This is a genomic window from Bradyrhizobium sp. USDA 376, from assembly GCF_054063675.1.
Genome location: NZ_JBSSGN010000001.1, coordinates 8563322 through 8676385, shown reverse-complemented (window position 1 = coordinate 8676385; position 113064 = coordinate 8563322). Strand labels below are relative to the sequence as shown.

General features: G+C 65.8%; 99 protein-coding genes, 1 tRNA gene and 2 pseudogenes (2 of these 102 only partly in view). 52 read left to right on the top strand and 50 right to left on the bottom strand.

Translation table 11 applies throughout. The features are described 5' to 3' along the window. A protein-coding gene (locus ACVJ19_RS40840) for an ISNCY-like element ISBj12 family transposase (RefSeq protein ID WP_011084703.1) crosses the window boundary here: on the top strand, positions 1 to 969 show its 3' portion. The gene continues 543 nt to the left of window position 1, outside the view; 969 of the gene's 1512 nt are visible here — the last part of the coding sequence; its start codon lies beyond the left edge, outside the window; it ends in the stop codon at positions 967 to 969. A gap of 69 nt (positions 970 to 1038) precedes the next feature. Here the strand turns inward: ACVJ19_RS40840 and ACVJ19_RS40835 are convergent, their stop codons facing one another. From ACVJ19_RS40835 to ACVJ19_RS40815, 5 genes are all read right to left on the bottom strand, one after another. After that, complete coding sequence (locus ACVJ19_RS40835; RefSeq protein ID WP_453954705.1) at positions 1039 to 1701, bottom strand: HAD family hydrolase; 663 nt, start codon at positions 1699 to 1701, stop codon at positions 1039 to 1041. Beyond that, the gene (gene hemF / locus ACVJ19_RS40830) at positions 1692 to 2579 is read right to left on the bottom strand and encodes an oxygen-dependent coproporphyrinogen oxidase (RefSeq protein WP_453954704.1); all 888 of its coding nucleotides are present in this window, start codon (positions 2577 to 2579) and stop codon (positions 1692 to 1694) included. The genes ACVJ19_RS40835 and hemF overlap by 10 nt, the downstream gene beginning before the upstream one ends. Positions 2580 to 2708: 129 nt before the next feature. Next, positions 2709 to 3074, bottom strand: a complete 366-nt coding sequence (locus tag ACVJ19_RS40825) for a 6-pyruvoyl trahydropterin synthase family protein (RefSeq protein WP_453955309.1) — start codon at positions 3072 to 3074, stop codon at positions 2709 to 2711. 17 nt (positions 3075 to 3091) lie between these two features. Next, positions 3092 to 3724 (bottom strand): 7-carboxy-7-deazaguanine synthase, encoded by a 633-nt coding sequence (gene queE / locus ACVJ19_RS40820; RefSeq protein WP_453954703.1) that lies wholly within the window; start codon positions 3722 to 3724, stop codon positions 3092 to 3094. Positions 3725 to 3734: 10 nt separating this feature from the next. Continuing rightward, positions 3735 to 4217, bottom strand: coding sequence for a tRNA (cytidine(34)-2'-O)-methyltransferase (locus ACVJ19_RS40815; RefSeq protein WP_453954702.1), 483 nt, complete (start codon positions 4215 to 4217; stop codon positions 3735 to 3737). A 282-nt stretch (positions 4218 to 4499) separates the two neighbouring features. On the opposite strand from ACVJ19_RS40815, the gene petA reads away from it, so the two are divergent. The 6 genes from petA to ACVJ19_RS40785 all read left to right on the top strand — a co-directional run bounded on the left by petA (position 4500) and on the right by ACVJ19_RS40785 (position 11800). Then, a complete protein-coding gene (petA, locus tag ACVJ19_RS40810) occupies positions 4500 to 5030 on the top strand; it encodes a ubiquinol-cytochrome c reductase iron-sulfur subunit (RefSeq protein ID WP_453954701.1) in 531 nt (176 codons plus the stop codon). A gap of 63 nt (positions 5031 to 5093) precedes the next feature. Next, positions 5094 to 7166 (top strand): cytochrome b/c1, encoded by a 2073-nt coding sequence (gene fbcH / locus ACVJ19_RS40805; protein WP_453954700.1) that lies wholly within the window; start codon positions 5094 to 5096, stop codon positions 7164 to 7166. Between the two features lie 224 nt (positions 7167 to 7390). Next, a complete protein-coding gene (locus tag ACVJ19_RS40800) occupies positions 7391 to 8065 on the top strand; it encodes a dienelactone hydrolase family protein (protein WP_453954699.1) in 675 nt (224 codons plus the stop codon). 31 nt (positions 8066 to 8096) lie between these two features. Continuing rightward, positions 8097 to 8711 (top strand): hypothetical protein, encoded by a 615-nt coding sequence (locus tag ACVJ19_RS40795; protein WP_453954698.1) that lies wholly within the window; start codon positions 8097 to 8099, stop codon positions 8709 to 8711. A 273-nt stretch (positions 8712 to 8984) separates the two neighbouring features. Then, positions 8985 to 11150, top strand: coding sequence for an anthranilate synthase component I (locus tag ACVJ19_RS40790; protein WP_453954697.1), 2166 nt, complete (start codon positions 8985 to 8987; stop codon positions 11148 to 11150). Positions 11151 to 11260: 110 nt separating this feature from the next. Then, complete coding sequence (locus ACVJ19_RS40785) at positions 11261 to 11800, top strand: adenine phosphoribosyltransferase (protein ID WP_453954696.1); 540 nt, start codon at positions 11261 to 11263, stop codon at positions 11798 to 11800. Between the two features lie 40 nt (positions 11801 to 11840). Here the strand turns inward: ACVJ19_RS40785 and ACVJ19_RS40780 are convergent, their stop codons facing one another. The 8 genes from ACVJ19_RS40780 to ACVJ19_RS40745 form a co-directional block, all read right to left on the bottom strand. Continuing rightward, positions 11841 to 12509: a hypothetical protein gene (locus tag ACVJ19_RS40780; RefSeq protein ID WP_453954695.1), complete on the bottom strand. Its 669-nt coding sequence runs from the start codon at positions 12507 to 12509 to the stop codon at positions 11841 to 11843. A gap of 60 nt (positions 12510 to 12569) precedes the next feature. Next, entirely contained in the window at positions 12570 to 13322 is a 753-nt protein-coding gene (locus tag ACVJ19_RS40775; RefSeq protein WP_453954694.1) for a hypothetical protein, read from the bottom strand. A 209-nt stretch (positions 13323 to 13531) separates the two neighbouring features. Next, complete coding sequence (locus tag ACVJ19_RS40770) at positions 13532 to 14740, bottom strand: M48 family metallopeptidase (protein ID WP_453954693.1); 1209 nt, start codon at positions 14738 to 14740, stop codon at positions 13532 to 13534. Positions 14741 to 14882: 142 nt separating this feature from the next. Next, entirely contained in the window at positions 14883 to 15443 is a 561-nt protein-coding gene (locus ACVJ19_RS40765; RefSeq protein ID WP_212347695.1) for a LemA family protein, read from the bottom strand. 138 nt (positions 15444 to 15581) lie between these two features. After that, entirely contained in the window at positions 15582 to 16559 is a 978-nt protein-coding gene (locus ACVJ19_RS40760) for a small ribosomal subunit Rsm22 family protein (RefSeq protein WP_453954692.1), read from the bottom strand. 110 nt (positions 16560 to 16669) lie between these two features. Continuing rightward, positions 16670 to 20134 carry a chromosome segregation protein SMC gene (gene smc / locus ACVJ19_RS40755; RefSeq protein WP_453954691.1) on the bottom strand — a complete coding sequence of 1155 codons (3465 nt, stop codon included), beginning with the start codon at positions 20132 to 20134 and terminating at the stop codon, positions 16670 to 16672. A gap of 218 nt (positions 20135 to 20352) precedes the next feature. Continuing rightward, the gene (locus ACVJ19_RS40750; RefSeq protein ID WP_453954690.1) at positions 20353 to 21009 is read right to left on the bottom strand and encodes a DsbA family protein; all 657 of its coding nucleotides are present in this window, start codon (positions 21007 to 21009) and stop codon (positions 20353 to 20355) included. Positions 21010 to 21149: 140 nt separating this feature from the next. Further along, positions 21150 to 21647, bottom strand: coding sequence for a DUF721 domain-containing protein (locus ACVJ19_RS40745; RefSeq protein ID WP_453954689.1), 498 nt, complete (start codon positions 21645 to 21647; stop codon positions 21150 to 21152). Positions 21648 to 21756: 109 nt separating this feature from the next. On the opposite strand from ACVJ19_RS40745, the gene mutY reads away from it, so the two are divergent. Together mutY and ACVJ19_RS40735 are read left to right on the top strand one after the other, a co-directional pair. Then, positions 21757 to 22872: an A/G-specific adenine glycosylase gene (gene mutY / locus ACVJ19_RS40740; RefSeq protein WP_453954688.1), complete on the top strand. Its 1116-nt coding sequence runs from the start codon at positions 21757 to 21759 to the stop codon at positions 22870 to 22872. A 52-nt stretch (positions 22873 to 22924) separates the two neighbouring features. Then, positions 22925 to 23344, top strand: coding sequence for a PaaI family thioesterase (locus ACVJ19_RS40735; protein ID WP_453954687.1), 420 nt, complete (start codon positions 22925 to 22927; stop codon positions 23342 to 23344). Positions 23345 to 23603: 259 nt separating this feature from the next. On the opposite strand, the gene ACVJ19_RS40730 is transcribed toward ACVJ19_RS40735, so the two are convergent. Continuing rightward, complete coding sequence (locus tag ACVJ19_RS40730) at positions 23604 to 24881, bottom strand: flavin-dependent oxidoreductase (protein WP_453954686.1); 1278 nt, start codon at positions 24879 to 24881, stop codon at positions 23604 to 23606. 140 nt (positions 24882 to 25021) lie between these two features. Between ACVJ19_RS40730 and ACVJ19_RS40725 the strand changes: the two genes are divergently transcribed. After that, positions 25022 to 25642, top strand: coding sequence for a glutathione S-transferase family protein (locus ACVJ19_RS40725; RefSeq protein ID WP_453954685.1), 621 nt, complete (start codon positions 25022 to 25024; stop codon positions 25640 to 25642). A 150-nt stretch (positions 25643 to 25792) separates the two neighbouring features. On the opposite strand, the gene ACVJ19_RS40720 is transcribed toward ACVJ19_RS40725, so the two are convergent. After that, a complete protein-coding gene (locus ACVJ19_RS40720; RefSeq protein ID WP_453954684.1) occupies positions 25793 to 26707 on the bottom strand; it encodes a LysR family transcriptional regulator in 915 nt (304 codons plus the stop codon). Positions 26708 to 26798: 91 nt separating this feature from the next. Between ACVJ19_RS40720 and ACVJ19_RS40715 the strand changes: the two genes are divergently transcribed. The 4 genes from ACVJ19_RS40715 (at position 26799) to ACVJ19_RS40700 (ending at position 32166) form a co-directional block, all read left to right on the top strand. Next, the gene (locus ACVJ19_RS40715; RefSeq protein WP_453954683.1) at positions 26799 to 27242 is read left to right on the top strand and encodes a nuclear transport factor 2 family protein; all 444 of its coding nucleotides are present in this window, start codon (positions 26799 to 26801) and stop codon (positions 27240 to 27242) included. 53 nt (positions 27243 to 27295) lie between these two features. Continuing rightward, positions 27296 to 27463, top strand: coding sequence for a DUF1127 domain-containing protein (locus ACVJ19_RS40710; RefSeq protein ID WP_453955308.1), 168 nt, complete (start codon positions 27296 to 27298; stop codon positions 27461 to 27463). Positions 27464 to 27847: 384 nt separating this feature from the next. After that, complete coding sequence (locus tag ACVJ19_RS40705; protein WP_453954682.1) at positions 27848 to 29857, top strand: HAMP domain-containing methyl-accepting chemotaxis protein; 2010 nt, start codon at positions 27848 to 27850, stop codon at positions 29855 to 29857. A gap of 299 nt (positions 29858 to 30156) precedes the next feature. After that, positions 30157 to 32166: a HAMP domain-containing methyl-accepting chemotaxis protein gene (locus ACVJ19_RS40700; RefSeq protein WP_453954681.1), complete on the top strand. Its 2010-nt coding sequence runs from the start codon at positions 30157 to 30159 to the stop codon at positions 32164 to 32166. A 60-nt stretch (positions 32167 to 32226) separates the two neighbouring features. Here the strand turns inward: ACVJ19_RS40700 and ACVJ19_RS40695 are convergent, their stop codons facing one another. The 3 genes from ACVJ19_RS40695 to ACVJ19_RS40685 form a co-directional block, all read right to left on the bottom strand. Further along, the gene (locus ACVJ19_RS40695) at positions 32227 to 32913 is read right to left on the bottom strand and encodes a glutathione S-transferase family protein (RefSeq protein WP_453954680.1); all 687 of its coding nucleotides are present in this window, start codon (positions 32911 to 32913) and stop codon (positions 32227 to 32229) included. A gap of 132 nt (positions 32914 to 33045) precedes the next feature. Next, complete coding sequence (locus ACVJ19_RS40690) at positions 33046 to 33372, bottom strand: hypothetical protein (protein WP_453954679.1); 327 nt, start codon at positions 33370 to 33372, stop codon at positions 33046 to 33048. 193 nt (positions 33373 to 33565) lie between these two features. Continuing rightward, on the bottom strand, positions 33566 to 34699 hold the full coding sequence (locus tag ACVJ19_RS40685; RefSeq protein WP_456739509.1) for a DNA methyltransferase: 1134 nt from the start codon (positions 34697 to 34699) through the stop codon (positions 33566 to 33568). A 414-nt stretch (positions 34700 to 35113) separates the two neighbouring features. Between ACVJ19_RS40685 and ypfJ the strand changes: the two genes are divergently transcribed. Beyond that, positions 35114 to 36064, top strand: a complete 951-nt coding sequence (gene ypfJ, locus ACVJ19_RS40680; RefSeq protein ID WP_453954677.1) for a KPN_02809 family neutral zinc metallopeptidase — start codon at positions 35114 to 35116, stop codon at positions 36062 to 36064. 158 nt (positions 36065 to 36222) lie between these two features. Then, on the top strand, positions 36223 to 36786 hold the full coding sequence (gene moaB / locus ACVJ19_RS40675) for a molybdenum cofactor biosynthesis protein B (protein ID WP_453954676.1): 564 nt from the start codon (positions 36223 to 36225) through the stop codon (positions 36784 to 36786). Between the two features lie 110 nt (positions 36787 to 36896). Here moaB and ACVJ19_RS40670 read toward each other — a convergent pair whose 3' ends face one another. Both ACVJ19_RS40670 and ACVJ19_RS40665 read right to left on the bottom strand, forming a co-directional pair. Next, complete coding sequence (locus ACVJ19_RS40670) at positions 36897 to 37826, bottom strand: bifunctional helix-turn-helix transcriptional regulator/GNAT family N-acetyltransferase (RefSeq protein ID WP_453954675.1); 930 nt, start codon at positions 37824 to 37826, stop codon at positions 36897 to 36899. Positions 37827 to 37901: 75 nt separating this feature from the next. Then, entirely contained in the window at positions 37902 to 38477 is a 576-nt protein-coding gene (locus ACVJ19_RS40665) for a glycosyl transferase (RefSeq protein WP_453954674.1), read from the bottom strand. A 332-nt stretch (positions 38478 to 38809) separates the two neighbouring features. Between ACVJ19_RS40665 and ACVJ19_RS40660 the strand changes: the two genes are divergently transcribed. After that, positions 38810 to 39649 carry an RMD1 family protein gene (locus tag ACVJ19_RS40660; protein WP_453954673.1) on the top strand — a complete coding sequence of 280 codons (840 nt, stop codon included), beginning with the start codon at positions 38810 to 38812 and terminating at the stop codon, positions 39647 to 39649. A gap of 171 nt (positions 39650 to 39820) precedes the next feature. Here ACVJ19_RS40660 and ACVJ19_RS40655 read toward each other — a convergent pair whose 3' ends face one another. Next, the gene (locus ACVJ19_RS40655; protein WP_456739508.1) at positions 39821 to 41035 is read right to left on the bottom strand and encodes an acetate/propionate family kinase; all 1215 of its coding nucleotides are present in this window, start codon (positions 41033 to 41035) and stop codon (positions 39821 to 39823) included. Positions 41036 to 41039: 4 nt separating this feature from the next. Beyond that, positions 41040 to 43427, bottom strand: a complete 2388-nt coding sequence (locus ACVJ19_RS40650; RefSeq protein ID WP_453954672.1) for a phosphoketolase family protein — start codon at positions 43425 to 43427, stop codon at positions 41040 to 41042. Positions 43428 to 43637: 210 nt separating this feature from the next. Between ACVJ19_RS40650 and ACVJ19_RS40645 the strand changes: the two genes are divergently transcribed. From ACVJ19_RS40645 to ACVJ19_RS40630, 4 genes are all read left to right on the top strand, one after another. Next, positions 43638 to 44801, top strand: coding sequence for a PA0069 family radical SAM protein (locus ACVJ19_RS40645; RefSeq protein ID WP_453954671.1), 1164 nt, complete (start codon positions 43638 to 43640; stop codon positions 44799 to 44801). Between the two features lie 69 nt (positions 44802 to 44870). Continuing rightward, positions 44871 to 45326 carry a VOC family protein gene (locus ACVJ19_RS40640; protein WP_453954670.1) on the top strand — a complete coding sequence of 152 codons (456 nt, stop codon included), beginning with the start codon at positions 44871 to 44873 and terminating at the stop codon, positions 45324 to 45326. Positions 45327 to 45403: 77 nt separating this feature from the next. Continuing rightward, complete coding sequence (locus tag ACVJ19_RS40635) at positions 45404 to 46252, top strand: ribonuclease HII (RefSeq protein WP_453954669.1); 849 nt, start codon at positions 45404 to 45406, stop codon at positions 46250 to 46252. A gap of 155 nt (positions 46253 to 46407) precedes the next feature. After that, positions 46408 to 47916 (top strand): glycosyltransferase family 39 protein, encoded by a 1509-nt coding sequence (locus tag ACVJ19_RS40630; protein ID WP_453954668.1) that lies wholly within the window; start codon positions 46408 to 46410, stop codon positions 47914 to 47916. 152 nt (positions 47917 to 48068) lie between these two features. On the opposite strand, the gene ACVJ19_RS40625 is transcribed toward ACVJ19_RS40630, so the two are convergent. Next, positions 48069 to 48872, bottom strand: a complete 804-nt coding sequence (locus ACVJ19_RS40625) for a uracil-DNA glycosylase (RefSeq protein ID WP_453954667.1) — start codon at positions 48870 to 48872, stop codon at positions 48069 to 48071. A 135-nt stretch (positions 48873 to 49007) separates the two neighbouring features. On the opposite strand from ACVJ19_RS40625, the gene ACVJ19_RS40620 reads away from it, so the two are divergent. The 3 genes from ACVJ19_RS40620 (at position 49008) to ACVJ19_RS40610 (ending at position 53745) form a co-directional block, all read left to right on the top strand. After that, a complete protein-coding gene (locus ACVJ19_RS40620; protein WP_453954666.1) occupies positions 49008 to 50669 on the top strand; it encodes an electron transfer flavoprotein-ubiquinone oxidoreductase in 1662 nt (553 codons plus the stop codon). Between the two features lie 309 nt (positions 50670 to 50978). Next, positions 50979 to 52775: a tetratricopeptide repeat protein gene (locus tag ACVJ19_RS40615; protein ID WP_453954665.1), complete on the top strand. Its 1797-nt coding sequence runs from the start codon at positions 50979 to 50981 to the stop codon at positions 52773 to 52775. Between the two features lie 85 nt (positions 52776 to 52860). Next, positions 52861 to 53745, top strand: coding sequence for a 4-(cytidine 5'-diphospho)-2-C-methyl-D-erythritol kinase (locus ACVJ19_RS40610; RefSeq protein ID WP_453954664.1), 885 nt, complete (start codon positions 52861 to 52863; stop codon positions 53743 to 53745). Positions 53746 to 53855: 110 nt separating this feature from the next. On the opposite strand, the gene ACVJ19_RS40605 is transcribed toward ACVJ19_RS40610, so the two are convergent. The 5 genes from ACVJ19_RS40605 to ACVJ19_RS40585 all read right to left on the bottom strand — a co-directional run bounded on the left by ACVJ19_RS40605 (position 53856) and on the right by ACVJ19_RS40585 (position 58722). Then, positions 53856 to 54734, bottom strand: a complete 879-nt coding sequence (locus ACVJ19_RS40605; protein ID WP_453954663.1) for an alpha/beta fold hydrolase — start codon at positions 54732 to 54734, stop codon at positions 53856 to 53858. Beyond that, positions 54727 to 55359 carry a LysE family translocator gene (locus ACVJ19_RS40600; RefSeq protein ID WP_453954662.1) on the bottom strand — a complete coding sequence of 211 codons (633 nt, stop codon included), beginning with the start codon at positions 55357 to 55359 and terminating at the stop codon, positions 54727 to 54729. Before ACVJ19_RS40600 ends, ACVJ19_RS40605 begins: the two co-directional genes overlap by 8 nt. 45 nt (positions 55360 to 55404) lie before the next feature. Beyond that, complete coding sequence (gene fabF, locus ACVJ19_RS40595) at positions 55405 to 56667, bottom strand: beta-ketoacyl-ACP synthase II (protein WP_453954661.1); 1263 nt, start codon at positions 56665 to 56667, stop codon at positions 55405 to 55407. A gap of 1 nt (position 56668) precedes the next feature. Then, entirely contained in the window at positions 56669 to 57184 is a 516-nt protein-coding gene (locus tag ACVJ19_RS40590; RefSeq protein ID WP_453954660.1) for a winged helix-turn-helix transcriptional regulator, read from the bottom strand. 530 nt (positions 57185 to 57714) lie between these two features. Further along, positions 57715 to 58722, bottom strand: a complete 1008-nt coding sequence (locus ACVJ19_RS40585) for a polyprenyl synthetase family protein (RefSeq protein ID WP_448033878.1) — start codon at positions 58720 to 58722, stop codon at positions 57715 to 57717. 133 nt (positions 58723 to 58855) lie between these two features. On the opposite strand from ACVJ19_RS40585, the gene ACVJ19_RS40580 reads away from it, so the two are divergent. The 6 genes from ACVJ19_RS40580 to glyS all read left to right on the top strand — a co-directional run bounded on the left by ACVJ19_RS40580 (position 58856) and on the right by glyS (position 64542). Then, complete coding sequence (locus ACVJ19_RS40580) at positions 58856 to 59083, top strand: putative signal transducing protein (RefSeq protein ID WP_008131471.1); 228 nt, start codon at positions 58856 to 58858, stop codon at positions 59081 to 59083. Next, complete coding sequence (locus ACVJ19_RS40575) at positions 59076 to 59843, top strand: tRNA1(Val) (adenine(37)-N6)-methyltransferase (RefSeq protein WP_453954659.1); 768 nt, start codon at positions 59076 to 59078, stop codon at positions 59841 to 59843. Before ACVJ19_RS40580 ends, ACVJ19_RS40575 begins: the two co-directional genes overlap by 8 nt. 215 nt (positions 59844 to 60058) lie before the next feature. Next, positions 60059 to 60967 (top strand): S49 family peptidase, encoded by a 909-nt coding sequence (locus ACVJ19_RS40570; protein ID WP_453954658.1) that lies wholly within the window; start codon positions 60059 to 60061, stop codon positions 60965 to 60967. Positions 60968 to 61071: 104 nt separating this feature from the next. Next, entirely contained in the window at positions 61072 to 61263 is a 192-nt protein-coding gene (locus ACVJ19_RS40565; protein WP_157330111.1) for a hypothetical protein, read from the top strand. 232 nt (positions 61264 to 61495) lie between these two features. Beyond that, positions 61496 to 62443, top strand: coding sequence for a glycine--tRNA ligase subunit alpha (locus ACVJ19_RS40560; RefSeq protein WP_453954657.1), 948 nt, complete (start codon positions 61496 to 61498; stop codon positions 62441 to 62443). After that, positions 62443 to 64542, top strand: a complete 2100-nt coding sequence (gene glyS / locus ACVJ19_RS40555; protein ID WP_453954656.1) for a glycine--tRNA ligase subunit beta — start codon at positions 62443 to 62445, stop codon at positions 64540 to 64542. The genes ACVJ19_RS40560 and glyS overlap by 1 nt, the downstream gene beginning before the upstream one ends. A 262-nt stretch (positions 64543 to 64804) precedes the next feature. Here the strand turns inward: glyS and ACVJ19_RS40550 are convergent, their stop codons facing one another. Further along, positions 64805 to 65152, bottom strand: a complete 348-nt coding sequence (locus ACVJ19_RS40550) for a DUF1236 domain-containing protein (protein WP_453954655.1) — start codon at positions 65150 to 65152, stop codon at positions 64805 to 64807. Positions 65153 to 65376: 224 nt separating this feature from the next. Here ACVJ19_RS40550 and ACVJ19_RS40545 point away from each other — a divergent pair, with 224 nt between their 5' ends. The 3 genes from ACVJ19_RS40545 to ACVJ19_RS40535 all read left to right on the top strand — a co-directional run bounded on the left by ACVJ19_RS40545 (position 65377) and on the right by ACVJ19_RS40535 (position 70539). Further along, the gene (locus tag ACVJ19_RS40545; RefSeq protein WP_074077234.1) at positions 65377 to 65532 is read left to right on the top strand and encodes a DUF3096 domain-containing protein; all 156 of its coding nucleotides are present in this window, start codon (positions 65377 to 65379) and stop codon (positions 65530 to 65532) included. Positions 65533 to 65628: 96 nt separating this feature from the next. Next, positions 65629 to 68544, top strand: a complete 2916-nt coding sequence (gene ppdK, locus ACVJ19_RS40540; RefSeq protein WP_453954654.1) for a pyruvate, phosphate dikinase — start codon at positions 65629 to 65631, stop codon at positions 68542 to 68544. A 540-nt stretch (positions 68545 to 69084) separates the two neighbouring features. Continuing rightward, complete coding sequence (locus ACVJ19_RS40535) at positions 69085 to 70539, top strand: cell wall hydrolase (protein WP_453954653.1); 1455 nt, start codon at positions 69085 to 69087, stop codon at positions 70537 to 70539. Between the two features lie 323 nt (positions 70540 to 70862). Here ACVJ19_RS40535 and nadC read toward each other — a convergent pair whose 3' ends face one another. From nadC to nadA, 3 genes are all read right to left on the bottom strand, one after another. Continuing rightward, positions 70863 to 71741 (bottom strand): carboxylating nicotinate-nucleotide diphosphorylase, encoded by an 879-nt coding sequence (nadC, locus tag ACVJ19_RS40530; protein ID WP_453954652.1) that lies wholly within the window; start codon positions 71739 to 71741, stop codon positions 70863 to 70865. A gap of 11 nt (positions 71742 to 71752) precedes the next feature. Next, complete coding sequence (locus tag ACVJ19_RS40525) at positions 71753 to 73360, bottom strand: L-aspartate oxidase (protein ID WP_453954651.1); 1608 nt, start codon at positions 73358 to 73360, stop codon at positions 71753 to 71755. A gap of 184 nt (positions 73361 to 73544) precedes the next feature. Next, on the bottom strand, positions 73545 to 74648 hold the full coding sequence (gene nadA, locus ACVJ19_RS40520; RefSeq protein WP_453954650.1) for a quinolinate synthase NadA: 1104 nt from the start codon (positions 74646 to 74648) through the stop codon (positions 73545 to 73547). A gap of 323 nt (positions 74649 to 74971) precedes the next feature. On the opposite strand from nadA, the gene ACVJ19_RS40515 reads away from it, so the two are divergent. The 6 genes from ACVJ19_RS40515 (at position 74972) to ACVJ19_RS40490 (ending at position 82575) form a co-directional block, all read left to right on the top strand. Beyond that, positions 74972 to 76222, top strand: a complete 1251-nt coding sequence (locus ACVJ19_RS40515; RefSeq protein WP_453954649.1) for an MFS transporter — start codon at positions 74972 to 74974, stop codon at positions 76220 to 76222. A gap of 42 nt (positions 76223 to 76264) precedes the next feature. Continuing rightward, the gene (acuI, locus tag ACVJ19_RS40510; RefSeq protein WP_453954648.1) at positions 76265 to 77251 is read left to right on the top strand and encodes an acrylyl-CoA reductase (NADPH); all 987 of its coding nucleotides are present in this window, start codon (positions 76265 to 76267) and stop codon (positions 77249 to 77251) included. A gap of 113 nt (positions 77252 to 77364) precedes the next feature. Then, entirely contained in the window at positions 77365 to 77964 is a 600-nt protein-coding gene (locus tag ACVJ19_RS40505; protein WP_453954647.1) for a hypothetical protein, read from the top strand. 161 nt (positions 77965 to 78125) lie between these two features. Then, positions 78126 to 78377 (top strand): DUF6894 family protein, encoded by a 252-nt coding sequence (locus ACVJ19_RS40500; protein WP_453954646.1) that lies wholly within the window; start codon positions 78126 to 78128, stop codon positions 78375 to 78377. Between the two features lie 261 nt (positions 78378 to 78638). Further along, the gene (locus ACVJ19_RS40495; RefSeq protein WP_453954645.1) at positions 78639 to 80609 is read left to right on the top strand and encodes a methyl-accepting chemotaxis protein; all 1971 of its coding nucleotides are present in this window, start codon (positions 78639 to 78641) and stop codon (positions 80607 to 80609) included. A gap of 277 nt (positions 80610 to 80886) precedes the next feature. Beyond that, positions 80887 to 82575, top strand: coding sequence for a methyl-accepting chemotaxis protein (locus ACVJ19_RS40490; RefSeq protein WP_453954644.1), 1689 nt, complete (start codon positions 80887 to 80889; stop codon positions 82573 to 82575). Between the two features lie 4 nt (positions 82576 to 82579). Here ACVJ19_RS40490 and ACVJ19_RS40485 read toward each other — a convergent pair whose 3' ends face one another. From ACVJ19_RS40485 to ygfZ, 6 genes are all read right to left on the bottom strand, one after another. Next, a complete protein-coding gene (locus ACVJ19_RS40485) occupies positions 82580 to 85285 on the bottom strand; it encodes a DUF2339 domain-containing protein (protein WP_453954643.1) in 2706 nt (901 codons plus the stop codon). Positions 85286 to 85336: 51 nt separating this feature from the next. Continuing rightward, positions 85337 to 86305, bottom strand: a complete 969-nt coding sequence (locus ACVJ19_RS40480; RefSeq protein WP_212347856.1) for an NUDIX hydrolase — start codon at positions 86303 to 86305, stop codon at positions 85337 to 85339. Between the two features lie 280 nt (positions 86306 to 86585). Then, positions 86586 to 87092, bottom strand: coding sequence for a tyrosine phosphatase family protein (locus ACVJ19_RS40475; protein ID WP_453954642.1), 507 nt, complete (start codon positions 87090 to 87092; stop codon positions 86586 to 86588). A gap of 145 nt (positions 87093 to 87237) precedes the next feature. Beyond that, positions 87238 to 87852 (bottom strand): hydrolase, encoded by a 615-nt coding sequence (locus tag ACVJ19_RS40470; RefSeq protein WP_453954641.1) that lies wholly within the window; start codon positions 87850 to 87852, stop codon positions 87238 to 87240. Continuing rightward, positions 87849 to 88475, bottom strand: coding sequence for a DNA-3-methyladenine glycosylase I (locus ACVJ19_RS40465; protein ID WP_453954640.1), 627 nt, complete (start codon positions 88473 to 88475; stop codon positions 87849 to 87851). The genes ACVJ19_RS40470 and ACVJ19_RS40465 overlap by 4 nt, the downstream gene beginning before the upstream one ends. Next, on the bottom strand, positions 88472 to 89347 hold the full coding sequence (ygfZ, locus tag ACVJ19_RS40460) for a CAF17-like 4Fe-4S cluster assembly/insertion protein YgfZ (protein WP_453954639.1): 876 nt from the start codon (positions 89345 to 89347) through the stop codon (positions 88472 to 88474). Before ygfZ ends, ACVJ19_RS40465 begins: the two co-directional genes overlap by 4 nt. A 95-nt stretch (positions 89348 to 89442) precedes the next feature. Here ygfZ and ACVJ19_RS40455 point away from each other — a divergent pair, with 95 nt between their 5' ends. The 5 genes from ACVJ19_RS40455 (at position 89443) to ACVJ19_RS40435 (ending at position 93855) form a co-directional block, all read left to right on the top strand. Then, entirely contained in the window at positions 89443 to 90777 is a 1335-nt protein-coding gene (locus tag ACVJ19_RS40455) for a dihydroorotase (protein WP_453954638.1), read from the top strand. Between the two features lie 182 nt (positions 90778 to 90959). Further along, the gene (locus ACVJ19_RS40450; RefSeq protein ID WP_453954637.1) at positions 90960 to 91829 is read left to right on the top strand and encodes a sulfurtransferase; all 870 of its coding nucleotides are present in this window, start codon (positions 90960 to 90962) and stop codon (positions 91827 to 91829) included. Positions 91830 to 92218: 389 nt separating this feature from the next. Continuing rightward, positions 92219 to 92902, top strand: a complete 684-nt coding sequence (locus ACVJ19_RS40445; RefSeq protein ID WP_453954636.1) for an RNA polymerase sigma factor — start codon at positions 92219 to 92221, stop codon at positions 92900 to 92902. Between the two features lie 91 nt (positions 92903 to 92993). Continuing rightward, entirely contained in the window at positions 92994 to 93524 is a 531-nt protein-coding gene (locus ACVJ19_RS40440; RefSeq protein ID WP_453954635.1) for a DUF4142 domain-containing protein, read from the top strand. Positions 93525 to 93534: 10 nt separating this feature from the next. Then, positions 93535 to 93855 (top strand): cupredoxin domain-containing protein, encoded by a 321-nt coding sequence (locus tag ACVJ19_RS40435; RefSeq protein WP_453954634.1) that lies wholly within the window; start codon positions 93535 to 93537, stop codon positions 93853 to 93855. 112 nt (positions 93856 to 93967) lie between these two features. On the opposite strand, the gene ACVJ19_RS40430 is transcribed toward ACVJ19_RS40435, so the two are convergent. The 4 genes from ACVJ19_RS40430 to ACVJ19_RS40415 form a co-directional block, all read right to left on the bottom strand. Further along, positions 93968 to 94234, bottom strand: coding sequence for a hypothetical protein (locus ACVJ19_RS40430; protein WP_018648760.1), 267 nt, complete (start codon positions 94232 to 94234; stop codon positions 93968 to 93970). 295 nt (positions 94235 to 94529) lie between these two features. Then, complete coding sequence (locus ACVJ19_RS40425; RefSeq protein WP_453954633.1) at positions 94530 to 94907, bottom strand: TIGR02301 family protein; 378 nt, start codon at positions 94905 to 94907, stop codon at positions 94530 to 94532. A 197-nt stretch (positions 94908 to 95104) separates the two neighbouring features. Continuing rightward, positions 95105 to 95539: an NUDIX hydrolase gene (locus ACVJ19_RS40420; protein ID WP_453954632.1), complete on the bottom strand. Its 435-nt coding sequence runs from the start codon at positions 95537 to 95539 to the stop codon at positions 95105 to 95107. Between the two features lie 33 nt (positions 95540 to 95572). Next, positions 95573 to 96073 (bottom strand): hypothetical protein, encoded by a 501-nt coding sequence (locus ACVJ19_RS40415; protein ID WP_018648757.1) that lies wholly within the window; start codon positions 96071 to 96073, stop codon positions 95573 to 95575. A gap of 63 nt (positions 96074 to 96136) precedes the next feature. On the opposite strand from ACVJ19_RS40415, the gene ACVJ19_RS40410 reads away from it, so the two are divergent. Next, positions 96137 to 96898, top strand: a complete 762-nt coding sequence (locus ACVJ19_RS40410) for an SOS response-associated peptidase (protein WP_453954631.1) — start codon at positions 96137 to 96139, stop codon at positions 96896 to 96898. Between the two features lie 143 nt (positions 96899 to 97041). Here the strand turns inward: ACVJ19_RS40410 and ACVJ19_RS40405 are convergent, their stop codons facing one another. From ACVJ19_RS40405 to ACVJ19_RS40380, 6 genes and pseudogenes are all read right to left on the bottom strand, one after another. After that, entirely contained in the window at positions 97042 to 98235 is a 1194-nt protein-coding gene (locus tag ACVJ19_RS40405; RefSeq protein ID WP_453954630.1) for a CaiB/BaiF CoA transferase family protein, read from the bottom strand. A gap of 34 nt (positions 98236 to 98269) precedes the next feature. Next, on the bottom strand, positions 98270 to 99199 hold the full coding sequence (locus tag ACVJ19_RS40400) for a glycine reductase (protein WP_453954629.1): 930 nt from the start codon (positions 99197 to 99199) through the stop codon (positions 98270 to 98272). Positions 99200 to 99322: 123 nt separating this feature from the next. Further along, a complete protein-coding gene (locus tag ACVJ19_RS40395) occupies positions 99323 to 99910 on the bottom strand; it encodes an NUDIX domain-containing protein (RefSeq protein ID WP_453954628.1) in 588 nt (195 codons plus the stop codon). 209 nt (positions 99911 to 100119) lie between these two features. Continuing rightward, complete coding sequence (locus ACVJ19_RS40390; RefSeq protein ID WP_453955307.1) at positions 100120 to 100554, bottom strand: GNAT family acetyltransferase; 435 nt, start codon at positions 100552 to 100554, stop codon at positions 100120 to 100122. A 2-nt stretch (positions 100555 to 100556) separates the two neighbouring features. Further along, complete coding sequence (locus tag ACVJ19_RS40385; protein WP_453954627.1) at positions 100557 to 101984, bottom strand: FAD-binding oxidoreductase; 1428 nt, start codon at positions 101982 to 101984, stop codon at positions 100557 to 100559. Positions 101985 to 102063: 79 nt separating this feature from the next. Then, positions 102064 to 103054 (bottom strand): annotated as a pseudogene (locus tag ACVJ19_RS40380) (L-threonylcarbamoyladenylate synthase). A gap of 68 nt (positions 103055 to 103122) precedes the next feature. Between ACVJ19_RS40380 and ACVJ19_RS40375 the strand changes: the two are divergent. From ACVJ19_RS40375 to ACVJ19_RS40360, 4 genes and pseudogenes are all read left to right on the top strand, one after another. After that, positions 103123 to 103199, top strand: a tRNA-Pro gene (locus ACVJ19_RS40375). A 265-nt stretch (positions 103200 to 103464) separates the two neighbouring features. After that, positions 103465 to 105252, top strand: coding sequence for a sensor histidine kinase (locus ACVJ19_RS40370; RefSeq protein ID WP_453954625.1), 1788 nt, complete (start codon positions 103465 to 103467; stop codon positions 105250 to 105252). After that, complete coding sequence (locus ACVJ19_RS40365; RefSeq protein ID WP_453954624.1) at positions 105249 to 106607, top strand: sigma-54-dependent transcriptional regulator; 1359 nt, start codon at positions 105249 to 105251, stop codon at positions 106605 to 106607. The genes ACVJ19_RS40370 and ACVJ19_RS40365 overlap by 4 nt, the downstream gene beginning before the upstream one ends. 336 nt (positions 106608 to 106943) lie before the next feature. Then, positions 106944 to 108216: pseudogene (locus ACVJ19_RS40360) on the top strand (MFS transporter). Between the two features lie 34 nt (positions 108217 to 108250). Here ACVJ19_RS40360 and ACVJ19_RS40355 read toward each other — a convergent pair. Both ACVJ19_RS40355 and ACVJ19_RS40350 read right to left on the bottom strand, forming a co-directional pair. Then, complete coding sequence (locus ACVJ19_RS40355) at positions 108251 to 108577, bottom strand: hypothetical protein (protein ID WP_453954622.1); 327 nt, start codon at positions 108575 to 108577, stop codon at positions 108251 to 108253. A gap of 202 nt (positions 108578 to 108779) precedes the next feature. Next, positions 108780 to 109004, bottom strand: a complete 225-nt coding sequence (locus ACVJ19_RS40350; RefSeq protein ID WP_018648745.1) for a hypothetical protein — start codon at positions 109002 to 109004, stop codon at positions 108780 to 108782. 234 nt (positions 109005 to 109238) lie between these two features. Here ACVJ19_RS40350 and ACVJ19_RS40345 point away from each other — a divergent pair, with 234 nt between their 5' ends. From ACVJ19_RS40345 to ACVJ19_RS40335, 3 genes are all read left to right on the top strand, one after another. Further along, positions 109239 to 110192, top strand: a complete 954-nt coding sequence (locus tag ACVJ19_RS40345) for an N-carbamoyl-D-amino-acid hydrolase (protein WP_453954621.1) — start codon at positions 109239 to 109241, stop codon at positions 110190 to 110192. A gap of 1124 nt (positions 110193 to 111316) precedes the next feature. Beyond that, positions 111317 to 111937 carry a TetR/AcrR family transcriptional regulator gene (locus ACVJ19_RS40340; RefSeq protein ID WP_453954620.1) on the top strand — a complete coding sequence of 207 codons (621 nt, stop codon included), beginning with the start codon at positions 111317 to 111319 and terminating at the stop codon, positions 111935 to 111937. Between the two features lie 52 nt (positions 111938 to 111989). Then, a protein-coding gene (locus ACVJ19_RS40335) for an MFS transporter (RefSeq protein ID WP_453954619.1) crosses the window boundary here: on the top strand, positions 111990 to 113064 show its 5' portion. The gene runs 119 nt beyond the window's last position; 1075 of the gene's 1194 nt are visible here — the first part of the coding sequence; the start codon lies at positions 111990 to 111992; the stop codon falls past the right edge of the window.

Genomic DNA, 113064 nt, shown 5'->3' with positions numbered 1-113064 from the left:
GGCAGCTTCATCCAGACCCTCGTGCTCACCGACATTGCTACCGGCTGGACAGAGTGCGCACCTCTGATCGTGCGCGAACAGACGCTGGTGAGCACGGTGCTGACGGAATTGCGCAAGCAATTGCCTTTTGCGCTGCTCGGCTTCGACACGGACAATGACACCGTGTTCATGAATGAGACGTTGAAGGCCTACTGCGAGGCGGCCAACATTGTCTTCACGCGTTGCCGTCCCTACCGGAAGAATGACCAGGCGTTCGTCGAGCAAAAGAACGGCGCCGTCGTGCGCAGGATGGTCGGCTATCGTAGGTTCGAAGGCCTGGAGGCGGCCAAGCTACTGGCGGAACTCTATCGGTCAGCGCGGCTGTTCGTAAACTTCTTCCAACCTTCGTTCAAACTGTTAGCCAAGCAGCGCGACGGTGCTCGTGTACGTAAGACATACAGCGCGCCGGCAACACCCCACCAGCGCCTGTCAGCGGACGCCCGCACGCCTGATGCGGTCCGCCACCATCTCCAGGAAATCTATACCGCTCTCGATCCGGTCACGTTGTTGCGCGACATCCGCGACGTGCAGGAGCGCCTCGCGGCGCTCGCGGATATCCAACCATCCGCCCATCCTGCTGCGGCATCACAATCGATTGATCGCTTCCTGGCAAGCCTGCGAACGGCCTGGAAGGACGGCGCCACGCGCCCGACGGATCGGCCAATCGTGAAGGCTAAAAGGGGCCGGCGTCGTCCCGATCCGCTTATCCGGGCAACGTCAGATTTGAGAAAATGGTTTGAAGCCGAGCCTTGGCGGACCGGCAGCGAACTGCTCTCGCGCCTGCAGGTGGAATATCCTGGAGACTATCCGAACAAGCTTCTTCGAACCCTTCAACGTCGGTTGAAATCCTGGCGCAGCGAGCAAGCGAATGCGCTGCTGTTTGCTTCAGAAAAAATGCCGCCAGGGCATGAGGTCACAACACCCCAATGACGTGCGAGGTGCCAGCGGAGGAGGCCGGGCGCTCCGAAACCCCGGCCATCTCCGCACCCGGCCTCCTCCTCAACTCAGGCCAGGAGCAAAATAAATGAGGCAACTGATCGCGCCCGGGAGCATCGATATGTGAGGCAATACGATCATCCAGGTGTCTTTCGCGGTGACGCCGAGCGCCTCCATCGCGTGCAGATAGGCGCGCTCCTCGGGCTTGCCGAAGCCGTGCTCGCCCTCGATCTGGATGTGGTGGAAGCGGTGCGCCAGCTCGAATCGCTCGACCTTGGCGCGCTGCATGTCGGCGGCGCCGTTGGTCACCAGCGCCAGCTTGATGCCGAGCGCCTTCAGCCTGTCGATCGCTTCATGCGCGCCGGGGAAGACGAACATCTCCTCCTCGCGATAGGCGGTGAAGCGGTCGGCGAGGCGGATGGCGAGGTCGTCGGGCAGCGCGCGATGGCCGGCCGCCGCGAGCGCGGCAAAGCCGCCCTTGACCGTGAGGTGCCGCGCCTCGGCGAGCTTCATCCGCCATGCGGCTTCCGCGTTCGCCCAGAAGTTTCGCGCGAATGCCAGCACGGCGGTCGCGACCTGCGCCGGCGGCAGCGGCGCCAGCTCCTCGGCGAACTCGTTCGCGATCGTGTTCCAGGCGATCTCGGGCCGGCCATAGGCCGACAGGATGGTGTCGTCCATGTCGATCAGCATGGCGCGCGGCAGCGGCCTCGGATTGGTCATGGCCATTTCACCTCCGGCGGCAGCGACGACAGGATGGAGTCCACATTGCCGCCGGTCTTGAGCCCGAAGATGGTGCCGCGGTCGTAGAGCAGGTTGAACTCGACATAGCGCCCGCGCCGGATCAATTGCTCCTCGCGGTCCGCAGCCGTCCAGGCGCTCGCGAAATTGCGCCGGACGATGTCAGGGTAGATCTTCAGGAAGGCGCGGCCGACATCCTGGGTGAAGGCGAGGTCGGCGTCCCAGTCGCCGCTGTCGTGCCAGTCGTAGAAGATGCCGCCGATGCCGCGCGCCTCTTTCCGGTGCGGCAGGTAGAAATATTCGTCGCACCACGTCTTGTACTTGTCGTAGTCGGCAACGCCGTTCGGCTGCGCGCAGGCTTCCTTCATCGCAGCGTGGAAGGCGATGCTGTCGGCATCGTCCTGCTTGCGCCGGCGATCCAGCACCGGCGTGAGATCGGCGCCGCCGCCGAACCAGGCTTTGGTGGTGACGACGAAGCGCGTGTTCATGTGCACGGCGGGCACATGCGGATTGCGCATGTGCGCGATCAGCGAGATGCCGGACGCCCAGAATTTTGGATCCTCCGCGGCGCCGGGGATCTGAGCCCGAAACTCGGGCGCGAATTCGCCGTGGACGGTCGAGCAGTGCACGCCGACCTTCTCGAACAGCCGGCCATGCATGATCGACATCACCCCGCCACCGCCGGCCGCGCCGGTGTGGTCGGTGCGCTGCCAGGGCGTACGTTCGAAGCGGCCGGCCTCGCCGGGATAAAGGGCTTGTGGCGCATCATCCTCGAGGCGCTCGAAGCTCGCGCAGATGTCGTCGCGCAAGCGCTCGAACCAGGCGCGGGCGCGCGTCTTGCGGTCGTCGATTGTTGAGGCGTCCATACTCTATTCCCAAACGAACCTGCCGTAGGGTGGGCAAAGGCGCGCTTGCGCCGTGCCCACCAACTTTCACCGTCGTCTTGAATGGTGGGCACGCTGCGCTTTGCCCACCCTACGAGATCGAGATCGTAGCTAGTCTTGCGGACCGTAATAGGTGCAGCTCTCGTTGCAACTGTCGCGGTGGATGCTGACGCGGGTCAGCTTGCCGATATGCTGTAGCCGCTCCCAGACGAAGCGTGACAGGTTCTCCAGCGTCGGTTTGCCCAGCGCCTCGATCTTGTTGAGGAACTTGTGGTCGAGCGTGAGCCGGACATCCTCGATGGCGCGCTGGAGCAGGCCGAGATCGACCACCATGCCGGTCTCAGGGTCGGGCGTGCCGCGCACGGTCACCTCGGCGCGGAAGGAGTGGCCGTGGATCTCTTCGCTCGCTGCGCCAAAGGTCGTCCCCGACAGCGAATGCGCCGCCTCGAAGCGGAACGATTTCGTCAATTCCCACATCTGTTCGAAAACCAATCCTATCTGATGCCGAGCGATTTATGCGTCTGCACGCTGAGCCGCCATTGCGGATGATGCAGGCAGTAGTCGATCGCCCGTGCGGTGTTCTCGGCGACCTCCGGCCCGTCCATCGGCTGCAGCGAGAAGCGTTCGAAGGCGAGGCCTTCGAACGTCTCGGGCGCGGCGAGGGCCTGCGGATAGACCAGCTTCAACTCGTGGCCGCGGCGCAGCACGAGCTCGCTGCCGCCCTTCGGGCTGACGCAGATCCAGTCGAGCCCGTCGGGCGGCTCGATCGTGCCGTTGGTCTCGACGCCGATCTCGAAGCCGCGCGCATGGAGCGCCGCGATCAGGGCGTCGTCGACCTGGAGCAGCGGCTCGCCGCCGGTCAGCACCACGTAGCGGTTGGCGGCTGATGCCGTCCATTGTGCGGCGATGGTGTCGGCGAGTTCCGCGGCCGAGGCGTAACGGCCGCCCAGCGTGCCGTCGGTGCCGACGAAATCCGTGTCGCAGAACTTGCAGGTCGCATCCCCGCGGTCGGCCTCGCGGCCGCTCCAGAGGTTGCAGCCGGCAAACCGGCAGAACACGGAGGCGCGTCCGGCATGGGCGCCTTCGCCTTGCAGGGTCAGGAAGATTTCCTTGACCGCGTAACTCACTGCTCTCTCCTCAATCCTGTGGACCGCAATCCTGTGGACCGCTCGGGTTCCGGACCTGCCGCAGCGCCTCGCCTGCGGCCATCGCCGCGCTCATGGCGACATTGAGCGATCGCAGCCCTGCCGCGACCGGGATCACCAGCCGCGCATCGGCGGCCTCGACCACCGCGTCGGTGACGCCGGCGCTCTCGCGTCCGAATAGCAGGATGTCCGACGTCTGGTAACGAAAATCGCGGTAGTCGGTGGCGGCCTTGGTGGTGAACAGCAACAGGCGGTAGCCTTGGCCTGCGCGCCAGTCCTCGAACTTCGTCCAGGAGTCGTGCCTGACGATACTGACATGGTCGAGGTAATCCATTCCCGCCCGGCGGAAATGCCGGTCGGAGACCGGGAACCCCGCAGGTTCGATGATATGGGCGGTCATGCCCAGACATGCGCACAGCCGGAGAATCGTGCCGGTGTTCTGGGGAATGTCAGGCTGGAAAAGCGCGATCTGCATGGGGCGGCTGCGGGTTGGTTGCGGGCCGGAAATGTCTCAATAAAACATCGCCCGCCGGGGAATTCGTGCATTGCACGCTTCCCCGCCGTTAGCGGGCTTGCGCTCGCCCGGCAAGGGTGCCAATAGAACGATTCTGGACTCCTGTTTTCGCCCTGTTTTGGTGGGGACAAGCGAAGTTCTGCCGCCGCGGGGGGCCGCGGGCGCCGGCAGCACTGTTCCGGGGACCTTTGGGGGGCCCCTGGAACGGTTCCACCGGCAGCATAAGAAGAAAGGGTTGGAATCGTGACGACAGCGTCTTCGGCGGACCATCCGACACGCCGTGATTTCTTATTCGTTGCAACGGGGGCAGCTGCAGCAGTAGGGGGCGCGGCCGCGCTCTGGCCCTTCATCTCTCAAATGAATCCTGATGCCTCGACCATCGCCGCCGGTGCGCCGATCGAGGTCGATCTCAGCCCGATCGCCGAGGGCCAGGACATCAAGGTGTTCTGGCGCGGCAAGCCGATCTACATCAGCCACCGCACCAAGAAGCAGATCGACGAGGCGCGCGCCGTCAACGTGGCGAGCCTGCCCGATCCGCAGTCCGACGAGGCCCGGGTCAAGGCCGGCCACGAGCAGTGGCTGGTCGTGATCGGCATCTGCACCCATCTCGGCTGCATCCCGATCGCCCATGAAGGCAATTACGACGGGTTCTTCTGCCCCTGCCATGGTTCGCAGTACGATTCGTCCGGCCGCATCCGCCAGGGGCCCGCGCCCACGAACCTGCCGGTGCCGCCGTACCAGTTCGTTTCCGACACCAAAATCCAGATCGGCTGAGCTTCGGACCTGCGTCCGAAGCCTCGCGCCGTCTCGTCGTAGTTATTTCCTCAGGATCGCATCATGAGCGGACCATCCGACTACCAGCCGAGCAATCCGGCCCTGCAATGGATCGAGCGGCGCCTGCCGATCTTTGGTCTCATCCATTCCTCCTTCGTCGCCTATCCCACCCCGCGCAACCTGAACTACTGGTGGACCTTCGGCGCCATCCTCTCCTTCATGCTCGGGCTGCAGATCCTGACCGGCGTGATCCTGGCGATGCACTACACGCCGAACGCCGATCTCGCCTTCAAGTCGGTCGAGCTGATCGTCCGTGACGTGAACTACGGCTGGCTGCTGCGCAACATGCACGCGGTTGGCGCGTCGATGTTCTTCGTGGCCGTCTACGTCCATATGTTCCGTGGCCTTTACTACGGGTCGTACAAGGAGCCGCGCGAGGTGTTGTGGATCCTCGGCGTGATCATCTACCTCTTGATGATGGCGACCGGCTTCATGGGCTACGTGCTGCCGTGGGGCCAGATGAGCTTCTGGGGCGCCACCGTCATCACCAATTTGTTCTCCGCCATTCCCTATGTCGGCGAGAGCATCGTGACGCTGTTGTGGGGCGGCTATTCGGTCGGCAACCCGACACTGAACCGCTTCTTCTCGCTGCACTATCTCCTCCCGTTCGTGATCGCGGGCGTCGTCGTGCTCCACGTCTGGGCGCTGCACGTCGCCGGCCAGAACAATCCTGATGGCGTCGAGCCGAAGACGGAAAAGGACACGGTGCCGTTCACGCCGCATGCGACCATCAAGGACATGTTCGGCGTCGCCTGCTTCCTGCTGCTCTACGCCTGGTTCATCTTCTACATGCCGAACTATCTCGGTGATGCCGACAACTACATTCCGGCGAACCCGGGCGTGACGCCGCCGCATATCGTGCCGGAATGGTATTACCTGCCGTTCTACGCGATCCTGCGCTCGATCCCGAACAAGCTCGCGGGCGTCATCGCGATGTTCGGGGCGATCATCATCCTGTGCTTCCTGCCCTGGCTCGATGCCGCCAAGACCAGATCCTCGAAGTACCGCCCGCTGGCCAAGCAGTTCTTCTGGATCTTCGTCGTGGTCTGCATCCTGCTCGGCTATCTCGGCGCGCAGCCGCCGGAAGGCATCTACGTCGTTGCCGGTCGGGTCCTGACGGTGTGCTACTTCGCCTATTTCCTGATCGTGCTGCCGCTGCTCTCGCGCATCGAGAAGCCGCGGCCGGTGCCGAACTCGATCTCGGATGCGGTGCTCGCCAAGACCGGCAGCCGATCGACGCCGATGGTGTCGACCGCGATCGTGCTGGCGCTCGCCGGTTCGCTGTTCGCGGGCTCGATCGACAGCGCGAAGGCCTCCGAAGGCAGCGACACGCCGCCGGGCATCAAATGGTCGTTCTCTGGCCCTTTCGGTAAGTTCGACCGCGGTGCGCTCCAGCGCGGCCTGAAGGTCTACAAGGAGGTCTGCGCAAGCTGCCACGGCCTGTCCTACATCGCCTTCCGCAACCTCGCCGAGCCCGGCGGGCCCAGCTATTCCGTGGCGCAGGCGGCGGCCTTCGCTTCCGAGTACAAGGTCAAGGACGGTCCGAACGATGCCGGCGATATGTTCGAGCGTCCGGGCCGGCCGGCGGACTATTTCCCCTCGCCGTTCCCGAACGAGCAGGCCGCGCGTGCAGCGAACGGCGGCGCGGCGCCGCCCGACCTGTCGCTGATCACCAAGGCGCGCTCCTATAAGCGCGGCTTCCCCTGGTTCATCTTCGACTTCTTCACCCAGTACCAGGAGCAGGGCCCGGACTACGTCGCGGCGGTGCTTCAGGGCTTTGAGGACAAGGTGCCGGAGGGCGTCACCATCCCGGAGGGCTCGTACTTCAACAAGTACTTCCCGGGCCACGCCATCAAGATGCCGAAGCCGCTCAGCGACGGGCAGGTGACTTATGACGACGGCTCGCCGACCACGGTCGCGCAATATTCCAAGGACGTCACCACGTTCCTGATGTGGACCGCCGAACCCCACATGGAAGCGCGCAAGCGCCTCGGCTTCCAGGTGTTCGTGTTCCTGATCATCTTCGCCGGCCTGATGTATTTCACCAAGAAGAAGGTCTGGGCCAGCTCGCACTGAGCGGCGCGAGGCGAGACGAGATGAAAAAGCCCCCGCAAGGGGGCTTTTTTGTTGGCTCAACTCTCCGTCATTCCGGGGCGATGCGTCAGCATCGAACCCGGAATCTCGAGATTCCGGGTTCGCACTTCGTACGCCCCGGAATGACGGGAGTGTGGATTGCCTATCGCGCGCACAGCCGCCAAAATACCGCCAACCGCTCCCCCAGAAACTCACCGGAGGACACCATGGGAACCGCCATCACCTTCAAGCGCCCGGACGGCAAGGACGCATCGGGCTATCTCGCCAATGCCGCGCGCGGCAATGCGCCGGGGGTGGTCGTGATCCAGGAATGGTGGGGCCTGTCGGACCAGATCAAGGGCCTGTGCGACCGCTTTGCGCTGGCCGGCTTCGATGCGCTGGCGCCTGATCTCTACAAGGGCAAGGTGGTGCCGTATCACGACACGGATTCCGCCAACAAGGAAATGAACTCGCTCGACTTCATGGACGCCACCACGCAGACCGTGCGCGGTGGCGCGCAGTACCTGTCGCGCAACGGCGCCAAGGTCGGGCTAACAGGCTTCTGCCTCGGCGGCGCCGTGACCATCATCGGCGCGACCAAGATCCCGGAGCTCGCCGCCGGCGTCGTGTTCTACGGCATCCCGCCGGAGCAGGCCGCCAAGCCCGCCGACGTCAAGATCCCGCTGCAGGCCCATTTCGCCAACAAGGACGATTGGTGCACGCCGGAGCTGGTCAACGGTTTTGAGAAGGCCATGAAGGCTGCCGGCAAGTCGCTGGAGCTGTTCCGCTATGACGCCGAGCACGCCTTCGTCAACGAGCAGCGCCAGGCCGTGCACGACCGCGAAGCCGCCGAGCTCGCCTGGGGCCGGGCGACGGAGTTTTTCCGGAAGCATCTGGGGTAAGACCGGAGCGACCGATCGGGAGCAGCGGAGCATGTCGACGTGGTCCTTCACGCGCCTTCTTGGGCTGATCATTGGATCGATGGCCGGCGTTGCCAGCGTCATCGCGCTGACGACGGTTCAGGCGGCGGCGCAGCAGGCATTCGTCACGCTGAACGGCGACCTCAAGAAAGAGGCCTGGTGGGTCATTGCGGATTTCCACCCGTTCACGACCGAGGTTCGCGGCATCCCCGCGAACCAGATCCACAAGAGCTGGTGCAAGGCGACCGAATTCCGCAAGGACCTGATTCCGAAAGAGCTGTTGTTCGAAGGTGGTGTCGATGTGATGCAGTCAGCCGGCATGTCGTTTGCCGTCGAAGGCCGCTTCGACGGCACGGCGGCAAGGCAGGTCGCGGTGGTCGGCGTCTTTCAGGAATGCGCCGGCCCGAAGGGCCGGTTCATCCTGATCCTCGATCACCCCGCCGACGGAAACCCCAAGGTCCGGTTTGTCAACGCCGTGCACACGGACCGTCAGTTCGGTGCGCTTCGGAAGGGGAAGGGCGGCACGCTGGTCGCCTCGGCGTGCATGGAATGTGACGATACCTCTGTCCTGAAATGGGATCGGAAGAAACGCAAATTCGACTGGGTGCCTCAGGCCGACGAGCTTTAGTCACGCGCAGCAATCGCCGGCTGACGGGCGCTTCAGTCCGAACTAGCCCAGGTTCCAGCCCTTGACGCCGTCCCCCGGGCATGGTGAGTATCCCGCCCATGAGCACCGCCGTCCGCCCAGCCCGTCTTTGGTGGCGCACCTCCTGACGAGGTGGCCGGTGCGATTTCTATTCTCAAAATCGTCGAAGGTCGCCAGCACAGCGCGGCGGCCTGATCGTTTGTCCTGTGTGGCGTTCCCTCGGCAAGTCTCGTAAGAGGACCCCAAGAGGATCACATGAACAGGACAGTCTTTGCCCTCCCGGCCCGAAGTGAATACGCGACCCGCGCGGGTCTCGCGATCACGCGCGTGGCGGAGCAGTTTACCGGCGGCGCCAACAGGCTCGACGATCTTGTGAGCCTGCTCGACCGCCGCCGCGGCGTGGTGCTGTCCTCGGGCACGACCGTGCCCGGTCGCTACGAGAGCTTCGACCTCGGCTTCTCCGACCCGCCGCTCAAGCTCGAGACCACGGGCGTCAATTTCAAGCTGGAAGCGCTGAATGAGCGCGGGCAGGTGCTGATTGCCTTCCTCGCGGACGTCTTGCGCGAGCCCTGCGTTGTCATCTCCGAGAAGACGGCGACGCGCCTTGCCGGCCACATCATCCGCGGCGATGCGCCGGTCGAGGAAGACCAGCGCACGCGCCGCGCCAGCGTGATGTCACTGGTGCGCGAAATCGTCGCCGCCTTCTCCGCCAATGATGACGGGCTGCTCGGCCTGTTCGGGGCCTTCGCCTACGACCTCGTGTTCCAGATCGAGGACCTCGTGCAGAAGCGTCCGCGCGAGCAAGACCAGCGCGACATCGTGCTGTACGTGCCCGATCGCCTGCTGGCCTATGACCGCGCCACCGGCCGCGGCGTGGTGCTCACCTACGACTTCGCCTGGAAGGGCAAGTCCACGGAAGGCCTGCCGCGCGAGACCGCCGACAGCCCGTATCTGAAGACGCCGCGCCAGGGCTTCGCCGATCACGCGCCCGGCGAATATCAGGCCACCGTCGAGACCGCGCGCGCGGCCTTTGCCCGAGGCGATCTGTTCGAGGCGGTACCGGGCCAGCTCTTCGCCGAGCCCTGCGACCGCTCGCCGGCCGAAGTGTTCCAGCGCCTCTGCGTCATCAACCCGTCTCCTTACGGCGCGCTGATGAATCTCGGCGAGGGTGAATTTCTCGTCTCGGCTTCGCCGGAAATGTTCGTGCGCTCGGACGGCCGCCGCGTCGAGACCTGCCCGATCTCGGGCACGATCGCGCGCGGCACCGATGCGATCGGCGACGCCGAGCAGATCCGCCAGCTCCTGAACTCGGAGAAGGACGAGTTCGAGCTGAACATGTGCACCGACGTCGATCGCAACGACAAGGCGCGCGTCTGCGTGCCCGGCACGATCAAGGTCTTGGCGCGTCGCCAGATCGAGACCTACTCGAAGCTCTTCCACACCGTCGATCACGTCGAGGGCATGCTGCGCCCCGGCTTCGACGCGCTCGATGCCTTCCTCACCCATGCCTGGGCCGTCACCGTCACCGGCGCGCCAAAGCTCTGGGCGATGCAGTTCGTCGAGGATCACGAGCGCTCGCCGCGGCGCTGGTATGCCGGCGCCATTGGAGCTGTGAATTTCGACGGCAGCATCAACACCGGCCTCACCATCCGCACCATCCGCATGAAGGATGGCCTCGCCGAAGTGCGCGTCGGCGCCACCTGCCTGTTCGACTCCGATCCGGCCGCGGAAGACCGGGAGTGCCAGGTCAAGGCGGCCGCGCTGTTCCAGGCGCTGCGCGGCGATCCGCCAAAACCGCTGTCGACCTTCGCGCCCGATGCCACCGGCTCGGGCAAGCGGGTGCTGCTGATCGACCACGACGACAGCTTCGTGCACATGCTCGCTGATTATTTCCGCCAGGTCGGCGCCAGCGTCACCGTGGTCCGCTATGTGCATGCGCTCGACATGCTCAAGCAGAAGAGGTGGGATTTGCTGGTGCTGTCGCCCGGCCCGGGCAGGCCCGAAGATTTCGGGATCAGGAAGACGATCGATGCGGCGCTGGAGAAGAAGCTGCCGGTGTTCGGCGTCTGCCTCGGCGTGCAGGCGATCGGCGAATATTTCGGCGGCGAGCTGGGCCAGCTCACCCATCCCGCCCACGGCCGGCCCTCGCGCGTCCAGGTGCGCGGCGGGCGGCTGATGCGCAATCTGCCGAACGAGATCGTCATCGGCCGCTATCACTCGCTCTATGTCGAGCGCGACAGCATGCCCGAGGTGTTGAACGTCACCGCCAGCACCGAGGACGGCGTCGCCATGGCGCTGGAGCATAAGACCCTGCCGGTTGCAGGCGTGCAATTCCACCCGGAATCGCTGATGTCGCTCGGCAACGAGGTGGGCTTGCGTATTGTTGAAAACGCCTTCCGGCTGGATGCGGGGGCGAATTGAGTGCATGCTTCATGCTCGTCATTCCGGGATGGTGCGCAAGCACCAGACCCGGAATCTCGAGATTCCGGGTTCGGCTACGCACCGCCCCGGAATGACCAGTGAGAGATAGAATGACCTTTGACCACGACATCAAGGCGAGCGTCCGCACCATCCGCGACTATCCCAAGCCGGGGATCATGTTCCGCGACATCACGACCTTGCTCGCGGACGCGCGCGCCTTCCGCCGCGCCGTGGATGAGCTCGTCAATCCCTGGGCCGGCAACAAGATCGACAAGGTCGCTGGCATGGAGGCGCGCGGTTTCATCATCGGCGGCGCGGTGGCGCATCAGCTCTCGGCCGGCTTCGTGCCGATCCGCAAGAAAGGCAAGCTGCCGCACACGACGGTGCGGATCGCCTACTCGCTCGAATACGGCATCGACGAGATGGAGATGCATGTCGACGCGGTCGCGCCCGGCGAGCGCGTGATCCTGGTCGACGACCTCATCGCCACCGGCGGCACCGCGGAGGGTGCGGTGAAGCTGCTGCGCCAGATCGGCGCCAATGTCGTCGCGGCCTGCTTCATCGTCGACCTGCCCGAGCTCGGCGGCGCCGCCAAGCTGCGCGCCATGGACGTGCCCGTGCGCACGCTGATGTCGTTCGAGGGGCACTGAGCGGCGAGGGGGCGGAGGACTTCGCCCGCGAAATTTTTGCCTACGACCGCTGCAGGATCAGGCTGAGCTCCAGCTCCCGGAAGGCGAGGTAATTCCTCCGGGTCCACTGGTGCAGCTCGGTGGAGTGGTCCTTCTCCTGGCGCAGATAGCCGGTGAAGGAGAAGTTCAGCCGGTCGATATAGGTCTTCAGGAAGCCGGGCAGCGCGGGCAGGCGGAACAGCCGGCCGCCGGCCATCGCAGGCGGCAGCTCGCCGCGCACGACATATTCATTGTCCACCGTGATCAGGTTCATCCGCGGGATCTGTCCGCGCAGCATCTCGTGGGCGCGGGCCGAGACGCGGTCGGTGTCGGCGACGAACAGGATCTGGGGCGCGACATGGCGGCGCGCCGCCTCCTTGAGCAGGCCGATCTCCTCGGTCATCTTGAAGAACTCGTCGAAGGCGTGGAAGCCGAGGTCGATCACCTTGGAGAGCCCGTCATCGACGATGACGCGGTCCATCAGCTGCATCTTGCCGTAGGTGTCGATCACGTCGGCGGTCTCGGTGATCTTCGGCAGGTAATCCAGCAGCGACGGCTCCTTCAGGTTGACGTCGAAGGCCGCCACGTTGCCGTTCTTGAGCAGCAGGAATTCGCTCAAGAGTCGCGCCAGCAGGGTCTTGCCGACCTGCGGGCGGGGCGAGCAGATGATGTAGACGGGGGTCGCGGGCATCGACAGCTATATCAGGCCAACTCACCGCCCAATCCAGCCGTATCAGCCCCGCTTGCGCAACTATTTTTCGCTGTTGCGGGTCGCCGGCTTCGAACCGACGATGTCGGTCAGCCGGATGCGGTCGAACTCGCTCCAGACGTTGGCCAGCCAGTGCCGGACATAGCCGCGCAGCACGAACGAATAGTTCGCGGCCTCGTCGCTGATGCCCTTGTTGGCGACGAATTTCAGGAACGGAACGGATGAGACCTCGACCTGCTCATAGGCCATTTCGTTGAGCTTGGGGATCGTGAGCTCGGTCGCGTCCTTGATGCGGTGGAAGTAGGAATTGTAGGTCGACTGGTCCCACTGGAAGAACTGGGTGTCGTTGATGAAGTTCTTCACCAGGAAATATTTCGCGCCGGTCATGAAGCCCGCGGTCTCGGCGATCTCCTCCAGCGAGGCGATCGAGGGTCCGAGGATATGGAACACCGCAAAGGTGATCTGGCCGGCCTTGGCGGCATCGAGGAAGCCGATGTCGCGGAGCGACGCCAGCGCCGGCGAGAGCAGGCCGGCGCGGACGTCGATGACGGTGACCGAAGGGCTGACCGCGTTGAGCGTGTCGAAAATCTTCATCTGGTCCGACGTCGTCGTCATGTCGACGATCTCGGTGATGTCAGGGTGGAAGCGCTTCAGGGTTCCGCGCGGCGATTCCGTGTCGAAGGCGCGGGTCGGCACGTTGTTGGCTGAGAAATAATCGAGCAGGGTGCGCGATACCGTGGTCTTGCCGACCCCGCCCTTGTCCGCGCCCACCACAACCACTGCTGGCTTTGCCATTGCTGTCCCCTAACGCGCGCCCCCGATCGCGAGGTCGCAATCGGCCGGGCCCCAAATCGATGTCCCAAAAGACGTCCCAAGTCTGCTGTTGGGCGCGAACATGGCAGAAACAAGGGAGAATTCAATTCCTTGCGCCCCGGTTGCGGCAATTCCCGAGGATTTTCCCGATCGGTGTCAAACCCGCAACGAACCGCGGCCGATCGCGTGGCTCAGTGGCGGCCCCACGGTCCCATCGGATTGGTTGCTGGGCCGCCTGAGGGGCTTGGTGCGGGAACGGGCGGCGGGTCGGCCGGACCGGCTGCATCGCCCCATGGCCCCTGCGACAGCGGCGGCGGGCTATCCTGCGCCCCGGGTTGTTCCGTCTCGGACTGATCCGTCTCGTCAGTGGGGTCGGGCAGCGGACCGGGATCACGGCCGCCGGCGAACTTGACCAGGGCATCAACCCGGGACTGCACGGAGGGGTGGGTCGCGAACAGGTCGGCAAAGCCTTCGCGCGGATTGTCGACACAGAGCTCCATCACGGCCGAGGTCGCACCGGGCAGCTCGCCGCGATTCTCGATCTTGCGCAGCGCCGAGATCATGGCATCCGGATCTTTCGTCAGCTCGACCGAGCCTGCGTCGGCGAGATATTCGCGCGAGCGCGATAGCGCGAGCTTCACCACCTGCGACATCAGCCAGGCCACCACGATCAGCACGACCGCGATGATGATGACGATCACCGCGCCGCCGCCCGAGCTCTTGCTGTCGCTGCTCGAGGAGGACGAGCGCGACGACGAGGAGGAGCCCGAGGACCACGAGCCGCCGGAGTTCCAGCTCAAATTTGTGAACAGGCGGAAGAACAATTCGCCGAAGAAGCCGACCACGCCGGCGATGATGACGGCGACCACCATGAGCTGGACGTCGCCGTTCCTGATGTGGGTCAGCTCGTGGCCCAGCACCGCCTCGATCTCCTTGTCATTCAGCGCGTTGAGGAGGCCGGTGGTGACGGTGACCGAATATTGCCGCGGGTTGAGGCCGGTCGCGAACGCGTTCAGCGCCGGGCTCTCCATGATCTTCAGCTTCGGCATGGTGATGCCGCGCGAGATGCAGAGGTTTTCGAGCAGATTGTAGAGCCGCGGCTCCTCCTGCCGGGTGACGTCGTGGCCGCCGGTCACCGCATCGATCATCGACTGGTGGAAGAAATAGGCGATGACGACCCAGACCGCCGTCACGATTGTCGCGACTGGCGCAGCGACTTTCAGATCATGGAAAGCGTGGCTCAGGTAGAAGGCGACGGTCCGGTTGCTGTCGATGAGCACTTCGGCGATCAGCGCGCCGGCATAGACCAGCACGTAGACCAGCGCGAACAGGCCACCGAGCAGCAGCATCGAACGAAACTTGTTCGAGGCGATGTGCGTGTAGAGACCATACGCGGCCATGGCTGCTTCCGTTTAATCACCGTCATTCCGGGGCAGGCCGGAGGCCTGAACCCGGAATCCCGAGATTGGTGATCTGGATGAGATTCCGGGTTCGATGCTGCGCATCGCCCCGGAATGACAGCATCTGTTGCGCACGCTCAAATCAGAACTTCACCTGAGGAGCGGCCTCGACCTCGGTGCGGCTGGCGCCGAGATCGAAGAAGTCCTTCCTGGTGAAGCCGAACATGCCGGCGAACAGCGCTGCGGGCATCTGCTGGATGCCGGTGTTGTATTCCTGGACCGCGTTGTTGAAGAAGCGGCGGCTCGCCGCGATCTTGTTCTCGAGGTCCGACAGCTCGCTGGCAAGCTGCTGGAAATTGGCGTTGGCCTTGAGGTCCGGATAGGCCTCCGACAATGCGATCAGCCGGCCAAGCGCGCCGGAGAGCTGGGTCTCGGCGGCGGACACCTGCGCCGGCCCCTGCGCCGACATCGCCGAATTGCGCGCCTTGATCACGTCGTCGAGCGTGCCGCGTTCATGCGAGGCATAACCCTTCACGGTCTCGACCAGATTCGGGACCAGGTCGTGGCGCTGCTTGAGCTGCACGTCGATGTCGGCAAAGGCCTGGCCGACGCGCTGGCTCAGCGCCACCAGGCGGTTGTAGGCACTGAAGGCCAGGAACACGAGGACGACGATGACGCCGAGAACGATCCAGCCGGTCGACATGGAGAACTCCTGAAGGGGAAAGAAGCGGGCGCTAGGGTAGACCAAATTGGCGCGGAGCGAGAGCCCCGGCGCGGAGGGGAGGTAAGGCTTGGTCGAATGAGGAACCGTCCGAGTTCAAGGCAAAAGCCCTGAACGAGGTTAACTTTCGGAAATGACGGCATCGCCCCAGCGCCAGCGACGGGCGCTCGCGTAGGCGGCCTTGTCGCGGCGTGGGACCTTCGCGAGCTCAACGCCGTCCTCGGTGCAAAGCTTCGCCGCAATCTCGGCCTTGCCGACATCCGGCGGCGCCAGCACGCGCGTGGCGCGGCTCTCGGGCGCCGCGCGGGTCAGGGCGACGTAGATGAAACGCTCGTCCTCGAACGGCACCTCGGCGCCCTTGATCTGCCGGTGCGCCTGCGAGCGCGGCAGGCGCTGGGAGAAATGGCACCAGTCGGGTGCGGTGAGCGGGCAGGCTCTTTCGTGCGGGCAGGGGGCGGCAACGTAAGCGCCGGCTGCGATCAGCTGCTGGCGCAGCGCGAGGATGCGGGCGTAGCCGGCGGGCGTGCCGGGCTCGATCACGACCAGCGCGTGGCGTGCTTTCGCCCACATCGCCTCTGTGAGCTTGCGCTGGTCGGCTTCGCTGAGCTCGCCGATGATGTAGCTGGCGATGACGAGATCGGCTTGCGAGACCTCGGCGAGATTGCCGCCGGCATCACCGGGCAAATAGCGGCACTCCGCCAGCCGTATGCTGTCGCGCGCCAGTTCGAGCGCAAGGCGGCTCAGGGTGGCGTTGGCGTCGAGCAGGGTAAAATCCTGCAGCGACGGAAAGGCTTCCGCGGCGGCCCAGCTCGCGGTGCCCGGACCTGCGCCGACATCGAGCAGCGTTTCAGGCGCAAGGCTAGGTGCGATCTCGGTCAGCGCGTTGAGGCTTGCAGCGACGGCCGCATAGGTCGCCGGCATCCGCGCGAGCGCATAGGCGAGCGCATCGGCTTCCGACTTGATCGTGCCGGAGCCGCCGCCCGCGCGATAGGTGGTCGAGATCTTCTGCGAGCGTTGCGCGGCGTCGGTGCGTGAAAAGCCCTGGAGCTTGCCGTCGAGGGCGGCCTTCAGTTCGGCGGGGAGGGTGGGAGAGATCATGTTTACCCACCGTCATTCCGGGGCGCGCGTAGCGCGAGCCCGGAAGTTCGAGATTGTAGCGCGAGATTCCGGGTTCTCGCTTCGCGAGCCCCGGAATGACGCCGGAGATATCACGCCACGTTCTGGTCGAGAATGTCCACGGCCTCGGCGAGGCTCACCGACACCAGCTGCGACACGCCGCGCTCGGCCATGGTGACGCCGAACAGCCGGTTCATCCGCGCCATCGTGATCGGATTGTGCGTGATGATGATGAAGCGCGTGTCGGTCGAGCCGGTCATCTCGTGCAGCAGGTTACAGTAGCGTTCGACGTTGTGGTCGTCGAGCGGCGCGTCGACTTCGTCCAGCACGCAGATCGGCGAGGGGTTGGTGAGGAACACCGCGAAGATCAGCGCCATCGCGGTCAGCGCCTGCTCGCCGCCCGAGAGCAGCGACAGTGTCTGCGGCTTCTTGCCCGGCGGTTTTGCGATGATTTCGAGACCGGCTTCCAGCGGGTCGTCGCTCTCGATCAGGTGCAGCGCGGCCTCGCCGCCGCCGAACAGCTCGACGAACAGGCGCTTGAAGTGGTTGTTGACGACCTCGAACGAGGTCAGCAGCCGCTCGCGGGCTTCCTTGTTGAGGCTCTGGATACCCTGGCGCAACCGCTTGATGGCTTCGACCAGGTCGTCGCGCTCGGTGACGAGGCCGGTGTGCTGGGTCTCGACCTCGCGCAGCTCTTCCTCGGCGCGCAAATTGACTGCGCCGAGGCGCTCGCGATCGCGGCGCATCTTTTCGAGGTCTTCCTCGATGTCGTGCAGCGCCGGCAGCTCCGCGCCCGGCTCGATCTCGGCGAGGCCGGCGACTGCCTGAGGCTCGACCTCCAGCATGTCGCGGATCTCGCGCTCGATGTCCTCCAGCCGGCGGCGGGCGCCTTCCATGCGCTCCTCGGCGCGGGCGGTGGCCTCGCGCGAGCTGGAGAGCGCCTCGAGGGTCAGCTTGGCGACGCGGTCGGTCTCGGCCATCGCGGTCTCCGCGGTGGCGAGCGCGTCGGCGGCCATGCGGCGGTCGTTCTCGGCGTATTCGATCTCGGTGATCAGCGCGCTGCGCTTCTCGGCGAACACCTGCGGCGCGTTTTCGAGATCGCTGCGCTCAATCGTGAGTTCGGCGATACGGGCCTGGATGGTGTCGATGTGGGAGGCCGCGCTCTCCTTGCGGTTTTGCCACTCGGTGCGCTCGGCGAGGATCGCCTGCACGCGGCGGTCGGCAAGCTCGGCCTCGCGCGCCAGCGCCTGCGCTTCGGCGCGGACCTGCGCGGCCATGCGGCGATGAGCCTCGATGTCGCTGCGGACGGCGGCCAGACGAGTCTCGGTGTCCTCGCTCGACGGCAGCTCGGAGATGCCGGCGGCGGCGTATTCATGCGCGGCCTCGGCCTCGGCGCGGTCGGCGGCGAGGCGGCTGTGCGCTTCCGACAGCGTCGCCTTGCGCGCGGCGTGGCGGCTGATCTCGCGCTCGGCCGTGGCGTGGCGCTCACGCGCGGCGTTGAGCTCGCGCTGCGCGGCGCGCCAGGCTTCGCGGCTCGCGCCTTCGGTGCTGGCCGCCATCTGCAGCTCGGACTCGGCATTCTCCAGCGCCTGACGCTTGATCTGCGCGTCGATGCGGGCCTGCTCCAGCTCGTTCTCGATGTCGACGAGGCGGGCACGCTCGGCAAGGCGGCGCGCGGCGCCGGTCGGGGCGTGAGCTGCGGCAACAAAGCCGTCCCAACGCCAGACGTCGCCCTCGGGCGAGACCAGCCGCTGGCCGGTCTTGAGCTGCGAGACCAGCTCGGCGCCGCGCTCGCGCGGCACCACGCCGATCTGCGCCAGGCGGCGGGCCAGCTCGGCCGGCGCCTGCACGTGGTTGGCGAGCGGAACGGCGCCTTCGGGCAGCTCCGGGTCACCCTCGGTGTGTCCGACATTGGTCCAGCGCATCGGCGCCGACGGGTCGATCGGCGCGTCGAGGTCGTCGCCGAGCGCAGCGCCGATCGCCTTCTCAAAGCCCTTGTCGACGGTGATGCCGTCGATGATCGGCGGCCACAGATTCTTGGTCTCGCCGTTGACGATCTTGGAGATCGTGCGGGCTTCCGTCTCGAGGCGCTGCACGCGCTTGTCGGCCTCGTTCAGCGGCGAGCGCGAGGATTCCAGCGTCTGGCGTGCCGCGACATGCGCGGCTTCGCTCGCCTGCGCCGCGGCTTCCGAAGCCGCGAGCGTCTGCTCCGCGGTTTCGACCAGAGCGGTCAGCTCGTCGAGATCGCCAAAGCCGCCGGTCGCTTCAGTGAGCTTCTGCTCTTCGGCGGCGACGTTCGCGATCTCCTGGTCGAGCCGGGCGAGCTTGTCGCGGTGGGTGCGGACGTTGGCCTCGAGCTGGTTGCGCTTGGCGGTGAGGTCGGCGAGCGCGGTGGTGAGCTCGGCGAATTGCTGCTCGGTCTCGGTCAGCACCGCCTCGGCCTCGGCGACACGCTCGTCGACGCCGGAGCGCTTCTCGACGCGCGACTTGATCTCTTCCTTCAGCTCGGCGTCTTCGGTGTCGAGGCGCTGAAGCGCGACGTCGGCGTCCATGGTTTGTTGCTGAGCACGGGAAATGTCGCCTTCGAACTGGGCGAGACGGCGCTCGAGCTCGGCGACGCGCTCCTTGGCGCGCTCTTCCTCGCGGTCGAGCAACTCGCGGGCATTGGTCAGGCGCTGCAGGCCGGCGGCGGCGCGCGCTTCGGCATCGCGCAGCGCCGGCATCTCGGCGGCGCGGATCGCCTGGATGCGGGCGGCTTCGGCCTGGTGTTGGGTGCGTTCGGCCATCTCGCGCACGGCGAGATCATGGGTCTGGCCGGATTCGTTGACGTCGGCATGGGCACCGATCCAGCGCAGGTGGAACAGCGTGGCTTCGGCCTTGCGGACCTTGGCCGCGACCTCGCGATAGCGCACGGCCTGGCGGGCCTGCTTCTTCAGGCCTTCCATCTGGCCGGAGAGCTGGCCGATCACGTCCTCGACGCGGGTGAGGTTGGTTTCGGCCGCCTTCAGCCGCAGCTCGGCCTCGTGGCGGCGGGCGTGCAGGCCGGCGACGCCGGCGGCGTCTTCCAGCACGCGGCGGCGCTGCTCGGGCTTGGCCTGGATGATCTCGCCGATCTTGCCCTGGTGGACGAGCGCCGGCGAGCGCGCGCCGGTGGCGGCATCGGCGAACAGGATCTGCACGTCGCGGGCGCGCACGTCACGGCCGTTGATGCGGTAGACCGAGCCCGCTTCGCGCTCGATGCGGCGGGAGATTTCGAGAAGCTGGCTGTCGTTCATCGCCGCAGGCGCGGTGCGATCGGCATTGTCGATCGTCATCGTCACTTCGGCGTGGTTGCGCGCCGGACGGTTGCCGGAGCCTGCGAAGATCACCGCGTCCATGTCGGCGGCGCGCAGCGACTTGTACGACGTTTCGCCCATCGCCCAGCGCAGCGCTTCGACGAGATTCGACTTGCCGCAGCCGTTGGGTCCGACGACGCCGGTCAGGCCGGGCTCGATGACGAAGTCCGTGGGCTCAACGAAGGACTTGAAGCCGTGAAGTCGCAGGCGGGTGATTTTCATAAGCACGCATCTCTGTTGGCAGGCGCGAATCCCCCTGCCGGGACACTACCATGGAAGGCAATGTCGCTATCCGGGGCGAGTCGCGCGAGGCGCCTCATGCGGCTGGACAATGGCCGCGGTGCGCCGCGAGGGCAACCGGCGAAAGCCGCTTTTCCCAAGGGATTTATGCCGGGAAAGATACGGCTTTCGAGATGCGAATCAGGATCTTGACGAGCGAATCAGCTCTTCAGCAGCGGGTTGATCTTCTTGGCGAACTCCTCGAACGAGGCCTCGCCCTTGATCTTCTCGCCGTTGATGAAGAAGGTCGGCGTCGAATCCACCTTCAACACGTCGCTGGCGTATTTCTGGTCGGCGGCGATCTTGTCGAGCAGCGCCTGGTCCTTCAGGCAGGCTTCGACCTGCTGCTGGGTGAGACCGGCCTGCTTGCCGATCCGCGTCAGCGTCTCGGTGGTGTTCTTCAACACCCAGTCGTTCTGCTGGCGGAACAGCATGTCGGTGACGGCGAAGTATTTCGGCGCGTCGTCCTTGGCGATGCAGCGCGAGAGCATCGAGCCGGCGGCCGCTTTGATGTCGAGCGGGAACTCGCGGAAGATGTAACGCACCTTGCCGGTGTCGATGTACTCCGACTTGATCTTGGGGAACACCTGCTCGTTGAAGGCGGCGCAGTGCGGGCAGGTCATCGAGGCGTATTCGGTGATGGTGACGGCGGCGTCCTTCGGGCCGAGCGCCATGTCGGGCAGCGACACCGGCTTCGCCACATCGGCGGCCGACTGCGCCATCGCCTCGGAGATGAACCGCAGCGGCGAAAGCCCGGCGACCGCGGCAAGCCCGGTCAGCGACAGCATCGTGGTGAAGGCGCGGCGGGTGATGATCAAGGTCGGCTCCCGAATTGGCAAAGTGTCGCCCAAAGGATCGGGTCAAGGTTCCCGCCCGGGCGGCCTGTCGCTAGCTTGAAACGTCGCCTGAGGCAATGGCGGGCCGCAAGCACGGGTCCAGATTGCCCGCGAAATGAGGCTCAATTTCGCTTGATGGCGGCCCCGAGCCGCGCCAGCGCCGTCTTCAATTCTTCATCTTCGATGTCGGTCAGGCTCTCCGCCACCTTGGCGACCGCCTTGGGGTCCGGCGGGCCGGGCCGCTTGCGGGCCCGGGGCCGGGACAGGGGGGCCTGCCGGAAGGCGAGCTTGCCGACCGCGCTCCAGCCGAAGAAGCGATTGACCCGTTCCAGGATCACGTCGGCCGAGTGCTGGATCTCCAGCGCCATCGGCCCCTCGACCCGCAGCACCAGGGTTGCCGGCTCCTGCGGCTGGCCCTCGACCGGCCGTGGCCATTGCATCTTGAGCGGCTCGGCATGGGCCGCGATCTCGGGCCCCGCGATCTGCGCCCACCGCGTCACCAGCTCGCGCGCGGCAAAGCCCTGCTTGGCATAGGCCTCGGCAAAGACGTCGTTGAGCAGGATCCCGAGCGGTTTTGCGCTGATGGGACCGGGCTTGAAGATGGGGCCGGATTTGGACATGGGGGCCTTATAGCACTGCGGACGGGCCACCACGAAGAAAGACGTGGATGCCCGCGACCGGCGCCGGCACGACGTGGAGAGATCGGCGTGGGGCCGTTACAGTGAGCGCATGAGCCGCAGATCCGCCCTGAACGTGAAATCGGAACCAGTTCGACCGGATACCTCATCGCGTCCGACGCTGCTTCTCCAATGGTACGACCGCCATCGTCGCCGGCTGCCCTGGCGCGCCGCGCCCGGTGAGACGTCCGACCCTTACCGCGTCTGGCTGTCCGAGATCATGCTCCAGCAGACCACGGTGAAGGCGGTCGGGCCCTATTTCGAGAGATTCGTCGCGCGCTGGCCCGATGTCACGGCGCTGGGACGCGCCTCGCAGGATGACGTGCTGCGGATGTGGGCGGGGCTCGGCTATTACTCGCGCGCACGCAATCTCTACGCCTGCGCGGTCGCGGTGACGCGCGAGCATGGCGGCGTCTTTCCCAATACAGAAGAGGGGCTGCGCGCGCTGCCGGGGATCGGGCCCTACACGGCGGCAGCGATCGCGGCGATCGCCTTCGACCGCCGCACCATGCCGGTCGACGGCAACATCGAGCGCGTGGTGTCGCGGCTCTTTGCAGTTGAAGACGAGCTCCCGCAGGCAAAGCCGCTGATCCAGCAACTGGCGGCGACGCTGCTGGCCGACAGCCGCGCCGGTGACAGCGCACAGGCATTGATGGATCTGGGGGCCTCGATCTGCACCCCGAAGAAGCCGGCCTGCTCGCTGTGCCCGCTGAACGAGGACTGCACGGCGCGCGCGCAAGGCACCCAGGAGACGTTTCCGCGCAAGGCGCCGAAGAAGAGCGGAACGCTCAGGCGCGGCGCCGCTTTCGTGGTGACGCGCGGTGAGGAACTGCTGGTTCGCTCGCGGCCCGAGAAGGGCCTGCTCGGCGGCATGACGGAAGTGCCCGGCTCGGACTGGCTCGCCGGACAGGAGGATGCGACGGCAAAGCAGCAGGCGCCGGAGCTGAAGGGGCTGTCGCGCTGGCAGCGCAAGGTGGGCGTCGTCACCCACGTCTTCACCCATTTTCCGCTGGAGCTGGTGGTCTACACGGCGAAGGCCGAAGCCCGCACCCGCGCGCCCGCCGGCATGCGCTGGGTGCCGATCGCGACGCTTGCAGACGAAGCGCTGCCCAACGTCATGCGCAAGGTGATCGCGCATGCGCTGGATCTTTCGGGCCCATCCTCCTGACAGCACGCTGGCAGCAGCGTTAAGCTATCAGGGCGCGACACGGAGGCTGCCAATGGTCAAGACCGCGCTCGACAATTTTCCAAGGCCGCCTTGCGCCGAGCTGCTCGGATGGCGCCTGCTCGATGCTCGCCCCGAGGAGGGCTGGATCAGGCTCGCCTTCGATGGCAAGCCCGAATTCTGCAATCCGGCGGGCTTCATCCAGGGCGGCATGCTTTCGGCCATGCTCGATGACACCATGGGTCCTGCGGTGCTGGTGATGAGCGAGGGCCGGCTCTACACCACCACCATCAGCATGACCGTGAATTTTCTGGCGCCCGCAAAGCCCGGGCCGATCATTGGTGAAGCGAAGGTGATGCAGCTCGGCAAGACGATTGCGTTTGTCGAGGGCAAGCTGATGGCGGAGGACGGCACGGTTCTGGCAACAGCCAGCGCCAGCGAGCGGCTGCTGGAGGCGGCGAGGGTGGTGAAGTGAGGCGGACGCCGCTCTCTCGCTCCCTCGCTCCGTACTTACGGGGGCGCGACGAGCTTCGCTCGCGCTGAGAGGGTGGGGCGAGGGGCCTCCGTCCACGCGGGAGGTCCACGAGAGACCTGTACCCCCTCACCCGGATTGCATCGAAGATGCAACATAGCCGAAGCTTAGCTTCGGCGTTCTTAGGACGGCCGCGAAGGCGGCCTATGCCTCTCCCCGCAAGCGGGGCGAGGTGAAGAGGAGGCCGCGGATCGATGAGTGGCTAACTTACCCGCCGCGCACCGGCACTCACGATCGGCGGCTTCGCGTTCAGTGCCTCGACCTGGAATCCCGCAACGCGCTTGTAGTTCGCGGCGATGTCTTCCAGCTCCTTTTGCGACAGCACGTCGGTGACGGTCTTGTAACCGTCGGGCGCGCGCTCCTCGACGAGCTGCATCACCTGCTCGGGGCCGTTCTTGCGGTTGAGCAGGACGAGATCCGTGGTCGCGGGCCGGCGCTCGGCTTCATAGGCGCGCAGCGCGGCTTGCGTCGGGCCGTGCGCCAGGATCTCGCGGGTGATGACGCGGGCGTCGAGGATTGCCTGCGAGGCGCCGTTCGATCCGATCGGGTACATGGGGTGCGCGGCATCGCCCATCCGCGTGACGCGGCCGAAGGTCCATTGCGACACCGGATCTCGGTCGACCAGCGGATACTCATAGGCATGCGGGCAGTTCCTGATCAGGCGGGGGACGTCGAGCCAGTCGAACTGCCAGCTCTCGAACCAGGGCAAAAACTCTTCGAGCCGCGCGGTGCGGTTATAGTCCTCGCGCCGCCACTGATAGGTCGGAGGCATATGGCGCTCGGCGACCCAGTTGATCAGATGGTTGCCTGCCGCATCCGGCTCTTTCGAGATCGGATAGCAGACGAATTTCAGGATCTCGTGCCCGGCCATGATCATGGTGCGGCCGGTGAGGAAGGCCTTTGCCGGCGTGACGCCGCGCCAGAGGATGCGGCCGTTCCAGATCGGCGGGCCTTCGTTCGGGTAGAGCTTTTCTCGCGCGGCGGAATGGATGCCGTCGGCGGCGATCAGGATCGCGCCTTCGTAAATGCCGGCTGGCTTGCCGGTCGCTTTGTCGATGAAATCGGCGCGCACGCCGTCGGCCGTCTCGGTCCAGCCGGTCAGATGATGGCTGGTCAAAATGTTGTCGCGGCCGAGCCGTTCGACCGCGGTGTCCAGCAGCAGCTGCTGCAGCGTGCCGCGATGGATCGAGAATTGCGGCCATTTGTAGCCGGCTTCCAGCCCGCGCGGCTCGCTCCAGATCGGCTTGCCGTGCTTGGAGAAATAGGCGAGCTCGCGCGTGCGCACGCCGCTGGCATCCAGCTTGTCCATCAGCCCGAGCTCGATCAGCTCGCGCACCGCATGCGGCAGCACGTTGATGCCGACGCCGAGCGGCTTCAGCTCCGCGACGCTCTCGAACACTTTCACGGGAACGCCGATTCCGTGCAGGCTGAGCGCAAGCGTCAGCCCGCCGATGCCGCCACCGGCGATGAGTACCGTCATGACAAAACCCCTCCGATTGCAGGCGTCTTGGCACAGGCGGGCGGATGTGGGCAACTGCGAAGAGCAAAGCACGTAGAGCAGCGTGCTATAGACCTCGCGCCCGACAGCCGTTAATTTCCAGCTTTCCCATGAGGTCAGACATGCTCAAGCTCTACTACGCAACCGGCACCTGCGCGCTCGCCACCTACATGACCCTGGAGGAGGCCGGCGCCGACTACACGGCCGAACGGCTGAGCTTCAAGGACAACCAGCAGAACAGCCCGGACTATCTCGCCATCAATCCGAAGGGCCGGGTGCCGGCCCTGGTGACCGACCGCGGCGTCCTCACCGAGACGCCGGCGATGCTGGCCTATATCGCGCAAACCTTCCCCAAGGCCAGGCTCGCGCCGCTCGACGATCCCTTCGACTTCGCCCAGGTGCAGTCGTTCAACTCCTATCTCTGCTCGACCGTGCACATCAACCATGCCCACAAGATGCGCGGCGCGCGCTGGGCGACGGAAGAGAGCTCGTTTGCCGACATGAAGGCGATGGTGCCGAAGACCATGGCCGCCTGCTTCAAACTGATCGAGCAGAAGATGTTCAAAGGCCCGTGGGTGATGGGCGATCAGTTCACGATCTGCGATCCCTATCTCCACACGCTCTCGCTCTGGCTCGAAGGCGACAGCGTCGACATCAACGCCACGCCCAGGATCGCCGATCATTTCAAGCGCATGTCGGATCGGCCGGCGATACGCAAGGTGGTGGACGCGCAGAAGGCGTGAGGCTTTCGTAGGGTGGGTTAGCTGTGCAGATGCGCGACGCGCATCTGCAGGGCGTAACCCACCTCTTTAGTTTCCGCGGAGACAGAAGTGGTGGGTTACGCCCAGCGGACTGCGCTTTGCGCAGCCGCAGGTCTAACCCACCCTACGAAGTTACGACCTCTTCTTCTCCAGCTCCCGTCCCGTCTCCAGCATCAACCGCCGCAGCCAGATCGAACCCGGGTCCATCTGCGCTCGCGTCGGATGGAACATGAACTGCTCGTCGATCCCTGGGTCGAGCGGCGGCGTCACCGCCACGAGGCCGAGCTGCTTCGACAGCGCCGCAATCAGCCGGCGCGGCACGAAGGCGACGAGGTCGGTTCGGGCGGCGACGTGCAGCGCTTCGAGATAGCCTGACACGACCAGCGAGATGTGCCGCTCGATGCCCTCAGCGCGCAGCCAGGTGTCGATCAGATCCTCGGGCTGGCCGCGAATGATCACGCCGACATGGCGCGCCGCCAGAAAAGTCTCGCGCCGCTTCAGCTTCGCTCCAACGGGATGTCCGCGCCGCACCGCCAGCGCGTCGCTGTCGGTGTAGAGCAACTGGCGGTGAAAGCCTTTGAAGGCATTGCCGATCGAGATCACGAGGTCGATGGTGCGGGCGAATTCGGCATGGAAGATCGCAGGTCCCCGCCACGGCACCACGTCGATGCGGACGTTGGGGGCGGCCCGGGTCACCTTCTCCATCAAAGGCGGCATCAACAGCTCGACCGCGAGGTCCGGCATCATCAGGCGGAATTGCCGCTCGCTGCGCGCCGCATCGAACTCATCCGGCACGAACAGCCCGCGCACCTGGTCGAGCGCCTGCGCCAGCGGCGCGCGCAGGGCTTGCGCCCGCGGCGTCAGCTCCATTCGCGCGCCGGTCCGCACCAGCAGCGGATCGCCGAAGATGTCGCGCAGGCGTTGCAACGCGTGGCTCGTCGCCGGCTGTGACAGGCCGATCCTCATGGCCGCGCGGCTGACATTGGCTTCGCGCAGCAGCGCGTCGAGTGCGGTCAACAGGTTGAGGTCAAGCGAATTCAAATTCATGAGGCGAATAGATATCATACTCTCTATCGATTTGAAGAATGCCGATCGCCCGACGATGATCTCCGCGTTGCCACCACACGGAGATGCCGCCATGAGCGCTGCCGCCAACAAGAAACTGATGCAGGACATTTTCGCCGCCGCCGCAAACCCCGATCCGGCCGCGCGCGATCGTGCCCTGTTCACCGCAAGCCTCGCCGACGATGCCAGATGGGTTGTCACCGGCCAGTATTCCTGGTCGCGGACCTTCACCGGCAAGGAGGCGATCCTCAACGATCTGCACGGCTATGTCCGCACCCGCCTGCGCGACCGGACGCGCACCGTGGCTCACCGCTTCATCGCCGATGGCGACATCGTCGTGGTGGAGGCCAAGGGTGACAACGTCACGCCCGAGGGCGTGCGCTACGACAACGACTATTGCCTGGTGTTTCGCCTCGAGGACGGCAAGATCAAGGAGATCCGGGAGTACTGCGACTCGATCCTCACCGAGAAGGCGCTGGGCCCGTTTCCGCAAGCGCCCGTGAGGGCCGCGAGCTGACCGGATTGGACGACGTCGCGTCCGCCGGCCGCTGCTGTTCGTCACGGCCCGCGATGGTCGTGCGGGTCTGGCGGACGCTGGTGGACCTCATGCGTATCAGGCGGGAACGGTCCCGGGCCCGATGCCAGCTCGCTGCCATGACCGAACGGGAGCTGCAGGACTGCGGCATAACCCGGTCGGAGATTGCCTACCAGCTGCACAAGCCCCGCCAGCGGAAATGAAGGGCGGAGCGTACGCCGGTCCCGGTCGAGCCGGCATCGGCGGCGCTCGCACCCCCACAGGCTGGGGCGGTCGCGAGCGCGCTTGGCAAAGTGACGCAGGCGACCGTCGAACCAACGTCCATCGGAGTATCCGATGCAGCGATCTGCATGCGGCTGCGGGCCTTAGCGCCAAAGCCTTGCGCAACTGCCGATTAAATCAGCAGATTTTGTATGAGCCCGGCGCGCCGGCGCGAAGAATCAGAAGGTTCAATTAACGAGTGTCCCCCATTGTGTCGCGGTGCAGCGTGGGTCGTCGGAAGACGACGCGCGGCTGCCGGGGTGGCCGCTGACGATCGCCGGACGTTCGGCCGCTCGAAGTCACATGCATCTGGGTGGACAGTGGGAATGCCGAAATTTCGTTTGCGGATCAGGGGACGCCTGTACGCAGGCTTCATGGCCCTGGTGGCGGTTGGTCTCGTGATGGCGGTGGTTGCCGTCTGGAATTTGCGAGCCGTGCAGGATCAGGTCGCCAAGCAATCGGCGCTTTCGGACAGCACCGCGCGGGTGCTGGAGATATCGACCCACCTCCAGGCGATCCAGCGGGCCAATTTGCGCTACATCTACGACGCCAGCGAACCTGCGATGAAGGAGGCTTCGGAGCGCGAGGCCGCGGCGACCGAGCTGTTGAAGGTCGGGGCGAAGGGAACGGCCTCCGAGGAGCGGCGCAAGCTCTACAACGACCTGATCGCCGACATCGCCAAGATGAAAAGCCTGCGCGACAATCTCGGGGACGCCGTCAACGAGGCGAGAACCGGCAAGGCGACGCTGCTGCCGAGCGGTGACGAATTGACCGTCAAGATGGGCAAGCTGGTCGATGTGGCCCGCGCTGCCGTCGATGAGGACACCGCGGCGCTCGTCGCGGACCTCGAATCCAGGCTGCTCCAGGTTCAAATCGCCAACTGGCGTTTCCTGGCGCTGCGCGACACCAAGGGCCCGGCGAACTTCAGGACCAATGTGGACAGGGCGATGCAGCGCCTTTCGGCGCTCGAAAAGAGCCCGCAGGCGACGGAGCTGCAGACCACGCTCGCCCCGGTGAAGACCTCGCTCGGCATCTACAAATCCGCGTTCGAGACGACCTCCGCGGCGATGCTCCAGGCCGACGAGATCTACCACAAGAACCTCGCCCCGCTCATCGTCGAGAGCATCGGCAAGCTCAAGGTCGCGGAAACCACGTTGAAGAAGGACTACAAGGAGTCGCGCTCCGCCGCCGAAGCCGTGATCGAGGGCACGACGACCGTGCAGGCGATCGCGGGCGGCCTCGCCGTCCTGTTCGGACTGATCGTCGCCTTCCTGATCGCCCGCAGCATCGTCGGTCCATTGACCTCGATGACACGCGCGATGGGGCTGCTTGCCGGCGGCAATCTCGCGGTCGAGATTCCCGGCCGCGGCAAGGCCGACGAGATCGGTGACATGGCCAAGGCGATCGAGGTGTTCAAGGACAACATGGTCGACACCGAGCGCCTGCGCCACGAGCAGACCGAGATCGAGGCGCGGCAGGCCGAGAGCCGCAAGGCTGACATGGTCAAGCTCGCAGACCAGTTCGAGCAGGCCGTGGGCGAGATCGTGAATACCGTGTCGTCGGCCTCGAACGAGCTCGAAGCCTCCGCCGGCACGCTGACGGCGACCGCCTCGCGCGCCCAGGATATCTCCACCGAGGTGGCATCCGCCTCGCAGGAAGCTTCGGCCAATGTTCAGGCCGTTGCCTCGGCCACCGAAGAGCTCTCGTCCTCGGTCAGCGAGATAGCGCGCCAGGTGCAGGAATCCGCCCGCATCGCCAGCGAGGCCGTGGGGCAGGCGAGCCGGACCAACGAGCGCGTCGGCGAACTGTCCAAGGCGGCCGCGCGCATCGGCGACGTGGTCGAGCTGATCAACACCATCGCCGGCCAGACCAATCTCCTGGCGCTGAATGCGACCATCGAGGCCGCGCGCGCCGGCGAAGCCGGCCGCGGCTTCGCGGTGGTCGCCTCCGAGGTGAAGGCGCTGGCCGAGCAGACCGCGAAAGCGACCGGTGAGATCGGCCAGCAGATTTCCAGCATCCAGGCCGCCACCGAGCAGTCGGTCGGCGCCATCAGGGAAATCAGCGGCACCATCGAGCGGCTGTCGGAGATCTCGTCGACGGTCGCGGCCGCGGTGGAGCAGCAGGGCGCAGCGACCCAGGAGATCTCCCGCAACGTCCAGCAGGCGGCCCATGGCACCCAGCGCGTCTCGACCAATATCGGCGACGTGCAGCGCGGGGCGTCGGAGACCGGCTCGGCCTCCTCGCAGGTGCTGTCGGCGGCGCGCTCGCTGTCGTCGGACAGCAACCGGCTGAAGCAGGAAGTCGCGAACTTCCTGAGCTCGGTCCACGCCGCCTGAAGCCTCAAAAGCAAAGGTCCATGCGCATGCGCGTGGACCTGAAGCGATGCTGTGGCTTGATCAGGCCGCCAATGCTGTGCTGCCAGTGCCCAACACTTGTTCATCGGAGCAGACGACGGCGATGTCTTCGTCGGCTCCCCCGTAGTCGACACCGGTAAAATACAGCCGCAATTAACGATTGTTCCGCAATGTAGGCGTGCAGCACGATTCCCGGGGGCGTGGTCGCAATGGGTCGCCATTGCAATCGGATGAAGGGTCGTCGGCTGCTTCTCGTTTCTTCCTGCTATGGGTGGACAGTGATGCCGAGCTTGCGTTTGGGAATTCGGGGGCGTCTGTACGCCGGATTTTCGGTTCTCGTGGTTCTTGGTTTGGTGATGGCCGCGGTCGCGGTCTGGAATCTGTGGGCGGTCCAGGGTCAGATGGCGCGGCTGTCCACGCTCTCGGACAACACCGCGCGCGTCCAGGAAATCTCGATCAACCTCCAGGCGCTCCGGCGCGCCAATCTGCGCTACGTCTATGATGCCAACGAGCCGGCCTTCAAGGAAGCCGCGGAACGGGAAACGGTGACGGTCGAGCTGTTGAAGGCCGCGGCCAAATCGACCATCTCCGAGGAGCGGCTCAAGATCTACAACGGCCTCACCAGCGACATCGAAAAGTTGAAGTCCCTGCGCGAGCGCATGGGCACCGCCGTCAACGAGACGACCAAGGGCAAAGCCGTTCTGCTCGCCGGCGGCGACGAGCTGACCGCCAACACCGGCAAGCTGGTCGACGCAGCGCGCGCAACCGGGGATACCAGCGTGACCGCCCCCGTCGCCGATCTTGAATCCAAGATCCTGCTGGTTCGTGTCGCCAACTGGCGCTTCCTCGCCGTCCGGGACGCAAAGGGACCGGCGACCTTCAGGACCAATGCCGATCGGGCGCAGCAAGCGCTCAAGTCACTGGAGGGGGCCGGCCTGCCGGACGAGGTCAAGACCGCGTTCGGGCCGATCAAGAGCTCGCTTTCGGCCTACAAGGCGGCCTTCGAGACGACCTCCGCCGCAATCCTCCAGGCCGATGAAATCTACCGCAACGATATCGCTCCCTTGATCAACGACAGCGTCGACAAGCTCAAGGTGGCGGAGACCGGATTGAAGGCCGACTACCAGAAGTCGCGCGCGACCGCCGACGGCGTCATCGCCAATACGACCTGGATCCAGGAGGTCGCCGGTGGCCTTGCGATCCTGTTCGGCGGCATTGTCGCCTTCCTGATCGCCCGCAGCATCGTCGGTCCGCTGTCCACGATGACCCGGGCGATGGGGCTGCTGGCCGGTGGTGATCTCAAGGTCGAGATCCCCGGCCGTGGCAAGACCGACGAGATCGGCGACATGGCCAAGGCGATCCAGGTGTTCAAGGAGAGCATGGTCGAGACCGAGCGCCTGCGCCACGAGCAGGTCGAGGTCGAGGCTCGGCAGGCCGAGGGCCGCAAGGCTGACATGGTCAGGCTCGCAGACCAGTTCGAGCAGGCGGTGGGCGAGATCGTGAATACCGTGTCGTCGGCCTCGAACGAGCTCGAAGCCTCCGCCGGCACGCTGACCACGACTGCCTCGCGCGCCCAGGATCTGTCGACGGAGGTCGCCAGCGCCTCGCAGGAAGCCTCGGCCAATGTTCAGGCGGTTGCCTCGGCCACCGAAGAGCTCTCGTCTTCGGTCAGCGAGATCGCGCGCCAGGTGCAGGAATCCGCTCGTATCGCCAGCGAGGCCGTCGGGCAGGCGAGCCGGACCAACGAGCGCGTCGGCGAATTGTCCAAGGCAGCCGCCCGCATCGGCGACGTGGTCGAGCTGATCAACACCATCGCGGGCCAGACCAATCTCCTCGCGCTGAATGCGACCATCGAGGCCGCGCGTGCCGGCGAAGCCGGTCGCGGCTTCGCCGTGGTCGCCTCCGAGGTCAAGGCGCTGGCCGAGCAGACCGCGAAAGCGACCGGTGAGATCGGCCAGCAGATTTCCAGCATCCAGGCCGCGACCGAGCAGTCGGTCGGCTCCATCCGGGAGATCAGCGGCACCATCGAGCGATTGTCGGAAATCTCCTCGGCGGTTGCCGCCGCCGTGGAACAGCAGGGCGCGGCGACGCAGGAAATTTCCCGCAACGTTCAGCAGGCGGCCCATGGCACCCAGCGCGTCTCGACCAATATCGGCGACGTGCAGCGCGGGGCGTCGGAGACCGGCTCGGCCTCCTCGCAGGTGCTGTCGGCGGCGCGCTCGCTGTCGGCGGACAGCAACCGTCTGAAGCAGGAAGTCGCCAAGTTCCTGAACTCGGTCCACGCCGCCTGAAGTCTCAAAAGCAAAGGTCCACGCGCATGCGCGTGGACCTGAACCGAAGGCGCGGCGCGATCAGGCGACCTTGGTCGTCATGTGCTTGAACATGTTGCTTCTCGCCTCGTCGTCCATCTCGGCCTTGAAGGTGAACTTGTCCTTCAGCGCGATCGCGCGTGCGGCCGCGGGCCGCGCCGAGATCTCGTCCACCAGCCGCTTCACGTTCGGGTAGCGCGCAAAGGCGTCATCGCCGAGCTTGAACGGCACCATCCGCGCCCAGCCCCATAGCGCTATATCGACGATCGAATAGCTGTCGCCGACCATATAGCTGCGGCCTTTGAGGTGACCGTCGAGAATCTTGTAGTGGCGATCGGTCTCGTACTGGTAGCGGTTATGGGCGTAGTCGTGGTTCTGGTCCTTCGGCGCAAAATGCTTGAAGTGCACGGCCTGACCGGAATACGGCCCGACACCGGTGGCGATGAACATCAGCCATGACAGCGTCTCGCCGCGCACGCTGGCGGCGGGCAGGAATTTGCCGGTCTTCTCGGCGAGATAGAGCAGGATGGCGTTGCTGTCGAACACAATGGTGCCGCCATCGTCGATCGCCGGCACCTTGCCGTTCGGATTGATCTTGAGGAATTCGGGCGTGAACTGCTCGCCCTTGCGGGTGTCGATCTTCACCGGCTCGAAAGGCAGGCCGGATTCTTCGAGATAGAGCGCGACCTTGGTCGGGTTCGGCGAGCCGTTGAAATAGAATTTGAGCATCCATCATCTCCCCAGTGTTCGTTGGCCGCGAGCGAGCGCGGCGTCATTGCCGCTGGCGCCCATCTCTTGCCTGAACCTTGTCGGAGAGAGCAACCGGCGAGTTTGCCGGGCGGTATCTGCGCGCCACGCAGATCAGCCGGCGTAACAAAGGCCGATCGCCGCCGTAAGGATCATCGCCGCGCCGACCGCCTCCAGGCGAAGCCCGAGCTTTGCTGCGAGATGCATGTCGGAGGCGCGCGCCGCGCGCTCCGATCCGCGCGGATAGCCGTGAACGATGACGTCGTGATTGAAATTGTCGTGGGCCTCGTTGCTGCTGGCAAGGCCGACGCAGATCACGAGCACGCCGAACAAAGCGAGGCCGAAAAATCCGAGCAGCGCGATCAGGAACATCGGAAACATGCCGAGCAGGAAGATCGGCAGCAGCGGCACCAGCAGCCAAGTCTCGGACTGTCGTCGCATGGAGCCCAACCGGTCAGGACGGGACTGATCGGGCGAATCTAGTCCTGGCGGGGGCGGCTTTCAACCACCACTGCTGTCATTCCGGGGCGCGCCTCTTGGCGCGAGCCCGGAATCCATTGGGCCGCATGTGCTGTGGTTGGATGGATTCCGGGTTCTCGCTTCGCGAGCCCCGGAATGACGGAGGAGAGGAAAACTACTCCGCCGCCATGCCGGCGCGGATCTCGGCACGGAGCTCGTCGATCAGCTTGAGACCCTTCTTGGTCTCGACATGCCAGAAGGTCCAGCCGTTGCAGGCCTGCGCGCCTTGCGCGACGGCGCCGATGCGGTGGATCGAGCCGACCTTGTCGCCCAGCATGATGGCGCCGTCGGCACGGACCAGCGCGCCGAGCTTCTTCTTGGCGTCGAACAGCTTCGTGCCGGGCATGATCATGCCGCGCTCGATCAGTTCCGAGAACGCGACGCGCGGGGCTTCGCGTGCGGTCATGAACGGAGCGAGACTTTCTTCCGGCAGCGGTTCCACCGCCGCGATGCGGGCTTCCGCCGCCTTCGCATAGGTCTTGTCGCGCTCGAAGCCGACATAGGAGCGGCCGAGGCGCTTGGCGACGGCGCCGGTGGTGCCGGTGCCGTTGAAGGGATCGATCACGAGATCGCCGGGCTTGGAGGAGGACAGCAGCACGCGCGCGAGCAGGCCTTCCGGCTTCTGCGTCGGATGCACTTTCTTGCCGTCGGCGCCCTTGAGGCGCTCCTCGCCGGTGCAGAGCGGGATCAGCCAGTCGGAACGTGCCTGCACGTCCTCGTTCGCCGCCTTCAGCGCCTCGTAATTGAACGTGTAGCCCTTGGCTTTTTCGTCACGCGCGGCCCAGATCATCGTTTCGTGCGCGTTGGTGAAGCGGCGGCCGCGGAAATTCGGCATCGGATTGGACTTGCGCCAGACGATATCGTTCAGGAGCCAGAAGCCGAGGTCCTGCATGATCGCGCCGACGCGGAAGATGTTGTGATAGGAGCCGATCACCCAGATCGTCGCCGACGGCTTCATCGCGCGGCGGCGGGCGGCAAGCAGCCAGGCGCGGGTGAAATCGTCATAGGCGGAGAATGAATCGAACTTGTCCCAGTCGTCATCGACGGCGTCGACATGGGATTCGTCGGGGCGCTTGAGATCGCCCTTGAGCTGAAGATTGTAGGGCGGATCTGCGAACACCAGATCGACGCTGCCTGCCTGAAGCTTCGACATCTCGGCGACGCAATCGCCGAGGATGATTCGATGCGACGGAGACTCAAAGTTTGTGCGGGGCGCCCTTGCAGACGCCCCGCGACGCGACTCTACCATGACTCAAGAACTCTGACTCAGGCGACGCTGTCGGCGACGCGGGACCAAACAACCGACTGACCGTTACATTGAAGCGGCAAAGTAAAAATCGACTTAACCCGCTGCTTTTGTGAGCAGGCCGCGCAGCGCGCGTCGCGTGCCGGCGGCTGTTCGCATTTGCCGTGTTTTGCAGTGTTTTTCGTCTTTCTTCGCGCTGCAAGAGCAGCGATGCTGCCCAAAAGACTCCAAATTTCTCTCGGAAAAAATTGCACGTCCCTCGGAAAAAATTGCTGGCGGGCGCATGCTGTCGCACTAGGCAATTTTTGCCGAGCACGATATTGATAAAGGCAACGGAAATTTTACGTATGTGGCGCGTTGAGCTTTCGCGCTTCTGCGCCCAAATGATGCCGATCGAGGACTTAAGGAAAGCCCGCCATGCGCTACGATGATTTCCGCCGCAGCGACGACGTCGAGGATCGTCGCGACGAGGGTGGCGGCGGGTTCGGCGGCGGCGGAGGCGGCGGGTTTGGCCTGCCGATGGGCGGCGGCGGGCTCGGCATCGGCACCATCATCGTGCTCGGCCTGATCGGCTATGCCTTCGGCATCGACCCACGCATCCTGATCGGCGGCGCCGAGATCCTCACCGGCGGCGGCCAGGCGCCGAGCTACCAGACCGATCGCCAGTCGTCTTCGACCTCGGCCAAGCGCGGCGCGCCGACCGACGAGGTCGGCAGCATGATCGCCGGCATCCTCGGCGAGATCGACGATCGCTGGAGCGAGATCTTCCAGGCCTCGGGCCAGTCCTATACCGGTCCGAAGGTCGTGCTGTTCCGCAACGCCACCAATGGCGGCCGCTGCGGCATGGCACAGTCGGCGATGGGCCCGTTCTACTGTCCGCCGGACCGCACCATCTTCCTCGACACCGCCTTCTTCCGCGAGGTCGAGACGCGTTTCCGCGGCTGCTCCGGCAAGTCGGCGTGTAATTTCACCACCGCCTACATCATCGCGCATGAGGCCGGCCACCACATCCAGAACCTGCTCGGCATCATTCCGCGCGTGACGCGGCTGCAGCAGCAGGTCGGCAGCAAGGCCGAGGCCAACGCGCTCCAGGTGAAGGTGGAGTTGCAGGCGGATTGTCTCTCCGGCGTCTGGGTCAATCGCGAGGCGAAGAAGCGCCCGAATTTCCTCGAGCCCGGCGACATCGACGCCGCGCTGACCACGGCGAGCGCGATCGGCGACGACACGCTGCAGCGCCAGGCCACGGGCCGCGTCGTGCCTGACTCCTTCACCCACGGTTCCGCCGCGCAGCGCAAGCAATGGTTCATGACCGGCTACCAGCAGGGCACGGTCCAGGCCTGCAACACGTTCGGCGGCGGGGCGTTGTAACGACGATCGCGTGCCCCGGACGCAGCGCAGCGCTTCTTCAGCGGTGCGCTGCAGAGCCGGGGCCCACAATGCCGGTCTCCCAAGCCTCTAAAGTGGGTCCCGGCTCTGCGGCGCGGCGCTGATGCGCCGCACCTTGTCCGGGACACGAGAGACGCACCATGGCCTCGATCGACGAATCCAAACAATTCATCCCGCTCAACATCGCGGTGCTCACCGTTTCCGACACGCGCGCGCTTGCGGACGACAAGTCCGGCCAGACGCTGGCCGATCGCCTCACCAGCGCAGGCCATCATCTCGCCGCGCGCGAGATCGTCACCGATGACGTCGAGGCGATCCGTGCCGTCATCCGCCGCTGGATTGCAGATAGCGGCGTCGACGTCGTCATCACCACCGGCGGCACCGGTTTTACGGGGCGCGACGTCACGCCGGAGGCGATCGAGCCGCTGTTCGAGAAGCGCATGGACGGCTTCTCGATCGCGTTCCACCTGCTGAGCCACGCCAAGATCGGCACGTCGACGATCCAGAGCCGCGCCACCGCGGGGGTTGCGGGCGCGACCTACATCTTCTGCCTGCCCGGTTCGCCCGGCGCCTGCCGCGACGGCTGGGACGGCATCCTGGCCGCCCAGCTCGACTACCGCACGCGGCCCTGCAATTTCGTCGAGATCATGCCAAGGCTGGACGAGCATCTGCGCCGCTCGAAGGCGCAGGGCGCGACGGTGTAGTGTCGCGGACAGTCTCGTAGGGTGGGCAAAGCGGAGCGTGCCCACCACTTCTGCCGTAATGCTGGATCGGTGGGCACGGCGCTAATGCGCCTTTGCCCACCCTACGATTTCTACAGATCCCGCTCCCACGTCTCCCCGATCAGATCCGCACCAAAACTGTGGTGCTTCTCTTCCTTCACGAGCTTGAAGCCGGCGCCTTTGTAGATGCCGCGCGCGGCGACCAGGATGCTTTGCGTCCACAGCGTCATCCTGCTGTAGCCCCGCTCGCGGGCGCCCTGGATGCACTGCTCCACCAGCGCGCGGCCGACGCCGAGCCCGCGTGCCTTCTTCTCCACCTGCAACAGGCGCAGCTTGGCGATCTCGTCCGTCGCCTTGACCAGAAAGACCGAGCCGACCGGCTCGCCACCCACTTCCGCGATCCAGCAGTGTTCGCGCGCGGCGTCGTAGTTCCTGATGAACTGGGCGCAGATCTCGGCGACCAGCGCCTCGTAGCTGATGTCCCAATTGTAGTCGGCGGCATAGGCGGCGCCCTGCCGGGAGATGACCCAGCCCATGTCACCGACGCGATGGCTGCGCAGCATGAAGGCTGCGGGCTGGCTTCGACGCTGCTCCAGCACGGTCTCGATGGTCGCCATGGCCTGCGTGAGCCGCGTTGCATCGTCGGCTGACAGCCGGGCCAGCAGTGCGGCGACCTCGTTCTGCGAGCTCAGGTTCAGCTTGGCGAAGGTCTGGCGGCCCTTGGCGGTGAGGCTGAGCTGGTATTGCCTGCGATCTGCGGGCAGGGGCCTGCGCGTGATCAGCCCCTTTTCGTCAAAACTCTGGACGATGCGGCTGAGATAGCCGGGGTCGAGACCAAGCTCGTTGCCGATCTCTTTTGCCGCAAGGTCGTCGCGATGGGCGAGTTCATAGAGTACGCGCGCCTCGCTGAGCGAGAACGGAGTCTTTCCAAGGTGCTGGTCGAGCACGCCGAGCTTGCGGGTATAAAAGCGGTTGAAGGCGCGGACCGCTGCGATGTGGTCTTCTGTGCCGTTGAATGACATAGCTCACCTCGATATTTGCCATTGTCAAATAATTATTTGACTTTGGCAAGTATCAAGGGCGCGTATCAAGTGGCCTCAGCCGATCATGACGATCCGGCTGCGCAGCATGGTCCGGGACGAGCGGCCGAGTCGCCGCAGCAGCTGCGCTTCGGAACGGCGGGCCTGCGGCGGATAGCCGCCGATCCGGTCGTAATGATCACGCGCGATCAAAAGCCCCTGATCGCCGAACGGGCCGACCAGCTTGCGCGCTACGGCCCGGAGGACGTCGCGGAATCCCGTATCGGCGTAAGGCGTGCGTGCATAGCGGAACACCGCCGCCCGGTCCCGTCCGCTGGTCGCGACGGTCTGGATGAACTGGGTGGTCTCCTCGATCCAGCCGGTTTCCAGCACCGCGCCTGCGGGGAGGAACATCAGCCAGGGCGAACGGGCCTGAAGCGCGCCGGCGGCGAGCGCCGCACCCTGCGAGGAACCCTCGAAGCCGACGAAACGGCAGCCTGCGACGTCGGCGACGCGCTCGATGACCCCATTGCGGGTGCCGTCGACCAGCAGGACTTCCCGGATGATGCCGGCGGCGGCACCGGGCACCAACGCGGCCAGTGTTGCGACCGTCGTCTGCTCGACGCCTTCGGTCGGAATGATGACGCTCAGCATGATTGAAGCTTCAGTGTCTTCGCTTCGGGAGAAGCGTAACTCGTTATGATATTGTCATAAACACGCGGCATTGCCGAGTGCAACTTTTCGCCGGGGCTTCGCTGTTCGATGGTAAACTGCCAGAGCCATCGCATCCAAATATGTCTCCTGCGGGGTGGCAATGTTGCCGAATATTTCGGCGCGAATTCGCGGTGACGGTATTATCCCGGAGTTTCGCTGCGATCCTTGCGCAGCATGCAGACCACCGCAATCCTGCATGCGGAGGATGCGAGCGGACCGACACCGGCGAATGGGAAAAGCCTGCAATCCACGGTGCTGACGAGGGGCCTTGCATGAACGCCGATCAACTTGCCGTTAGCGCGCCGTCAACATCACCCCGGCCGGACGCCGCGCCGAGCTTGCGGATCCGCGCGCTGATGCTGGGGGACCGCATCAATGCCGCCGGCCTCGAGATCGGCACGCTGGTGTCGTCGACGCCGGCCGCCTTCCGCGTTCACGCCGGCCTCGCGGTGATTTTCCGCTACGGCGTCGTGGTGCTGATCGGCCTGCTGCCTTCGGAGGAGAAGGTGCTGATCGACAACCTCAAGCCGCGCGTGATCGGCGAATTCAGTCCCTATGAAGAGGAGATCGCGCAGGCCCAGCTCTGCAAGGACGAAAGCTCCGAAGCGATCCAGCCGGGCGGGCCGATCTGCCTTTCCAAATTCTCCGACGACCGGCTGCTGCTGGTCGCCGACGCGCTCGCCAAGAGCACGTCGCTGGCCCGCGACGAGCGGCGCGTCGCTGCGGTGTTCGACGTCATCGAGCCGTTCGCGCGCGAGCTCGCCGAGCGCGGCCGCACGCCGCGCCGTCGCAAGGGCATTTTGCAACTGATCGGCAATGCGCTGCTGGTGCAGCAGCGTGTCGCCGGCCGCGTTGCGGTGGCCGAGAAGCCCGACGTGCTCTGGGAGAAGCCCGAGCTCGACCGGCTCTATGCCCGCCTCGAAGACGAGTACGAGCTGAAGGAGCGCCTCGACACGCTCGAGCGCAAGCTCACCGCCGTGTCGGAGACCGCCAACGCCTTGACCGACATCATCGACACCCAGCGCTCGCTGCGGCTCGAAATCGCAGTGGTGGTGCTGATCCTGATCGAGGTCGCGATCGGGTGCATTCAGATATTGTCAGGGACGCATTAGTTCGCCGGCTGCGAGACGGTTGAGGGGTATCTCTCAGCGAGTCTGGAGTCCTAGGGTGGGCAAAGGCGCACTTGCGCCGTGCCCACCATCGCTCCGGCGCCGCGACAGAAGTGGTGGGCACGCTTCCGCCTTCGCTCTTCGAGCTACGGCGGACAAGTCGCTTTGCCCACCCTACGATACTTTCTTATCGGTTGGAGCTCCCATCGCTCGCAGCACCCTTGTACAGTGACGGGCGATCGTCAGCTCTTCGTTCGTTGGGATCACGAACACGTCGACAGCACTGTCGCCACCGTTGATCCGCTCGTGCGCTTCGGCATTCGCCGAGGCATCGATACGCACGCCGAGCCACGCCAAGCGTTCGCCGATCTCACCGCGGATCTCCTTCGCATGCTCGCCGATGCCGCCGGTGAAGACCAGGCAGTCCAACCCTTCGAGCGTGGCCGCCATCATCGCGATCGCCTGCGCCGCACGAAAGACGAAAAGATCGACCGCCTCACGCGCCGCAGCTTTGCTGCTCGCGAGCAGTGTGCGCATGTCCGCCGAGAGGCCGGAGACGCCGAGCAGGCCGGACTGGTGATAGAGCAGCTGCTGGACCTCCTCGACCGACATCCTTTCGTGCTGCTGCAGATAGAGCAGCACGCCGGGATCGATCGTGCCGCAGCGCGTGCCCATCACGAGGCCATCGAGCGGCGTCAGTCCCATCGTGGTGTCGACGCTGCGGCCGTCGCGGATTGCGCACAGGCTTGCCCCGTTACCGAGATGCGCGATGATGGTGCGTTTGGCCGCAAGCTCCGGCGCGATCTCGGCCAGGCGCCCCGCGACATATTCGAAAGAGAGGCCGTGAAAGCCGTAGCGCCGGATGCCACGCGCCTCGAATCGCCTCGGAATGGCGAAGCGGCTCGCCGGCGGGGCGAGGCCGTGGTGGAAGGCGGTGTCAAAGCAGGCGATCTGCGTCAGCGCGGACCGGATCGTCGAGATGGCGCGGATTGGCGCGAGGCAGCGCGGCTGGTGCAGCGGCGCCAGCGGCGTCAACGCCTCCAGCTTCGCGGTGACCTCGTCCGTCAGGACGATCGGACTCGAATGATCCGGACCGCCGTGAACGATGCGATGGCCGACCGCGCGCAAGCTGCCTTGGCCGAACCGGTCCTCGATGAAGGCGAGCACCTCGGCGAAGAGATGACCGCCGTCGGCATCCGCGCCCGCCCGCTGCTTGTCGAACAGGGTATTGCCCGCAGGGTCTCTCACGACGAGCCGCGGCTTGTCCTCGTGCTCGTCGAGCAGGCCCTTGCAGAGCAGGACAGGCTCGGCCGCCGCAATCTCGAACAGGCCGAACTTGATGCTCGACGAGCCCGAATTGAGCACCAGAACCGCCTCCGGCACCGGCATGGCGTCACCCCGCCTTGCCCGGCCAGATCCAGTCGCGGACGTCAGGCATGTCCTCGCCGTGCTCGCGCACATAACGCGCATGCTCGATCAGCTTGTCGCGGAATTGTTGCTTCACCTGCGCGGCCCTGGTCGCCAGCCCCGGCACGCGCTCGATCGCCTCGATGGAGAGGTGATAGCGGTCGAGCTCGTTGAGCACGACCATGTCGAACGGCGTCGTCGTGGTGCCTTCCTCGGCGAAGCCGCGCACATGCAGGCCGGCATGGTTGGTGCGGTTATAGGTCAGCCGGTGGATCAGATAGGGATAGCCGTGATAGGCGAAGATGACCGGCTTGTCGCGCGTGAACAGGCTGTCGAAGTCGCGGTGGGACAGCCCGTGCGGATGCTGCTCCCTGGGCTGCAGCGTCATGAGGTCGACGACGTTGACGACGCGGATCTTCAGGTCGGGCAGTGCCTTGCGCAGGAGATCGACGGCGGCGAGCGTCTCCAGCGTCGGCACGTCGCCGGCGCAGGCCATCACCACGTCGGGCTCGGCGTTCGTGTCCTCGTTGCCGGCCCAGGTCCAGATGCCGATGCCGGCATCGCAATGCGTCGCGGCCTCCTGCATCGACAGCCATTGCGGCGCCGGCTGCTTGCCGGCGACGATGACGTTGATGCGGTTGTAGGTGCGCAGGCAATGGTCGGCGATCCACAGCAGCGTGTTGGCGTCCGGCGGGAAATAGATGCGGACGATGTCGGCCTTCTTGTTGGCGACGAGGTCGACGAAGCCGGGATCCTGGTGGCTGAAGCCGTTGTGGTCCTGGCGCCAGACATGCGAGGTCAACAGGTAGTTCAGCGAGGCGATCGGCCGCCGCCACGGCAGATGCCGCGTCACCTTCAGCCATTTGGCGTGCTGGTTGAACATGGAATCCACGATGTGGATGAAGGCCTCGTAGCAGGAGAAGAAGCCATGCCGTCCGGTGAGCAAATAGCCCTCGAGCCAGCCCTGGCAGAGATGCTCGCTCAGCACTTCCATCACGCGCCCGTCCTGCGCGAGATGCACGTCGTAAGGCTCCGTCGGCTCCATCCAGACGCGTTCGGTCGCGTCGAATACGGCATCCAGCCGGTTTGACGCGGTCTCGTCCGGACCCATGATGCGGAAGTTGCGCTCTTGCGCGTTCAGGCGAATGACGTCGCGCAGGAGTTTGCCGAGCTCCCGCGTCGCTTCGCCTGTGACGCCGCCAGGCTGCGGCACGTCGACGGCAAAGCTGCGGAAGTCCGGCAGCTTCAGCTCCTTCTTGAGCAGACCGCCATTGGCATGCGGATTGGCGCCCATGCGCCTGTTACCTTCGGGCGCGAGCGCCTGAAGCTCGGGGACGAGCGCGCCATTCGCGTCGAACAGTTTTTCCGGCTCGTAGCTGCGCATCCAGTCTTCGAGGATCTTCAGATGCGCCGGGTTCTCGCGGCAGCTGGCAACGGGCACCTGATGCGCGCGCCAAAAATCTTCGACCTTCTTGCCGTCGACCTCCTTCGGGCCGGTCCAGCCCTTTGGGCTGCGCAGCACGATCATCGGCCAGCGCGGCCGCTCGACGCTCTTGCGTCCGTCGCGGGCGTGTTGCTGGATCGAGCGGATGCTGGCGAATGCGACGTCGAGCGCGTCCGCCATGGCCTGGTGCATCAATTTGGGATCGTCGCCCTCGACGAACAGCGGCTCGTGGCCGAGGCCGCGGAAGAGGTCGCGGATCTCGCTGTCAGGCATCCGCCCGAGCACGGTCGGGTTCGCGATCTTGTAGCCGTTGAGATGCAGGATCGGCAGCACTGCGCCATCGTGGGCCGGGCTCAGGAATTTGTTGGAGTGCCAGGACGCCGCGAGCGGACCGGTCTCGGCTTCACCGTCGCCGACGACGCAGGCGACGATCAAATCGGGATTGTCGAACGCCGCGCCATAGGCGTGCACCAGCGCGTAGCCGAGCTCGCCGCCCTCGTGGATCGAGCCGGGGGTCTCAGGCGCCGCGTGGCTCGGAATGCCGCCGGGGAAGGAGAACTGCCGGAACAGCTTGCGCAATCCGTCCGCATTGCGCGCGATGTCGGGATAGATCTCGCTGTAGCTGCCTTCGAGATAGGTGTTGGCGACCATGCCCGGCCCGCCATGGCCGGGACCGCAGACATAGAGAATGTTGAGATCCAGCGTGCGGATGACGCGGTTGAGATGGGCGTAGATGAAGTTCAAACCGGGCGTCGTGCCCCAATGGCCGAGCAAACGCGGCTTGATGTGCTCGGCCCGCAAGGGCTCGCGCAGCAGGGGGTTGTCGAGCAGGTAGATCTGCCCGACGGAGAGGTAGTTGGCGGCGCGCCAGTAGCGATCGAGGAGATCGAGGTCGCCGCTCGCGGCGGCCGTTTTTTGCTGGATTGTCATGTTCCTGCCGACCTTCACACAGCGATCGTCACCAACCCGGTTCCGGCGTGATCGATCCGTCGGTCATGAAACGGGATGGCCGTGACGTCGGTGTTGCGGGAGGTCAAAGGCGGCCGCGCGAAGTTTGGGCAGCGCTACTGTGCATGGGGTTGTTTTCGAGTTTTTTGTTTGTGTTCTTGATTTGTTCCTTTTGCGTGCTATCTTGGTTGCATGAGTCCAGCATCCTCTCATGCTCTCAAGCACCCGCCGGTCAAGGCGCCCTCCGAGCCGGCGGGTGCGGACTCTGATTTTCCTGAACTCGCAGTCGCCATCGACCGCCAGCGCAGGCGAGGTCGGGGTGCGCAGTCCAATGCCAGCGGCCGCTACGAGGCCGAGGCGCGCGTCGCCTTCGACGACGGCTGGCAGAGCCTTGAGGATTTGCCGCCGTTCAAGACGACGGTGGCGGTCGACACCTCGCGCAAGGTGATTACCCGCAACGACTCCCCCGACATCGGTTTCGACCGCTCCATCAATCCCTATCGCGGCTGCGAGCATGGCTGCGTCTATTGCTTCGCGCGGCCGACCCACGCCTATCTCGGCCTGTCGCCGGGGCTCGACTTCGAGTCGAAACTGTTCGTGAAGCCCGAGGCGCCTTCGCTGCTGGAGAAGGAGCTCGCAGCCCCCGGCTACGAGCCGCGGATGATCGCGATCGGCACCAACACCGATCCCTATCAGCCCATCGAGCGCGAGCGCAAAATCATGCGCGGCATTCTGGAGGTGCTGGAGCGCACCGGCCATCCTGTCGGCATCGTCACCAAGTCCGCTCTGGTCGTGCGCGACATCGACATTCTCCAGCGCATGGCCAAGCGCAACCTCGCCAAGGTCGCAATCTCCGTGACCTCGCTGGATCCGAAGCTGGCCCGCACCATGGAGCCGCGCGCCTCGACGCCGCCGAAGCGGCTGGAGGCGCTGAAGCAGCTCTCGGAGGCCGGCATTCCCACCACCGTGATGGTCGCGCCGGTGATCCCCGCGCTGAACGATTCCGAGATCGAGCGCATTCTCGATGCGGCCGCTCATGCCGGTGTCAAGGAAGCCTCCTACGTGCTGCTGCGGCTGCCGCTGGAGGTGCGCGATCTCTTCCGCGAATGGCTGATGGCGAACTATCCGGACCGCTACCGCCACGTCTTCACGCTGATCCGCGACATGCGCGGCGGCCGCGACTACGACGCGAAATGGGGCGAGCGGATGAAGGGCACGGGACCGATGGCCTGGACCATCGGCCGCCGCTTCGAGATCGCCTGCGACAGGCTCGCCCTCAACAAGCGCCGCTCCAAGCTGACCACGGATCACTTCGCGCGGCCGAAGCGGAACGGCGATCAGCTCAGCCTGTTCTGATCGGGGGAGTTCTGATCGGGCAAGTTCTGATCGGGCAAGTTCTGATCGGGGACGTGGAAGAGGCGTAGCATGAGCAAGGAACTCAACGTGCCGGTGCCGCGGCTCACGGTCATCACGCTCGGCGTCGGCGACATCCGCGCCAGTATCGCCTTCTACGACGCGCTCGGCTTCTCGCGCCGGCTGAAGGCGACCGGCGAGGCGGTCGCGTTCTACGACACCGGCGGTCCGGTGCTCGCGCTGTTTCACTGGGATCAGCTCGCGGCGGACGCGACCTTGCCGGACCAGCCGAGACCAACGACCTTCCGCGGCACCACGCTCGCCTGGAACTGCCGCGCGCGTGAGGAGGTCGATGCGGTGCTGGCTTTCGCGGTCAGCAAGGGAGCGAGGTTGCTGAAGGCTGCGTCCGAGACCGATTACGGCGGCTATTGCGGCTATTTTGCCGATCCCGACGGCCATGTCTGGGAGGCCGTGGTCGCGCCCGGCATCGAGGTCGGTGAGGACCGGCGGGTACATCTGGCGGAGTAGGGCGGCCGACCTGAATAACGGGAATTATCCGGGGTTCCCGGTTGCGCCGGCTGGGCTGCTTGCGCACGATCCCGGCCATGATTCGGGACAAGTCCACCAGGAAGTCGGCCAAAGGTGCGCCAAAAGAGGATGCTGCCAAGCAGGCAGCGCCTGCCAAGGCGGCCAAGCTCGCCGACGCCAAGGCTTCCGCCGGCAAGAAAGGCGTCATCGCGATTGCGCCGCCGAGCTTCCGCCGCGAGCGCGCGCTGATCAAGCGTGGCGTCTGGCCGATCGCGGGCTGCGACGAGGCCGGCCGCGGTCCGCTGGCCGGTCCCGTGGTAGCGGCCGCCGTGATTCTCGACCCCGACCGCATTCCGCGCGGCATCGATGATTCCAAGCGCCTGACCGCCGAGGAGCGCGAAAGACTGTTCGACAAGATCTGCGCCACTGCCCAAGTCTCGGTCGCCGTCGCCTCGACCGCGCGAATCGACCGCGACAACATCCTGCGCGCCTCGTTGTGGGCCTTGAAGCGCGCCGTGGTGGCATTGCCGCAGCCGCCGCAGCATGTCTTCGTCGACGGCCGCGACCGGCTCGACACGGCTTGCGAGTGCGAGGCCGTGATCGGCGGTGACGGCATCGTGCTGTCGATCGCCGCGGCCTCGATCATCGCCAAGGTGACGCGCGACCGGCTGATGTGCGCGCTGGCGCAGGACTGCCCCGGCTACGGTTTCGAGCAACACAAGGGCTACGCCGTCCCCGAGCACCTCGACGCGCTCGACCGCCTCGGCCCCACCGTCCACCACCGCAGCTTCTTCGCCCCCGTCGTCGCCGCCCGCGCCAAGCACATGCCCTGGACCGTCGAGCCGGTGCCGGACCTGTTCGAGGTCGCCGAAGTCGAGGTGCAGGTGGAAGCTCAAATCGAGATCGACGCCTCCACAGGCCTCTAGGATTTCACTGCCGCTGTGGCCTCTTCGCCTCTCCCCGTAAGAACAGGGAGAGGGAGAAGCTGCACCAGTTGCCACGACGCGTGACGCCCCTTATCAAAGTAGGCGTGAGCGAATAGGGCCGGCTGGACGGGTTGGCTGCATCTTTCGGACGTTGCATGCGGTTTACCTCCCTGGTCATCGAGCTCATTCGCGCCCGGCCGCGGCTGATCGTGTGGATCGCCGTGCTGCTCCAGGCCGCGATGTGGCTGTTCGTGGCGCTGGTGTTTTACCGCAGCCCGCCCGGCACGCTGGCGACGCTGCTGGCGTTCGGCAGGGAATACCGGGTCGGCACCGATCTCGGGCCGCCCTTGCCGGTCTGGCTCGCCGACATCGCCTATCGCCTCGCCGGCGGCCACATGTTCGGCGTCTATGTGCTTGCCCAGCTCTGCGAGATCGCGACCTTCATCGCGCTCTATCATCTCTCCCGCGCCGTGGTCGGCTCGCAGCAGGCGGTGCTCGCCGTGCTCCTGACCATGACGGTGCTGGCCTTCTCCTCGCCCGCGCTCGATTTCGGCCCGCTCGTGCTGGCTCGTCCCCTCTGGGCGCTGCTGCTGCTGCACTCCTGGCAGATCATCGGCCAGCGCCGCGGCAATGCCTGGTTCGCCTGGTCGATCGAGGCGGGTCTCCTGCTGCTGACGACGCCTGCTGCGGTGTTCCTGCTGCTCCTGCTCGTCGTCTTCGCAGTCTCGACCGCCGGTGGCCGCCGCACGCTGCGCGCGCTCGATCCGCTGTTCGCCCTGATCGTCGTCGCCGTGCTGGCGCTGCCCTATGCCGTCTGGCTGATGCGGGCCGAGACGCTGGTGCTGCCGGCCCTGCCGCAGATTGCCGAGCTGAGCGCCCGTGCGATCCACGCAGTCTGGCTGCTCGGCGGGCTCGTGCTCGGGGCAGCCGCGATCCCGGCGCTGACCTTCCTCAACACCCGCCTGTTCGTCGCCAAGGGCGAGGAGGCGCCGATCATCTACCGCCCGCCGGTCGAGCCGCTCGCGCGCAACTTCGTCTATTTCTTCGCGCTGGCGCCGGCGCTCGGCGCGGTGCTGATCTCGGCCGTGCTCGGCCTCGATTCCGTCGTCGGCGGCGCCGGCGTCGTGCTGGTCATGTCGGGGCTTGCCGTGGTCGTCGCGGCCGGCGACCTCATCGCGATGCGCCGTGCGCGGATGCTGCGCATGGTATGGGCCGCCGCCGTCGTCGCGCCCGCAGCCGGCGTGGTGCTCGCAGTGCTGTTCCTGCCCTGGACCGGCGCCAACGAGATTGCGACCTCGATGCCGGCGCGCGCGATCTCGGACTTCTTCGACGAGAGCTTCGCCCGCCGTACCAACCATCGCCTGCGTGCCGTCGCCGGCGAAACCCAGCTCGCCAGCCTGATCACGCTGCATTCCGGCCGGCCGCATCTCTTCATCGATGCCGACCCCGCGCGTACGCCGTGGATCAACCAGACCAAGTTCGGCGAGACCGGCGGCGTCGTGGTCTGGCGCGCCTCCGACACCGCCGGCACCCCGCCGCCCGAGATTCTCAAGCGCTTCCCCGGCATCGTGCCGGAAGTGCCGCGCGCCTTCGAATGGCTCGTAAATGGCCGCCAGCAGCTGCTGCGTATCGGCTGGGCCATCGTGCGGCCGAAGGGGACGTGAGACTCTCGTGCCCCGGACGCTGCGCAGCGCCTCTTCGGCGGTGCGCTGCAGAGCCGGGGCCCATCTCGCCGCATCTTACGGTGTTGCTTTCTGGGTCCCGGCTCTGCGGAGCGTCACTGCGTGCCGCACCGCGTCCGGGACACGAGAGCTCGCTACCCCGCCAGCACCTTCGCGATCGCCCGCAGGTCCTGCCAGGCCAGCCGCTTGTAGGACGGCGAGCGTAACAGATACGCCGGATGGAAGGTCGGCAGCGCACGGATGGTGCGTTGGCCGGTGTCGTAGTCGAACCAGCGCCCGCGGGTGCGCATGATGCCTTCGCGCGTCGACAGCAGCGTCTGCGTCGAGGGATTGCCGAGCGTCACCAGCACATCCGGGTTGACCAGCTCGATCTGGCGCTGGATGAAGGGCAGGCAGATCTGCGTCTCCTGCGGCGTCGGCGTGCGGTTGCCCGGCGGCCGCCAGGGAATGACGTTGGCGATGTAGGCGGTGGTGCGGTTGAGCCCGATCGCCCCGATCATGAGATCGAGCAGCTTGCCGCTGCGCCCGACAAAGGGCAGCCCCTCGATGTCCTCGTCGCGGCCCGGCGCCTCGCCGACGAACATGATGCGCGCCTGCGGGTTGCCGTCGGCGAACACCAGACGCGTTGCGGTGTGCTTCAGCGCGCAGCCCTCGAAGCTCTGCATCAACTCGCGTAGCGCCTCCAGGGTCGGCGCGGTGCGCGCAGCCTCACGCGCCGAGGCGATGGCGACGTCGGGTGCGGGTGCGGCCTCGCCACGGATCGCCGCGGGCGCCGCAACCGGCCGCGGCGCCTCGACCGGCGCCGCGCGCGGGCTAGGTGGCGGCGCATCGATTTCCGCCAGGCGGTCTATCGGTTCCTCCGAAAGCGCGCAGTCGACACCCGCCTCCAGATAGAAGGCGAGCAGCTCTCGGACGGTGGGTGCGGGTTCGGGGATCATGGGAAAGTCTGACTTTTATATCACCTTGGACGGCCTTGCATCCCGGCGGAACGCGATTCCGAGGTTGTCCTACCCGGAAAAATCGGAAACAAGAGGGCGCAAACGACCAAGGACCGTCTCAAGGGCTGAGATCAGATGAGCACCGAAGAACTTCCCCCGCGCGAATCCATGGAATTCGACGTCGTCATCGTCGGCGCCGGCCCCTCGGGCCTGTCGGCCGCGATCCGGCTGAAGCAGCTCAACGCCGATCTCAACGTCGTCGTGGTGGAGAAGGGCTCCGAGGTCGGCGCGCATATTCTCTCGGGCGCGGTGATCGACCCGGCCGGGCTCGACAAGCTGATCCCGGACTGGCGTGAGGATGCCGACTGTCCGCTGAAGACGCAGGTGAAGGACGACCGCTTCTACTGGATGACCGGCGGCGGCGCGATCAAGCTGCCGGCCTTCATCATGCCGCCGCTGATGCACAACCATCACTGCTACATCGGCTCGCTCGGCAATGTCTGCCGCTGGCTGGCGCGCAAGGCCGAGGCGCTCGGCGTCGAGATCTATCCGGGCTTTGCCGCGGCCGAGGTGCTCTACGACGAGGAAGGCAGGGTCAAGGGCATCGCCACCGGCGACATGGGCATCGGCCGCGACGGCAAGCCGAAGGACTCCTTCACCCGTGGCATGGAATTGCTCGGCAAGTACACGCTGTTCGCCGAAGGCGCCCGCGGCAGCCTGACCAAGCTGCTCATCAACAAGTTCGCGCTCGATGCCAAGAGCGAGCCGCCGAAGTTCGGCATCGGGCTCAAGGAAGTCTGGCAGATCGATCCCGCAAAACACCAGAAGGGCCTGATCCAGCACTCGTTCGGCTGGCCGCTCGACCTGAAGACCGGCGGCGGCTCGTTCCTTTATCACTACGACGACAACCTCGTCGCCGTCGGCTTCGTCGTGCATCTCAATTACGACGATCCGTATCTGTCGCCGTTCGACGAGTTCCAGCGCTTCAAGACGCACCCCTCGATCCGCGGCACCTTCGAAGGCGCCAAGCGGCTCGCTTACGGCGCGCGCGCCATCACCGAGGGCGGCTATCAGTCGGTGCCGAAGCTCAGCTTCCCCGGCGGCGCGCTGATCGGTTGCGCCGCCGGCTTCGTCAACGTGCCGCGCATCAAGGGCGTGCACAATGCGATGGGCACCGGCATGCTGGCGGCCGAGCATGTTGCGGCCGCACTCGCGGCGGATCGCGCCAATGACGAGCTCGTCGACTACGAGAACGCCTGGCGCTCGTCCTCTGTCGGCAAGGATCTGTTCCTGGTCCGCAACGTCAAGCCGCTGTGGTCGAAGTTCGGCACCGTGCTCGGCGTCGCGCTCGGCGGCTTCGACATGTGGTGCAACACGCTGTTCGGCGCTTCGCTGTTCGGCACCCAGTCGCACGGCAAGCCCGACCGCGCGACGCTCGATCCGGCCAAGCAGCACGCACCGAAGAACTACCCGAAGCCGGACGGCAAGATCTCCTTCGACAAGCTCTCCTCGGTGTTCCTGTCCAACACCAATCATGAAGAGGACCAGCCGGTCCATCTCAAGGTCACGGACATGAACCTCCAGAAGACGTCCGAGCATGACGTCTTCGCCGGCCCCTCGAATCGCTATTGCCCGGCCGGCGTCTACGAGTGGATCGAGGAGGGGTCGGGCCCGCGCTTCCAGATCAACGCCCAGAACTGCGTCCACTGCAAAACCTGCGACGTGAAGGACCCCAACGGCAACATCACCTGGGTTCCTCCGGAAGGTGGTGGCGGCCCGAACTACGAGGCGATGTAAGAGCGGGCTCAGCCGGAGCGGATCAGGTCACAAAGCGTGATCTGGCGCACGTTCGCGTGAGAACCCGGCCGCGGCTACCTGTCGCGGTCACGATAAGGCCATAGTACCGGCGTCTTGGGGCGGTCTGACCGGCCAGCTGGCCGATTTGGGGCGTGCGGAGGGGATCGCCCGGTCCGAATCCTTGCGGTGAACCGCCAAAAGCGGCATTGTCGGCCCGACGGTTCCGGGTCCCGATGCCACTGGCCGCGTTCGCATGCGAGACGGCCTTCTGCTGCAAACCCAGGCACTACCAACTCAAGGCGAGCCCTGATGTTTTCAAATCGTTTCAACCGCTGGACTGTTGCCGCCATCGCCCTCATGGGCACAGCGATCGCGACGGTCCCCGGCGCGGTCCTGGCGCAGACGCCGGATCACCCGGCTGACACGGCGGCGCAGTTTCCGACCAGAAACGATTTGAAGTCGCTCACCGGTGCCGGCAGCTATCTTGCCGCCCGCCACGCCAGCGTCGAGCGCGATGCGGCTTCGGCGGCAGCCTTCTACCGCTCGGCGCTTCGCACCGATCCCAAGAACAACGAGCTGCTCGACCGCGCCTTCATCTCCTCTGTCGCCGACGGCGATATCGATGAGGCGGTCAAGCTCGCCGAGCGTATCCTCACCATCGACAAGACCAACCGCGTCGCGCGTCTCGTCGTCGGCGTGCATGATCTCAAGCTGAAGAAATACGCGACCGCGCAGAGCAACATCAACCAGTCGATCCGCGGTCCGATCACCGATCTCGTCGCCACGCTGCTGTCGGGCTGGGCCGCCTACGGCGCCGGCGATGCCAAGGGCGGCGTCGCCACCATCGACAAGCTCGCGGGTCCCGAGTGGTATCCGCTGTTCAAGGACCTGCATGCCGGCATGATCCTCGAGCTTTCCGGCAAGGAGAAGGATGCCGGCACCCGCTTCGAGCGCGCCTACAAGCTCGACGATTCCATGCTGCGCGTCACCGAGGCCTATGCGCGCTGGCTGTCGCGCAACAAGGATTCGGCCGCGGCGACCAATGTCTACCAGGCTTTCGACAAGAAGCTCGCCCGCCATCCGCTGATCGTGGAAGGCCTGCGTGATACCAAGGCCGGCAAGAAGCTGCCGCCGCTGGTCGATTCCGCGCAGGCTGGCGCGGCTGAAGCGCTCTACGGCATCGGCGCCACGCTGACCCGCCGCGGCGGCGAGGATCTGGCGCTGGTCTATCTCCAGCTCTCGCTCTACCTGCAGCCCAGCCATCCCCTGGCGCTGCTCTCGCTCGCCGATCTCTATGAATCGGTGAAGCGGCCGCAGATGGCGATCAAGGTCTATGAGCGCGTGCCGGCGACATCGCCGCTGAAGCGCAACGCGCAGATCCAGCTTGCCATCGACCTCGATTCGGCCGATCGGACCGACGAGGCGATCAAGATCCTCAAGGGCGTCACGACCGAGGATGCCAAGGATCTCGAGGCCATCATGGCGCTCGGCAATATCGAGCGCGGCCGCAAGCGGTTCGGCGACTGCGGCGCGACCTATTCGCAAGGCATCGAGGTGCTGACGCCCGGCAACGACAAGGCCAACAGCGTCTGGTACTACTATCGCGGCATCTGCGAGGAGCGCTCCAAGCAGTGGGCCAAGGCCGAAACCGACATGAAGAAGGCGCTCGAGCTCCAGCCCGACCAGCCGCATGTCCTCAATTATCTCGGCTATTCCTGGATCGACCAGGGCGTGAATCTCGACGAAGGCATGAAGATGATCAAGCGCGCCGTCGAGCAGCGTCCCGACGACGGCTACATCGTCGACTCCCTCGGCTGGGCCTATTACCGCATCGGCAATTACGAAGAGGCGGTGAAGAACCTCGAGCGCGCGATCGACCTCAAGCCGGAAGATCCCACCATCAACGATCACCTTGGTGACGCCTATTGGCGCGTCGGCCGCACGCTGGAAGCCAAATTCCAGTGGTCGCATGCACGCGATCTCAAGCCCGAGCCGGATGACCTTCCGAAGATCGAGGCCAAGATCGCCAACGGCTTGACCGAGGACAATTCCAACTCTTCCGCGGCGCAGGCCGAGAAGAAGAAGGACGACGGCAAGGGCGGCTGATCTACGCGCATGATCCGGAAAAGTGCGTAGCGGTTTTCCGATCAGATCATGCGCAAACAAGTGAGTCATTTGGGGGCTGTCGCCGATGTCGGCGTTGATTGAAGAAGGGCGCGCGAAGGTCAATTTGAGCCTTCGCGTCGTTGGCCGTCGTGCGGACGGCTATCATGATCTCGAAAGCGTGGTCGCGTTCGCCGATTGCGCGGACCGGCTCACGCTGGAGCCGGGCGGCGAGCTGAAGCTCACCACCACTGGGCCGCTGGCCGCAGCCTGCGGCGAGACCGCCGATAATCTCGTGTTCAAGGCGGCCAAGCTGATGGCCGAGGCCGTGCCGGGCCTGAAGCTCGGCGCTTTCGCGCTCGACAAGGTGCTTCCTGTGGCCGCCGGGATCGGCGGCGGCTCGGCGGATGCCGCGGCGGCGCTGCGCCTCCTGGCGCGCCTCAACAATCTGTCGCTCGACGATCCCCGTTTGCAGAAGGTTGCACTCGCGACCGGCGCCGACGTGCCGGTGTGCCTGTTCTCGCGCGCCTGCGACATGACCGGCGTCGGCGAGCAGCTGCTGCCGCTCGCCTTGCCGAGCATGCCCTGCGTTATGGTCAATCCGCGCGTGCCTGTCGCGACCAAGGACGTGTTCCAGGCGCTAGGCCTGCGCAGCGGCGAGCTCCTGGTCGGCGCCACCTCGGTCCTCGAAGCTCCGGCGTGGCCGGAGGAGGGCGGGTCGATCGCCGATTGGGTCGACGTTCTCGAAACCGTCGCCAACGATCTCGAGGCGCCCGCGCTGCGGATCGAGCCTGTCATCGGCGAGGTGCTGGAGGCCTTGCGTTCTTCCGGCGGCGTCAAGCTCGCCCGCATGTCCGGCTCCGGCGCGACGTGCTTTGCGATTTACGGTGCGCCCGCTGATGCGCATGCCGCCGCCGAGACGATCCGGCGCGACCACCCCGGCTGGTGGGTGCATGCGGGGACGTTGAGCTAGGCGAGACTGCCGTAGGGTGGGCAAAGGCGCGAAGCGCCGTGCCCACGATCTCTCCTGGTTACGACCGACTGGTGGGCACGCTTCGCTTTGCCCACCCTACGGCGGCGGTGCTAACCCGCGCCTTCCTCGGCCAAACCCAAAAACCGCCGGATCTCACCCGACACCTCCTGCGGCTTGTCGTGCTGCAGCCAGTGTCCGGCCCCGGCGATGGTCTCGATGCGCGCCTGCGGGAAGTAGCGCTCCAGGCCTGCGGCCCTCGCGCCGGCCAGAAAGCTTTCCCCAGCATTCAGCAGCAGCGTCGGGCAGGCGATGCGCGACCACAATGCGACATGATCATCCGCCCACAGCCGGTGCGGAGCAGAGGCGCGCTGATAGGGATCGAACTTCCAGCTGTAGGTGCCGTCTTCGTTCTGCCGTGCGCCGTGCGTGGCGAGATGCAGCGCGAGGTCGCGGGACAGCCGCTTGTTGTGAAGCACCATCTGCGCAGCAGCGTCCGCGAGGCTCGCATAGCGGCGTGGCGTGCGGTCGTGCAGCTTGTCGAGCTGGCCGACCCATTTGCCGATGCGCTCGTGCACCGGCGGCTTTGGCGCGTCCGGCCGCATGGTCACGCCGTCGAGGACGACCAGCTTGGTGACCTGCTCCGGGAATGATCCGGAAAAGATCAGGCTGACCATGCCGCCCATGGAGTGGCCGATGAGGGTGATCTGAGGCGCGGCGATGGTGCGGACCAGCTGGACGAGATCGTAGACATATTCGGTCAGCGCGTAGCTGCCGCCTTTGGTCCAGTCGGAATCGCCATGACCGCGCAGGTCGGGCGCGATCACGTGGAAATGCGGTTGCAGCGATCGCGCGATGACATCCCAGCTGCGGCAATGATCGCGGCCGCCATGGACCAGGATGAGGGGCGGCGCGCTCTCGTTGCCCCAGTCGGCATAATGCAGCCGCAGGCCGTGCGATTCATAGAAGCGGCTTTGCGGGGCGCTAGCCATTGGCCGGCCGCCTCGCCAGCGCGAGCGAGAGGCCGAGGCCCGCGATGAAGACGCCGGAGCCTTGCGTGAGGCGCCGCATCAGTAGCGGCCGTCCGATCAGCTGCGTGCGGGTCGCGGAGGCCATCAGCACCACGACGACATCGGCGAGCGTGTTCAGCGTCACCGAGATTGCGCCCAGCATGATGAATTGCAGCGTCGGGTTCGATCCTGCGGGATCGAGGAATTGCGGAATGAAGGCGAGGAAGAACGCCGCGGTCTTCGGGTTCAGCGCCTCGACCAGCACGCCGTCGCGAAACGCGCGCTTGTCGCCGATGGCTTCGCGCTCGAGCGACAGCATCCGGCCGGCGCTGCGAAAGGTCTTGATGCCGAGCCAGACCAGATAAAGCGCGCCGACAAATTTGACCGCGGTGAACAGTTCCGCACTGGCCAGGATGATCGCGGAGATACCGAGACTGCCGGCCACGACATGGACCATCCCGCCCAGCGCCGTGCCCGCGGTCGAGGCAAAGCCGCTCGCGCGTCCCTCCGACAAGGTGCGTGCCGCGACGTAGAAAATGCCGGGGCCGGGAATTGCCGCAATGAGGAATGCTGCGGCCAGGAACAGCCAGAAATTGGTTTCGGTCATCCTGTTTTGGTAGCGCAGGCTGCCGCGATTGCAAGGCCCCTTTGTTCAGCCCATCCGGCGGAAGATCGCGCTGGCATTCACTCCGCCGAAGCCAAATCCGTTGGAGATGGCGTGTTGCATCGGCATCGGCCGCGCGCGGCCCGAGACGATGTCGATGCCGTCGGCGCTTGCGTCGGGATTTTCGAGATTGAGTGTCGGCGGCGCGATCTGGTCGCGCAAGGCCAGCACGGTGAAGATCGCCTCCAGGCCGCCGGCGGCGCCGAGCAGATGGCCGGTGGCCGATTTGGTCGCGCTCACGGCAATGCCACGGTTGCGGCCGAACAGCGTGGCAATTGCGCCAAGTTCGCTCTCGTCGCCGGCCGGCGTCGACGTGGCATGCGCGTTGAGGTGCTGCAGATCCGCGGGCGCAAGCTTGGCCTGCCGGAGCGCGATCTCCATGGCGCGGCGGGCGCCGTCGCCATCGGGCGGGCCCGACGTCATGTGGTAGGCGTCCGCCGTCGTGCCGTAGCCGACGATCTCCGCGATCGGCGTCGCGCCGCGGGCCAGCGCATGCTCGAGATCCTCGATCACCAGGATGCCGGCGCCTTCGCCCATGACAAAACCGTCGCGGTCGCGATCGAACGGGCGTGATGCGCGTGCGGGGGCGTCGTTTAAGCCGCTCGACAGTGCGCGTGCCGCGGCAAAGCCGCCGAGGCTGACGATGTCGATGCAGGCCTCCGCGCCGCCGCAGATCGCGATGTCGACTTCGCCCGCGCGGATCATGCGCGCGGCATCGCCGATCGCCTGCACGCCGGCCGCGCACGCCGTGACGGGCGTGCCCAGCGGTCCCTTGTAGCCGTATTTGATCGAGACGTGGCCGGCGGCGAGATTGGCGAGGAACGAGGGGATCGTGAACGGCGATAGCCGGCGCGCCCCGCGCTGCTCGGTGATGCGCACCGCCTCTGCCATCGCCGGAAAGCCGCCGACACCGGAGGCGATGATCGTCGCTGTGCGTTCCAGCGCGCTCGCATCCTGCGGCGTCCATTTGGCCTGCGCGACCGCTTCTGCCGTGGCGAGCAGCGCGAACAGGATGAAGCGGTCCATCTTGCGCTGATCCTTGGGCGCGGCGGCCAGCGCCGGATCGAAGCCGCCTTCGGCATCGTCGGCCTTGTCGGGCACGAGCCCGGCAATGCGCGCCGGCAGCGCCTGCGCCCATTCGGGCAGCGGGCGCAATCCGCTTTGGCCGGCGAGCAGCCGGCGCCAGGCCAGTTCGACACCGCAGCCGAGCGGCGACACCGCGCCCATTCCCGTCACGACGATACGACGCATGTCAGTCTCCGGCCGGCGCGACGGCCGGGTTCATGGCTTTGAGCGAAGCGAGCCGCTTGCGCATGCCGCGGCTGGCGCGCGGACCTGCGACGACAACGGCATTGGCGAGCGTGATCGGATGCATGCTGGCGGCATCGACGACCACGGGATCGAGCGGGCGGACATCGGCCCGGTTCGCCAGCAGGATGGCTTCGCCCTTCGGTGCGAGATGCTTGTTGCCCCAGGCCAGCAGCGCCGCGACCACGGGAAAGAAATCCCGCGCCTTGTCGGTCAGCACATATTCATAGCGTGGCGGCCGCTCTTGATAGCGGCGGCGCACGAACATGCCGCTCTCGGTGAGATGGGCGAGCCGCCGCGACAGGATGTTCGGCGCAATGCCGAGGCTTTTCGAAAACTCGTCGAACTTCGTCGCCCCCTGGAACGCGTCCCGCAGGATCAGGATGCTCCACCATTCGCCGACCGTCTCCACGGCGCGGCCGACCGGGCATTCCAGGATGGAGGGGGATTTCGGCTGCATGGCGGGGAAGGTAGGTGAGTTACTTGCGGAATGCAAGTTACTAGACAGACTCGTGCCCCGGACGCAGCGCAGCGCTTCCCTGGCGATGCGGAGCATCGTCCAGTAGCGGTGCGCTGCAGAGCCGGGGCCCATGTTGCTGATGACTGCGGATGTCCCGTGGGTCCCGGCTCTGCGCAGCAACGCGAAGGGCGTTGCAGCGCGTCCGGGACACGAGAGTGAGTATGCTGTTGCCTCGAACTCCGTCATTGCGAGCGCAGCGAAGCAATCCAGAGTCTTGCCACGGGGACAGACTGGATTGCTTCGCTGCGCTCGCAATGACGGTGGTGGTGCGGTGGCGAACTATCTCCCCGATGTCGTCCCGGCGAAGGCCGGGACCCATAACCACAGGGAGAAGTTTGGCGAAGATCGGTAGTGAAGGTGTAGGCGCGGTACGGAGACCGCGCGCCTACCGATGGATCACGCGGTATGGGTCCCGGCCTTCGCCGGGACGACACCGAGTGTGTGGTACGCAGTGCGCCGAAGCGCCGCCCCTAATGCGACCGCGCCAGGCAGAACGCCACGACCTGCTCCAGCGCGCTCTTCATCGGCGAGGACGGGAACAGCGCCAGCGCGTCGACCGCCATGGCGCCGTAATGCTGGGCGCGGCTGAGCGTGTCCTCCAGCGCGCGGTGCTTGTTCATCAACCCGATGGCGTGGTCGAGATCGCCGTCGCCGATCTCGCCGCGCTCGAGTGCGCGGATCCAGAAGGCGCGCTCGGTGTCGTTGCCGCGGCGGAAGGCGAGCACGACGGGCAGCGTGATCTTGCCCTCGCGGAAATCGTCGCCGGTGTTCTTGCCGAGCTTGGCGCTTTTGCCGCCGTAGTCGAGCACGTCGTCGACGAGCTGGAAGGCGATGCCGAGATTCATGCCGACCGAGCGGCACGCGGTCTGCTCCGCCTTCGGGCGGTTGGCGATGACGGGGCCGACCTCGCAGGCGGCCGCGAACAGCTCGGCGGTCTTGCCGCGGATCACGGCGAGATATTCGTCCTCGGTGGTCGCAGTGTTCTTGGCGGCGGCGAGCTGCATCACCTCGCCCTCGGCGATGGTGGCGGCGGCCGCGGAGAGGATGTCGAGCGCGCGGAGCGAGCCGACCTCGACCATCATGCGGAACGCCTGGCCCAGCAGGAAGTCGCCGACCAGCACGCTCGCCTCATTGCCCCAGAGCATGCGCGCCGACAGCTTGCCCCGGCGCATCTCGCTCTCGTCGACGACGTCGTCGTGGAGCAGGGTCGCGGTGTGCATGAACTCGACGGACGCGGCGAGCTTGATGTGGCCGTCGCCGGTGTAGCCGGCGAGGTTGGCCATGGCGAGCGTCAGCATCGGCCGCAGGCGCTTGCCGCCGGAGGAGATCAGATGGTTGGCCACCTCCGGGATCATGGTCACGTCCGAACCGGTCCGCGACAGGATCGTGGCGTTGACGCGCTCCATATCAGGGGCGACAAGGGCAACCAGCTCTTCGATCGACGCGCCGGGAGTTTCGAAAGGTACGATGACGGCCACGCCGGTCTCCAATATTTGCCCCGGAAGGGCTATTCTGATGGAAATACAATAGAAACTGGCGGCGGATGCGGCAAGGCCTGCGGAACCATTGACATTTGCCGCTTTAGCCCCCTTCAGGCAGGAGACCTCAGTTTTGCGTGAACTGGTTCGGACCAACGATATGGTGCTGGTGTCGGCGATCGGCGCGCTGCTCGATGGCGCCAATATCCATCATCTGGTGCTGGACCAGAACATGAGCATCATCGAGGGCTCGCTCGGCATTTTGCCGCGGCGGATCCTGGTCCATGAGGACGACGCCCAGGAGGCCAGGGCGCTCCTGACCGAGGCCGGCCTCAGCCACGAATTGCGCGGCGATGATTGAGGCCGCCACAGATATCACCGAGAACGCCTTTCTCGGCGGCCAGTTGCTCCTGAGGCAGAAGCGGTCCGGACATCGTGCCGGACATGACGCGATCCTGCTGGCGGCGGCGACGGACGCCAGGGAAGGCGACCGGGTGGTCGATCTCGGGGCCGGTATCGGCACGGCGGGACTCGCGCTCGCCCGCCGCGTCGCAGGCATCAGATTGAGCATGGTCGAGATCGATCCGGAACTGGCGGAACTCGCGCGTGCCAATGCCGCGGCGAACGCGATCGCTGCCGAGGCGATCGTGCTCGACGTCACCGTCGATGCACAGGCGTTTGCGGCACATAGGCTGGTGCCCGACAGTGTCGACGTGGTGCTGATGAATCCACCCTTCAACAATCCCACGCGGCATCGCGGCTCGCCGGACCCGTCCCGCCACATCGCGCATGTCGCGACCGGGGAGACGCTGCATGCGTGGGTGCATGCAGCGCGGCGTATCCTCCGATCGAACGGCGTGCTGACCTTGATCTGGCGCGCAGATGGAATCGCCGATGTCATGGCAGCGCTGTCACGCGGCTTCGGCAGCCTTGTGGTCTTGCCGGTTCATGGCGAAGCGGGAAAGCCCGCGATCCGCGTGCTGGTGCGCGCGGTCAAAGGCGGCAGGGCTCCGACACGATTGCTGCCGGGCCTCATGCTGAACGAAGAGTCAAACGTGCCTAAAAAAGCAGTGAGGGATATTCTGGAGGGGAGGGCGGTGTTGCCGCTGGCGGAGCCGTGACGGCTTACTGCGGAAGCGATTCCGTCTGCTGCTCTTGCGGGGACGTAAAGCGAATCGCCGTGAAAAGCGCACCGATCAGCAGCATCAGCAGATAGATCTTCATGGCGTTTCCTCCGCTGCCTATTGCAGCTTCCCAACGGGAATTCTGCAAAACACGTTCCAGGCACTTTCAATGACACTCGCGTGATAAGAAATGGTTAACCAGAGGTAGCGGCATGGCCGAACAATTGAACGATCGTGGGAGTTCCGGCCTGGCCGACAAGCTCATGCAATATCTGCCGGCGCGCTTCCGCCCCGGCACTGCGGTCGTGCCGGTGGTGCGGCTGTCGGGTGTGATCGGCGCGGTGACGCCGCTGCGTCCGGGCATGACGCTTGCGGGCGTCGCACGGATACTGGAGCGGGCGTTTTCGTATCGGAACGCCAAGGCGGTGGCGTTGGTGATCAACTCGCCCGGCGGCTCGCCGGTGCAGTCGCGCCAGATATTCTTGCGCATCAAGCAGCTCGCGGTCGAGAAGAAGCTGCCGGTGCTGGTGTTCGTCGAGGACGTTGCAGCCTCGGGCGGCTACATGATCGCCTGCGCCGGTGACGAGATCTTCTGCGATCCGTCCTCGATCCTCGGCTCGATCGGCGTGGTCGGCGGCAGCTTCGGCTTCCAGGACGCAATCAAGCGGCTCGGCGTCGAGCGGCGCCTCTACACGGCCGGCACGCACAAGGCGATGCTCGATCCGTTCCTCCCGGAAAACCCGGATGACGTGGCGAAGCTCAAGGCGATCCAGCGCGAGATCCACCAAATCTTCATTGCGCTGGTGAAGGAGAGCCGCGGAGAGCGGCTGAAGGGCTCGGACGACACCCTGTTCACGGGTGAATACTGGGCCGGCGACAGCTCGGTCGCGCTGGGGCTTGCCGACGGCATCGGCGATCTCCGCTCAACTCTTCGTGCCCGCTATGGCGAGAAGGTTCTCACCCCCGTGATTGCCCAGCCGACCGGCTTGCTGTCCGGCCTTCTAGGGCGGAAATCGCCCGGCGCGGGCCAGCTTTCGGCCCTGGAATCAATGGCCGGGCTGCCGGATGATCTGATCTCGGCGGTCGAGACGCGGGCGATTTGGGCGAAATTCGGGTTCTAGGCCGCGCCCTCCCGCGCCATTTGGTCCGGCGCGAGCCAATTGCGGCGTAGCCCCGACTGCGCGACAATGCATGTGGGGGCTGAGCACTAGACAAGGATCGACAGATGCCGCCGTTCGTCGCTTTCGCGGGCGTCCTGGGCGGGCTTGCCGTGGTCCGCTGGGCCTACAAGACCGCACTCCGGATCAACCAGGAGCTGGAGGAGATGCGCCTGTCGCGCGTCGCTGAGGCCGCCCATATGGGGGAAATCCAGACACTGAAGCGCGACCCCGTGACCGGAGCTTACCGGCCGGGTTAGCTCTCGCCGCACGCACAGTGCGCCCCCTCTCCCGCTTGCGGGGGAGGGTTGGGGAGGGGGTATCTCCGCGGGCGAGACCGCCCAAGAGGATAAAGCCCTCACCCGCGCCTTCGGCGCGACCTCTCCCGCAAGCGGGAGAGGTAAGAAGCAGCCCCCTTTGCCTTGATTCCCATCCCCGCCGTCGATACGGTCCCGCGCGATTCAAAACCCCCCGCGAGAGCCTGATCTGACGATGGACGCCTCATTGCCCGCCCATATGCGCCCGGAACGCTCGTTCCAGGGCTTCATCCTCGCGCTCCAGCGGTTCTGGGCCGAGCAGGGCTGCGTGATCCTGCAGCCCTACGACATGGAGATGGGTGCGGGCACCTTCCATCCGGCGACCACGCTGCGCGCGCTCGGCCCCAAGCCCTGGAACGCGGCCTATGTGCAGCCCTCGCGCCGGCCCAAGGACGGCCGCTACGGCGAGAACCCGAACCGGATGCAGCACTACTACCAGTTCCAGGTGATCATGAAGCCGTCGCCGCCGAACCTTCAGGAGCTGTACCTGAAGTCGCTCGCCGCGATCGGCATCGATTCCGCCGTGCATGACATCCGCTTCGTCGAGGACGACTGGGAGAGCCCGACGCTGGGCGCCTGGGGTCTCGGCTGGGAGTGCTGGTGCGATGGCATGGAAGTCAGCCAGTTCACGTACTTCCAGCAGGTCGCCGGCTTCGAATGCGCGCCGGTCGCGGGCGAGCTCACCTATGGCCTCGAGCGCCTCGCGATGTATGTGCAGGGCGTCGACCGTGTCTACGACCTCAACTTCAACGGCCGCGAGGGCGATGCCAAGGTCACCTATGGCGACGTCTTCCTGCAGGCCGAACGCGAATATTCGAAGCACAACTTTGAAGTTGCCGACACCGCGATGCTGTTCGAGCAGTTCAAGATGGCGGAAGCGGTGTGCAGAAAGTACCTCGACGCCGGCTGGCAAGAAAACTCGGAGTCCGGCAAGCGCGAGGCGCACCTGATGGCGCTGCCGGCCTATGACCAGTGCATCAAGGCCAGCCACGTCTTCAACCTTCTGGACGCGCGCGGCGTGATCTCGGTGACGGAGCGGCAGAGCTACATTTTGCGCGTGCGCGAATTGGCAAAAGCCTGCGGCGAGGCCTGGATCCATACTGAAGCGGGCGGAGCGGCCTGATGCCCGAACTTTTGCTTGAACTGTTCTCGGAAGAAATCCCCGCGCGCATGCAGGCCAAGGCGGCCGACGATTTGCGTCGCATGGTCACCGACAAGCTCGTCGCCGAAGGCCTCGTCTACGAAGGCGCGAAGGCCTTCGCGACGCCGCGCCGCCTTGCCCTCACCGTGCACGGCATTCCTGCGCGCCAGCCGGACCTGAAGACCGAGCGCCGCGGACCGAAGGTTGGCGCGCCCGATGCGGCCGTGCAGGGCTTTCTGAAAGCGACAGGTCTGAAGTCGCTGGACGAGGCCAAGATCCAGCGCGACCCCAAGGGTGATTTCTACATCGGGTTGATCGAAAAGCCCGGCCGCGACGCCATCGACGTGCTCGCGGAAATCCTGCCCGTCATCATCCGCACCTTCCCCTGGCCGAAATCGATGCGCTGGGGTGCGCGCTCCGGCAAGCCGGGATCGCTGAGCTGGGTGCGCCCGCTGCATGCGATCACCGCGACCTTCGGGCTCGAGACCGAAGAGCCTGATGTCGTGAAGTTCGAGGTCGACGGCATCGAGACCGGCCAGACCACGTACGGTCACCGCTTCATGGCACCTGGCGCGATCAACGTGCGCCGTTTCGAGGACTACGAAGCCAAGCTGAAGGCTGCGAAAGTCATCCTCGATCCGCAGGCGCGCAAGGACATCATCTTCGCCGATGCCAAGGAACTGACCTTCGCGCAGGGTTTTGAGCTGGTCGAGGATCAGGTGCTGCTGGACGAGGTCTCGGGCCTCGTCGAATGGCCCGTCGTCATGATGGGATCGTTCGAGGAAGAGTATCTCGCGATCCCGGACGAGGTGATCCGCGCGACCATCCGCAACAACCAGAAGTGCTTCGTCGTCAAGGATCCCAAGACGGGGAAGCTGACCAACAAGTTCGTCCTCACCGCCAATATCGAGGCGACCGACGGCGGCAAGGTCATCGTATCGGGCAATGAGCGCGTGATCCGTCCGCGCCTGTCGGATGCGAAGTTCTTCTACGAGACCGACCTGAAGACCAAGCTCGAGGATCGTCTGCCGAAGTTCGAGCAGATCGTGTTCCACGAGAAGTTGGGTACGCAGGCCGAGCGGATCAAGCGCATCGAGCGGCTTGCTGCCGAGATCGCACCGCTGGTCGGCGCCGATGTCGCGAAAGCAACGCGCGCGGCGCATCTGGCAAAGGCGGACCTGCTGTCCGAAGTCGTCGGCGAATTCCCCGAAGTGCAGGGCCTGATGGGCAAGTACTACGCGCTGGCCCAGGGCGAGGATGCTTCGGTCGCCGCGGCCTGCGAAGAGCATTATAAGCCGCAGGGCCCAACCGATCGCGTGCCGACCGATCCGGTCAGCATTGCAGTCGCGCTCGCCGACAAGATCGACACGCTCGTCGGCTTCTGGGCGATCGACGAGAAGCCGACGGGCAGCAAGGACCCGTATGCGCTGCGCCGTGCGGCGCTCGGTGTGATCAGGCTGATCGTCGAGAACGCGCTGCGCCTGTCGCTGATGAAGGTGGCGGCGTCTGCGCTCGCCGGCATGTCGGTGAAGCCTGCCGACGCGCAGAAGCTTCCGAGCGATCTGCTCGCCTTCTTCGCCGACCGCCTGAAAGTGCAGCTCCGCGAGCAGGGCGCGCGTCACGATCTCGTCGACGCCGTGTTCGCGCTTGGCGGCCAGGACGACCTCTTGATGATCGTCCGGCGCGTCGAGGCGCTCGGCAAATTCCTCGAGAGCGACGACGGCAAGAACCTGCTCGCCGGCACCAAGCGCGCCAGCAACATCCTCTCGATCGAGGAGAAGAAGGACAAGCGCAGCTTCGACGGCGCACCCGATGCTGCGCTCTACAGCCTCGCTGAGGAGAAGGCGCTGGCCAGGGCGATCGGCGAGGTGAAGGCGGAAGCAAGCGCCGCCGTCGCCAAGGAAGACTTCGCCGCCGCGATGAGCGCGCTGGCAAAGCTGCGTCCGCCGGTCGATGCGTTCTTCGACAAGGTCCGCGTCAACGACGACGACGCCAAGGTCCGCGAGAATCGTCTGAAGCTGCTGAACGAAATCCGCAGCGCCACGCGTGCGGTGGCGGATTTCTCGAAGATCCAGGATTGATCACTCCGTCATTCCGGGGCGGTGCGCAGCACCGAACCCGGAATCTCGAGATTCCGGGTTCGCGCTTCGCACGCCCCGGAATGACAGCGTTGAATAAAAAAGCCCCGCCCGGTGGGGGGAGACCGGGCAGGGCCTGATGTCCGATTTAACACTGCTCGCGCCAGCCTGATTGAAGTGGCGCGCCGGACATCTAGTCGATCAGCGGCGTTCTTAGGCGAAGTGACTACCGGTTCGCGTGACGAAAACGCGTCCGGACAAGCGTCTAGTCCAACACCTCGACGATGCGGCGCGAGCGCGGCTCGACCAGCACGGTCTCGCCGTTCACGACGGTGTAACGATAGGTGGTGGCGCCGAAACGTTGCGGCACGTCATAATAGGTGATGCCACTTTCAGGTAAGGTGGAGCCCACCACCACGCGATCCGGGACACGGAAGGCCGGTACACGTTGCTCGACGACATAGTCGCGGAAGGCGGGCCTCTGTTCGACTGCGATCGTCGGGCCGCTCTCGACGACGACAGGTGCGCGCCCGACCGTGCTTTGCGCCTGCGCCGCCAGGGGCGAGCCGACCGCGGCCGCGAGCGCTGCAAGAGCAAGAATCCTGTTCCGCATGCAAAACTCCTTCGACGTGATTTTTCGGAAGCGCCAGTGGCGCGACTCGTTGCCAATGCATGCGTCTTGGCAATGTTCCGGGAAAATGCCCGCCGCATTCGAGGCAATTTCAGGCAGTTTTCGCGAAAGGGGGAACCTGCTCGCGCCTTGCGCGTCTCTACTCGCGGAACCGGGATCGCTATGATCCGCCGGCGATTCGCCCCACCTCCACAGAAAGATAATTCATGCACATCACCGTCGCCCACATTTCGCCGATCCTGTCGTTGATTGCGGGCGTGCTCATCCTGATCATGCCGCGGCTGCTCAACCTGATCGTCGCGATCTTTCTCATCATCAACGGTGCGATCGGGCTCGGGCTCCTGAAGTGGCTCCATCTCTAGGGGTTCATTTTCAGGAACTGTCCGACTTGCGCGGGCCCCGCCAAAATGGTGTAAGGCCCGCGATTTCCCATTCCTCTCGCAGGTTGTGTGCAAGCTATGGCCAAAGCCGCCTCGAAGCCTAAGAAAATACCAGCGAAATCAAAGTCCTCCGCCAAGGCGAAAGCCGCGCCGGCGGCCCGCAAGGCGCTTCCCAAGAGCGCCCTGAAGAGCGCCCCGAAGCCGGTGGCCAAGCCGGCTGCGAAGGCCGCGACCAAGCCGGCTGCGCCGAAGGTCGCCGCCAAGGTCGCACCGAAGAAGGCCGCGCCAGCCAAGGCGGCGCCAGCCGCGGCCAAGGCCGGCAAATGGGTGTACACATTCGGCGACGGCAAGGCCGAGGGCCGGACGGAGATGCGCGACCTGCTCGGCGGCAAGGGCGCCAACCTCGCTGAGATGGCCAATCTCGGCCTGCCGGTGCCTCCGGGCTTCACCATCCCGACCTCGGTCTGCACCTACTTCTACGCACACGACAAGACCTACCCTAGGGAATTGCAGGCACAGGTTGAGAAGGCGCTCGACCATGTCGGCAAGTTGACCGGCAAAGTGTTCGGCGACACCAAGAACCCGCTGCTCGTCTCGGTGCGCTCCGGCGCGCGTGCCTCGATGCCGGGCATGATGGACACGGTGCTCAATCTCGGCCTTAACGACCAGACCGTGGAAGCGCTCTCGGAGCTGTCGGGCGACCGCCGTTTCGCCTATGACAGCTATCGCCGCTTCATCACCATGTATTCCGACGTGGTGCTCGGCTTCGAGCATCATCACTTCGAGGAAATCCTCGACACCTTCAAGGACAGCCAGGGCTACACTCTCGACACCGACCTGTCCGCCGACGACTGGGTCGAACTGGTCGGCAAGTACAAGGACGCGGTCGCGCGCGAGACGGGGAAGGAATTCCCGCAGGATCCGCACGACCAGCTCTGGGGCGCGATCGGCGCGGTGTTCTCATCCTGGATGAACGCGCGCGCGGTGACCTACCGCAAGCTGCACGACATTCCGGAATCCTGGGGCACCGCGGTCAACGTGCAGGCCATGGTGTTCGGCAACATGGGCGAGACCTCGGCGACCGGCGTTGCCTTCACCCGCAACCCCTCGACCGGCGAGAGCAAGCTCTACGGGGAGTTCCTGATCAACGCGCAAGGTGAGGACGTGGTGGCGGGCATCCGCACGCCGCAGGACATCACCGAGGAGGCGCGGAAGGAGTCGGGCTCCGACAAGGCGTCGATGGAATCGGCGATGCCGGAGGCCTTCAAGGAGCTGACGCGGATCTACACGCTGCTCGAGAAGCACTACCGCGACATGCAGGACATGGAGTTCACGGTCGAGCAGGGCAAGCTGTGGATGCTCCAGACCCGCGGCGGCAAGCGCACCGCCAAGGCGGCGCTGCGCATCGCGGTCGAGCTCGCCAATGAGGGCCTGATCTCGAAGAAGGAAGCGGTGACGCGGATCGATCCGGCTTCGCTCGATCAGCTCTTGCATCCGACCATCGATCCCAACGCCAAGCGCGACGTGATCGCCACCGGCCTGCCGGCATCCCCGGGTGCTGCCTCCGGCGAGATCGTGTTCTCATCGGACGAGGCGGCCAAGCTCCAGGGCGACGGACGCAAGGTCATCCTGGTCCGCATCGAGACCAGCCCGGAAGACATCCACGGCATGCATGCGGCCGAAGGCATCCTGACCACCCGCGGCGGCATGACCTCGCACGCGGCGGTCGTTGCGCGCGGCATGGGCAAGCCCTGCGTCTCCGGCTGCGGCACCATCCGCGTCGATTACGGCCGCGGCACCATGAGCATCGGCTCGCGCACCTTCAAGACCGGCGACGTCATCACCATCGACGGCTCGCTCGGCCAGGTGCTTGCCGGCCGCATGCCGATGATCGAGCCGGAGCTGTCCGGCGAGTTCGGAACGCTGATGAACTGGGCCGATCAGGTCCGCAAGATCGGCGTCCGCGTCAATGGCGACACGCCGGATGACGCGCGCACCGCGATCAAGTTCGGCGCCGAAGGCATCGGTCTCTGCCGCACCGAGCACATGTTCTTCGAGGAGACACGCATACGCACCGTGCGCGAGATGATCCTCTCGGAGGACGAGCAGTCTCGCCGCGCCGCGCTGGCAAAGCTGCTGCCGATGCAGCGCGCCGACTTCGTCGAGTTGTTTGAGATCATGAAGGGCCTGCCCGTCACGATCCGGCTTTTGGATCCTCCCCTCCATGAATTCCTGCCGCACACCCATGCCGAGGTCGAGGAAGTGGCGCGCGCCATGAACACCGACCCGCGGCGCCTCGCCGACCGCGCTCGCGAGCTCTCGGAGTTCAATCCGATGCTCGGCTTCCGCGGCTGCCGCATCGCGATCGCCTATCCGGAGATCGCCGAGATGCAGGCACGCGCGATCTTCGAGGCGGCGGTCGAAGCCGAGAAGCGCACCGGCAAGGCCGTCGGCCTCGAGGTGATGGTGCCGCTGATCGCGACCAAGGCCGAGCTCGACCTCGTCAAGGCGCGTATCGACGCCACCGCGAAGGCGGTGATGCGCGAGACCAACACCAAGCTCGCCTATCAGGTCGGCACCATGATCGAGCTGCCGCGCGCCTGCCTGCTTGCAGCAGAGATTGCGGAGAGCGCCGAGTTCTTCTCCTTCGGCACCAATGACCTCACGCAGACGACCTACGGCATCAGCCGCGACGACGCGGCGAGCTTCCTCGGTCCCTACGTGACGAAGGGCATCCTTTCGGTCGATCCCTTCGTCGCGCTGGACCAGGAAGGCGTCGGCGAGCTCGTCAAGATCGGCGTCGCGCGCGGCCGCAAGACGCGTGCGAAGCTCAAGGTCGGCATCTGCGGCGAGCACGGCGGCGATCCCGCCTCCGTCGCCTTCTGCCACAATATCGGCCTCGACTACGTCTCCTGCTCGCCCTATCGCGTGCCGATCGCACGCCTTGCGGCGGCGCAGGCCGCACTCGGCAAGGCTGTCGCGAGCCAGGCGTAAGCGCAGAGTTAAAGCGTTGAATGCGAAGAGGCGGGGCCAAACCCCGCCTCTTTCATTTTGTGCGACGCTGCATCCACACCGTCATTGCTTCGCTGCGCTCGCAATGACGAGTTTGTGGGATGTGCTCGCCACACATTCAGTGTCATCGCCCGGCCTTGACCGGGCGATCCAGTACTCCGAGACAGCAGTGACAGAATCGATAGGCCGCTGCGTACTGGTGCCCCGCCTTCGCGGGGCATGACAGCTGTTGCCGCGGAATCATCTCGCGCAGCACCGGGAACTCACCCGTCCCGTAATGATACGTGCGCGCAAGAGTTCCTTCACCATTCGCGTTGACCAGATGTTTACCGCTTCACGTCAGGCCGCATTTACCAATGTGCATTGTCGCCCCGTGAAAACACCTGTGTTTGCTTGAGTGTGCCGCGCGCGCAACGCCGATTAACGCCCCGGCAACCTAAATTGGATACTTACGATAAAGATCGAATTGCACGGATGTACTGAGTTCGATCAGACGAGCGTAAGCGTAGCGTGAGCGTATCGATGTCAGTGTTGCGTAAGCATCCGAAGGGCGCGCGGTTCGCGTCCTTCGGCATCGGTCTCTGCATCTTCGCATTGATGCCGAGAGAGACCGGCTATCAGGACATTGCCTCTCTGCTGGCGCGTCAGCCCGGCGTCGCCGAGCGTTGGCAGAAGCAGGTGTTCTCCGCGGCGTCCTCGATCCAGCTCGCCACATACAGTTTCTCCCGCCCCATCGGCACTTCGGTTCCGCAGAGCGCGATGGTTCGCCTCGCAAGCATCGATGGCCGCGACGTCACCGGCGCGATCAGCCGCAATCCGGCGCTGCAGGCGCCGCCGCGCTATCAGGCCGCAGATTTTCCCACAGTCGATCGCTCGCTGAAGGGTGATCGCCTGGCAACCGTTACACCTGCGCAAGCGCCCGAGACGGTCGCTCCGGCCGCGACGCCCGCGCAGGAAGATCCCGCGACGTCGAACAGCTCGGTGTTCGGCGCCAAGACCGCTGCACTGCCGCAAGCGATGTCGCCGGAGTCCGCGGCCGCGCTCGACCCGGAGCTTGCGGAAGCGCTGCGCGCGCCGCCGTTGCCGCAATATTCCAATCCTCCGCAGGCCAGCGACGTCGCGCGTTCATTCGCGGTGCAGCCGCTGGAGGCGCTGAAACGGGCTACTACGCCGACGACGCCCGTGCGCGATCCCTTCAGCGTCAAGACTTCGAGCCTGTTCTTCGGCAGCTCCTCGCTCGGCGGCAATGTCGAGAGCATCGAGAGCTGGCAGCCCGGCGCCGAGCCGCTGATCGTGATGCCCGATCCCGACATGAAGGTCACGGCCTCGCTGACCCCGCCGACGGCGGAGATCGCCAAGGACATCGAGGGCGGCGAGAGCGTCGCGCCGAAGGGCGAGGTCAACGCCGACAACCAGCGCGCCAAGTCGCCGGCGGAGCGGCTCGCGCTCGACGACAAGTCGCGCGCGAAGTCGGAGAAGTGCCTCGCCGAAGCCGTCTATTTCGAATCCCGCGGCGAGGCCGTGCGCGGACAGATGGCGGTCGCACAAGTCGTGATGAACCGCGTGTTCTCCGGCAAATATCCCGACACCGTGTGCGGCGTGGTCTACCAGAACAAGTACCGCCATTTCGCCTGCCAGTTCACCTTTGCCTGCGACAACAATCCGGACGTGATCCGCGAGCCCGAGATGTGGGAGCGCGCGAAGAAGATCTCGAAGGCGATGCTCGATGGCCAGATCTGGCTGCCCGAGGTCGGCAAGTCGACGCACTACCACGCCTATTGGGTGCGCCCGTCCTGGGTCGCCGAGATGAAGAAGATGTACAAGACCGGCGTGCACACCTTCTATCGGCCGCGCAACTGGGGCGACGGCAGCGAGGAACCTAGCTGGGGCACCCCGGCGCAGACCGCAGCACTCTCCGCCGCACTCGCGCAGGAAGCCAAGAGCTCCGCCGAGATGGGTGTGAGCGAGCGAAGGTAGGTAGATTAAATCGCAGCCCCGGCGGAGGTGCGCTCCCTCTCCCGCTTGCGGGCAGGGCAATCGCATATGGCCAAAAATTCGGAGAAACCGACGGAAAACGAGGCGGACGTTCGCGATCCGATTCCACTTCGTTCACTTTCCGATTCCGTCGCGGGCTGCTCTCCAGTGTCATATTCGATTGCCCTGCGCTTGCGGGGGAGGGGTGGGGAGGGGGTGCTTCCGCACGCGAGAACCCCTGTGTGGAGAAAGCCCCCACCCGGCGCTTCGCGCCGACCTCCCCCGCAAGCGGGAGAGGTGCAGCCTGCCCGGGGCTGAGAGCATTTTTACGCCTCGATATCCAGCGCGCAGTCGAAATTCGGCGCCGAATGCGTTAGCGCGCCGGAGGACGCATAGTCGACGCCGGTCGCCGCGATGGCCGCAATCGAGTCAAGCGTGACGCCGCCGGATGCTTCTAGCGCAACCCGGCCCTCGTTCATCCGCACCGCCTCGCGCAGCGTCGCAAGGTCCATGTTGTCGAGCAGCACGGCGTCAGCCATTCCGGTGTCGAGCACCTCGCGCAACTGGATCAGCGTATCCACCTCGATCTCGATCTTGACGAGATGGCCGGCATGGGCGCGGGCGCGCTCCAGCACGGGACGGATGCCGCCGGCGACTGCGATGTGATTGTCCTTGATCAGGATCGCATCGTCGAGGCCGAAGCGGTGGTTGAAGCCGCCGCCGCAGCGCACCGCATATTTCTCCAGCGCGCGCAATCCCGGCGTGGTCTTGCGGGTGCAGCAGATCCGCATCTTCGTACCTTCGGTGCGCGCGACATAGTCCGCCGTAAGCGTGGCTATGCCCGACAGCCGGCCGACGAAGTTCAGCGCGGTCCGCTCCGCAGTGAGAATGGCGCGCGCGCGGCCTGTGATCGTCAGCACCTGCTGCCCGCGGGCAACGCGTGCGGCGTCGCGGACATGCGCGCGCACCTCGATGTCGGCCGAGAGCTTCTGCAGCGTCGTCAGCGCCAGCGGCAGGCCGGCGATCACGCCGGGCTGGCGCGCGACCAGGATGGCCTGCGCCCTGGTTGCCTCCGGGATCGTCGCAAGCGAGGTGATGTCGCCGGCGCGGCCGAGGTCTTCGTCGAGGGCGCGGTGCACGGCCTCATCGATGGCCAGCGGTGAGAGGAAGGCATCGGGATTGAGCAGTGAGGTCGGGGTGGTCATGGAGGACTCCATCAGGCGATCATGGGTTGCGCAATGCGCGGCAGCGGACGCTCGCTCAGGCTCTCCGCGACCTCGCGCGCTGCGGCGAGCGTGGTCATCGTTCTCTGCGCCAGCGCGGGGACGTCAGCGGGATGATCGAAGCGGAAATGCGCCCCGCGGCTCTCGCGCCGGCTCCAGGCTGCAGCCGCGACGAGCAGGGCTGAAGCCGCCATGTTGCGGACAGCGATGTTTCCAGCCTCGCGTTCGAGCGTGGCGAAGTGGCGCACGGCTTCCGCAAGCCCGTCGTCATCGCGGATTACGCCGACATGCGCGCTCATCATTGCGCGCAGCCGTTTTACGTCAGCTGCATCCGGCGTGCCGCCGCGCGGCGTCACGACGGCGTCGGGGAGGCGGGCAGGCGAGGGCACCGTGCGGCCGGCGATGTCGTGGGCGATGCGTGCGGCGTAGACCACCGCCTCCAGCAGCGAATTGGAGGCGAGGCGGTTGGCGCCATGCGCGCCGGTGCACGACACCTCGCCGCCGGCCCAGAGTCCATCGATCGAGCTGCGGCCGCGCGCGTCCACCGCAATGCCGCCCATGTGGTAGTGTGCGGCCGGTGCGATCGGAATGGCTTGCCGCGCAGGATCGATGCCGGCGGCGATACAGCTCGCATGCACCGTCGGAAATTTTTCGGCGAAACGCGCGCCGAGCGCCTCCCGTGCATCGAGGAAGGCGCCGCGCCCGGCGGCGATCTCGGCGAATACGCCGCGGGCAACGATGTCGCGCGGCGCAAGCTCGGCGAGGGGATGGCGCGCAGCCATGAAGCGCTCACCATGGCCGTTGATCAGCGTTGCGCCTTCGCCGCGCAAGGCTTCGGTCGCGAGCGGCGCCGGATCGCGGCCGACCATGATGGCGGTGGGATGGAACTGTACGAATTCAGGATCGGCGATCACGGCGCCGGCGCGAGCGGCGATCGCAAGGCCCGAGCCACTTGCTTCAAGCGGATTGGTGGTGACGGCGTAGAGATGGCCGAGGCCGCCGGTCGCCAGCACGACCGCACGCGAGGCGAGCAGGACCGGCTGTGCAGCGACATTGCCGGCGTCGCGCAGCTGCAGGCCAGTGACGGCGCCGTCCTCGGTCAGCAGCGACTCCGCGACCAGACCTTCGATGATGCGGATCGAGGGCGTGCGGCGAACCGCCTCGCTCAGTGCCGCAATGATCGCGGCGCCGGCACCGTCGCCGCGCACATGGACGATGCGCCGGGCAGAATGCGCGGCTTCGCGCCCTACGGCGAGCTTTCCTTCGAGGTCGCGGTCGAACGGCACACCGTAACCGAGAAGGTCATGGATCCGCGGCGCGGCCTCGCGGGCAATGCCGAGAGCGACGGCTTCGTCGACGAGGCCGCCGCCGACCGCGATGGTATCCGCGGCGTGTGCCTCCGGCGTGTCGCCTTCGGCCACCGCCGCGGCGATGCCGCCCTGCGCCCATGCGGACGAGGCGCCTTGGCCGAGCGGTGCCGCAGAGATCAGCGTCACGGACCGCGGCGCGAGTTTTAGCGCGCAAAATAGCCCGGCGAGGCCGCCGCCGACGATGACGACGTCGTCGGTCGAGCGGGTGAGGTTGTGGATGTTGTTTGTCATGGCTTTCTCCTCATCGTCGTCCCGGCGAAAGCCGGGACCCATACGCGGCGGCGGAAGTTGTTGCGCGAAGCTGTTCAACGTCGTTCTTCGCCAAACATCTTCCTGTGGTTATGGGTCCCGGATCTGCGCGCGCTCGAGGCGCGCTTGTCCGGGACGACGGCGCTGTTTGTTGCGATTTGTGTTGCTAGTTCTTCAGATTGATCATCCGCTCCACCGATCGCCGCGCACGTTCCGCAAGCGCGGGATCGATCGTGACTTCCTCGCCAAGCGTCAGCAGGCTCTGCAAAATGTTCGCGAGCGTGATGCGCTTCATGTGCGGGCAGAGATTGCAGGGGCGGAGCATCTCCACATCCGGCAACTCGGCGCGGACATTGTCGGCCATCGAGCATTCCGTGATCATCACCAGCCGCCGCGGCCGCTTGTTGCGCACCCAGTTGATCATGTGCGCCGTCGAGCCGGTGAAGTCGGCCTCCGCCAGCACGTCCGGCGGACATTCGGGATGCGCGATGATTTGCACGGACGGATCGGCCTCGCGATAGGCGCGCAGCTCCTCGCCCTTGAAGCGCTCATGCACCTCGCAGGCGCCCTTCCAGGCGATGATTTTGACATCGGTCTTCGAGGCGACGTAGGTCGCGAGGTAGCGGTCGGGCAGGAAGATCACGGTCGGGGCATTCAGGCTCTCGACCACCTGCACCGCATTCGACGAGGTGCAGCAGATGTCGACCTCGGCCTTCACCTCCGCCGACGTGTTGACATAGGCGACGACGGGCACGCCGGGAAATTTTTCGCGGAGCAGGCGCACATCGGCGCCGGTGATGCCGGCGGCAAGCGAGCAGCCGGCGCGCGAATCCGGGATCAGCACCGTCTTCTCCGGGTTGAGCAGCTTCGAGGTCTCCGCCATGAAGTGCACGCCGCACTGGACGATGATGCCGGCCTTCACCTTGGTGGCCTCGACCGCGAGCTGGAGCGAGTCGCCGCCGATATCGGCGACGCAGTGGAAGATCTCCGGCGCCTGGTAATTGTGCGCGAGGATCACCGCGCCTCGCTCCCGTTTCAGCTCGTTGATCGCGTGAATCGTCGGCGCCATCAGCGGCCACTCGATCGGCGGGATCACGTGTTTCACGCGCTCATAGAGCGGCGCGGTGGCGCGCTCGACGTCTTCCGTCCACTCCAGCGAAGGCGTCGGCAGCGCGGGCCCCGGCACCGGCGCGGCGCGGGGCGAGGTGGTGACCTTGCCCTGAGGCCGGGCAGCAAAATCGTCAGGGCCGTAAATTCCAGTGATCGGCATCAAAGCCTCCCTTTCACGTCATTTATGCTCATATTGAGTATATATAGGGCCTGAGAAATCCGGCCGAGAGGCCGGGCGTGAGTTTCACTGGCGGTTATATATGCTCAATCTGAGTAAATCAAAGATACCACGTGCCGTGGAGGATCGCTAGGCCCTGCCGCACACATTCCCGTCAGGCGAGGCCTCATTGAAATGCAATGCTCCCGCAACAGCCCTTCGTGGAATGCAACCGCTTTTGACTTGGGGTTTTCATGCAAATGCATTAAACGAGCTGGCTCGCGGCTGCCTATTCCGGACCGCCAACAACAGACAAGGAGCACACCATGTCGACGTCAATTGGCGAGCTCGGTCCGGCCTCCCGTTCCACCTGGCGCACGCCGGCGATCATCATTCTCTGCGGCTGCGCCATCGGCATGCTCGGTTTCGGCCCGCGCTCGGCGCTCGGCTTCTTCGTGCAGCCGATGAGCCACGAGTTCGCCTGGGGCCGCGACGTGTTCGGCCTCGCGATCGCCGTGCAGAATCTGTTGTGGGGACTGGGTCAGCCTTTTGCGGGTGCGGTCGCCGATCGCTTCGGCCTCTTCCGCGTGATGTGCGTCGGCGCTCTGCTCTATGCCGGCGGCCTGCTCCTGATGCGCTACTCCTCGACGCCGCTGTCGCTGAATGTCGGTGCGGGCGTGATGGTCGGCTTTGGTCTCGCCGGCTGCTCGTTCAACCTGGTGCTGTCGGCCTTCAGCAAGCTGTTGCCGGCCGAAAAGCGCGGGCTTGCGCTCGGCGCCGGCACCGCGGCGGGCTCGTTCGGTCAGTTCCTGTTCGCGCCCATTGGCGTCGCGCTGATCGACAATTTCGGCTGGCAGCAGGCACTCACCGTGTTCGGTTTCCTGATGCTGCTGATCATTCCGCTGTCGCTGGCGCTCTCCACGCCGCCGGTCGCAGCGACCGGCAGCGCGACGCAAGCGGATGACCAGACCTTCACCAAGGCGCTCGCCGAAGCCTTCGGCCACCGCTCCTATGTGCTCCTGGTGCTCGGCTTCTTCACCTGCGGCTTTCAGCTCGCCTTCATCACCGTGCATCTGCCGGCCTTCCTGGTCGATCGCGGCATCTCGACGCAAACCGGCGGCTGGGTGATCGCGGCGATCGGCCTGTTCAACATCATCGGCTCGCTCAGCGTCGGCTACCTCCAGAACTATCTGCCCAAGCGCTACATCCTCTCGACCATCTATTTCACGCGTGCGCTTGCGACGCTCGCCTTCATCTCGTTCCCGATCACGCCGTTCTCGGCGATCGCGTTCGGCGCGATCTCCGGCCTGACCTGGCTGTCGACGGTGCCGCCGACCTCAGCGCTGGTGGCGCTGATGTTCGGCACGCGCTGGCTCGCCACGCTTTATGGCTTTGCCTTCGTCAGCCATCAGGTCGGCGGTTTCCTCGGCGTCTGGCTCGGGGGCATCGTGTTCGAAAAGTTCGGTTCCTACACGCCGATCTGGTGGCTCTCGATCCTGTTCGGCGTGCTCTCGGCGCTGATCAACCTTCCGATCGTGGAGAAACCGGTTCAGCGAGCGGTTGCGCAGCCGGCCTGATCGGCTAAACATCCCCGACAAACAAAGTCAGGGAGTGCAGCCGTGGCCACATTCAAGGCGATCCGGATCGAGAAGGCGGACAAGGGCACAACCGCGCAGCTTGCGCAGTTCGACGAAGCCGAGCTGATGGAAGGCGACGTCACCGTCCGCGTCGAATGGTCGACGCTGAACTACAAGGACGGCCTCGCGCTGACAGGCAAGGCGCCGGTGGTGCGCCGCTTCCCGATGATTGCCGGTATCGACTTTGCCGGCACGGTCGAAGCATCCTCGCATCCGCAGTGGAAGGCGGGCGACAAGGTCGTCTGCACCGGCTGGGGCATGGGCGAGACCCATCTCGGCGCCTATGCCGAGAAGGCGCGGGTGAAGGGCGACTGGCTGGTCGCCCTGCCGCAGGGCCTGTCGGCGCGCGACGCCATGGCGATCGGCACCGCCGGCTTCACCGCGATGCTCTCGGTGCTGGCGCTGGAGAAGCATGGACTGTCGCCGAAGAGCGGTCCCGTGGTGGTAACGGGCGCAGCCGGCGGCGTCGGCTCGGTCGCGACCGCCGTGCTGTCCAAGCTCGGCTACCACGTCATCGCCTCGACCGGCCGCGCGGCGGAGGCCGACTACCTCAAGCATCTCGGTGCTGCCGAGGTCATCGACCGCAATGAATTGTCGGCCCCGGCCAAACCCCTCGCCAAGGAGCGCTGGGCGGGCGGCGTCGACAGCGTCGGCTCGACCACGCTGGCGAATCTCCTGTCGATGACCAAGTACGGCGGCGCGATCGCCGCCTGCGGCCTGGCCGCGGGCATGGACCTGCCGTCTTCGGTCGCGCCTTTCATTTTGCGCGGAGTGTGCCTTCTCGGCATCGATTCCGTGATGTGCCCGATCGAGCCCAGGAAAGCCGCCTGGCAGCGTCTGGCGTCCGATCTGGATCGGACAAAACTATCTGAAATTACTCAGGAAATTTCGCTCGACAAGGTTCCGGGATGGGGCGCGAAAATCCTCGCCGGCCAGGTCCGCGGCCGCGTCGTGGTAAAAATTCTCTAACGGCGTTCAGACTTTACCAACCAAGCTGCTCCATTGTTGCCATGGTTAGTATGGTAAGCAACGGGTAAAGAGATAAGGCATCGCCCGCTGCGGGGGTCGGTTCGGAGTTGAGCATGCTTGCGCGTATTGTGTTGGGGGCTGTCACGGCGGCGGCGACGTTTGCGCCGGCCATTGCAGGTAGCATGAACGCCGACGAGGCGCGCCGCTTCGTGGCCGGCAAGGTGTTCGCCTTCACCTGTTTCGACGGCACGCGCGGCGCGGGCCGCATCCTCGATGACCTCGGCGCCACCGGCGCAGTGCAGTTCTCGGGCTCGGGTCCGGTCCGCCATCTTCGCCTCCCCGGCAACACGCTTCAGATCCGCGGCCAGAACGTCTGCGCCTCGATCAAGGGCATTCCGTTCGAGCCCTGTTTCAACCTGGAAAAGACCGACGAGCGCAGCTTCCGCGGCTCGGTCTCGGGCATGGGCTTCGCCTATTGCGACTTCCATCACCAGGGCGGCAATCAGATGCTGATGGCGCGCGCGGGCGCGCGTCCGCGTTCGCTGCGCTCCTCGGAGCACACCGGGTCGGTCGGCGCGTCGAACACCGAGGTCGCCGCGCGCTTCGAGACGCCGCGTGTCGAGAGCGGCCGGCTCGAGCCGGTGAAGGCCGAAGCGAAATCGGAGCCCGCCAGGAACGAGGGTCCGCTGGAACTGCGTCGCTCCACCCAGTGAGCTGGCGGCGCGGGGCAATCCGCGCCTCGTCGTTGCGTATGTCCATCGAACACGAAGCCGCCGCGCCGTAGTCATACGGACGACGGCTTTCATGCGTTGGTAGTTTTCGCGCCCCAGTTTGCGTACGGCCGAGGGACGCGGCCCTAGACAAGGGTTCAACGATGTCGCTGTACTTCTTCCGCATCAGTACCGGCCGCTACTCCGGCGCCGCCGATCAGCCGTACGAGTTCGACGATCGCGCCGCCGCGTGGACCGAGATGACCGAGGTCTGCGCCAACCTGCTCGGCGGCATCGCGCGCAGCCTGAAACCGAACGCCGAGTGGTGCATGGAGTTGCTCGACGAGAACAAGAAGCCCGTCTTTCGGATCAGCCTCGTCGGCGAGAGCCATCCGTTTCCCAATCGCATCGAATGATCTTTGCACCGCCGCAGTGGAAGAGCAGGGCGCGGCAACGCAGGAAATTTCCCGCAACGTTCAACAGGCGGCGGAGGGCACCCCATCAGGTGTCGTCCAACATCACCGACGTGCAGCGCGGCCCTCGCGCGTGCTGCGGTGCCGCGACGAATGCGGCGCAGGGTTAACTTTCCGGAAAAGCGGCGCGGTCATGATGCCCGCGATATTCCGGGGCTGAGTCGCCCTGCCTGCATTGCGTCCCGAGCGTATTGGAGCACATTCATGAGCGGTCTCTCCATCCGCCTGACCCACAAGGTCATGGCGATCGGACTGTTCGGCCTAGTCGGTCTCGCCGCCTTCGGCGCGATCTACGAGATCGGCAGCCTCTCCCAGGATGCCTCCCGCACTGTTGCCAACCGCGCCCGCGCGATCGCCGACCTCGACAAGCAGCTCTCGATCGACATGCTGGAGGCACGGCGCAACGAGAAGAATTTCCAGCAGCGCCGGACCGAGAGCTACGCCAAGGCGCATGCCGAATTGATCGGGCCGATCAACCGCGATTTTGACGAGGTGGAGCGGCTGATGGCGGCCGCCGGCATGGGCGCACTGTCCGGGAAGATGAAGCAGGCTCAGGACGGCTTCAAGCGTTACGCGTCGGACTTCGCCGCACTGGTGGCTGCCGAGACCAGGCTCGGGTTGAACGAGACGCTCGGCCTGTCCGGCTCGCTTCGCGGTGCGGTGCACGACATCGAGGCCAAGCTGAAGGAGATCGACGATCCCAGGACGACGACCTGGATGCTGATGATGCGCCGGCATGAGAAGGACTTCATGCTGCGGCGCGATCCCAAATACGTTGCCGAGGTGAAGAAGGCTGCGGTTGAATTCTCCAAGGCGATAGAGCTCGTCGCAATCCCCACGGCGGCGATGAACGACATCACGGCCAAGCTGCAAAAATACCAGTCCGAGTTCGCGGCCTGGGCCGAGACCGCACAACAGAGTGCGGCTCTCGACGCCGCCATGATGAAGTCCTTCCGCGAAATCGAGCCTGTGATGGTCGAGGCGCGGACCGCCGTCGATGCCATGTACAGGCAGGCTGACGCCGCTGAAGCGGCGACCCGCGAGGCCGTGCGGTTGTGGATGGCCGTCGCTTTCGGCTTCACCGTCGTCGTGCTCGCCGTGACCGGCTTTCTGCTCGGACGTTCGATCTCGAAGGCGCTCGGTGCCATGGTCGGTGCGATGACGCGGCTTGCGCGCGGCGAGCTCTCGATCTCCGTTCCCGGCGTCGGGCGCAGGGACGAGATCGGCGAGATGGCCGGCGCCGTCGAGGTGTTCAGGACCAGCATGGCGGAGGCCGAGCGGCTGCGCGTCGAACAGGTGGAAGCGGATGCGCGCGGACGCGAGCAGCGCAAGGTCGACATGCGGCGGCTCGCCGACACGTTCGAAGGCGCGGTCGGCGAGATCATCGAGACCGTCTCGTCGGCGGCAACCGAGCTCGAGGCATCGTCCAACACGCTGACGCAGGCCGCCGAACGCGGCAACGGGCTCGCAACCGCCGTGGCGGCGGCCTCGGAGGAGGCGTCCGCCAACGTGCAGTCGGTGTCGTCAGCGAGCGAGGAGATGACCTCCTCGATCTCCGAGATTGGCCGCCAGGTGCAGGAATCGGCGCGCGTCGCCGACGTTGCGGTCGGACAGGCCGAGCGCACCAACGCGCGCGTCGCCGAGTTGACGAAGGCGGCGAGCCGCATCGGCGACGTGGTCGAACTGATCAACACCATCGCCGCCCAGACCAACCTCCTGGCGCTCAACGCGACGATCGAGGCGGCGCGCGCCGGTGAAGCCGGCAAGGGGTTTGCGGTGGTCGCGACCGAAGTGAAGGCGCTGGCCGAGCAGACCGCGAAAGCCACGGGCGAGATCAGTCAGCACATCGGCGCGATCCAGACCGCGACCGAAGACTCTGTCGGCGCGATCAAGGAGATTGGCGACACCATCGCGCGGATGTCGGAGATCTCCTCGACCATCGCCGCCGCGGTGGAGGAGCAGGGCGCGGCGACGCAGGAGATCTCCCGCAACATCCAGCATGCCGCGCACGGCACCTCCCAAGTCTCGGCGAATATCGGCGACGTCCAGCGCGGCGCCGGCGAGACCGGCGCCGCCTCGGCGCAGGTGCATTCGGCCGCGCAGTCGCTGTCGCGGGAGAGCAGCCGGTTGAAGGGCGAGGTCGCGCGCTTCCTGGAGTCGGTACGGGCGGCGTGACGGCAACGTTCCGCCCGGATGTTGCGGTGCGTCGGGAACGTTGCGGCAGGAGATGCCGATACCGTCGCAACAGATGATTGCAGGAAAAATAGCGGCGGCCGGTACGCTTCCGTAGTTTTACGTAGGTTCCTGTTAACGGCTGCTTGCAACTATGGGCGCAATCTGAGGCGACAAGAACCAGCCAGCATAGATGAACTGACTTCCGCCCTGTCGTCCGTTGCGACGATTGCGGCGCGGGTCATTCGTGCGTTGCCAGGTCTCACCGGGATTTATCGTGATGTCGAAGTTGTCGATCGTGTTCAAGCTTCTGACCGTGCTGTCGGTCCTCGTGCTCTCGCTCGCCGGCGTCGGCGTGACCGCGATCGGCACGATGCAGAACATCAATGCCCACACGGTCGAGATCGCGGAAAGCTGGCTGCCGAGCGTCCGTGCGCTCGGCTCGCTCCGCGCCGACATCAACGAGCTGCGCGTCGCGCTGCGTCTGCACCTGATGCAGGACAGCGCCGAGGGCAAGGACGCCGCCGAGAAGCGGCTCGCCTCGCTGCGCGAACGCATCGAGAAGACGCGCAAGGTCTACGAGCCCTTGATCAACTCGCCCGAGGAGCGCTCGCTCTATGAGCAGTGGACCAAGGCGTGGGCCGAGTATCTGAACGGCGTGCAGGAGGTGATGGCGCTATCGCGCAAGAGCGTCGGCCGTTTCCCGACCGATGCCAATGAGATGTTGCAGACCAAGGTCGCGAAGATGGCCCAGGCGGCCGATCCGCTGCTGCAGAAGGGCATTGAGCTCAACAACAGCGGCGCCGAGCTGGAGACGAAGCAGGCGGCCGACAGCTATGCGCTGATCTTCCGCGTCCTGGTCGGCATCATCGTGTTCTCGGTCGTGATCGCGATCGGCGCGGCCTATTATCTCGTGCGCGACGTTTCGCGTGGCATTGCTTCAATCATCAAGCCGATGCAGTCGCTCGGCGAGGGCGACCTCTCGGCCGAGGTGCCGCATCGCGGCGAGAAGACCGAGATCGGATCGATGGCGGATGCGCTGCAGATCTTCAAGGAAGCGCTGATCGCCAAGAAGGCCGCCGACGAGGCGGCCAGGCTCGACGCAGACGCCAAGATCGAACGCGGCCGCCGGGTCGATGCCATCACGCGCAGGTTCGAGGCGATGATCGGCGAAGTCGTCGGCACCGTCTCCTCGGCCTCGACCGAGCTCGAGGCGTCGGCGTCCACGCTGACCAGCACCGCGCAGCGCGGCCAGGAGCTCGCGACCGTCGTTGCGGCGGCCTCCGAGGAAGCCTCCACCAACGTCCAGGCGGTGGCGTCCGCCTCCGAGGAACTGTCGTCCTCGATCACCGAGATCAGCCGCCGCGTGCAGGATTCGGCGCGGATGGCGGCGGAAGCGGTCGAGCAGGCGGCGCGGACCAACGACCGCGTCAATGCGCTGTCGCAGGCGGCATCCCGCATCGGCGACGTCGTCGAGCTCATCAACACCATTGCGGGGCAGACCAACCTTTTGGCGCTGAACGCGACCATCGAGGCGGCGCGGGCGGGCGAAGCCGGGCGCGGCTTCGCCGTCGTGGCCTCCGAAGTCAAGGCGCTGGCCGAGCAGACCGCGAAGGCGACCGGCGAGATCGGGGCACAGGTGTCCGGCATCCAGGCCGCGACGGAAGAATCCGTCAGCGCGATCCAGGAGATCGGCGGCACCATCGAGCGGCTGTCCGAAGTGTCCGCGGCGATTGCCGCCGCCGTCGAAGAGCAGGGCGCCGCGACGCAGGAGATCTCGCGCAACGTCCAGCAGGCCTCGCTCGGCACGCAGGAGGTCTCCTCCAACATCACCGACGTGCAGCGCGGCGCGATCGAGACCGGCGAGGCCTCGGTCGAGGTGCTGTCGGCGGCGAAGTCGCTGGCGACCGACAGCACCCGTCTCAAGGTCGAGGTCGCGCAGTTCCTGGAATCGGTCCGCGCGGCCTGACGCTTTAGCTGCCCGTCTGCGGAGCCGGCGGCGGGGCCTGCCGCCGGAACAGGATGCGCTGGTAGAGCCAGCCGATCGCGACCAGCACGATGCCGAGGCACATGAATGACAGCGCGCGGTAGACGCCCGTCAGCGTCGACATGTCGATGACGAAGGCCTTCAGGATCGTCAGCGCGATGACGGCGGCGGACGCCAGCCGCGCCCGCTCCGAGTTGACGAGAATGCCGACCCCGAGCAGCACCACGCCGAACGCGAGCCAGCCGATCGAATAGGTGTATTGCTCGGCGCCGGTCGTAGGTCCCGTAGAGAGGATCGGGCCGTGATAGAAGCGGCGGATCTCCAGCGTGACATAGGCGAGCGCGAACACCAGCGCGCCGCCGGCGATGGTGTTGGCGTAGACCTTGCCGCGCTCGCCGACCACCGCATAGGACAATAGCAGCATCAGCACCGCCGGCAGCGCGTAGCCGAGCAGCAGCAGGTTGAACACCGCGCCGCCGACGTCGATGCGCCAGATCAGCGGGTTCTCCAGCATGAAGAGGCCGAACACGCTGATGAGGCCGGCGATCGCCGTCAGCACGATCGCGCCGACATTGTGCACGATGCTGCGGCTGCACAGCCGCAGGCGTTCCAGCCCGATCGCCATGGCGAGCGCGATGCAGACCTGCAGCGCGAATTCGAGCAGTGACGGCGGCGAAATCATGTCGCCGCCGGTGGCGAAATGACGGATCTCCGTGAAGGCGAGCAGTGCCGTGAACAGGATCGCGGCCGCCTCGACGACGCGCAACGGCGCATCGTCGCCGCGGCGCCGCAGGAAGATGCTCGCACCCCAGAATGAGGCCGCCGGCAGGCCGTAGCCCCACAGCAGCCAGTTGAAGATCGGCGTGGTGCCGACGGCATCGCCGACGATGCGCGGATCATAGACGATGCGCGCGGTGACGATCGCGGCGAAGATCGCAGCTAACCGGCGCAGCACCGGAATCGGCCGCTGCAAGGAGATCCAGGCGGTACCGAGCGACATCAGCGCCAGCGCGATGGTGAGCCAGCCCTTCTCCAGCGCGAAGGTCAGCGCTAGCGCCAGCGCGCCGAGCGTGCCGGTCGCGAACAACGCGATCGAGGTTGCCACGCCCGGTCGTTCTTCGCGGCGCATCAGCGCTTCGGTCGCAGCGCCAAAGGCAGCGGCAAGCAGAACGGCGAGGATCGCGAACGGGATCGAACGGTCGAGATGGGCGATGCGCGCATAGAGCGCAACCAGGATCGCGATCGGCGTCGCGACGCCCGCCGCCGACCACACCACGGGAATGATCGCCGAGTTCGAGCGCCCCTGCGCGAAAAAGCCCGCGACGCCAAAGCCGGCGGCGAAGATCGCGGCCATCACCAGATGCAGCGTCACCGAGCTGTCGGTCGCGACAGGCCCGACGCCCGGCATCGGGCCGCCCGGCAGCACCAGCATGTCAGGGTTGGCGCGCACCGCCCATTCCGCGAACACGATGAACACTGTCGCTGCGGCCGCACCCAGCGCGCCGGTCGCCGCAGGCGCGCGCCAGGCGACGAACAGCGTACCGCCGACCAGGAGCGTGAAGGCGATCAGCGCGAGATCCGCATGCGCGCTCGACAGCACGACCAGCATCGCGGCGAACAGATAGGCGCCGAGCGCGCCCGACGAGACCGGCTCGATCTCGCCGTCCTCGACGGTCGGGCCGAACATGAAGCCGCAGACCACGAGCAGCGCGGCAAGCACGAAGCCCGCGATGACATGGAAGGCATGCGGCGCGACCTGCACCTGTTCGGTGTCGAGACCCGGGAAGATCCAGAGCACCGCGAAGGCGATCGTCGTGACGGCGAGCCAGCGCCACAGCCGGATACGCGCGAGGCCGAAGCTCGCGGCGGTGACGATGGCGAGGTAGATGTAGAGCGCCCAATAGTCCGGCTTGCCGCTGGAGACGAGGATCGGCGTCACGAAGGCGCCGACCACGCCGAGCCCTGCGAGCGCGGGTCCGTGCAACAGCGCCGCGGCGAGCGTGCCCATGGCAACGATGCCGAGCAGCACGAAGGCGGTGGCCGGCACGAGGAAACCGTAGAGCGCATAGGCCGCATAGATGGTGGCAAACGCCACCGCCGTGCCGGCCGCGGTGAGGATCGCGGGGATGTTGGCGATCGGCAGCGCCTGGATGGTGGAGATGCTCTCCTTGCGCCGCGTCCATTCGCCGGCTCCGAGCAGTGCGGCTGCGAACAGGCCGCCGAGGAACACGCGCACGCCGGGGCCGACGAGGCCGGCCTCGATCGAATAGCGCACCATGAAGAAGCCGCCGAGCGCGAGCGCAAGGCCGCCGATCCACACCACCCAGCGCGTGCCGAGGCGCTCTTCAAAGCCGGGCGCGGGCGCAGCCTCCGGCACCGGAGGCGGCGCATCAGTGCCCGTGCCCGGTTCGAGCGGGGGCGGTGAAACCTCTTCGGTGACGAGCGGAGGCGGCGTGGTTTCGGCTTCGGGCGCCAGCGGCGGCGGCTCGGCGGCAGGCGTTGCGGGCGCTTCAGCCTGCACCTGCGTGGGCATCAGCGGCGGCGGTTGCACAGGCCGCTGCGCATAAAACTTCTCTTCGAGCAAGTTCAGCTGGCGGCGCAGCTCGGCCGCCTGGCTGGAGGCCTTGATCGCGATCAGGAAGGCGATGATCGCAATGATCAGCGCAAAGGCGTCGAACGGGCCGTCGAACATGAAGCCTCCAGGCAACCGGCGGGCAGGGGCCGGTCCCATAAATATCAGGATCTAGCGCCGGGAGCGCACACGCAAGCCCGGCGCGGGCCGCTCCTGGAGCACCTCGCGGCGGAAGCGGTAGAGCGCTGCCGGCCGTCCGCCCGTCTGTGTCGACATCACACCGGTCGGTTCGACCAGGGCTTCCGTTTCGACCAGGCGGCGAAAATTCTGCTTGTGCAGATGCCGGCCGGAGATCGCCTCCACCGTATGCTGCAATTCCGTAAGTGTGAACTCGGCGGGCAAAAGTTCAAACACCACAGGACGATACTTCAGTTTTGCGCGCAGCCGCGCGATTCCTGTGGCGAGAATCCGGCGGTGGTCGAACCGCATCGAGGTCCCGAGCGCCGGCAGCGCCTTGCGCGCTAATGCCGCAGGACGGCCGTCGCGGCGCGCCTCCTCGATCAGCCCGGCCTCGTAGAGCAGCTCGTAGCGGTCGAGCACGCGCTCCTCGTCCCAGGGTGCACCGTCGAGGCCGAAATAGAACCGCACGCGATCCCTGCGCGGCAATGCGCGCGTCGTCTCCGGCGTCTCCTGCTCCGCCCACGCCGTCAGCGCGGGGATGATGTCGCGGGCGATGATCGCGGGCGGCTCCTCGCGCCAGTCCTCCCAGGGCAGGAAGCGGTACCACGGCTCGAAGCTTGCGCCGTTGGCTGCGAGCTCGCCGCCCGCGGCGCGTGTGAGCGCGAGATAGCCGATCGACACCATGTGCGCACCGGTGTCGCCGGCCTCGGCATGACGGCCGCGATCGCCAAAGGTATAGAGCTGCTCGACATAGCCGAGCCGCAGGCCCGCCTGCTCCTCGACCCAGGCGCGCAGGCCGATCTCGAAGGTGCGATGGCTCAGCGCATCGAACGGCCCGAACGGCAGCCCCGCCAGCCCGTCACTGCTGTGCGCGGTGAGGATCAGCGGCTCATGATCCTCGATCGCGACGATCGCAGCGGTCAGGCCGATCTCGATCGGTGTCAGCAGCGTCTCGCTCATGCGGCTGATGTCGCGGCTGTTGCGAGGAGAATGTCTTCGTTGGTTGAGCCGGTCGCTCCGCGGGCAAGCTGCAACCTCTCCCGCTTGCGGGAGAGGCGTAGGCCGCCCTCGGCGGCCGTAATTAGAGACGCCGAGGCAACGCCTCGGCTATGGCGTAGCGCCGGGTGAGGGCTTTCTCCTCTAGGGGATTGTCCCGTTGCGGAGACACCCTCTCCCCAACCCTCTCCCGCAAGCGGGAGAGGGGGCGCGGTCCCGTCGCGGCAGCTATTCGACTCCCGCCTCATTCGAGCTCGATCACGAAGGGGCGGCCCTCGACCATCATGGCGCCCGGGCCCATCTCGTCGAGTGCGCGCAGCATGCGGCCGTTGCGCCCGAGCACGCGGTCGGCGAGGCCGACGATGCGCCGGTTCGGCGAGGCGATCGGCGAGGCGGCGCGGATCTTCTTCGCGATCTCGATCTCGTCGCGATGCGGATTGAGCGCGCAGACCGCGGCGAAGGCGCTCGCGGTGGAGCGGCTGATGCCGGCATAGCAATGCACCACCAGCGGTGCGCTGCGATCCCAGCCGCGCACGAAGTTCAGCACCTGCTCGATGTGCGTCTCCGACGGCGCGACAAAGCCGTCCATCTCCTCGGTGATGTCGTCCATCGACACCTTGAGATGGTTGGCCGGCAGCACCGATACCGGACGCGCCACCTGCTCGACATTGGCCATCACGGTCAGCACGTGGCTGGCCCTGGTGAGGCGGACGGTTTCGGGAAGCGCGGCGAGGGAACAGACGTGGATCATGGCGGACCTTTTTGCCGGCGATTATAGCGAGCGCTTGTAGGGTGGGCAAAGGCGCATCGCGCCGTGCCCACCATCTCGCAGTTGCGCGCATCGCGCCTGGTTTGGTGGGCACGCTTCGCTTTGCCCACCCTACGAAGGGATGATGCTACGCAAACACCGCGTTGAACCGCTCCAGAAACTGCTTCTCCGCCCGCGCCGCGGTCCAGGGCGTGAGATAGTCGCGCCGGACGCTGTCGGGCAGGCCCGGATCGCGGCCGAACAGGCGTTTGGCCTCGGCGTCGCTAAAGCCGGCGAGCTCGGTTGCCTCGAGATAAGCCGCACCGCGATCGGCGGCCTTGATGGCCAGCGTGATCTCATCCGCCAGCACCGGCGGCAGGCCGAAGCGGATGTGAATGGCGCCGAGCAGACGCTTCTCCACCGCCTTGTAATGGCCGTCGAGCACCGCCTTGAACGGCGAGATCATGTCGCCGATGACATATTCGGGCGCATCGTGCAGCAGCGCGGCGAGCCGCATGCGCAGGTCCACGCGCGGCATCTCGTGCCGCAGCACGGTTTCCACCAGCAGCGTGTGCTGGGCGACCGAGAAGATGTGCGCGCCGGTGGTCTGCCCGTTCCAGCGCGCGACGCGCGCCAGCCCATGCGCGATGTCGGCGATCTCAACGTCGAGCGGGGAGGGATCGAGCAGGTCGAGCCGCCGTCCCGACAGCATGCGCTGCCAGGCGCGGGATTGCGCATCGCGCGCGGTCTTCTTCGCGGTCATTTGACCTTGAGGCGCGGCTTGCGCTGTGTCTTGCCGCAGGTCGTGTGGCAATGGCAATCGACGAGGTGGTCGTTGACCATGCCGGTTGCCTGCATGAAGGCGTACACGATGGTCGGGCCGACGAACTTGAAGCCGCGCGAGGACAGCTCCTTGGAGATCTGCACCGAGAGGGGGGTCGAGGCGGGCACGCTTGCCGTGGTCTTGAAGTTGTTGACCTTGGGCCTTCCGTCCATGAAGTCCCACAACAGCTTCGAGAAGCCCGGGCCCGTCTCCATGATGTCGAGATAAGACTTCGCGCTCAGGATCGCGCCGTCGATCTTGGCGCGGTTGCGCACGATGCCGGCATCGTTCATCAGCGCATGGACTTTCTTCGCGTTGTAGCGCGCGATCTTCTCCGGCTGGAAATCGTCGAAGGCTTTGCGGAAATTGTCGCGCTTGCGCAAAATCGTGATCCAGGACAGGCCGGCCTGAAAGCCGTCGAGGATCAGCTTCTCGTACAGCGCGCGGTCGTCATACTCAGGCACGCCCCATTCGGTGTCGTGATAGGCGACATAGAGCGGATCTTCGCCGGGCCAGGGGCAGCGGGTCAGGCCGTCGGGATGCAGGCGGGGAGCGCGGCTCATGCGGTGGGCTGCTTCAAGGGAATGCGGACGACGTCAGGTTCGGCAAGCGTCAGGGTGAGGCCACCCGCGGTAAGCGGCTGGCCCGCATCGAGCGCGTCGGCGACGCGGTCGATGCGCACGAGCGCAATGCCCTTGCCTTGTGCCGACGAGCCCATGGTCCCGACCGGCTTGTCGCCGGCCATCACGCTGACGCCGACTTCCGGCGAGATGTCATCGAGCAGCACCTTGACGCTGCGCGTGCGCGCGGTGCCGCGATGCTGCATGCGCGAGACGACCTCCTGGCCGACATAGCAGCCCTTGTCGAAATCGATGCCGGCGAGGCGGTCCATGTTGCTCTCGTGCGGGAACGCGTCGCTGTACATGAAATCGAGCCCGCCGCGCGGCACGCCGAGCGCGATGCGATGCGCCTCATATTCGGCGGCGTCGACCAGGTCGGCACCGATCAGCTCGGACAGCTTCTGCTTGAGATCCTCGGGGATCAGAATGCGGGTGCCGAGCTCGCCATTGCGCGGATCGGCGAAGGCAAGGTCCGGCTGCGCGGCAGGCTGGCCGTCCCAGGCCGCGAGCACGCCGAGATCGAGGTTTTCCACCGTGACCTTGGCGCGCAGCTTGTAGAATTTCAGCTTGGTGGCGAGGGTGTCCGCCAGCGCTTTCGGGCAATCGATCAGGAACCCGCCGCCATGGCCGGCCGGCACCTCCGTGATCAGGAAATCGGCGATGATCTTGCCTTGCGGCGTCAGCAACGCGCCGAATCGCCCCAGACCCGGCTTCAGCCTGTCGACATCGGTCGTGATCAGGCCGTTGAGGAAGTTGCGCGCATCCTCGCCCGCGACCTTGACCACGCCCCGGTCGGGAAGAAACGCTGATTTCATGCGAAAATCTCTTGCGACATGTTGCTCCGGAACGTAAGCCCGCAAGGCATAAACGACAAGACCTCGAGCCCTGCGCTTGGGGATGAGAGAGGCCCATGACCCAGCGTTTCGATGTGATCCTAAAAGGCGGCACCGTCGTCAACCAGGATGGCGAGGGCCAGCGTGATATCGGCATCGCGGGTGGTCGCATCGCCGAGTTGGGCGCGCTATCGCAGGCGTCCGCGGCGGAGGTGATCGACTGCAAGGGCCTCCACATCCTGCCCGGCGTGATGGACACGCAGGTGCATTTCCGCGAGCCCGGGCTGGAACAGAAGGAAGACCTCGAGACCGGCTCGCGCAGCGCCGTGATGGGCGGCGTCACCGCCGTGTTCGAGATGCCGAACACCTCGCCGCTGACGGTGACCGAGGCCACCTTCACCGACAAGGTGAAGCGCGCCCATCATCGCATGCATTGCGATTTCGCCTTCTTCATCGGCGGCACCCGCGAGAACGTGCAGGATCTGCCCGTGCTGGAGCGCGCACCGGGCTGCGCCGGCGTCAAGGTGTTCATCGGCTCGTCCACCGGCGCGCTGCTGGTGGAGGACGACGAGAGCCTGCGCCGCATCTTCCAGGTGATCCGGCGCCGCGCCGCCTTCCACGCCGAGGACGAATACCGCCTCAACGAGCGCAAGCCGCTGCGCATCGAGGGCGATCCGCGCTCGCATCCGGTCTGGCGCGACGAGGCCGCGGCGCTGATGGCGACGCAGCGCCTCGTCAAGCTCGCGCGCGAGACGGGCAAGCGCATCCATGTGCTGCACATCTCGACCAAGGAAGAGATCGAGTTTTTGCGTGATCACAAGGATGTCGCCTCCTGCGAGGCGACGCCGCATCATCTCACGCTGGTCGCGCCCGAATGCTACGAGCGGCTCGGCACGCTCGCGCAGATGAATCCGCCGGTGCGCGGCGCCGACCATCGCGCCGGCATCTGGCGCGGCATCGAGCAGGGCATCATCGACGTGCTCGGCTCCGACCACGCTCCGCATACGCTGGAGGAGAAGCAGAAGACCTATCCGGCCTCGCCCTCCGGCATGACCGGCGTCCAGACGCTGGTGCCGCTGATGCTCGACCACGTCAATGCCGGCCGCCTGTCGCTGGCACGGTTCGTCGACCTCACCAGCGCCGGCCCCGCACGTCTCTATAACATGGCCTGCAAGGGCCGCATCGCCGCCGGCTACGACGCCGATTTCACGGTCGTCGATCTCAAGCGCAGCGAAACCATCACCAACAAATGGGTGGCGTCGAAAGCCGGCTGGACGCCCTATGACGGTGTCCGCGTGACGGGCTGGCCCGTCGGCACCTTCATCCGCGGCCGCCGCGTGATGTGGCAGGGCGAGCTGGTGACGCCCTCGCAAGGCGAGCCGGTACGGTTCTTGGAGACGTTGAAGCAGTAGGGCCCTTGGTCGTTAGGCGGCACAAACACGCTTTACGCTCGGTGTCGTCCTGGCGAAAGCCAGGACCCATAACCCCGACCGGACATTGTTGCGAAGATTGGTGGCCGCACTTGCCCGCAGCCAGATAATGAGGTGGTAATGGGTCCTGGCTTTCGCCAGGACGACGTTGGAGAGGTCATCGCATGTCCCAACCGACACCCCTCATCACCACCGAGCAACTCGCTGCCATCCTCGGCGATCCCAACCTCCGCCTCTACGATTGCACGACCTACAACGAGCCGGTGCCGCCGGGCAGCGACGTGCCCTATCGCGCGGTGCCCGGCGACAAAACGTTCGCCGCCGGCCACATTCCGGGTGCAGATTTCCTCGACCTGCAAGGCGAGTTCTCCGACACCTCCGCGCGACCGCTCTACATGATGCCGGATGTGGCCCAACTGGAGGCCGCCTTCGGCCGCCACGGCCTCGATGCGAGCAAGACCATCGTGCTCTACAGCATCGGCACCATGATGTGGTCGACGCGGTTCTGGTGGATGCTGCGCTCGCTCGGCGTCGATGCGCAGGTGCTCGACGGCGGCCTCGACAAATGGAAGGAGGAGGGGCGGCCGGTCGAGACGGGCGCACCGAAGGGCTATCCGGCCACGACCTTCAAGGCCGCCCCGCGCGCGGGCTTTTTCGTGGACAAGGACACCGTGAAGGCGCGGATCGGTGATCCCGCAACTGTAATCGTCAACGCGCTCTTGCCGCAATATCACCAAGGCCTTGAGCCGAGCCGCTACGGCCGGCCCGGCCGCGTGCCCGGCAGCGTCAACGTATCAGCCCCAACACTCGTCAATGCCGACAAGACGCTGACGAGCCTCGCCGATGCGGAAGCGAAGTTCGCGGCCCAGGGCGTCACGCGCGACAAGACTGTGATCGTGTATTGCGGCGGCGGCATCTCGGCGACGATCGACCTCTTGCTGCTGACCCAGCTCGGCTACGACAAGCTGACGCTGTACGACGGCTCCATGGGCGAATGGGCACGGGATCCGGCACTGCCAATCGAGACGGATTAGATCTTACCCTCCCCTGGAGGGCAGGGCTATCGCATATGAAGATGCGTGGCGGATAGCTCGCCCGCAGCGGATCCTTCGAGACGCCCGCCGATGGCGGGCCCTCAGGATGAGGGCGGAGTGCGCGGCAGCAATTTCAACGGGGGCAATGCTGCTTAGCCTCATCCTGAGGAGACCGCTGGAAGCGGTCGTCTCGAAGGACGAGGCGCTTGCTCTGGCCGTCACCAAGAAGCCATCTGCGATAGCCCTGCCCTGGAGGGGGAGGGTCGATCGCGCGCAGCGCGAGCGGGCCCCTCCAGGGGAGGGTAAGATCCGGGCAAGAAAACTGGGAACCTTTTGGCGCTGGCTTGCATCCAATGTCCGAGGCCAACGGAGACAAGCAGGTAACCGCCATGCAAGGGAGCGCCAAGGCATCAGAAATCCGGTCATCGGAAGCGGAACTGATCGACCGCGCACGGGGCCGCGACGAGGCCGCGCTGCGCGAGATCATGCAGGCCAACAACCGCAGGCTATACCGCCTCGCGCGCGCAATTCTGCGTAGCGACAGCGAAGCCGAGGATGTGGTGCAGGAAACCTATGTGCGGGCCTTCACCCATCTCGACGGCTTCCGCGGTCAGTCCGGCCTGTCGACCTGGCTGTCGCGCATCGCCATCAACGAGGCGCTTGGCCGGGTGCGGAGCGCCAAGCCGCATGTCGAACTCGGCGCGCTGCCCGAAGCGGCGCTCGAGGCGCAGATCATCAAATTTCCCGTTTCTCCCCCAGGCGATCCGGAAAGGACCATGGCCCAACGTGAAATCCAGCGCGTCGTCGAACGCGCCATCGACGAGTTGCCGGATGTTTTCCGGATGGTGTTCGTCGCACGCGTCATGGAGGGCATGAACATCGAGGAGACCGCAGACCTGCTCGGTGTGAAGCCCGAGACGGTGAAGACGCGGCTGCACCGCGCCCGCACCATGCTGCGCGAGAATGTCGAGAAGGAGATCGGCCCGGTGATGATGGATGCCTTCCCGTTTGCCGGCTGGCGCTGCGAGCGCCTGACCGAAGTGGTGCTGAAGCGGCTCGGTGCAGGCGGCTGAAATTTTCCGGGAACGTTTGCGCGAAACGCCCATCCAATTCCTGTGAAGCAACGCGCCGGCAAAACGTCCGGCAGCACAGGAGTGTCAAACCATGTTCATCCGTTGGAGCGCGGCGGTCGCCGCGGCAATTCTGCTGTCGAGTCCCGCGCTGCAAGGCGCCAGCGCCGCCGAAAAGCCGACCGATCCGCAGATCGCCCATATCGCCTACACCGCCGGCGTGATCGACATCAACGCCGCCAAGCAGGCGCAGAAGAAAGCGAAGAACAAGGATGTCAAGGCGTTTGCCGAGGACATGCTGCGCGACCATGAGGCGGTCAACAAGCAGGCGCTGGCGCTGGTCAAGAAGCTGAAGGTCACGCCTGAAGACAACGACACCAGCAAGGCGCTGTCGAAGCAGGCAAGCGACAAGCTGGCCGAGCTCGACAAGCTGAGCGGCGCTGCCTTCGACAAGGCCTATGTCGCCAACGAGGTCGCCTACCACAAGGCGGTCAACAGCGCGCTGGAGACCCAGCTGATTCCGTCCGCCAGCAATGCGGAGCTGAAGAGCCTGTTGCAGACCGGCCTGAAGATCTTTCAGGGCCATCAGCAGCACGCCGAGCATGTCGCGGCCGAACTGAAGTAAGGAGCGTGAAATGAAGCCGGGACGCCTTGCTTCGATCGCGCTTGCGGTCGTCGTCCTACCGATGGTCGTCCCGGCGCACGCCGCGACGATAGAGATCACGATGGAGAATCTCGTGATCTTTCCGGCTGAGGTATCGGCGAAGGTCGGCGATACCATCACCTGGATCAACAAGGACGTCTTCGCCCACACCGCCACTGCGAAGAACGGAGATTTCGACGTGACGATGCCGCCGAAAAAGTCGACGACATCAGTGCTGAAGAAGGCGGGAACGGTCGAGTATTACTGTCGCTATCATCCCAACATGAAAGCGACGCTCAAGATCGAGCCGTGACGCAGGAGGGAGCGCATTCCCGCCTCTGTCGGGAACATCTCCCGGCTCGTCGCAAAGTCATTCATCCGTCAACTGGCCCCGCCTGCGTGGCGGGGTCATTTTCGAGACAGGCTTACTGCCGGGAGATGTCGACGGAGAATTCGCCGTTGCGGATGCGGCCCGGAAAACCCTCGACGAATTTTGCCACCGCATCCTCGCCATAGGTGCCGACGAGTTCGGCGAATGCGGCGAACAGGCTCGCCTGCGCCAGGCAGTCGCCGTCGACGCCGTCATGGCGCGCCTCGGCCCAGGCCTCGTTGAGATAGCTCAGGGCTGCCTGCTTCTGCTCGTGATCGGGCAGGGGCGCACGGTCGGGGGCGTATGAAATCGGCTGGCTCATGAAACTCGATCAGGGCTGGGGCGCGTCCACGGCGATGCGCTGCACGAGAGGTGTAGCACGGGTGTTTACGCCCGCTAGGCCACATCTTTAGGAACGGTTAACGGCTGTGAACAAAGTCGATGACAGGGTTCCGGCCGGGCCGTCGCATCTATCCTCTCTCGTCATTCCGGGGCGCGCGTAGCGCGAACCCGGAATCCATCGTGCCACCAACCATGCAGCCAAATGGATTCTCAGATGCGCAATTGCGCATCATAGCTCGCGACTTCGTCGCGCCCCGGAATGACGGATAGGGGCGCTAGTTCGCGTAGCGCGCGGTGAGATCGCGCGAGATCTTCGAGCCTTCCTCGATATAGCGGCGGATCGCCACCGTCGCGGCCGGCGTGCAGCTCCGGTAGGTCTGCTGGAAGCCGTTATAGCCGCGGTTGAAGCCGGCGATCATGCGGGTGCGGCGCTCTCCGGACGGGGTTTCGGCGTCGATCAGCGCCTGCATCTCGCTGCGCCATTTGTTGCCCTCGTTGGACCCGCAGATGCCGCGCAGATAGTGCAGGCCGCCGAGGATCTCGGCCAGCCGCTGCAGTTCGCCGTCAAACGGCGCCGCCACGTCCTGGGCCCGGGCGGGCGCCCAGGCGCAGGCGGCAATCAGGGCGAAAATGGCCAGAAATCGCGTCGACATCGGCGGCTGTATGCCCCCTCGGGACGGCGGGCGCAAGGCGGGCCGTACGGCAGTGCGCTCCCTCCCCCGCCTGCGGGGGAGGGTCGGGGAGAGGGTCTCTCCACGACGGGACAGTCCCCTAGAGGAGAAAGCCCTCACCCGCGCCTTCGGCGCGACCTCTCCCGCAAGCGGGAGAGATGTGGGACTCGCTGCGCCGGCTATGTCTCAATCAGCCGGTGGGCGGACTGGATGACCTCCTCCAGCCCCCCGGTCAGCTTGAGGTCGCCGAGGCTCGCCAGGGCGTCCGGGGCGATCCAGCGGTAATCGGCGAGTTCGTCGTTCAGGACAGGCTCCCGGGCCGCCCAGCGGGCGGCAAAGGACATGATCAGATAGTGGCCGGCGCCCGCCGCGGCCGGCAGCACCTCGCGCCAGCCGGCAAGGCCGACGATCTCGATCTCGAGCCCGGTTTCCTCGTCAACCTCGCGCTTGAGCGCCTGGTGCAGCGATTCGCCGAATTCGACCCGGCCGCCGGGCAGCGAATAGAACCCTTTTGCGGGCGAGCGGGCCCGGCGGGTCAGCAGCACTTGGCCGTCGCGGAAAATCGCGGCACTGACCGCGATCTGGGGATGACTGGGCTGGATGACCGCCGACATTTTCTTAAAGGACCTGTTCTTAAAGGATCTGGCTCAGTTCGCCATGATGGTGTCGACGTCGGCCTCCGCGCCGCCATTGATGATGCCGCCGCAGGCGGCGATCAGCGGCTTGACCCAGAGCGTGGCCTGCTCGGCGAGGCGCACGCGGGTGGTATCCTTCTCGACCTCGCGCATGGCCGATCCGACCGCGGTCAGGATCGAGGTCATGGTGTCCGTGATGTGGTCGAACTGGGCGCGCACGTTGGGATCGGCCTTCTCATAGGCTTCGATGGCAAGGTCCCGCGCCTTGAAATTGGACGCGGTGAAATGCTCGGCATAGGACAACGGCGACCAGGTCAAAAAATCTTCGGCGCATTCGGGCATATCAGGGACCATTTCCAGCAGCATCACGGCTTCATTGAAATGGTTGAGATAGTCAGTGGCAAGCCCGGTCCGCGGGTTGATGTTGGCCACGCGCAGCCGTTCGGCCCAGGCCGCAGCCTCGGGGCCCGTCTGTACATGCGTCCGCGCGGGTTGGGTGGCCGTTGAGCTCATCTGCCGCAGTGTTAACGTTCGGGGTTAAAAGGACCTGAACGGACCCTATATAGGCCCTCAAGGATGTGTGGACGCTTCGTCATAACTTCGGCCCCCGCGGCTTTGCGGCAACTGTTCGGCTATGTCGAGCAGCCGAATTTCCCGCCCCGGTACAATGTCGCTCCGACGCAACCGATTCCGGTCGTATTGGTCGAGAAAGGCGCACGCCATTTCCGCCCGATGCGCTGGGGCCTGCTGCCGAGCTGGGTCAAGGACCCCCGCGGATTTACGTTGCTGATCAACGCCCGGTCCGAAACCGTGCTGGAGAAGCCGGCGTTCAAGAAGGCTATACGCCGGCGGCGCGGCCTGATCCCGGCCGACGGCTACTATGAGTGGAAGTCTGAAGGCGGCCGCAAGCAGCCCTTCTTTATCCACCGCGCCGACGGTGAGCCGCTCGGCTTTGCCGCAGTGTTCGAGACCTGGGTCGGGCCGAACGGCGAGGAGCTCGACACGGTCGCGATCGTCACGGCGGCCGCCAGCGAGGACCTCGCCGCGCTGCACGACCGTGTGCCCGTCACCATCAGCCCGCGCGATTTCGAGCGCTGGCTCGATCATCGCGGCGACGAGGTCGATGCGATCCTGCCGCTGATGACGGCACCACGCATCGGCGAATTCGCCTGGCACCCCGTCTCCACCCGTGTCAACCGCGTCGCCAATGACGACGAGCAGTTGCTCTTGCCGATCAGTGCGGAGGAGATGGAGGCGGAGGCAGAGGCGGTGAAGCCGAAGAAGGTGCGGAAGGCCGCTGCGGCGTCGTCAGATGACGGGCAAGGCTCGTTGTTCTAGGCGAGCTGCCGTAGGGTGGGCAAAGCGACTTGTCCGCCGTAGCTCGAAGAGCGAAGGCGGAAGCGTGCCCACCAAGGCGGGCTCAAGGCACCAATGGTGGGCACGGCGCGTTGCGCCTTTGCCCACCCTACGGCAGTGGAGATCTAAACAACCTCCCGCGCCCTCAGCGCCGCAATCTCCGCCGCATCGAACCCCAGCTCGCCGAGCACCGCATCCGTATCCGCGCCCAGCTCCGGTGCCATACGATCCAGCTTGCCGCCGCCATGCGCGAGCTTGAACCCGCTGCCGGCGAAGCGCAGGCGGCCGTAGGGTGTATCCAGCTCCTGGATGGCACCACGCGCCTTGATTTGCGGATGGTCGATGACCTCCTCGACCTTCCAGATGCTGGCGCAGGGCGCGCCGGCGTCTTCCAAAATCGTCTCCCATTCGCGCGCCGGCTTTGCGGCGAGTGCCTCCTCGATGATGGCGCGCAGCGCACTCTCGTTCTCGTTGCGCGAAAACCAGTCCGCAAAGCGCGGATCGGACAGCGTGTCCTCGCGGCCGAGCGTGGACATCAGCGCGCGGTACTGCTTCTCGTTGTTGACGGCGAGCAGGATGTAGCCGTCGCCGCATTTGAACAGGTTCGCGGTGGTCCTGCGGCTCACCGCCTGGTTGCCCGACAGCTGCTGGCGATGGCCGGCAACCGACCAGTCGGCGATCTGCCCCGACAGGAACGCCAGCGTCGCCTCCAGCATGGAGACGTCGATGAGCTGCCCCTTGCCGGTGCGGTCGCGCTGATAGAGCGCGCTCGACACGCCGAACGCAGCCGTCGCGCCCGAGAGCACGTCGCACACCGCAAAGCCCGCGCGCGTCGGCCCCGTCTCGGGATGGCCGGTGATCGCCATGATGCCGGAGAGCGCTTGCATCTTGCCGTCATAGCCGGGCCGCAGGCGGTCCGGGCCGGTCTGGCCGAAGCCTGATACGGCGCAGTAGATCAGCTTTGGATTGATCGCCGAGAGCGCCTCATAGCCGATGCCGAGCTTGTCCATTACGCCCGGGCGGAAGTTTTCCATGACGACGTCGACGGTCGCGGCAAGCTTCTTCACGATCGCGATCGCATCAGGCTTTTGCAAATCGAGCGTCAGGCTGCGCTTGTTGCCGTTGATGGCCTGGAACGCCGGCGCCAGCCCGCGCTCGGCCCATTCGCGGGAGAGTGGCGTGCGGCGCATGTCCTCGCCCTCGCGCCGCTCGACCTTGATGACGTCCGCCCCCAGCAGCGCGAGCTGGTAGCTCGCATAGGGACCGGCCAGCACTTGCGTGAAGTCCAGGATCTTCACGCCCTCGAACGGTCGCGTCACGTCGTTCTCCCTTGATTGTTGTTATTGGAGGACGTCAGGCGGCGCGGTTGCCGCGCGCGATCTCCTTCTGCTTGTCGAATTCGGCGCGGCGGCGCGCGAGCTCTTCCGGCGAAAGCTGCGCGACATTGTTGTAGTCGAGCTTCCAGGAGGCGTCCTCGCTCCAGCGCAGCGGCGATTGCATCGTGGTCTGCGGCCCGCTCGCGCTCTCCAGCAGCCTGAGCGCCAGCTCCAGCGTCTGCGCCTGCGAGGCGACGTCGTGCGGCTTGCCGGCGGAGTTGCCGAGCGGGAAGTCGGAGAACAGGAAGCGCGGCACGGCGGCGTGCTCGATGATGTCCTTGGCGCAGCCCATGATCACGGTGGGAATGCCGTTCTGCTCCAGGTGCCGCGCCACCAGCGCGGTGGTCTGGTGGCAGACCGGGCAGTTCGGCACCAGCACGGCGACGTCCACCTTGTCGGCAAGGCAGCGCGAAAGAATCTCCGGCGCGTCGGTGTCGAGCGTGACGCGATGGCTGCGGTTGGTCGGGGCGCCGAAGAAGCGCTGGCTCACTTCGCCGATGCGTCCGGCGGCGGACGCCTTCAGCAGCTGCGGCAGCGGAAACCAGGTGCCGCTGTCGGTCGCCGACGTGTGCTTGCGGTCGTAGCCGATGTGGGAGATGCGAAGGTCGTGCTCTTGCGAGGTGTCGCCGTCATAGACCTGGTAGAACTTCGCGCTGCCGTTATAGGCCGCGCCCGGCCCCTGGTCGCCCTTGGTGGGATCGTACGGCGCGGCGGTGGTGATGATCGTCACGCGCGATTTCGCCAGCGGCCTCTTCAGCGGCTGGAACGGCGCCTCGGTGTAGTGCGCCCAGCGATACGGCGTGGTGTAGCCGATCGCCGCGTAATAATCGCGCGTGCGCTGCATGTAGGGGACGGGAGAATCATAGTCGGGCGCAAAGCCGAATTCGTCGTCGCGCGGAGCGGACATGGGGCGCGTCTCCTGGTTCTTGTTGAGGGCCAGACTAGAGATAGTTTTGGGGTTGCTCAACGGGGGGCAGGGCGGCGCAGGACAGAATTGCAGATGAGGATGGCGCGGCGCGGACGGTGCTTCTTACCCTCCCCTGAACACGTGCAGCGCCGCATATTGCAGCAGCATGATCGCCTTGGCGTCGATGATGCGGCCATCGGCGATCATCGCCAGTGCCTCGTCGATGGTGAGCTCCATCACCTCGATGTCCTCGCCCTCGTGCTCGAGGCCGCCGCCGTCGCTCACCCGCATCTCCGGCTCGTATTCGGCGACGAAGAAATGCAGCTTCTCGGTCACCGCGCCGGGGCTCATGAAGGCCTCGAACACCTTGTGGACGTGATGCAGGCGATAGCCGGTCTCCTCCTCGGCCTCGGCGCGGATGCGCACCTCGGGGGAGGCATCGTCCAGCACGCCGGCCGCCGCCTCGATAAGGAGATCGTCGTAGCCGCGGATGAATGCCGGCAGGCGGAACTGGCGCACCAGGATCACGGTGCGCCGGGCAAGGTTGTAGGGCAGTACGGCGGCGGCGTTGTCGCGCTCATAGGTCTCGCGGTGCTGCGTCTGCCACGCGCCATTGGCGCGCCGGTACTCGAACGTCGTGGTCTTCAAGGGCGTCCAGTTGTCCGAGAGCACGCGGACGTCCTTGATGCGGACGCGATCGGAAATGGTCATGGCTGTCTCTCTTTTCTTCACCTCGCCCCGCTTGCGGGGAGAGGTCGGATTGCGCAGCAATCCGGGTGAGGGGGTACAGGTCTCTCGCCGATCTCATCCGCGGAGAGAGGCCCCTCACCCCAACCCTCCCAGCGCGAGCGCAGCTCGTCGCGCCCCCGTAAGAACGGGGCGAGGGAGCGCAGTTGCGCTTGCGGATACGGCGCTGTCATTCAAGGTGTCGTCGCGCGGCCGTCGAGCCACTTCTGGTACATCACGGAGGTGGACAACTCGAAACCCAGCGACCCGTAGAACGCATTGGCCTGCGCGTTCTCGCGCCGGACCAGAAGCTGCAGCTTCGAGATTCCAGCCTCGCGCAGCCAGTCCTCCGCTGCAGCCATGATCACGCGTCCATGGCCGCGCTTCTGGCTGTCGGGATCGACGGCGACGTAATAGACCCAGCCGCGATGGCCGTCATGGCCGACCATGACGGTCGCGACGATCCCGCCGGCCTCGCGGCCGACCAGCACGGTCGAGTTTTCCCGCCGCCGCGCCAGCGCGATGTCGGCGTGCGGATCGTTCCAGGGCCGTGTCAGGCCGCAGCGCTGCCACAGCGCAACGACCTTCTCGACATCGGCATCCCCAATCGTGTCGATCGCCAGCGACATGCTCACAGCACTTTCCCCGGATTCATGATGCCGAGCGGGTCGAGCATCGCCTTGATCGACCGCATCAGCTCGATCGCGGTCTTGTCCTTCACCTCGGGCAGCTCGTCGCGCTTGAGCACGCCGATGCCGTGCTCGGCCGAGATCGAGCCGCCCATGCGCAGCACGATCTCGAACACCACGGCGTTCATCTCGTGCCAGCGCGCCAGAAAGTCGGCGGTGTTGGCGCCGATCGGCTGGCTGACATTGTAGTGCAGATTGCCGTCGCCGAGATGGCCGAACGGCACCGGCCGCGCGCCCGGGATCAGCTTGACGACGGCGGCATCGGCCTCCGCGATGAAGGCGGGCACGGCGGCGACCGGCACGGAGATGTCGTGCTTGATCGAGCCGCCCTCCGGCTTCTGCGCCGCCGACATCTCCTCGCGCAGCTTCCAGAAGTTGTTGCGCTGGGTGAGGCTGGCCGCGATCACGGCGTCGTCGACGATCTCTTCCTCCATGGCGCGGGTCAGGATCGTCTCCAGCGGCGTGCGGGCATCGTCGCCGGTTGTGGACAATTCCATCAGCACATACCAGGGATGTTTCTCTGCAAGCGGATCGCGCACGTCGATGCCGTGGCGGACCGAGAAATCGACCGCCATTTCCGACAGCAATTCAAAACTCGTCAGCGCATTGGCGGCTTCGCCCTGCGCGATCGTCAGCAGCTTCAAGGCCGCCTCGGGCGACTTCAGCCCGACGAAGGCAGTCTCGACCGCCCGCGGCTTCGGAAACAGCTTCAGCGTCGCCGCCGTGATGATGCCGAGCGTGCCTTCCGCGCCGATGAAGAGGTTGTGCAGATTATAGCCGGTGTTATCCTTTTTCAGCTTCGACAGCACGTTGAGCACGCGCCCGTCCGCGAGCACGACCTCGAGCCCCAGCGCCATCTCGCGCGCAACGCCGTAGGCGAGCGCGGCGGTGCCGCCGGCATTGGTGGAGAGATTGCCGCCGATGGTGCAGCTGCCTTCGGCGCCGAGCGACAGCGGAAACAGCCGGTCCACGTCGGACGCCTTCTGCTGCGCGACCTGCAGTACCACGCCGGCCTCGCAGGTCATGGTGTTGGAGGCGGTGTCGATCTCGCGGATCTTGTCGAGGCGGCGCAGCGACACCACCACCTCGCCATTGTGCGGCGTCTGGCCGCCGACGAGCCCGGTGTTGCCGCCCTGCGGCACCAGCGCGATCCTGTGCTCCGAGGCGAGCTTGCAGATCGCGGCGACTTCCGCGGTCGAGCCCGGGCGCAGCACCAGCGGCGAGCGGCCGTGGAACAGATTGCGCTCCTCGGTGACGTAGGGCTCGATGTCGGTCGCGTCCGTGATCGCGTGGCGATCGCCGACGATCTTGCGAAATTGCTCGATCAGCTCGGGCGCAAGCGGAGGCGTGGCAGATTTATTGATGTTCATTGTCTCGTCTCTACTTCGCTCTTATTCTCTTGCGCATGATCCTATCGGAAAACCGCTGCACACTTTTCCGGATCATGCGCTATCGGGCCACCGCAGCTCGCCGCAGCCGGTCATTGATTGCCTCGCCCAGATCCACTTCGGGAATCGGCATCACCGCGATCGCGCGCGGCGCTCTCGCATCCAGGCTGCGAAGATAGCCGAACAGATTGGCGGCGGCTTCATCGAGATCACCGGCGGGCGACAAATTCATGACGGCCGCGGCAGCGTCAACGCCGGGCAGCCGCGCGGGGCCAAACGCCAGCAGCGCTTCGCCCGGCGCAACGTCCTGCGCGTTGAGCCGCACATTGGCGCGCGGCGCGTAATGCGAGGCCAGCATGCCCGGCGCCAGCGGTTGGCTGTCGTCGCTGTCGGCCTCCACCGGCGGCCGCGCCAGGGGGCGCACCGAGCACCGCCTCGATCCGTTCGCGCGAGAGCCCGCCGGGCCGCAGCAGCATCGGCGCGTTGAGGCAGCCGACAATCGTCGATTCGACGCCGACGTGGACCGGTCCCCCGTCGACGATCAGGTCGATCCGCCCCGCAAGGTCGCTCTCGACATGGGCCGCCAGCGTCGGCGAGACGTGGCCGGAGATGTTGGCGGAGGGCGCCACCACGGCTCCGCCGAAGGCGCGCAGGATCGCCTGCGCCACCGGGTGGGCGGGAATGCGGATCGCGACGGTGTCGAGGCCCGCGGTGGCGAGATCCGCCACCGGGCAGTCGTCCGTCTTCGGCACCACCAGGGTCAGAGGCCCCGGCCAGAACGTCTCCGCGAGCTTCAATGCGCGGGCGTCGAACCGCCCGATCCGCCGTGCAGCGGCGATGTCCGCGACATGGGCGATCAGCGGATTGAACGCAGGCCGCCCCTTGGCGCTGTAGATATGGGCGATTGCGGTGGCATTGGCGGCGTCCGCGCCGAGGCCATAGACCGTCTCGGTCGGAAACGCGACCAGCCCGCCGGCCGCAAGCATCCGGGCCGCGGCCCCGGCGGCGGCCTCGCCAGCCGGTAAAATCAGCGTTTCAAGACCCGTTTTCACAGGGACAAAATTCCTCATCTCGGCCGCTTGCGGTGCGCCAAACCCGACGCTATAAGCCGCCTTCTTGTCGGAGTGTGGCTCAGCCCGGTAGAGCACTGCGTTCGGGACGCAGGGGTCGCAGGTTCGAATCCTGCCACTCCGACCATTCTTCCAAAAGTCGACGTTTTCCAGAGACTTGGCGGACCGGCCGCCGGAGCCTCGGAGCGCCTTTTTGCAACGATTTCGGGATCGGGTCCACGGCGGATTTGGGTCGGCAGGGCCGCTTGCCGATGCGGCATGGCTCCGCAAGGCAATCAGGGTGCGAGGCGACCGCGTGGCCGGCTCGGGGATCCGCCGGAGCCCCCTTGTTCGCAGCCGCGCCACAGGTCCTGCCTGTGCTACTAGCGATATCGCCTCGATCCGGAGCCCCGATGCAACGCCCCCGTCCAGCCCTGCCGCGATACGTGCTGATCGGCGCAACCGCGCTTGCGGCCATCGCGGCAGCGGGCTGGCTGGCTTACGTCCTTGCGCTGGATGCCGCCTTTGCGCGCATGGAGCGGGAGGCCAATGACCGGCTTGCGCTGATTGCCAGCACCTTCGATGCGACTGTCGCGCGCTATCGCTATCTGCCGGCGGTTCTGTCGCTCGCCGATCCCATCCGCGAGCTCTATCGCGACCCCCATGATGCATCGGCGGCCGCTGCCGCCAACCGCTACCTCAAATCGCTCAATCAGGGAGCCCGGTCCGCCGAGCTCTATGTTCTCGACAGCACCGGCCTCGCGCTCGCGGCAAGCAATTTCGATCTGGATTCGAGCTTCGTCGGACACAATTACGGGTTCCGCGCCTATTTCATGGACGCCATGCGAGCCGGCGAGGGCCATTACTACGCCGTCGGCGCCACCACGGGACAGCCTGGCTATTTCCTGTCGCATCGGATCATGGAGGGCGGCAAAACCCTCGGCGTCGCCGTGGTCAAGATCGATCTCAGTGCGCTCGAGGCCGACTGGGGGCGCGCCGGCGACCTCGTCGCGATGGAGGACGAGAATGGCGTGATCTTCCTCGCCAGCCGCGAGGACTGGAAATACCGTCCGCTGCTGCCGATCCCCGCGCAGCGACTCGCAGAACTGAATGCCGTGCAGCAATTCGGTCAGGCGATCGACCCGGCTCCGGTCTTCCTGCCCAAAGGCGACCGGGAACGCGTTCAGATCGGTCGTGCGCGCGGCCGAGGCAATGTCGAGCTTGGGGACTACGCCCTTCAGGTCCGTCCGCACGATCAGGGCTGGCGGCTGCTCCTGTTCTCCGACGTCGCGGATGCACGGCGCAATGCGGCGACCGCCGCGATCGCGAGCGTCTTCGCCCTGATCGCCTCTCTGCTGGTCGTGCTGGTGGCCTATCAGCGCCGGCAGGTCGTCCGGGCGAAGCTCGATGCACATGACGTTCTCGAGCGGCGTGTGGCCGAGCGCACGGAAGAGCTGCGCCGGACCATGGAAAGCCTCGTGCAGAGCGCCAAGCTTGCAAGCCTCGGTCAGGCGCTCGCCGGTGTCGCCCACGAGATCAACCAGCCGCTCGCGGCGTTGATCACCTATGTCGCGAGCAGCCGCGTCCTGCTCCGCCGCAACGAGGTCGATCGCGCCGCCGCCAATCTCGACCTGATGTCCTCGATCGCCGAGCGCATGATGGCGCTGATCGATCACCTCAGGATGTTCGCGCGCAAGGAGACCGGCACGCGCAGCGCCGTCGCGCTCGCGCCCGTGGTCGACAATGCGATCCGCCTGTTGCAATACCGGATCGACAACGAGCATATCGAGGTGGTGCGCTCCGCGCCGGCCGAGTCGCTTCATGGCCTCGCCAATCCGATCCGGCTCGAGCAGGTTGTCGTCAATCTGCTGTCGAACGCGATCGATGCGATGCGCGATCGCGAGCGGCGGGTCCTCGGGGTCACGCTCGACCGCCGCGACGACAGCGCCGTGATCGAGGTCAGCGACACCGGCGCGGGCATCGCACCCGAGCACATCAAATCGCTGTTCGACCCGTTCTTCACGACCAAGGAGATCGGCGAGGGGCTTGGCCTCGGGCTCTCGATCTCGTACGGAATTGTCAGGGAGTTCGGAGGAGATATCCTGGTGGACAGCACGCCGGGCAGGGGCTCGACCTTCAAGGTCGTCATTCCGGTCCTGGACGTCGCACAGGTCTCGCAACATCAGGAATTGCACGCATGAGCGGGTCCGTGCTCGTCGTCGACGACGAGGAGATCGTCCGCAATTCGGTGCGGCAATGGCTGGAGCTGGGCGGCTTCACGGTCAGGGCCGCCGCCGGCGCGGATGAGGCCATTCGTCTCGTGACAGACAGCCCGCCCGACGCCGTGCTGACCGATTTTCGCATGCCGCACCGATCCGGGCTGGAATTGATGCGCGACGTTCACCGCGCCGATCCCGACATTCCCGTCGTGCTGCTGACCGCGCATGGCGACGTGCCTCTGGCGGTCGCTGCGATGCGCGAGGGCGCCTACGACTTCCTGCAGAAGCCTCATGATCCCGAGCTCCTCTCCGCCGTCATGACGCGCGCCATCGAGCGGCGGCAGTTGAAGCTGCAGCTTCGCCAGCTCTCGGATCGCCTTGCCGCGCCCGGCGAGATCGATGCCCGCCTGGTCGGGCTGTCGAAGGCGATGGTCGCGGTGCGGGCCAGCATCCTCGAGCTTGCCGGTCATGATCGCGACGTGATCGTCACCGGTGAGACCGGAACCGGCAAGGAGGTGGTGGCGCGGGCGCTGCACGATTTCGGTCCGCGTGCGAAGGCGCCCTTCGTCGCCGTGAACTGTGCCGCGATCCCGGCCGAGCTGTTCGAAAGCGAATTGTTCGGCCATGAGGCCGGCGCCTTCACCGGCGCACGTGGCGCCCGCATCGGGAAGTTCGAGCATGCCAGCGGCGGCACGCTTTTGCTCGACGAGATCGAGAGCATGCCGCTGCCGTTCCAGGCCAAGATCCTGCGCGCCCTCCAGGAGCGCACGATCGAGCGGGTCGGCTCCAACAGGCTTCTGCCGGTCGACGTTCGCGTCATCGCGGCTGCAAAAGGCGATCTTGCGACCGAAAGCCGTCAGGGGCGCTTCCGTTCCGATCTCTACTTCCGCCTCGCGGCGGCGGAGATCCAGCTGCCGCCGCTGCGCGAGCGCGGCAATGACGTCCTGCTGCTGTTCGAGCATTTCGCCGCCGCCGCCGCCAAGGGCGCGGGCCGCACCATGTCGTCGCTGCGGGCGAACGATCTCGATGCGCTGCTCGCCCATGACTGGCCAGGCAATGTGCGCGAGCTGAAGAACGTTGCCGAACGCTACGCGCTGGGGCTGGCGGCGACCGGCCGCAGCGTGGCCGAGATCCTGCGGCGCGGCGAACCGGGGGCGCCGCAGCGGACGCTCGCCGACCGCGTTGCGGCCTATGAGCGCGCGCTGATCGAGGCCGCCTTGCGCGAGCACGATGGGTCGATTGCCGCCGTCACCGAGGAGCTTGGCGTGCCGCGCCGGACCCTGAACGAGAAAATGGCGAAATACGCGCTGGCGCGGCCCGGCCGCAGGGATCCCTGAGCCGGCAAGCCTCGGCGGAAATCCGCCGATATCGGCGTTCGCGTCGGCGGATTCTTGCCGACGCTCTGGCCCCCGCAAGGCTTTCCTCCTCAAGAAACTGCCCTGTTTGCTGCAATTCCCAGCGTTTTCGCGCGCCGGTCGCGTTGGCACGGCCGTTGCTCAAGGAGCGCCGAAACCATCCGGTTTTTCGGGGCGGCATCAACTCGCGCTCCAACAAGCGAGCGGATGGCTTCGTCAAAGGACAACAAATATGCGGAGGACGTCGTGAGTTCACAGGAAGCCTCAATTCACAATGTCGGCGCGCCCGTCACGGAGACGCGCGCGGATAGCCTTGACATGAAGCGCCGGTTGCGGGCGATCTTCGTCGGCTCCGTCGGCAATCTCGTCGAGTGGTACGATTTCTATGCCTATGCGGCGTTCTCGCTCTATTTCGCCAAGGCGTTTTTTCCCGACGGCGATGAAGTGGTGCAGCAGCTCAACGCGGCGCTGCTGTTTGCGGCGGGCTTCCTGGTGCGTCCCCTCGGCGGCTGGCTGTTCGGCCATCTCGCCGATCGCTACGGCCGCCGCAACGCCCTGACGCTGTCCGTCGTGATGATGTGCTTCGGGTCGCTGATCATCGCGGTGACGCCGACTTACGCCTCGATCGGGCTGGCGGCTCCCATCATCCTCGGCCTTGCGCGCGTCCTGCAGGGCCTGAGCCTCGGCGGCGAATACGGCACCAGTGCAACCTATCTCAGCGAGGTCGCGGACGAGAAGAACCGCGGCTTCTATTCCAGCTTCCAGTATGTGACGCTGATCGGCGGTCAGCTCTGCGCCATCCTCGTGCTGCTCCTGCTGCAGAAGGTGTTTCTCTCGACCGAGGAGATCCGCGCCTGGGGCTGGCGCGTGCCGTTTGCGTTCGGTGCCGTACTCGCGGTCGTGGCCGCGCTGATGCGCAGCAACCTTCATGAGACCGATGCCTTCAAGAGCAGCCAGGCGGCGGTCAAGAAATCCAGCTCGATCCGTATGCTGCTGAACTATCCGCGCGAGCTTCTGCTGGTGGTGGGACTGACCATGGGCGGCACGGCGGCCTTCTACACCTACACCACCTATATGCAGAAATTCCTTCGCCTCTCGGTGAAGCTGACGGACGACCAGACCACCATGGTGACGGCAGGAAGCCTCGTCTTCGCGATGGTGCTCCAGCCGGTCTACGGCGCGATCTCCGACCGCATCGGGCGCAAATGGCTCCTGATCGGATTCGGCGTGTCCGGCACGCTATTCACCATTCCGCTGTTGACGACGCTCCAGGCGACGCATGATGCGTTCTCGGCCCTTCCTCCTCATCGCCGCTGCCTGGATGATCGTATCGGGCTACACGGCGATCAATGCGGTGGTGAAAGCCGAATTGTTTCCGACCAGCGTGCGGGCGACCGGCGTCGGCGTGCCCTATGCACTGACTGTCTCGATCTTCGGCGGCACCGCGGAATCGATTGCGCTCTGGTTCAAGTCCATCGGTCACGAAAGCTGGTTCTACTGGTATCTGACCGCCTGCATCGCGGTGTCGCTGCTGGTCTATCTGACCATGCGTGACACCAAGACCATGTCCGCAATGGATCGCCACGAATAGGTCCAGGGCGTTGGTACCGGCGGTGTGGATGTCCTCACCGCCGCGCCACCAGCACGCCCAGCAAAAACGCCACCATCAGCGACGGCAGCGGCGCCTCGCGCACCATGCCGCGCACGATGTCTGTCCAGTGCTGCTCCGGGACCAGCCGTGGCGACCTGACTTCCACCATAGGCGTCATGCCCCAATCCGAAGCGAGATCGGTGATCTCGCTTTGCGCGAGTTGCACGCCGTCGCGGACGCGGAAGACGGCAGCCTCCGATCGCTCGCGCGGGGCGAGCGCCATCAGCGTCGCGATCGCCGTGCGCAACGTCATCTCGCCAAAACCTTGCAGCCTTACCGATTCCTCGGGGTCGGACGTCATGGGATAGTCCTCACAGCGCGAAGTGGTGCGCGATGGTGAAGGCAGCGGTCGCGCACAGGACCAGCGTGGAAACCGCGCCCGGCCGCGCCGCGCGCGAGATGGGCTCGCGTCAGGTGCCTGGTCATGATCTTGCTCCATGCTCAGCATGGAAATGGCGGCGAGCAAGGTTGGTTCCTGCGCGGCGCGCGAATCGGCGGGTCGGCTACTTCCGCAGCAGCTCGCTCAACGCCGCCGTCGCCTCCGCGCAGCGGATGTCGTCGATCTCGCGCGACAGGCTGAGCGCGCTCGATCTCAGCTCTTCGAGCTTCCAATTCTCCGGATTCTGGTTTTCGAGCTGGCTGAGACGCTTGTTCAGGTCGTCCAGCCTGGATTGGAGCTGCCCGATGCTGGCGGCCCCATTCACTTTCCAAACGCGTTGTGCGCGCATCGTTATTCCCCTGATAGTCTCACGGCGTTGTGAGAGCGGTTCGTGGCCGCAATGGGAGTTTCTTTTGTCCGGCTTCAGACGGCGGGGAACCGTTGCAGATCGGCAACGGAAATTCCTCGATTGGTCGCGCAGCCCGGCTTGCTGTTGCGCGGCGCGGGCCATAGGCGCGGAATCTGCATGTGCGCGGTCACGACGGCGCGGGTAGCGTGCGTCCAAAAAGCGAAGGACAGACGTGTGGCGAGATTTGTGAATGTGGCGGCCGGCCAGCTTGGCCCGATTGCGAGGCGTGAGACCAGGGCCGAGGTCGTCGCACGCTTGATGGCATTGATGCGGCAAGCCCGGGCCAATGGCTGCGATTTGATCGTCTATCCCGAGCTCGCGCTGACCACTTTCTTTCCGCGCTGGTATTTCGAGGATCAGGCCGAGATCGACAGCTTTTTCGAGCGCGAGATGCCGGGGCCGGAGACGCGAGCCCTGTTCGATCTCGCCCGCGAGCTCGGCATCGGATTTTACCTCGGCTATGCCGAGCTGACGGCCGAGGCCGGCATCGTCAGGCGCTACAATACCTCCATTCTCGTCGACAAGAGCGGCGCGATCGTCGCCAAGTACCGCAAGGTCCATCTGCCCGGCCATGCCGAGCATGAGCCGTGGCGCAAATTCCAGCATCTGGAGAAGCGCTATTTCGAGCCCGGCAGCGGCTTTGGCGTTGTCGATGCATTCGGCGGGATGATGGGAATGGCGATCTGCAACGACCGCCGCTGGAGCGAGACCTACCGCGTGATGGGCCTGCAGGGCGTCGAGATGGTGATGATCGGCTACAACACGCCGGTGCACAATCCGCCCGCGCCGGAGCATGACGACCTCTCGCTGTTCCACAATCACCTGGTGATGCAGTCCGGCGCCTACCAGAACGGCACCTTCGTGGTCGGCGTCGCCAAAGCCGGCGTCGAGGAGGGCGTCGACCACATCGGCGGCAGCTGCATCATCGCGCCCTCAGGCGAGATCATCGCGCGCTGCACGACCAAGGGCGACGAGCTCGCGCTCGCCCGCTGCGATCTCGACCTCTGCAATTCCTACAAGCGCACGACGTTCAATTTCGACGTTCATCGCCAGCCGCAGGCCTACGGGATGATCGTGGAACGGAAGGGTGTGGCGACGATGGCGGATGGAACGCCGGTGAAGGGCTGATGCTCTTGTAGCCCGGGTGAGCGCAGCGATACCCGGGAATCCACTCGCAAAGGTCCCGGATGTCGCTTTCGCTCATCCGGGCTACGAGACCGGGCTGTGTCGCCCGCCTGTCAACCCGCCGCGTCAAAAATATTTCACTTTACCGAAATTCGGATTTGTCGTATGTGTCGCCCATCCCGGCTCATCCTTGAGGGGCGATCATGAGGTCGTCATTGTCGCGAGCCGGGCTTGCGGTGGACGCGGCAGCGTCGGGCGCGAGAGGTTTGGGCAGGGCGGATTGCTCTCCGTGAGCCCAAAACTTCGTGCGGACGAACGGCGCTGTCAGGTTCGTCTCGTCTGTAAGTTTCCGGCTCCGTCGACAGGGCTGGGAAAACTGCGGCGAAATGGCGGGCCGTGCGTATGGCAAAACCGTGTGGTCCTGGCCGTCGTTGCTACGGCCAAGCTCTTGCGGAGGCGGCAGTCGCGTCAACCGGCGCGGTGCTGGTGAATTTCGCAAGGACGAGGGAGGCCAGAAGGAATTCGGCTCCCGGGAGAGCACGGCATAAGCCGTCCAACCATCGCGCAGGGAAGGCCGAGCGATTGGCACCACCTGTATGCTGCTGTGCGGTCTCCTTTGCGCTACCTTTCGCGCAGTGGACCGCGGGTGCGAGGTCAGCACCCGGCCTTCCCTGCGCCCTCTTGGTTCAGAGGGTGGAGAGACGAAGCAAAGCTCGGGCGAAATCAGCCGCGAGGATGCGAAGGCGTGTCTGCGGCCACACACTCGCTGTCATCGCCCGGCCTTGACCGGGCGATCCAGTACTCCGAGACATTTGTTGTTAAGCCGAGAAGCCGCGGCGTACTGGATTCCCCGCTCCAGTGCGCAATTGCGCACAAGGCGGGGAATGACGATGTGGAGACAGCGGTGCGCCGCTCTCTGCTCTCGTGCCCCGGACGCAGCGCAGCGTCTCTTCGACGATGCGCTGCAGAGCCGGGGCCCACATTTCCGACAACGCTGGCGCAGCCTGGGTCCCGGCTCTGCGCCGCAACGCTTGCGCGTTGCAGCTTGTCCGGGACACGAGAAGGCTGGACCGCCAATCACAACCACGTGTCTTTATTCGGAAACAATCATTCCCTATTATATCGCAATGCAAAAAACCGCCCGCCGATCGCAAGCTGTCGCTCGTCCGCCCGGTCGTCCCCGGGAGTTCGACATGGATATCGCGCTCGACCGAGCACTGCGCGTGTTTCGCGAGCGCGGCTATCACGCCACCTCGATCGGCGATCTCACCGCCGCGATGCGGCTTGCCACCGGCAGCGTCTACAAGGCGTTTCGCGACAAGCATGCCGTATTCCTCGCCGCCTTCGAGCGTTATACCGCCTTGCGCCAGGAGCAGACCCGCAGCGCCGCTGCGCGTGGGGAGAATGGCCGCGAGCGGCTGCGCAACGTCCTCTTGTCCTATGCCGAACATTCCCAGGGCATCGAGGGACGGCGCGGCTGTCTCGTGGTCGGCAGCGCGGTGGAATTGTCGGCGGTCGATCCGGTGATCCGTGCGCGCGTGGACGCACAGCTCAAGACCAATGAAGACTTCATCGCCGGCCTCATTCGCGAGGGCCGGGCCGACGGCTCGATTCCGGGCCATGTCAATGCCGACGACACCGCGCGGCTGATGATCTGCATCACGCAAGGCATGCGCGTCGTCGGCAAGGCGCGCCTGCCGCTCGACGGGGCCCGCCTCGTCGGCGTCGCGATGAAGCTGCTCGCCTGAACTCATGCCATATTAGGGAATGATAGTTCCCTATTCTCGGAGACCCACGTAAATGACCATGAATGCCACCATCGAGACCGCACCCGAGCCGGATGCGGTGTCGCAGCGCCTGACCTTCGTGCTTGCCGCGGCCTGTGGCATGGTCGCCGCCAACCTCTATTACGCCCAGCCGCTGATCGCCCCGATCAGCGCCGCGCTCGGCCTGTCGCATGCAGCGGCGGGGCTGATCGTGACCATGACCCAGATCGGCTATGGCGTGGGGCTGCTCTTCATCGTGCCGCTCGGGGACCTCGTCGAGAACCGCGCGCTGATCTGCTCCGTCATCACGCTCGGGGCCGCCGCGTTGCTCGCCGCCGCCTTCGCCACCCATGCGCTGCCGTTCCTGGTGGCCGCGCTGTTCATCGGCCTCGGCTCGGTCGCGGTGCAGATCATCATTCCCTATGCCGCACATCTCGCGCCCGAGGCCATCCGCGGCCGCGTCGTCGGCAACGTCTCGACCGGCCTGATGCTGGGCATCATGCTGGCGCGCCCGGTGTCGAGCTTCGTCACCGCGGCCTCGTCGTGGCATGCGGTGTTCTTCGCCTCCGCCGCGCTGATGATCGTGCTCGCGGCCGCGCTCTGGATGGCGCTGCCGAAGCGCAAGCCCGTCGCGCGCATGCATTACGGCACGCTGCTGCTGTCGATGCCGCATCTGGCCCGGACCACGCCGCTGCTCCGGCGCCGGGCGCTCTACCAGGCGAGCCTGTTCGGCTGCTTCACCCTGTTCTGGACGGTGGCGCCGCTCCAGCTCGCCCGCGCGTTCGGTTTCTCCCAGCGTGGCATCGCGCTGTTTGCGCTGGCCGGCGTTGCCGGCGTGTTCGCAGCGCCCATCGCGGGCCGGCTCGCCGATCGCGGCCATAGCCGGATCGCGACGCTGGTTGCGATGCTGCTCGCGGCCGCAGGCTTCCTCGCGACCTATATCGGTGCGCCCGGCTCGATGCTGAACCTCGCCTGCCTGGTGGCGGCCGCCATTGCCATCGATATCGGCGTGCAGGGCAACGTCGTGCTCGGCTTCCGCGCCATCTTCACGCTCGGGCACGAGCATCGCAGCCGCCTCAACGGCCTCTACATGGCGACGTTCTTCGCGG

Excerpts from the sequence above, each read along its gene's own strand:
- ACVJ19_RS40835 (WP_453954705.1), bottom strand. The coding sequence starts at position 1,701 with ATGGCCATGACCAATCCGAGGCCGCTGCCGCGCGCCATGCTGATCGAC.
- hemF (WP_453954704.1), bottom strand. The coding sequence starts at position 2,579 with ATGGACGCCTCAACAATCGACGACCGCAAGACGCGCGCCCGCGCCTGG.
- ACVJ19_RS40825 (WP_453955309.1), bottom strand. The coding sequence starts at position 3,074 with ATGTGGGAATTGACGAAATCGTTCCGCTTCGAGGCGGCGCATTCGCTG.
- ACVJ19_RS40815 (WP_453954702.1), bottom strand. The coding sequence starts at position 4,217 with ATGCAGATCGCGCTTTTCCAGCCTGACATTCCCCAGAACACCGGCACG.
- fbcH (WP_453954700.1), top strand. The coding sequence starts at position 5,094 with ATGAGCGGACCATCCGACTACCAGCCGAGCAATCCGGCCCTGCAATGG.
- ACVJ19_RS40800 (WP_453954699.1), top strand. The coding sequence starts at position 7,391 with ATGGGAACCGCCATCACCTTCAAGCGCCCGGACGGCAAGGACGCATCG.
- ACVJ19_RS40795 (WP_453954698.1), top strand. The coding sequence starts at position 8,097 with ATGTCGACGTGGTCCTTCACGCGCCTTCTTGGGCTGATCATTGGATCG.
- ACVJ19_RS40790 (WP_453954697.1), top strand. The coding sequence starts at position 8,985 with ATGAACAGGACAGTCTTTGCCCTCCCGGCCCGAAGTGAATACGCGACC.
- ACVJ19_RS40785 (WP_453954696.1), top strand. The coding sequence starts at position 11,261 with ATGACCTTTGACCACGACATCAAGGCGAGCGTCCGCACCATCCGCGAC.
- ACVJ19_RS40780 (WP_453954695.1), bottom strand. The coding sequence starts at position 12,509 with ATGCCCGCGACCCCCGTCTACATCATCTGCTCGCCCCGCCCGCAGGTC.
- ACVJ19_RS40775 (WP_453954694.1), bottom strand. The coding sequence starts at position 13,322 with ATGGCAAAGCCAGCAGTGGTTGTGGTGGGCGCGGACAAGGGCGGGGTC.
- ACVJ19_RS40770 (WP_453954693.1), bottom strand. The coding sequence starts at position 14,740 with ATGGCCGCGTATGGTCTCTACACGCACATCGCCTCGAACAAGTTTCGT.
- ACVJ19_RS40765 (WP_212347695.1), bottom strand. The coding sequence starts at position 15,443 with ATGTCGACCGGCTGGATCGTTCTCGGCGTCATCGTCGTCCTCGTGTTC.
- ACVJ19_RS40760 (WP_453954692.1), bottom strand. The coding sequence starts at position 16,559 with ATGATCTCTCCCACCCTCCCCGCCGAACTGAAGGCCGCCCTCGACGGC.
- smc (WP_453954691.1), bottom strand. The coding sequence starts at position 20,134 with ATGAAAATCACCCGCCTGCGACTTCACGGCTTCAAGTCCTTCGTTGAG.
- ACVJ19_RS40745 (WP_453954689.1), bottom strand. The coding sequence starts at position 21,647 with ATGTCCAAATCCGGCCCCATCTTCAAGCCCGGTCCCATCAGCGCAAAA.
- mutY (WP_453954688.1), top strand. The coding sequence starts at position 21,757 with ATGAGCCGCAGATCCGCCCTGAACGTGAAATCGGAACCAGTTCGACCG.
- ACVJ19_RS40735 (WP_453954687.1), top strand. The coding sequence starts at position 22,925 with ATGGTCAAGACCGCGCTCGACAATTTTCCAAGGCCGCCTTGCGCCGAG.
- ACVJ19_RS40730 (WP_453954686.1), bottom strand. The coding sequence starts at position 24,881 with ATGACGGTACTCATCGCCGGTGGCGGCATCGGCGGGCTGACGCTTGCG.
- ACVJ19_RS40725 (WP_453954685.1), top strand. The coding sequence starts at position 25,022 with ATGCTCAAGCTCTACTACGCAACCGGCACCTGCGCGCTCGCCACCTAC.
- ACVJ19_RS40720 (WP_453954684.1), bottom strand. The coding sequence starts at position 26,707 with ATGAATTTGAATTCGCTTGACCTCAACCTGTTGACCGCACTCGACGCG.
- ACVJ19_RS40715 (WP_453954683.1), top strand. The coding sequence starts at position 26,799 with ATGAGCGCTGCCGCCAACAAGAAACTGATGCAGGACATTTTCGCCGCC.
- ACVJ19_RS40710 (WP_453955308.1), top strand. The coding sequence starts at position 27,296 with ATGGTCGTGCGGGTCTGGCGGACGCTGGTGGACCTCATGCGTATCAGG.
- ACVJ19_RS40705 (WP_453954682.1), top strand. The coding sequence starts at position 27,848 with ATGCCGAAATTTCGTTTGCGGATCAGGGGACGCCTGTACGCAGGCTTC.
- ACVJ19_RS40700 (WP_453954681.1), top strand. The coding sequence starts at position 30,157 with ATGCCGAGCTTGCGTTTGGGAATTCGGGGGCGTCTGTACGCCGGATTT.
- ACVJ19_RS40695 (WP_453954680.1), bottom strand. The coding sequence starts at position 32,913 with ATGCTCAAATTCTATTTCAACGGCTCGCCGAACCCGACCAAGGTCGCG.
- ACVJ19_RS40690 (WP_453954679.1), bottom strand. The coding sequence starts at position 33,372 with ATGCGACGACAGTCCGAGACTTGGCTGCTGGTGCCGCTGCTGCCGATC.
- ACVJ19_RS40685 (WP_456739509.1), bottom strand. The coding sequence starts at position 34,699 with ATGGTAGAGTCGCGTCGCGGGGCGTCTGCAAGGGCGCCCCGCACAAAC.
- ypfJ (WP_453954677.1), top strand. The coding sequence starts at position 35,114 with ATGCGCTACGATGATTTCCGCCGCAGCGACGACGTCGAGGATCGTCGC.
- moaB (WP_453954676.1), top strand. The coding sequence starts at position 36,223 with ATGGCCTCGATCGACGAATCCAAACAATTCATCCCGCTCAACATCGCG.
- ACVJ19_RS40670 (WP_453954675.1), bottom strand. The coding sequence starts at position 37,826 with ATGTCATTCAACGGCACAGAAGACCACATCGCAGCGGTCCGCGCCTTC.
- ACVJ19_RS40665 (WP_453954674.1), bottom strand. The coding sequence starts at position 38,477 with ATGCTGAGCGTCATCATTCCGACCGAAGGCGTCGAGCAGACGACGGTC.
- ACVJ19_RS40660 (WP_453954673.1), top strand. The coding sequence starts at position 38,810 with ATGAACGCCGATCAACTTGCCGTTAGCGCGCCGTCAACATCACCCCGG.
- ACVJ19_RS40655 (WP_456739508.1), bottom strand. The coding sequence starts at position 41,035 with ATGCCGGTGCCGGAGGCGGTTCTGGTGCTCAATTCGGGCTCGTCGAGC.
- ACVJ19_RS40650 (WP_453954672.1), bottom strand. The coding sequence starts at position 43,427 with ATGACAATCCAGCAAAAAACGGCCGCCGCGAGCGGCGACCTCGATCTC.
- ACVJ19_RS40645 (WP_453954671.1), top strand. The coding sequence starts at position 43,638 with ATGAGTCCAGCATCCTCTCATGCTCTCAAGCACCCGCCGGTCAAGGCG.
- ACVJ19_RS40640 (WP_453954670.1), top strand. The coding sequence starts at position 44,871 with ATGAGCAAGGAACTCAACGTGCCGGTGCCGCGGCTCACGGTCATCACG.
- ACVJ19_RS40635 (WP_453954669.1), top strand. The coding sequence starts at position 45,404 with ATGATTCGGGACAAGTCCACCAGGAAGTCGGCCAAAGGTGCGCCAAAA.
- ACVJ19_RS40630 (WP_453954668.1), top strand. The coding sequence starts at position 46,408 with ATGCGGTTTACCTCCCTGGTCATCGAGCTCATTCGCGCCCGGCCGCGG.
- ACVJ19_RS40625 (WP_453954667.1), bottom strand. The coding sequence starts at position 48,872 with ATGATCCCCGAACCCGCACCCACCGTCCGAGAGCTGCTCGCCTTCTAT.
- ACVJ19_RS40620 (WP_453954666.1), top strand. The coding sequence starts at position 49,008 with ATGAGCACCGAAGAACTTCCCCCGCGCGAATCCATGGAATTCGACGTC.
- ACVJ19_RS40615 (WP_453954665.1), top strand. The coding sequence starts at position 50,979 with ATGTTTTCAAATCGTTTCAACCGCTGGACTGTTGCCGCCATCGCCCTC.
- ACVJ19_RS40610 (WP_453954664.1), top strand. The coding sequence starts at position 52,861 with ATGTCGGCGTTGATTGAAGAAGGGCGCGCGAAGGTCAATTTGAGCCTT.
- ACVJ19_RS40605 (WP_453954663.1), bottom strand. The coding sequence starts at position 54,734 with ATGGCTAGCGCCCCGCAAAGCCGCTTCTATGAATCGCACGGCCTGCGG.
- ACVJ19_RS40600 (WP_453954662.1), bottom strand. The coding sequence starts at position 55,359 with ATGACCGAAACCAATTTCTGGCTGTTCCTGGCCGCAGCATTCCTCATT.
- fabF (WP_453954661.1), bottom strand. The coding sequence starts at position 56,667 with ATGCGTCGTATCGTCGTGACGGGAATGGGCGCGGTGTCGCCGCTCGGC.
- ACVJ19_RS40590 (WP_453954660.1), bottom strand. The coding sequence starts at position 57,184 with ATGCAGCCGAAATCCCCCTCCATCCTGGAATGCCCGGTCGGCCGCGCC.
- ACVJ19_RS40575 (WP_453954659.1), top strand. The coding sequence starts at position 59,076 with ATGATTGAGGCCGCCACAGATATCACCGAGAACGCCTTTCTCGGCGGC.
- ACVJ19_RS40570 (WP_453954658.1), top strand. The coding sequence starts at position 60,059 with ATGGCCGAACAATTGAACGATCGTGGGAGTTCCGGCCTGGCCGACAAG.
- ACVJ19_RS40565 (WP_157330111.1), top strand. The coding sequence starts at position 61,072 with ATGCCGCCGTTCGTCGCTTTCGCGGGCGTCCTGGGCGGGCTTGCCGTG.
- ACVJ19_RS40560 (WP_453954657.1), top strand. The coding sequence starts at position 61,496 with ATGGACGCCTCATTGCCCGCCCATATGCGCCCGGAACGCTCGTTCCAG.
- glyS (WP_453954656.1), top strand. The coding sequence starts at position 62,443 with ATGCCCGAACTTTTGCTTGAACTGTTCTCGGAAGAAATCCCCGCGCGC.
- ACVJ19_RS40550 (WP_453954655.1), bottom strand. The coding sequence starts at position 65,152 with ATGCGGAACAGGATTCTTGCTCTTGCAGCGCTCGCGGCCGCGGTCGGC.
- ACVJ19_RS40545 (WP_074077234.1), top strand. The coding sequence starts at position 65,377 with ATGCACATCACCGTCGCCCACATTTCGCCGATCCTGTCGTTGATTGCG.
- ppdK (WP_453954654.1), top strand. The coding sequence starts at position 65,629 with ATGGCCAAAGCCGCCTCGAAGCCTAAGAAAATACCAGCGAAATCAAAG.
- ACVJ19_RS40535 (WP_453954653.1), top strand. The coding sequence starts at position 69,085 with ATGTCAGTGTTGCGTAAGCATCCGAAGGGCGCGCGGTTCGCGTCCTTC.
- nadC (WP_453954652.1), bottom strand. The coding sequence starts at position 71,741 with ATGACCACCCCGACCTCACTGCTCAATCCCGATGCCTTCCTCTCACCG.
- ACVJ19_RS40525 (WP_453954651.1), bottom strand. The coding sequence starts at position 73,360 with ATGACAAACAACATCCACAACCTCACCCGCTCGACCGACGACGTCGTC.
- nadA (WP_453954650.1), bottom strand. The coding sequence starts at position 74,648 with ATGCCGATCACTGGAATTTACGGCCCTGACGATTTTGCTGCCCGGCCT.
- ACVJ19_RS40515 (WP_453954649.1), top strand. The coding sequence starts at position 74,972 with ATGTCGACGTCAATTGGCGAGCTCGGTCCGGCCTCCCGTTCCACCTGG.
- ACVJ19_RS40505 (WP_453954647.1), top strand. The coding sequence starts at position 77,365 with ATGCTTGCGCGTATTGTGTTGGGGGCTGTCACGGCGGCGGCGACGTTT.
- ACVJ19_RS40500 (WP_453954646.1), top strand. The coding sequence starts at position 78,126 with ATGTCGCTGTACTTCTTCCGCATCAGTACCGGCCGCTACTCCGGCGCC.
- ACVJ19_RS40495 (WP_453954645.1), top strand. The coding sequence starts at position 78,639 with ATGAGCGGTCTCTCCATCCGCCTGACCCACAAGGTCATGGCGATCGGA.
- ACVJ19_RS40490 (WP_453954644.1), top strand. The coding sequence starts at position 80,887 with ATGTCGAAGTTGTCGATCGTGTTCAAGCTTCTGACCGTGCTGTCGGTC.
- ACVJ19_RS40485 (WP_453954643.1), bottom strand. The coding sequence starts at position 85,285 with ATGTTCGACGGCCCGTTCGACGCCTTTGCGCTGATCATTGCGATCATC.
- ACVJ19_RS40480 (WP_212347856.1), bottom strand. The coding sequence starts at position 86,305 with ATGAGCGAGACGCTGCTGACACCGATCGAGATCGGCCTGACCGCTGCG.
- ACVJ19_RS40475 (WP_453954642.1), bottom strand. The coding sequence starts at position 87,092 with ATGATCCACGTCTGTTCCCTCGCCGCGCTTCCCGAAACCGTCCGCCTC.
- ACVJ19_RS40470 (WP_453954641.1), bottom strand. The coding sequence starts at position 87,852 with ATGACCGCGAAGAAGACCGCGCGCGATGCGCAATCCCGCGCCTGGCAG.
- ACVJ19_RS40465 (WP_453954640.1), bottom strand. The coding sequence starts at position 88,475 with ATGAGCCGCGCTCCCCGCCTGCATCCCGACGGCCTGACCCGCTGCCCC.
- ygfZ (WP_453954639.1), bottom strand. The coding sequence starts at position 89,347 with ATGAAATCAGCGTTTCTTCCCGACCGGGGCGTGGTCAAGGTCGCGGGC.
- ACVJ19_RS40455 (WP_453954638.1), top strand. The coding sequence starts at position 89,443 with ATGACCCAGCGTTTCGATGTGATCCTAAAAGGCGGCACCGTCGTCAAC.
- ACVJ19_RS40450 (WP_453954637.1), top strand. The coding sequence starts at position 90,960 with ATGTCCCAACCGACACCCCTCATCACCACCGAGCAACTCGCTGCCATC.
- ACVJ19_RS40445 (WP_453954636.1), top strand. The coding sequence starts at position 92,219 with ATGCAAGGGAGCGCCAAGGCATCAGAAATCCGGTCATCGGAAGCGGAA.
- ACVJ19_RS40440 (WP_453954635.1), top strand. The coding sequence starts at position 92,994 with ATGTTCATCCGTTGGAGCGCGGCGGTCGCCGCGGCAATTCTGCTGTCG.
- ACVJ19_RS40435 (WP_453954634.1), top strand. The coding sequence starts at position 93,535 with ATGAAGCCGGGACGCCTTGCTTCGATCGCGCTTGCGGTCGTCGTCCTA.
- ACVJ19_RS40430 (WP_018648760.1), bottom strand. The coding sequence starts at position 94,234 with ATGAGCCAGCCGATTTCATACGCCCCCGACCGTGCGCCCCTGCCCGAT.
- ACVJ19_RS40425 (WP_453954633.1), bottom strand. The coding sequence starts at position 94,907 with ATGTCGACGCGATTTCTGGCCATTTTCGCCCTGATTGCCGCCTGCGCC.
- ACVJ19_RS40420 (WP_453954632.1), bottom strand. The coding sequence starts at position 95,539 with ATGTCGGCGGTCATCCAGCCCAGTCATCCCCAGATCGCGGTCAGTGCC.
- ACVJ19_RS40415 (WP_018648757.1), bottom strand. The coding sequence starts at position 96,073 with ATGAGCTCAACGGCCACCCAACCCGCGCGGACGCATGTACAGACGGGC.
- ACVJ19_RS40410 (WP_453954631.1), top strand. The coding sequence starts at position 96,137 with ATGTGTGGACGCTTCGTCATAACTTCGGCCCCCGCGGCTTTGCGGCAA.
- ACVJ19_RS40400 (WP_453954629.1), bottom strand. The coding sequence starts at position 99,199 with ATGTCCGCTCCGCGCGACGACGAATTCGGCTTTGCGCCCGACTATGAT.
- ACVJ19_RS40395 (WP_453954628.1), bottom strand. The coding sequence starts at position 99,910 with ATGACCATTTCCGATCGCGTCCGCATCAAGGACGTCCGCGTGCTCTCG.
- ACVJ19_RS40390 (WP_453955307.1), bottom strand. The coding sequence starts at position 100,554 with ATGTCGCTGGCGATCGACACGATTGGGGATGCCGATGTCGAGAAGGTC.
- ACVJ19_RS40385 (WP_453954627.1), bottom strand. The coding sequence starts at position 101,984 with ATGAACATCAATAAATCTGCCACGCCTCCGCTTGCGCCCGAGCTGATC.
- ACVJ19_RS40370 (WP_453954625.1), top strand. The coding sequence starts at position 103,465 with ATGCAACGCCCCCGTCCAGCCCTGCCGCGATACGTGCTGATCGGCGCA.
- ACVJ19_RS40365 (WP_453954624.1), top strand. The coding sequence starts at position 105,249 with ATGAGCGGGTCCGTGCTCGTCGTCGACGACGAGGAGATCGTCCGCAAT.
- ACVJ19_RS40355 (WP_453954622.1), bottom strand. The coding sequence starts at position 108,577 with ATGACGTCCGACCCCGAGGAATCGGTAAGGCTGCAAGGTTTTGGCGAG.
- ACVJ19_RS40350 (WP_018648745.1), bottom strand. The coding sequence starts at position 109,004 with ATGCGCGCACAACGCGTTTGGAAAGTGAATGGGGCCGCCAGCATCGGG.
- ACVJ19_RS40340 (WP_453954620.1), top strand. The coding sequence starts at position 111,317 with ATGCAAAAAACCGCCCGCCGATCGCAAGCTGTCGCTCGTCCGCCCGGT.